The sequence below is a fragment of the Synechococcus sp. UW86 genome, from assembly GCF_900474085.1.
Classification (GTDB): Bacteria; Cyanobacteriota; Cyanobacteriia; order PCC-6307; family Cyanobiaceae; genus Parasynechococcus.
Map to the genome: position 1 here is coordinate 54,469 of NZ_UCNU01000009.1, position 111,405 is coordinate 165,873.

General features: G+C 64.1%; 113 protein-coding genes, 1 tRNA gene and 1 pseudogene (2 of these 115 cut by a window edge). 60 read left to right on the plus strand and 55 right to left on the minus strand.

What is annotated here, in order from left to right:
* A protein-coding gene (menA, locus tag DXY04_RS02725; RefSeq protein WP_115160891.1) for a 2-carboxy-1,4-naphthoquinone phytyltransferase crosses the window boundary here: on the minus strand, window positions 1–358 show its start. It extends 587 nt beyond the left edge of the window; 358 of the gene's 945 nt are visible here — the first part of the coding sequence; it begins with the start codon at window positions 356–358; its stop codon lies beyond the left edge, outside the window.
* A gap of 70 nt (window positions 359–428) precedes the next feature.
* On the opposite strand from menA, the gene DXY04_RS02730 reads away from it, so the two are divergent.
* On the plus strand, window positions 429–1,835 hold the full coding sequence (locus DXY04_RS02730) for an isochorismate synthase MenF (RefSeq protein ID WP_115160892.1): 1,407 nt from the start codon (window positions 429–431) through the stop codon (window positions 1,833–1,835).
* On the opposite strand, the gene gshB is transcribed toward DXY04_RS02730, so the two are convergent.
* Both gshB and grxC read right to left on the minus strand, forming a co-directional pair.
* Complete coding sequence (gene gshB, locus DXY04_RS02735) at window positions 1,802–2,725, minus strand: glutathione synthase (RefSeq protein ID WP_115160893.1); 924 nt, start codon at window positions 2,723–2,725, stop codon at window positions 1,802–1,804. The two genes, DXY04_RS02730 and gshB, sit on opposite strands and share 34 nt — an antisense overlap.
* 3 nt (window positions 2,726–2,728) lie before the next feature.
* On the minus strand, window positions 2,729–2,986 hold the full coding sequence (grxC, locus tag DXY04_RS02740) for a glutaredoxin 3 (RefSeq protein ID WP_115009898.1): 258 nt from the start codon (window positions 2,984–2,986) through the stop codon (window positions 2,729–2,731).
* A 77-nt stretch (window positions 2,987–3,063) separates the two neighbouring features.
* Between grxC and prfB the strand changes: the two genes are divergently transcribed.
* From prfB to DXY04_RS02770, 6 genes are all read left to right on the plus strand, one after another.
* Window positions 3,064–4,192, plus strand: a protein-coding gene (prfB, locus tag DXY04_RS02745; RefSeq protein ID WP_115160894.1) for a peptide chain release factor 2 whose coding sequence is annotated in 2 segments (ribosomal slippage) — window positions 3,064–3,138 and window positions 3,140–4,192 — 1,128 coding nt in all. Because the reading frame shifts where the segments join, the coding sequence is not laid out codon by codon here.
* Window positions 4,179–4,361: a DUF3285 domain-containing protein gene (locus DXY04_RS02750; RefSeq protein ID WP_006851191.1), complete on the plus strand. Its 183-nt coding sequence runs from the start codon at window positions 4,179–4,181 to the stop codon at window positions 4,359–4,361. Before prfB ends, DXY04_RS02750 begins: the two co-directional genes overlap by 14 nt.
* Before the next feature lie 2 nt (window positions 4,362–4,363).
* On the plus strand, window positions 4,364–4,882 hold the full coding sequence (ybeY, locus tag DXY04_RS02755; RefSeq protein WP_115161249.1) for an rRNA maturation RNase YbeY: 519 nt from the start codon (window positions 4,364–4,366) through the stop codon (window positions 4,880–4,882).
* A 104-nt stretch (window positions 4,883–4,986) separates the two neighbouring features.
* Window positions 4,987–5,394 carry a diacylglycerol kinase family protein gene (locus DXY04_RS02760; protein WP_244272960.1) on the plus strand — a complete coding sequence of 136 codons (408 nt, stop codon included), beginning with the start codon at window positions 4,987–4,989 and terminating at the stop codon, window positions 5,392–5,394.
* Between the two features lie 14 nt (window positions 5,395–5,408).
* Window positions 5,409–6,002, plus strand: coding sequence for an aminodeoxychorismate/anthranilate synthase component II (locus DXY04_RS02765; protein ID WP_115160896.1), 594 nt, complete (start codon window positions 5,409–5,411; stop codon window positions 6,000–6,002).
* 35 nt (window positions 6,003–6,037) lie between these two features.
* Window positions 6,038–6,760, plus strand: coding sequence for an MBL fold metallo-hydrolase (locus DXY04_RS02770; protein ID WP_115160897.1), 723 nt, complete (start codon window positions 6,038–6,040; stop codon window positions 6,758–6,760).
* On the opposite strand, the gene DXY04_RS02775 is transcribed toward DXY04_RS02770, so the two are convergent.
* From DXY04_RS02775 to mnmE, 5 genes are read right to left on the minus strand one after another with little or no spacing between them, the layout of a single operon-like run.
* Window positions 6,744–7,727 carry an asparaginase gene (locus DXY04_RS02775; protein WP_115160898.1) on the minus strand — a complete coding sequence of 328 codons (984 nt, stop codon included), beginning with the start codon at window positions 7,725–7,727 and terminating at the stop codon, window positions 6,744–6,746. The genes DXY04_RS02770 and DXY04_RS02775 overlap by 17 nt on opposite strands.
* Window positions 7,724–8,842, minus strand: a complete 1,119-nt coding sequence (locus DXY04_RS02780) for a histidinol-phosphate transaminase (protein WP_115160899.1) — start codon at window positions 8,840–8,842, stop codon at window positions 7,724–7,726. The genes DXY04_RS02775 and DXY04_RS02780 overlap by 4 nt, the downstream gene beginning before the upstream one ends.
* Complete coding sequence (gene argS, locus DXY04_RS02785) at window positions 8,839–10,611, minus strand: arginine--tRNA ligase (protein ID WP_115160900.1); 1,773 nt, start codon at window positions 10,609–10,611, stop codon at window positions 8,839–8,841. The genes DXY04_RS02780 and argS overlap by 4 nt, the downstream gene beginning before the upstream one ends.
* A gap of 43 nt (window positions 10,612–10,654) precedes the next feature.
* Window positions 10,655–11,494 carry a carboxylating nicotinate-nucleotide diphosphorylase gene (gene nadC / locus DXY04_RS02790; RefSeq protein WP_115160901.1) on the minus strand — a complete coding sequence of 280 codons (840 nt, stop codon included), beginning with the start codon at window positions 11,492–11,494 and terminating at the stop codon, window positions 10,655–10,657.
* A gap of 23 nt (window positions 11,495–11,517) precedes the next feature.
* Complete coding sequence (mnmE, locus tag DXY04_RS02795) at window positions 11,518–12,870, minus strand: tRNA uridine-5-carboxymethylaminomethyl(34) synthesis GTPase MnmE (RefSeq protein ID WP_115160902.1); 1,353 nt, start codon at window positions 12,868–12,870, stop codon at window positions 11,518–11,520.
* Window positions 12,871–12,924: 54 nt separating this feature from the next.
* On the opposite strand from mnmE, the gene DXY04_RS02800 reads away from it, so the two are divergent.
* Complete coding sequence (locus DXY04_RS02800) at window positions 12,925–13,398, plus strand: DUF2062 domain-containing protein (RefSeq protein WP_170951320.1); 474 nt, start codon at window positions 12,925–12,927, stop codon at window positions 13,396–13,398.
* On the opposite strand, the gene DXY04_RS02805 is transcribed toward DXY04_RS02800, so the two are convergent.
* Window positions 13,395–15,728: a bifunctional (p)ppGpp synthetase/guanosine-3',5'-bis(diphosphate) 3'-pyrophosphohydrolase gene (locus tag DXY04_RS02805; RefSeq protein ID WP_115161251.1), complete on the minus strand. Its 2,334-nt coding sequence runs from the start codon at window positions 15,726–15,728 to the stop codon at window positions 13,395–13,397. The genes DXY04_RS02800 and DXY04_RS02805 overlap by 4 nt on opposite strands.
* 20 nt (window positions 15,729–15,748) lie before the next feature.
* Between DXY04_RS02805 and DXY04_RS02810 the strand changes: the two genes are divergently transcribed.
* Window positions 15,749–17,389: an ABC transporter ATP-binding protein gene (locus DXY04_RS02810; protein WP_115160903.1), complete on the plus strand. Its 1,641-nt coding sequence runs from the start codon at window positions 15,749–15,751 to the stop codon at window positions 17,387–17,389.
* A 4-nt stretch (window positions 17,390–17,393) separates the two neighbouring features.
* Here DXY04_RS02810 and DXY04_RS02815 read toward each other — a convergent pair whose 3' ends face one another.
* Together DXY04_RS02815 and ylqF are read right to left on the minus strand one after the other, a co-directional pair.
* Entirely contained in the window at window positions 17,394–18,395 is a 1,002-nt protein-coding gene (locus DXY04_RS02815) for an RluA family pseudouridine synthase (RefSeq protein ID WP_115160904.1), read from the minus strand.
* Window positions 18,392–19,258 (minus strand): ribosome biogenesis GTPase YlqF, encoded by an 867-nt coding sequence (gene ylqF, locus DXY04_RS02820; RefSeq protein WP_115160905.1) that lies wholly within the window; start codon window positions 19,256–19,258, stop codon window positions 18,392–18,394. Before ylqF ends, DXY04_RS02815 begins: the two co-directional genes overlap by 4 nt.
* Before the next feature lie 118 nt (window positions 19,259–19,376).
* Here ylqF and pgk point away from each other — a divergent pair, with 118 nt between their 5' ends.
* Window positions 19,377–20,582, plus strand: coding sequence for a phosphoglycerate kinase (gene pgk / locus DXY04_RS02825; RefSeq protein ID WP_115081229.1), 1,206 nt, complete (start codon window positions 19,377–19,379; stop codon window positions 20,580–20,582).
* A gap of 140 nt (window positions 20,583–20,722) precedes the next feature.
* Complete coding sequence (locus tag DXY04_RS02830) at window positions 20,723–21,610, plus strand: NAD(P)-dependent oxidoreductase (protein ID WP_115160906.1); 888 nt, start codon at window positions 20,723–20,725, stop codon at window positions 21,608–21,610.
* Here DXY04_RS02830 and DXY04_RS02835 read toward each other — a convergent pair.
* On the minus strand, window positions 21,607–22,344 hold the full coding sequence (locus DXY04_RS02835; protein ID WP_244278556.1) for a hypothetical protein: 738 nt from the start codon (window positions 22,342–22,344) through the stop codon (window positions 21,607–21,609). The two genes, DXY04_RS02830 and DXY04_RS02835, sit on opposite strands and share 4 nt — an antisense overlap.
* 58 nt (window positions 22,345–22,402) lie before the next feature.
* Here DXY04_RS02835 and murG point away from each other — a divergent pair, with 58 nt between their 5' ends.
* Window positions 22,403–23,479 carry an undecaprenyldiphospho-muramoylpentapeptide beta-N-acetylglucosaminyltransferase gene (gene murG / locus DXY04_RS02840; RefSeq protein ID WP_115161253.1) on the plus strand — a complete coding sequence of 359 codons (1,077 nt, stop codon included), beginning with the start codon at window positions 22,403–22,405 and terminating at the stop codon, window positions 23,477–23,479.
* 1 nt (window position 23,480) lies between these two features.
* Here murG and DXY04_RS02845 read toward each other — a convergent pair whose 3' ends face one another.
* The 3 genes from DXY04_RS02845 to rnhA form a co-directional block, all read right to left on the minus strand.
* On the minus strand, window positions 23,481–24,557 hold the full coding sequence (locus tag DXY04_RS02845; RefSeq protein WP_115160907.1) for an aminotransferase class I/II-fold pyridoxal phosphate-dependent enzyme: 1,077 nt from the start codon (window positions 24,555–24,557) through the stop codon (window positions 23,481–23,483).
* A gap of 73 nt (window positions 24,558–24,630) precedes the next feature.
* On the minus strand, window positions 24,631–25,812 hold the full coding sequence (locus tag DXY04_RS02850; RefSeq protein WP_114987666.1) for a quinone-dependent dihydroorotate dehydrogenase: 1,182 nt from the start codon (window positions 25,810–25,812) through the stop codon (window positions 24,631–24,633).
* Between the two features lie 8 nt (window positions 25,813–25,820).
* Window positions 25,821–26,579, minus strand: a complete 759-nt coding sequence (gene rnhA / locus DXY04_RS02855; protein WP_115160908.1) for a ribonuclease HI — start codon at window positions 26,577–26,579, stop codon at window positions 25,821–25,823.
* Window positions 26,580–26,630: 51 nt separating this feature from the next.
* Here rnhA and DXY04_RS02860 point away from each other — a divergent pair, with 51 nt between their 5' ends.
* Window positions 26,631–27,389: a DUF3747 domain-containing protein gene (locus DXY04_RS02860; RefSeq protein WP_115160909.1), complete on the plus strand. Its 759-nt coding sequence runs from the start codon at window positions 26,631–26,633 to the stop codon at window positions 27,387–27,389.
* Window positions 27,390–27,660: 271 nt separating this feature from the next.
* Here DXY04_RS02860 and rplL read toward each other — a convergent pair whose 3' ends face one another.
* From rplL to gloA, 8 genes are all read right to left on the minus strand, one after another.
* Window positions 27,661–28,050 (minus strand): 50S ribosomal protein L7/L12, encoded by a 390-nt coding sequence (gene rplL / locus DXY04_RS02865; protein ID WP_114987674.1) that lies wholly within the window; start codon window positions 28,048–28,050, stop codon window positions 27,661–27,663.
* 54 nt (window positions 28,051–28,104) lie between these two features.
* Window positions 28,105–28,632 (minus strand): 50S ribosomal protein L10, encoded by a 528-nt coding sequence (rplJ, locus tag DXY04_RS02870; RefSeq protein ID WP_006851480.1) that lies wholly within the window; start codon window positions 28,630–28,632, stop codon window positions 28,105–28,107.
* Window positions 28,633–28,870: 238 nt separating this feature from the next.
* The gene (rplA, locus tag DXY04_RS02875) at window positions 28,871–29,578 is read right to left on the minus strand and encodes a 50S ribosomal protein L1 (RefSeq protein WP_038552494.1); all 708 of its coding nucleotides are present in this window, start codon (window positions 29,576–29,578) and stop codon (window positions 28,871–28,873) included.
* Between the two features lie 71 nt (window positions 29,579–29,649).
* Window positions 29,650–30,075, minus strand: a complete 426-nt coding sequence (gene rplK / locus DXY04_RS02880) for a 50S ribosomal protein L11 (protein WP_006851160.1) — start codon at window positions 30,073–30,075, stop codon at window positions 29,650–29,652.
* 109 nt (window positions 30,076–30,184) lie between these two features.
* On the minus strand, window positions 30,185–30,853 hold the full coding sequence (gene nusG / locus DXY04_RS02885) for a transcription termination/antitermination protein NusG (protein ID WP_115160910.1): 669 nt from the start codon (window positions 30,851–30,853) through the stop codon (window positions 30,185–30,187).
* Window positions 30,854–30,874: 21 nt separating this feature from the next.
* Window positions 30,875–31,117: a preprotein translocase subunit SecE gene (secE, locus tag DXY04_RS02890; RefSeq protein WP_006850159.1), complete on the minus strand. Its 243-nt coding sequence runs from the start codon at window positions 31,115–31,117 to the stop codon at window positions 30,875–30,877.
* A gap of 70 nt (window positions 31,118–31,187) precedes the next feature.
* Window positions 31,188–33,956, minus strand: a complete 2,769-nt coding sequence (locus DXY04_RS02895; protein ID WP_115160911.1) for an ATP-dependent Clp protease ATP-binding subunit — start codon at window positions 33,954–33,956, stop codon at window positions 31,188–31,190.
* An 8-nt stretch (window positions 33,957–33,964) separates the two neighbouring features.
* On the minus strand, window positions 33,965–34,363 hold the full coding sequence (gene gloA / locus DXY04_RS02900; RefSeq protein ID WP_115160912.1) for a lactoylglutathione lyase: 399 nt from the start codon (window positions 34,361–34,363) through the stop codon (window positions 33,965–33,967).
* 112 nt (window positions 34,364–34,475) lie between these two features.
* Here gloA and eno point away from each other — a divergent pair, with 112 nt between their 5' ends.
* Window positions 34,476–35,768, plus strand: a complete 1,293-nt coding sequence (gene eno / locus DXY04_RS02905) for a phosphopyruvate hydratase (protein ID WP_038552476.1) — start codon at window positions 34,476–34,478, stop codon at window positions 35,766–35,768.
* Window positions 35,769–35,789: 21 nt separating this feature from the next.
* On the opposite strand, the gene DXY04_RS02910 is transcribed toward eno, so the two are convergent.
* From DXY04_RS02910 to argJ, 4 genes are read right to left on the minus strand one after another with little or no spacing between them, the layout of a single operon-like run.
* Window positions 35,790–37,442 (minus strand): AarF/ABC1/UbiB kinase family protein, encoded by a 1,653-nt coding sequence (locus DXY04_RS02910; RefSeq protein WP_115160913.1) that lies wholly within the window; start codon window positions 37,440–37,442, stop codon window positions 35,790–35,792.
* Complete coding sequence (locus tag DXY04_RS02915) at window positions 37,442–37,753, minus strand: hypothetical protein (RefSeq protein WP_115160914.1); 312 nt, start codon at window positions 37,751–37,753, stop codon at window positions 37,442–37,444. Before DXY04_RS02915 ends, DXY04_RS02910 begins: the two co-directional genes overlap by 1 nt.
* Window positions 37,754–37,798: 45 nt before the next feature.
* Complete coding sequence (locus tag DXY04_RS02920) at window positions 37,799–38,425, minus strand: hypothetical protein (RefSeq protein WP_115160915.1); 627 nt, start codon at window positions 38,423–38,425, stop codon at window positions 37,799–37,801.
* Window positions 38,426–38,476: 51 nt separating this feature from the next.
* On the minus strand, window positions 38,477–39,679 hold the full coding sequence (gene argJ, locus DXY04_RS02925) for a bifunctional glutamate N-acetyltransferase/amino-acid acetyltransferase ArgJ (RefSeq protein WP_115160916.1): 1,203 nt from the start codon (window positions 39,677–39,679) through the stop codon (window positions 38,477–38,479).
* A gap of 50 nt (window positions 39,680–39,729) precedes the next feature.
* Between argJ and coaE the strand changes: the two genes are divergently transcribed.
* Entirely contained in the window at window positions 39,730–40,356 is a 627-nt protein-coding gene (coaE, locus tag DXY04_RS02930; protein WP_115160917.1) for a dephospho-CoA kinase, read from the plus strand.
* Here coaE and DXY04_RS02935 read toward each other — a convergent pair.
* Both DXY04_RS02935 and gatB read right to left on the minus strand, forming a co-directional pair.
* Window positions 40,353–41,174, minus strand: coding sequence for a 2OG-Fe(II) oxygenase (locus tag DXY04_RS02935; RefSeq protein WP_115160918.1), 822 nt, complete (start codon window positions 41,172–41,174; stop codon window positions 40,353–40,355). The two genes, coaE and DXY04_RS02935, sit on opposite strands and share 4 nt — an antisense overlap.
* Window positions 41,174–42,655 carry an Asp-tRNA(Asn)/Glu-tRNA(Gln) amidotransferase subunit GatB gene (gene gatB / locus DXY04_RS02940; protein ID WP_115160919.1) on the minus strand — a complete coding sequence of 494 codons (1,482 nt, stop codon included), beginning with the start codon at window positions 42,653–42,655 and terminating at the stop codon, window positions 41,174–41,176. Before gatB ends, DXY04_RS02935 begins: the two co-directional genes overlap by 1 nt.
* Before the next feature lie 91 nt (window positions 42,656–42,746).
* On the opposite strand from gatB, the gene thiO reads away from it, so the two are divergent.
* Window positions 42,747–43,859 (plus strand): glycine oxidase ThiO, encoded by a 1,113-nt coding sequence (thiO, locus tag DXY04_RS02945; RefSeq protein WP_115160920.1) that lies wholly within the window; start codon window positions 42,747–42,749, stop codon window positions 43,857–43,859.
* Window positions 43,860–43,863: 4 nt separating this feature from the next.
* On the opposite strand, the gene ndk is transcribed toward thiO, so the two are convergent.
* Window positions 43,864–44,319, minus strand: a complete 456-nt coding sequence (gene ndk / locus DXY04_RS02950; protein ID WP_025362563.1) for a nucleoside-diphosphate kinase — start codon at window positions 44,317–44,319, stop codon at window positions 43,864–43,866.
* A 122-nt stretch (window positions 44,320–44,441) separates the two neighbouring features.
* On the opposite strand from ndk, the gene speA reads away from it, so the two are divergent.
* Entirely contained in the window at window positions 44,442–46,370 is a 1,929-nt protein-coding gene (speA, locus tag DXY04_RS02955) for a biosynthetic arginine decarboxylase (RefSeq protein ID WP_115160921.1), read from the plus strand.
* Here speA and alaS read toward each other — a convergent pair.
* Window positions 46,361–49,030, minus strand: coding sequence for an alanine--tRNA ligase (gene alaS, locus DXY04_RS02960; protein WP_115160922.1), 2,670 nt, complete (start codon window positions 49,028–49,030; stop codon window positions 46,361–46,363). The genes speA and alaS overlap by 10 nt on opposite strands.
* Before the next feature lie 25 nt (window positions 49,031–49,055).
* Between alaS and DXY04_RS02965 the strand changes: the two genes are divergently transcribed.
* From DXY04_RS02965 to DXY04_RS02985, 5 genes are all read left to right on the plus strand, one after another.
* Window positions 49,056–49,472, plus strand: coding sequence for a hypothetical protein (locus DXY04_RS02965; RefSeq protein ID WP_038552390.1), 417 nt, complete (start codon window positions 49,056–49,058; stop codon window positions 49,470–49,472).
* Window positions 49,469–52,666 (plus strand): DEAD/DEAH box helicase, encoded by a 3,198-nt coding sequence (locus tag DXY04_RS02970; protein WP_115160923.1) that lies wholly within the window; start codon window positions 49,469–49,471, stop codon window positions 52,664–52,666. The genes DXY04_RS02965 and DXY04_RS02970 overlap by 4 nt, the downstream gene beginning before the upstream one ends.
* Window positions 52,667–52,668: 2 nt before the next feature.
* Window positions 52,669–53,556 carry an SWIM zinc finger family protein gene (locus DXY04_RS02975; protein ID WP_115160924.1) on the plus strand — a complete coding sequence of 296 codons (888 nt, stop codon included), beginning with the start codon at window positions 52,669–52,671 and terminating at the stop codon, window positions 53,554–53,556.
* 14 nt (window positions 53,557–53,570) lie between these two features.
* The gene (locus tag DXY04_RS02980) at window positions 53,571–54,056 is read left to right on the plus strand and encodes an MEKHLA domain-containing protein (RefSeq protein WP_115160925.1); all 486 of its coding nucleotides are present in this window, start codon (window positions 53,571–53,573) and stop codon (window positions 54,054–54,056) included.
* A 166-nt stretch (window positions 54,057–54,222) separates the two neighbouring features.
* The gene (locus DXY04_RS02985; protein ID WP_115160926.1) at window positions 54,223–54,615 is read left to right on the plus strand and encodes an Hsp20/alpha crystallin family protein; all 393 of its coding nucleotides are present in this window, start codon (window positions 54,223–54,225) and stop codon (window positions 54,613–54,615) included.
* Between the two features lie 125 nt (window positions 54,616–54,740).
* Here the strand turns inward: DXY04_RS02985 and DXY04_RS02990 are convergent, their stop codons facing one another.
* Entirely contained in the window at window positions 54,741–56,036 is a 1,296-nt protein-coding gene (locus DXY04_RS02990) for an NRAMP family divalent metal transporter (RefSeq protein ID WP_115161254.1), read from the minus strand.
* Between the two features lie 82 nt (window positions 56,037–56,118).
* Between DXY04_RS02990 and DXY04_RS02995 the strand changes: the two genes are divergently transcribed.
* The 6 genes from DXY04_RS02995 to DXY04_RS03020 all read left to right on the plus strand — a co-directional run bounded on the left by DXY04_RS02995 (window position 56,119) and on the right by DXY04_RS03020 (window position 62,088).
* Window positions 56,119–57,867 carry a diflavin flavoprotein gene (locus DXY04_RS02995; RefSeq protein ID WP_115160927.1) on the plus strand — a complete coding sequence of 583 codons (1,749 nt, stop codon included), beginning with the start codon at window positions 56,119–56,121 and terminating at the stop codon, window positions 57,865–57,867.
* Window positions 57,867–59,669 carry a diflavin flavoprotein gene (locus tag DXY04_RS03000; RefSeq protein ID WP_115160928.1) on the plus strand — a complete coding sequence of 601 codons (1,803 nt, stop codon included), beginning with the start codon at window positions 57,867–57,869 and terminating at the stop codon, window positions 59,667–59,669. Before DXY04_RS02995 ends, DXY04_RS03000 begins: the two co-directional genes overlap by 1 nt.
* Before the next feature lie 93 nt (window positions 59,670–59,762).
* Window positions 59,763–60,476, plus strand: coding sequence for a rubrerythrin family protein (locus DXY04_RS12595; RefSeq protein WP_115160929.1), 714 nt, complete (start codon window positions 59,763–59,765; stop codon window positions 60,474–60,476).
* 36 nt (window positions 60,477–60,512) lie between these two features.
* Complete coding sequence (locus DXY04_RS03010) at window positions 60,513–61,028, plus strand: NADPH-dependent FMN reductase (protein ID WP_115160930.1); 516 nt, start codon at window positions 60,513–60,515, stop codon at window positions 61,026–61,028.
* Window positions 61,029–61,036: 8 nt separating this feature from the next.
* Window positions 61,037–61,792: a pirin-like bicupin family protein gene (locus tag DXY04_RS03015; protein WP_115160931.1), complete on the plus strand. Its 756-nt coding sequence runs from the start codon at window positions 61,037–61,039 to the stop codon at window positions 61,790–61,792.
* Window positions 61,793–61,881: 89 nt separating this feature from the next.
* The gene (locus tag DXY04_RS03020) at window positions 61,882–62,088 is read left to right on the plus strand and encodes a hypothetical protein (RefSeq protein WP_011365459.1); all 207 of its coding nucleotides are present in this window, start codon (window positions 61,882–61,884) and stop codon (window positions 62,086–62,088) included.
* Between the two features lie 2 nt (window positions 62,089–62,090).
* Here the strand turns inward: DXY04_RS03020 and DXY04_RS03025 are convergent, their stop codons facing one another.
* From DXY04_RS03025 to DXY04_RS03040, 4 genes are all read right to left on the minus strand, one after another.
* Complete coding sequence (locus tag DXY04_RS03025; protein ID WP_115160932.1) at window positions 62,091–62,345, minus strand: hypothetical protein; 255 nt, start codon at window positions 62,343–62,345, stop codon at window positions 62,091–62,093.
* A 129-nt stretch (window positions 62,346–62,474) separates the two neighbouring features.
* The gene (gcvP, locus tag DXY04_RS03030) at window positions 62,475–65,345 is read right to left on the minus strand and encodes an aminomethyl-transferring glycine dehydrogenase (protein WP_115160933.1); all 2,871 of its coding nucleotides are present in this window, start codon (window positions 65,343–65,345) and stop codon (window positions 62,475–62,477) included.
* Window positions 65,346–65,415: 70 nt separating this feature from the next.
* Window positions 65,416–65,805: a glycine cleavage system protein GcvH gene (gene gcvH, locus DXY04_RS03035; protein WP_115081278.1), complete on the minus strand. Its 390-nt coding sequence runs from the start codon at window positions 65,803–65,805 to the stop codon at window positions 65,416–65,418.
* 10 nt (window positions 65,806–65,815) lie between these two features.
* A complete protein-coding gene (locus DXY04_RS03040; protein ID WP_115160934.1) occupies window positions 65,816–67,108 on the minus strand; it encodes a methionine gamma-lyase family protein in 1,293 nt (430 codons plus the stop codon).
* A gap of 201 nt (window positions 67,109–67,309) precedes the next feature.
* Here DXY04_RS03040 and DXY04_RS03045 point away from each other — a divergent pair, with 201 nt between their 5' ends.
* The 7 genes from DXY04_RS03045 to DXY04_RS03075 all read left to right on the plus strand — a co-directional run bounded on the left by DXY04_RS03045 (window position 67,310) and on the right by DXY04_RS03075 (window position 73,961).
* Entirely contained in the window at window positions 67,310–68,167 is an 858-nt protein-coding gene (locus DXY04_RS03045) for an acyl-CoA desaturase (RefSeq protein ID WP_371634519.1), read from the plus strand.
* A gap of 78 nt (window positions 68,168–68,245) precedes the next feature.
* Window positions 68,246–68,704, plus strand: coding sequence for a 50S ribosomal protein L9 (gene rplI / locus DXY04_RS03050; RefSeq protein WP_115160936.1), 459 nt, complete (start codon window positions 68,246–68,248; stop codon window positions 68,702–68,704).
* Between the two features lie 71 nt (window positions 68,705–68,775).
* The gene (gene dnaB, locus DXY04_RS03055; protein WP_115160937.1) at window positions 68,776–70,182 is read left to right on the plus strand and encodes a replicative DNA helicase; all 1,407 of its coding nucleotides are present in this window, start codon (window positions 68,776–68,778) and stop codon (window positions 70,180–70,182) included.
* A gap of 21 nt (window positions 70,183–70,203) precedes the next feature.
* Window positions 70,204–72,135: a tRNA uridine-5-carboxymethylaminomethyl(34) synthesis enzyme MnmG gene (gene mnmG, locus DXY04_RS03060; protein WP_115160938.1), complete on the plus strand. Its 1,932-nt coding sequence runs from the start codon at window positions 70,204–70,206 to the stop codon at window positions 72,133–72,135.
* 24 nt (window positions 72,136–72,159) lie between these two features.
* Complete coding sequence (locus DXY04_RS03065; protein ID WP_244278557.1) at window positions 72,160–72,837, plus strand: pilus assembly protein PilZ; 678 nt, start codon at window positions 72,160–72,162, stop codon at window positions 72,835–72,837.
* The gene (locus tag DXY04_RS03070; RefSeq protein ID WP_170951341.1) at window positions 72,834–73,433 is read left to right on the plus strand and encodes a chorismate lyase; all 600 of its coding nucleotides are present in this window, start codon (window positions 72,834–72,836) and stop codon (window positions 73,431–73,433) included. Before DXY04_RS03065 ends, DXY04_RS03070 begins: the two co-directional genes overlap by 4 nt.
* 90 nt (window positions 73,434–73,523) lie before the next feature.
* The gene (locus tag DXY04_RS03075; protein WP_115161256.1) at window positions 73,524–73,961 is read left to right on the plus strand and encodes a hypothetical protein; all 438 of its coding nucleotides are present in this window, start codon (window positions 73,524–73,526) and stop codon (window positions 73,959–73,961) included.
* Here the strand turns inward: DXY04_RS03075 and DXY04_RS03080 are convergent.
* Window positions 73,958–74,488, minus strand: a complete 531-nt coding sequence (locus DXY04_RS03080; RefSeq protein ID WP_115160940.1) for a hypothetical protein — start codon at window positions 74,486–74,488, stop codon at window positions 73,958–73,960. The genes DXY04_RS03075 and DXY04_RS03080 overlap by 4 nt on opposite strands.
* A gap of 105 nt (window positions 74,489–74,593) precedes the next feature.
* Window positions 74,594–75,136, minus strand: coding sequence for a SprT family zinc-dependent metalloprotease (locus DXY04_RS03085; protein WP_115160941.1), 543 nt, complete (start codon window positions 75,134–75,136; stop codon window positions 74,594–74,596).
* A 79-nt stretch (window positions 75,137–75,215) separates the two neighbouring features.
* Between DXY04_RS03085 and DXY04_RS03090 the strand changes: the two genes are divergently transcribed.
* The 3 genes from DXY04_RS03090 to DXY04_RS03100 are packed head-to-tail and all read left to right on the plus strand — an operon-like array spanning window position 75,216 to window position 77,852.
* On the plus strand, window positions 75,216–75,635 hold the full coding sequence (locus DXY04_RS03090) for a hypothetical protein (protein ID WP_114987734.1): 420 nt from the start codon (window positions 75,216–75,218) through the stop codon (window positions 75,633–75,635).
* On the plus strand, window positions 75,628–77,670 hold the full coding sequence (ligA, locus tag DXY04_RS03095) for an NAD-dependent DNA ligase LigA (protein WP_115160942.1): 2,043 nt from the start codon (window positions 75,628–75,630) through the stop codon (window positions 77,668–77,670). Before DXY04_RS03090 ends, ligA begins: the two co-directional genes overlap by 8 nt.
* Window positions 77,667–77,852 carry a hypothetical protein gene (locus DXY04_RS03100; protein WP_115160943.1) on the plus strand — a complete coding sequence of 62 codons (186 nt, stop codon included), beginning with the start codon at window positions 77,667–77,669 and terminating at the stop codon, window positions 77,850–77,852. Before ligA ends, DXY04_RS03100 begins: the two co-directional genes overlap by 4 nt.
* Here the strand turns inward: DXY04_RS03100 and DXY04_RS03105 are convergent.
* The 5 genes from DXY04_RS03105 to DXY04_RS03125 are packed head-to-tail and all read right to left on the minus strand — an operon-like array spanning window position 77,828 to window position 83,794.
* Window positions 77,828–78,451, minus strand: a complete 624-nt coding sequence (locus DXY04_RS03105; RefSeq protein ID WP_115160944.1) for a TVP38/TMEM64 family protein — start codon at window positions 78,449–78,451, stop codon at window positions 77,828–77,830. The genes DXY04_RS03100 and DXY04_RS03105 overlap by 25 nt on opposite strands.
* A 34-nt stretch (window positions 78,452–78,485) precedes the next feature.
* Entirely contained in the window at window positions 78,486–79,274 is a 789-nt protein-coding gene (locus tag DXY04_RS03110) for an ABC transporter permease (protein WP_115160945.1), read from the minus strand.
* A complete protein-coding gene (locus DXY04_RS03115; protein ID WP_115160946.1) occupies window positions 79,274–80,071 on the minus strand; it encodes an ABC-2 family transporter protein in 798 nt (265 codons plus the stop codon). The genes DXY04_RS03110 and DXY04_RS03115 overlap by 1 nt, the downstream gene beginning before the upstream one ends.
* Window positions 80,071–81,045, minus strand: a complete 975-nt coding sequence (locus DXY04_RS03120) for an ATP-binding cassette domain-containing protein (RefSeq protein ID WP_115160947.1) — start codon at window positions 81,043–81,045, stop codon at window positions 80,071–80,073. The genes DXY04_RS03115 and DXY04_RS03120 overlap by 1 nt, the downstream gene beginning before the upstream one ends.
* Before the next feature lie 4 nt (window positions 81,046–81,049).
* A complete protein-coding gene (locus tag DXY04_RS03125) occupies window positions 81,050–83,794 on the minus strand; it encodes a valine--tRNA ligase (RefSeq protein ID WP_115160948.1) in 2,745 nt (914 codons plus the stop codon).
* 35 nt (window positions 83,795–83,829) lie between these two features.
* On the opposite strand from DXY04_RS03125, the pseudogene DXY04_RS03130 reads away from it, so the two are divergent.
* Window positions 83,830–84,138 (plus strand): annotated as a pseudogene (locus tag DXY04_RS03130) (mechanosensitive ion channel protein); the annotation flags it as partial.
* Here the strand turns inward: DXY04_RS03130 and DXY04_RS03135 are convergent.
* On the minus strand, window positions 84,118–84,741 hold the full coding sequence (locus DXY04_RS03135; protein ID WP_115160949.1) for a 2OG-Fe(II) oxygenase: 624 nt from the start codon (window positions 84,739–84,741) through the stop codon (window positions 84,118–84,120). The pseudogene DXY04_RS03130 and the gene DXY04_RS03135 overlap by 21 nt on opposite strands.
* Entirely contained in the window at window positions 84,738–85,187 is a 450-nt protein-coding gene (locus DXY04_RS03140; protein ID WP_115161257.1) for a protein phosphatase, read from the minus strand. Before DXY04_RS03140 ends, DXY04_RS03135 begins: the two co-directional genes overlap by 4 nt.
* Window positions 85,188–85,241: 54 nt before the next feature.
* Between DXY04_RS03140 and DXY04_RS03145 the strand changes: the two genes are divergently transcribed.
* The 6 genes from DXY04_RS03145 to DXY04_RS03170 are packed head-to-tail and all read left to right on the plus strand — an operon-like array spanning window position 85,242 to window position 88,262.
* The gene (locus DXY04_RS03145; protein ID WP_006852028.1) at window positions 85,242–85,499 is read left to right on the plus strand and encodes a hypothetical protein; all 258 of its coding nucleotides are present in this window, start codon (window positions 85,242–85,244) and stop codon (window positions 85,497–85,499) included.
* Window positions 85,500–85,519: 20 nt separating this feature from the next.
* Window positions 85,520–86,428: an oxidoreductase gene (locus tag DXY04_RS03150; RefSeq protein WP_115160950.1), complete on the plus strand. Its 909-nt coding sequence runs from the start codon at window positions 85,520–85,522 to the stop codon at window positions 86,426–86,428.
* Between the two features lie 50 nt (window positions 86,429–86,478).
* On the plus strand, window positions 86,479–86,889 hold the full coding sequence (locus tag DXY04_RS03155) for a transcriptional repressor (RefSeq protein ID WP_114987764.1): 411 nt from the start codon (window positions 86,479–86,481) through the stop codon (window positions 86,887–86,889).
* A complete protein-coding gene (locus tag DXY04_RS03160; protein ID WP_115160951.1) occupies window positions 86,886–87,623 on the plus strand; it encodes an MBL fold metallo-hydrolase in 738 nt (245 codons plus the stop codon). The genes DXY04_RS03155 and DXY04_RS03160 overlap by 4 nt, the downstream gene beginning before the upstream one ends.
* Before the next feature lie 38 nt (window positions 87,624–87,661).
* Window positions 87,662–87,898: a high light inducible protein gene (locus DXY04_RS03165; protein ID WP_115160952.1), complete on the plus strand. Its 237-nt coding sequence runs from the start codon at window positions 87,662–87,664 to the stop codon at window positions 87,896–87,898.
* Between the two features lie 58 nt (window positions 87,899–87,956).
* The gene (locus DXY04_RS03170; protein WP_115009834.1) at window positions 87,957–88,262 is read left to right on the plus strand and encodes a TIGR03894 family protein; all 306 of its coding nucleotides are present in this window, start codon (window positions 87,957–87,959) and stop codon (window positions 88,260–88,262) included.
* A gap of 1,008 nt (window positions 88,263–89,270) precedes the next feature.
* Here DXY04_RS03170 and DXY04_RS03180 read toward each other — a convergent pair.
* Window positions 89,271–89,342, minus strand: a tRNA-Val gene (locus DXY04_RS03180).
* Window positions 89,343–89,400: 58 nt separating this feature from the next.
* Between DXY04_RS03180 and DXY04_RS03185 the strand changes: the two genes are divergently transcribed.
* Both DXY04_RS03185 and mazG read left to right on the plus strand, forming a co-directional pair.
* Entirely contained in the window at window positions 89,401–89,883 is a 483-nt protein-coding gene (locus tag DXY04_RS03185; RefSeq protein WP_115161258.1) for a metal-binding protein, read from the plus strand.
* A 33-nt stretch (window positions 89,884–89,916) separates the two neighbouring features.
* Window positions 89,917–90,750 carry a nucleoside triphosphate pyrophosphohydrolase gene (gene mazG, locus DXY04_RS03190; RefSeq protein ID WP_115160954.1) on the plus strand — a complete coding sequence of 278 codons (834 nt, stop codon included), beginning with the start codon at window positions 89,917–89,919 and terminating at the stop codon, window positions 90,748–90,750.
* On the opposite strand, the gene arfB is transcribed toward mazG, so the two are convergent.
* Complete coding sequence (gene arfB / locus DXY04_RS03195) at window positions 90,747–91,178, minus strand: alternative ribosome rescue aminoacyl-tRNA hydrolase ArfB (protein ID WP_115160955.1); 432 nt, start codon at window positions 91,176–91,178, stop codon at window positions 90,747–90,749. The two genes, mazG and arfB, sit on opposite strands and share 4 nt — an antisense overlap.
* A 269-nt stretch (window positions 91,179–91,447) precedes the next feature.
* On the opposite strand from arfB, the gene speE reads away from it, so the two are divergent.
* Window positions 91,448–92,290, plus strand: a complete 843-nt coding sequence (gene speE / locus DXY04_RS03200; RefSeq protein ID WP_115160956.1) for a polyamine aminopropyltransferase — start codon at window positions 91,448–91,450, stop codon at window positions 92,288–92,290.
* Complete coding sequence (speB, locus tag DXY04_RS03205; RefSeq protein WP_115160957.1) at window positions 92,287–93,177, plus strand: agmatinase; 891 nt, start codon at window positions 92,287–92,289, stop codon at window positions 93,175–93,177. The genes speE and speB overlap by 4 nt, the downstream gene beginning before the upstream one ends.
* Here the strand turns inward: speB and DXY04_RS03210 are convergent.
* Together DXY04_RS03210 and DXY04_RS03215 are read right to left on the minus strand one after the other, a co-directional pair.
* The gene (locus tag DXY04_RS03210) at window positions 93,171–93,566 is read right to left on the minus strand and encodes a cyclic nucleotide-binding domain-containing protein (protein ID WP_115160958.1); all 396 of its coding nucleotides are present in this window, start codon (window positions 93,564–93,566) and stop codon (window positions 93,171–93,173) included. The genes speB and DXY04_RS03210 overlap by 7 nt on opposite strands.
* An 84-nt stretch (window positions 93,567–93,650) precedes the next feature.
* Window positions 93,651–93,863: a hypothetical protein gene (locus DXY04_RS03215; RefSeq protein WP_115009811.1), complete on the minus strand. Its 213-nt coding sequence runs from the start codon at window positions 93,861–93,863 to the stop codon at window positions 93,651–93,653.
* A gap of 130 nt (window positions 93,864–93,993) precedes the next feature.
* Here DXY04_RS03215 and gcvT point away from each other — a divergent pair, with 130 nt between their 5' ends.
* The 9 genes from gcvT (at window position 93,994) to DXY04_RS03260 (ending at window position 104,257) form a co-directional block, all read left to right on the plus strand.
* Window positions 93,994–95,097: a glycine cleavage system aminomethyltransferase GcvT gene (gene gcvT, locus DXY04_RS03220; protein WP_115160959.1), complete on the plus strand. Its 1,104-nt coding sequence runs from the start codon at window positions 93,994–93,996 to the stop codon at window positions 95,095–95,097.
* A gap of 49 nt (window positions 95,098–95,146) precedes the next feature.
* On the plus strand, window positions 95,147–96,976 hold the full coding sequence (aspS, locus tag DXY04_RS03225) for an aspartate--tRNA ligase (RefSeq protein ID WP_115160960.1): 1,830 nt from the start codon (window positions 95,147–95,149) through the stop codon (window positions 96,974–96,976).
* 102 nt (window positions 96,977–97,078) lie between these two features.
* The gene (locus tag DXY04_RS03230; protein WP_114988733.1) at window positions 97,079–98,212 is read left to right on the plus strand and encodes an RpoD/SigA family RNA polymerase sigma factor; all 1,134 of its coding nucleotides are present in this window, start codon (window positions 97,079–97,081) and stop codon (window positions 98,210–98,212) included.
* A 64-nt stretch (window positions 98,213–98,276) separates the two neighbouring features.
* Window positions 98,277–99,926: a CTP synthase gene (locus DXY04_RS03235; RefSeq protein ID WP_115160961.1), complete on the plus strand. Its 1,650-nt coding sequence runs from the start codon at window positions 98,277–98,279 to the stop codon at window positions 99,924–99,926.
* Between the two features lie 9 nt (window positions 99,927–99,935).
* Window positions 99,936–100,553 carry a 7-carboxy-7-deazaguanine synthase QueE gene (locus DXY04_RS03240; RefSeq protein WP_115160962.1) on the plus strand — a complete coding sequence of 206 codons (618 nt, stop codon included), beginning with the start codon at window positions 99,936–99,938 and terminating at the stop codon, window positions 100,551–100,553.
* 68 nt (window positions 100,554–100,621) lie between these two features.
* Window positions 100,622–101,476, plus strand: coding sequence for an NAD(P)-dependent oxidoreductase (locus DXY04_RS03245; RefSeq protein ID WP_115160963.1), 855 nt, complete (start codon window positions 100,622–100,624; stop codon window positions 101,474–101,476).
* Entirely contained in the window at window positions 101,473–102,153 is a 681-nt protein-coding gene (gene queC / locus DXY04_RS03250; RefSeq protein WP_115160964.1) for a 7-cyano-7-deazaguanine synthase QueC, read from the plus strand. The genes DXY04_RS03245 and queC overlap by 4 nt, the downstream gene beginning before the upstream one ends.
* Window positions 102,150–103,448, plus strand: a complete 1,299-nt coding sequence (locus tag DXY04_RS03255; RefSeq protein ID WP_115160965.1) for an anthranilate synthase component I family protein — start codon at window positions 102,150–102,152, stop codon at window positions 103,446–103,448. The genes queC and DXY04_RS03255 overlap by 4 nt, the downstream gene beginning before the upstream one ends.
* Window positions 103,445–104,257: an aminotransferase class IV gene (locus DXY04_RS03260; protein ID WP_115160966.1), complete on the plus strand. Its 813-nt coding sequence runs from the start codon at window positions 103,445–103,447 to the stop codon at window positions 104,255–104,257. The genes DXY04_RS03255 and DXY04_RS03260 overlap by 4 nt, the downstream gene beginning before the upstream one ends.
* Before the next feature lie 19 nt (window positions 104,258–104,276).
* Here the strand turns inward: DXY04_RS03260 and DXY04_RS03265 are convergent, their stop codons facing one another.
* Together DXY04_RS03265 and DXY04_RS03270 are read right to left on the minus strand one after the other, a co-directional pair.
* Window positions 104,277–105,068: an HAD-IIB family hydrolase gene (locus tag DXY04_RS03265; RefSeq protein ID WP_115160967.1), complete on the minus strand. Its 792-nt coding sequence runs from the start codon at window positions 105,066–105,068 to the stop codon at window positions 104,277–104,279.
* A complete protein-coding gene (locus DXY04_RS03270; RefSeq protein ID WP_115160968.1) occupies window positions 105,065–106,792 on the minus strand; it encodes an alpha-amylase family glycosyl hydrolase in 1,728 nt (575 codons plus the stop codon). The genes DXY04_RS03265 and DXY04_RS03270 overlap by 4 nt, the downstream gene beginning before the upstream one ends.
* A 69-nt stretch (window positions 106,793–106,861) precedes the next feature.
* On the opposite strand from DXY04_RS03270, the gene DXY04_RS03275 reads away from it, so the two are divergent.
* Window positions 106,862–108,112 carry a glycosyl transferase gene (locus DXY04_RS03275; protein WP_115160969.1) on the plus strand — a complete coding sequence of 417 codons (1,251 nt, stop codon included), beginning with the start codon at window positions 106,862–106,864 and terminating at the stop codon, window positions 108,110–108,112.
* A gap of 17 nt (window positions 108,113–108,129) precedes the next feature.
* On the opposite strand, the gene DXY04_RS03280 is transcribed toward DXY04_RS03275, so the two are convergent.
* Window positions 108,130–108,408 (minus strand): hypothetical protein, encoded by a 279-nt coding sequence (locus DXY04_RS03280; RefSeq protein WP_370586614.1) that lies wholly within the window; start codon window positions 108,406–108,408, stop codon window positions 108,130–108,132.
* 178 nt (window positions 108,409–108,586) lie between these two features.
* On the opposite strand from DXY04_RS03280, the gene DXY04_RS03285 reads away from it, so the two are divergent.
* On the plus strand, window positions 108,587–108,832 hold the full coding sequence (locus DXY04_RS03285; RefSeq protein ID WP_170950888.1) for a DUF1830 domain-containing protein: 246 nt from the start codon (window positions 108,587–108,589) through the stop codon (window positions 108,830–108,832).
* Between the two features lie 33 nt (window positions 108,833–108,865).
* Here DXY04_RS03285 and urtE read toward each other — a convergent pair whose 3' ends face one another.
* The 3 genes in view from urtE to urtC are tightly spaced (each overlapping or abutting the next) and all read right to left on the minus strand, a layout consistent with a single transcriptional unit that may run on beyond the window.
* Complete coding sequence (urtE, locus tag DXY04_RS03290) at window positions 108,866–109,576, minus strand: urea ABC transporter ATP-binding subunit UrtE (RefSeq protein ID WP_115009797.1); 711 nt, start codon at window positions 109,574–109,576, stop codon at window positions 108,866–108,868.
* Window positions 109,573–110,328 carry an urea ABC transporter ATP-binding protein UrtD gene (urtD, locus tag DXY04_RS03295; protein WP_115160970.1) on the minus strand — a complete coding sequence of 252 codons (756 nt, stop codon included), beginning with the start codon at window positions 110,326–110,328 and terminating at the stop codon, window positions 109,573–109,575. The genes urtE and urtD overlap by 4 nt, the downstream gene beginning before the upstream one ends.
* A protein-coding gene (urtC, locus tag DXY04_RS03300; RefSeq protein WP_115160971.1) for an urea ABC transporter permease subunit UrtC crosses the window boundary here: on the minus strand, window positions 110,325–111,405 show its 3' portion. It continues 47 nt past the right edge of the window; only the last 1,081 of its 1,128 coding nucleotides appear in the window; its start codon lies beyond the right edge, outside the window — the gene reads right to left on this strand; the stop codon is at window positions 110,325–110,327. The genes urtD and urtC overlap by 4 nt, the downstream gene beginning before the upstream one ends.

Here is a 111,405-nt window from a genome sequence, read left to right on the forward strand (position 1 = left end):
TCCAGGCCAACCCGGCCATCACCAGTAAGCCCAGCACCAGCGCAGCAGTCGCCCCCTGGGCGACACGGTCCCGGCGGCCGGTGAGGTTCACCACGGAATGGGGCTTGCCGGTGGCATCCACACCCGTGGCCGCATCAAAAACATCGTTGCTGAGGTTTTCCCAAAGCAACAGCAGGATGGCCGCCAGCACAAAGCCCCCCAACTGCAGCCAGCGCAGGGAGCCCGCCACCCCGAACTGCCATCCAGCCGCCAGCAGAACAGGCATCACGGCGACGGAATACATCGGCCACTTGATCGCTGCCTTCCACAAACGGCGCCGATCGGCGTAACGGGATGCGACAGCCTGCGGCTCAGACATGGACAGGACCCGTTCCCGCAGGGCGAAGACCCATACATTTGAACAGTAACCCTGGCCGGAAACGCCGCGGATGTCGGCTGATTGTTGTTTCAGCACCCTCATCTCCGCTGCCCAGCGGGGATGGGTGGCCTGTGACGGCGATGAAGCGCTGCTCAGCCTGGCCCTGCCGATCGAAGGGATCGACCCGCTTCTGGCCTTGCCGCAGCTGGCGGAGCACGAAAGCCTGCAGGTGCTGTGGGACAGCGCGCCGGGCCTCTGCCTGGCTGCCGCCGGGCCCTGCCAGGAACTGGAGCTGGCCGGCAGCCGTCGCTTTGAGCAGGCCCAGCGCTTCGCCGACCTCTGCCTGAGCCGGCTGCACGACACGGCAGCGGACAGCCCAGCCCATGCGCGGCCTCGGGTGCTGCTGCGCTTCCGCTTCTTTGATCAGGTGAGTGAGCGCCGCCGCAGTGAAGCGGTGGTGCCATCGGTGCAGGCCGTGCTACCCCGCTGGCAACTCAGCCGTCAGGGACGCCGCGGCTGGCTGCGGCTGAATGGGGTCGTGAGCAGTGCAGCGGACTGCCGCGAGCTGGCGGAACAGCTCTGGCTCAAGCATGAACAGCTGCTCAAGACACCAACGACGCCACCTCCCCTCAAGCCCCAGGCGCTAGTAGCGGCAACGGAACCGGAAGCCTGGCGGCAGCGCTACGCCGCAGCCCTCACCCGCGGCATTGATCTGGTCAACGGCGGCGAGCTGCACAAACTCGTGCTGGCAGTGCAACACCGCATTGTTCTGGCCGACACCTTCGACCCCTTGCCGCTGTTGAAGCGGCTGCGGCGGCGGCAGGCCGGCAGCTGCCGTTTCCTCTGGCAGCGTCACACCGGCGATGCCTTTTTCGGTGCGTCACCGGAACGGCTGCTCAGCCTGCGCGCCGGTTGGCTGCGCAGTGATGCCCTGGCCGGCACGGCGGGGCAAGGAGATTCCGGGCCCCAGCTGCTGCGCTCCGATAAAGACCGCCGCGAACATGAATTGGTGGTGGAAACCATCACTGATCAACTGCGCCTCAATGGCTTAACGCCCCGGCGTCGCCGCCAGCCCCAACTGGCCCGCCACGGCAACCTCACCCACCTGCACACCCCGATCACGGCGGAAACCCAGGGTCAGCCCGTGCTCGCACTGGCTGAACAGCTGCACCCCACCCCTGCCGTTGCCGGGTTGCCGCGACGCGACGCGATGGCCTGGTTGCGCACCCTGGAACCGTTTGAACGGGGCAGTTACGCAGCGCCGATTGGCTGGATCGACAGCGCCGGAGATGCGGAACTGCGGGTGGCGATCCGCTGCGGTCACGCCCGCGGCTGCGAGCTGGACCTCACCGCCGGAGCCGGCCTGGTGCGAGGGTCCGTTGCCGAGCGGGAGCTGCAGGAAGTGGGGCTGAAGCTGGCCGTGCTGGCGGACCAGCTGGAACTTCAGACCAGCGCGCGCAACCGCTCGATCGTCTGATCAGCCAACGGCTGGTTCATCAGTCGCTCCACTTCCCGCACCCCGGTGGGGCTGGTGACGTTGATTTCGCTGAGCATGCCGCCGATCACATCGATGCCCACGAAGAACAACCCCTCCGCCCGCAGCGCCGGGGCCAGGGCAGAACAGATCTGACGTTCCCGCTCGGTGAGTTCCGTGGCTTCCGCCTGGCCACCCACGGCCAGATTGCTGCGGAATTCTCCGGCTGACGGGCGACGGTTGATCGCCCCCAGGGGATCGCCGTCCACCAGCAGGATGCGCTTGTCACCCTCGCTCACGGACGGCAGAAAGGCCTGGGCCATCACCGGCAGGCGTTCCTGCTCCGTCACCAGCTCCAGCAGAGCCTTCAAGCCAGGCGCCTGGCCGTTGACCCGAATCACCCCCAGGCCGGCACGACCCCCCAGGGGTTTGAGCACGATCTCCTGCTGCTCCTGGGCAAACAAAAGCAGTTCAGACACCCGCCCCGCCACCAGCGTGGGAGCCATCCAACGGCTGAAACGCAGGGCCCCCAGCTTTTCGTTCCAGCTGCGCAGCGCACTGGGGCGATTGAGCACCCGCACCCCAGCCCGCTCCGCCACCTCCAGCAAATGGGTGGCGTACAGATACGCCTCATCCACCGGCGGGTCCTTTCGCATCCAGATCACGTCAAACCCAGCCAGCGCCTGACGTTCAGCCACCCCAACCGTGATCCAGGGCTCCGGCGTCACCGGCAGGGCAATCGCGAGGGGTTCATCGCCCCGTGCAATCAGATCGGAGGGCGTGCAGGCCCACACCTCATCGCCGGCGCGATGGGCGGCCTGCATCAGCGCAGCAGAGGAATCCTTGGCTGGATTGATCTGCCCCAGCGGATCCAGAACGAACAGCTGGCGCATCGATCAGGCCTTCAGCAGCGCATCGAGCTCACCGGCGCGATCCAGGGCATGGAGGTCGTCACAACCACCGATGTGGCGATCATCGATGTACACCTGCGGAACACTGCGGCGACCATCGCCCCGAGCCGCCATGGCATCCCGGGCAGGCTCATCCCCATCCACGCTGTGTTCGGTGTAGCTCACCCCTTTGCGATCCAGGAGCCCCTTGGCGCGGACGCAGAACGGGCAGGTTTGCCAGGTGTAGATCTCAACCTTGGCCATTGCGTTGGTGATGCCAGTGGTCGGATCCTATGCAGCTACTGCGCTGATAGCGTCAGAGGCTGATCAGGACCGAGTCCTTGCTGGATCTCACCGACTTCAAACGCGATCTCTCCGAGCTCACTGACCGCCTGGGCAATGCCCAGGACTGTCTTTGACGTTCCTGCACTGAACGCCAGGCAACAGGATCTCGAACAACTCGCGGCCCAGCCCGATTTCTGGGATGACCAGCAGAACGCCCAGAAGCAGATGCGGCGTCTGGATGAGGTGAAGGCCCAGCTGTTTCAGCTGGCCGGATGGCGCGGTGCGGTCGAGGACGCCCAGGCCACCCTTGAGCTCTACGAACTGGAACCCGATGAGGACCTGCTGCAGGAAGCTCAGAACGGGCTGAACCAGCTGCGCCAGGGGCTGGACCGCTGGGAACTGGAGCGCCTGCTCAGCGGCGAATACGACAAAGAGGGTGCCGTGCTCAGCATCAATGCGGGGGCCGGCGGAACAGACGCCCAGGACTGGGCCCAGATGCTGCTGCGCATGTACACCCGCTGGGCGGAAGACCACGGCATGAAGGTGACCGTGGATGAACTCTCCGAAGGGGAGGAAGCCGGGATCAAGAGCTGCACGATCGAGATCGAAGGGCGCTACGCCTACGGCTACCTGCGCAACGAAAAGGGCACCCATCGCCTGGTGCGCATCTCACCGTTCAACGCCAATGACAAGCGCCAGACCAGCTTTGCCGGTGTGGAGGTGATGCCCAAGATCGAAGAGGAGGTCAAGCTCGATATTCCTGAAAAGGACCTGGAGATCACCACCAGCCGCTCGGGCGGCGCGGGTGGCCAGAACGTGAACAAGGTGGAAACGGCTGTGCGCATCCTGCACATCCCAACCGGGCTGTTTGTGCGCTGCACCCAGGAGCGCTCCCAGCTCCAGAACAAGGAGAAAGCGATGGCGTTGCTGATGGCCAAGCTGCTGGTGATCGCCCAGGAGCAACGGGCGGCCGAAATCGCCGACATCCGCGGCGACATCGTTGAAGCGGCCTGGGGCAACCAGATCCGCAACTACGTTTTTCAGCCATACCAAATGGTGAAAGACCTGCGCACCAATGAAGAAACCAACGATGTGCAAGCGGTGATGGATGGGGCCCTCGACCCCTTCATCGACGCCTCTTTGCGCCAGGGTGTCGACAGCCCCGGCGCCGATGCCGATTCCTGATCCCATGGCCAGCGAGAGCACCCCACCGCCGAGCTTCGTCAAACAGGCCATGCGCAACATGGTGCGCAAAGGCAGCAAGAGCCTGTTTCACTTCGGCCTCACCGCCATGGGCTTCCTCGGCTTCATCACCCTTGTGGCTTGGCTGGGGCGGCCGACGCTGCCAGGCTAGGCATGGAGCTCGACCTCGCACTGGATCGGGAGGGGGTGACGCTGCAACCCTCCGACAGCAGCGATCTGCTCGATGAAACGGCCTGGCTCCAGCAGCTGGAGCACTGGCTCAACGGCATCTGCGGGGATGCAAGCCTCGACTGCCCAAGCTTGGTGCGTGCAGCGGAGGAGATCAGCCTGGGGCTGCGCTTCACCGATGACGCCACCATCGCGGATTTGAACAGCGCCTGGCGCCAGAAAACAGGCCCCACGGATGTGTTGTCCTTTGCCGCCCTTGACGACGCCGGCGACTGGATGGAAGGCCCCAGCATCGAACTGGGGGACATCGTCGTCTCCCTGGAGACCGCCCGGCGGCAGGCCCAGGAGCAGGGGCACAGCCTGCAGCGGGAATTGCGCTGGCTGGTGAGCCATGGCCTGCTGCACCTGCTGGGCTGGGACCATCCCGATGACGACAGCCTTGCCGCAATGCTGGCCCTGCAGGAGAGGCTTCTTGGGGATGGGTGGCCTGGACAACCCGGGTAATCTTCGAAAAGCGGGCGTGTGGCCTGCGGAGTCTGAGTTCCGTTCCGATGACCACTGAATCGCCCCGGACACCCTCCGCAGACGCAGCTTCAGAGGAAGTGGCCATGGTGCCCAATGCCATGCGACGACGGGGCAGCTGGCGCATCGCCGGTGATCTGCCCTCGAGTTTTCGCTACGCGGCCCAGGGCCTTGGCTACGCCTTCCTCACCCAGCGCAACTTCCGCATCCATGTGGTGACGGGGCTGGTGGTGTTTGGCCTGGCCACCTGGCTGCAACTGGATCTGATCCGCCTGGCCGTGTTGGTGCTTACGGTGGCTGCCGTTCTGGTGTTGGAGCTACTGAACACAGCGATGGAAGCGGTGGTGGATCTGGCCATTGGCCGGCGCTATCACCCCTTGGCCCGCATCGCCAAAGACTGTGCCGCCGCCGCCGTGCTGACGGCTGCCATCAGCTCCTTGCTGATTGCTCTGTTTCTCCTGCTTCCGCCGCTCCTGCTCCGCCTGGGGCTCTGACTCCCGATTCGCAGATGCTGCTGGTCATCGACAACTACGACAGCTTCACCTTCAACCTGGTGCAGTACTTCGGTGAGCTCGCCGCTCAGCATCCGGTGGCAGCCGATCTGCAGGTGCATCGCAACGACGCCATCAGCCTCGAGAAGATCCGTGCCCTGAAGCCCGACGCGATCCTGCTCTCTCCAGGCCCTGGCGACCCGGATCAATCGGGCGTCTGCCTCGACATCCTCAAAGAGCTTTCCGCAACGGTGCCCACCCTGGGGGTGTGCCTGGGCCATCAGGCCATCGCCCAGGTGTACGGCGGCCGGGTGGTGCGCGCCCAGCAGCAGATGCACGGCAAAACCTCACCCGTCCTGCACAGGGGCGACGGCGTGTTCGCGGGACTGCCCCAACCGCTCACGGCCACCCGCTACCACTCCCTGATCGCCGAACGCGACACCCTGCCGGACTGCCTCGAGGTGACCGCCTGGCTCGAGGACGGCACGATCATGGGTCTGCGACACCGGGAGCATCAGCACCTGCAGGGGGTGCAGTTCCACCCCGAAAGCGTGCTCACCGATCAAGGCCACCAACTACTGGCCAATTTCCTGCGGGAAGCCGAGGGATAACGCTGTTAGCGTCCGAAACACGTTCAACCCCTCCCATGTCCGTCCTGCGTTCCGCCGTGACCGCCGCTGCAGGCCTGGCACTCAGCCTCACGTCTCCGGCCTTGGCGGGTGGTGGAGTGTCGATCAGCAGCTATGGGCAGCGGTCCCTGCTGATCCAGGGAGGCGGGCAATCGATTCTGCTCAACCCTTACAAGGCCGTGGGTTGTGCTGCGGGGCTCCCTGAACCTCGGCTGACGGCCGGCGTTGTTCTGGCCAATTCCGAACTCGCCGATGAAGGGGCCCGCGACGTGGCCGGCGGCCGCTTTCTCGCCCAGCCCGGGTCTTATCGCATCGGCGGCCTGAGCCTTGAGGGCTTTGCCAATCCCCACGACCGCGTGGGCGGACGCCGCTTTGGCAACGCCACCCTGTGGCGCTGGCAGCAGGGGGGCCTCAGCTTTGCCCACCTCGGTGCCACCGCTGGAGAGCTCACGGCTGCTGACCGCGTGCTGCTCGGCAACCCCGATGTCCTGATCATCGGCGTCGGCGGTGGCAGCAAGATCTACACCGCCGAAGAAGCTGCGACGGTGGTGAATCAGTTGAACCCCAAGCACGTCATCCCAGTGCAGTACGTCACCGGCGACGCGCCGGAAGGCTGTGATCAAGAGGATCTGCAGCCCTTCCTCGATGCCATGGGTGGGACCGCCGTGCGCCGGGTGGGCCGGTCGCAAACCCTGCCGGGCAAGCTCGACGACACCACCGTGATCACGGTGATGCAGTGATCAGCGCATCCAGCTGATCTCTGTCCCAGCCGGCTAGCACAACCAACAGCAACAACACCCTGGCTTTCTGGGGGTTGAGACTGCCCGCGGGAAGGAGCCCGAGCCGTTCATCCTCGGAATCGCGATGTACGGGTCCAGATCCGCAGCGGTTGGACCGCAGCATCAATGGCCGCTTCCCGGGCCAAGCCTCAAGCGCCGAACGCTCAGCCGCCGACAACTGGCCGGCGCCCGTGCCGGTGAACACCAAGCCGGCAACACCGGCGTTGAGACAGGCACTGAGCAGGAGCGGCTCAGGCTCCACACAGCCATAAACGATCGGCACCTGGGGCCATTGCACCGGCAAAGCGAGATCCGCGAAGGGCACCTGCCGGGGTCCATTCGCCATGGGCAGATGAACGCCAACATCATCCACCCAGCCCAAGGGCCCGCCCGCGGGACTGGCGAATGCCCCCACCCCCTGGGTGGCCAGCTTGGTGACCCGCTCGGCGGCATGGATCTGGCCATCCATCACCACCAACGCGCCGTGGCCGCGCGCTTCGCTGCTCAAGGCCACCTGTACCGCCTGCAACAAATTGAGGGGGCCATCGGCACTGAGGGCCGTTGCCGGCCGCATCGCCCCCACCAGCACCACCGGCCGAGGATCGTCGATCAACAGCTGCAGCAACCAGGCGGATTCCTCCAGCGTGTTGGTGCCATGGGTGATCACCACCCCAGCCAGCTCAGGGTCTGCCGCAAAGGCAGCACGAATGCGCCCCACCAGCGCACGCCAATAGGCAAACAGCAGGTCGGCACTGTCGACATTGGCCACCTGCTCCACATCGATCGCTGCCAGCTCCTGCAGCTGCGGCACCGCCGCCAGCAGGGCATCACCCCCCAGCACGCCCGCGGTGTAATCGTTCAGCGTTGCACTGTTCTCCGCACAGCCGGCGATGGTGCCGCCGGTGGCCAGCAGCAGCAGGCGGTTCATTGCTCCAGGGGGAGGAACGCCTCCATGAAGCGCTGCATCTGGCTAGTGGTGCCGATGCTCACCCGAAAACAACCATCAATCAGGGGCTTGCCCGCCATCGAACGCACCAGGATTCCCGCCTCGCGCAACGCCGCATCCACGGCATCAACGGGGCGCTGGGGCCAGATCAGCAGATAGTTGCCGCCATCGCAGTGATGCTTCACGCCAGCGTCCCGCAGCGCCTGCAGGGTCCAGTCGCGAGCCCGCAACACCTCGGCCACATAGGCATCCACATACGACTGATCCACCAAAGCAGCGAACGCCGCGGCCACGGCGACGCTGTTGACGTCGTAGGGGCCGGTGACACGGCTCACCCGATCCACCACATCGGCATGGCCGATGGCAAAGCCAATGCGCAGACCCGCCAACCCGGCCGTCTTGGCCAAAGAGCGGAACACCAGCAGGTTTGGTGTGGCCGTGAAATCAGCGCTGGGCAGCACGCTGTCTCCGGTGAAAGCCTCGTAGAGCTCATCCACCACCACCAAGGTGCCCGGGGCTGAGGCCGCCAAAGCAATCACCTCGTCTGCCGCCAAGCGCGTGCCGGTGGGATTGTTGGGGTTGCAGATCAACAGCAACCGCGGTGCGCGGGCCACCAATGCCTCCTGAATGGCCGCCAAGGGGAAGTCGAACGTCTCGCCCTCGTAGGGGATCGCCTCGATCATCATGCCCTGCATGCCGGCGCAGGGGCTGTAGTAGCCAAATGTGGGCGCTGTGGTGAGCAAGGTCTCACCGGCATCGCCATAGGCCTGAAACACCGCATGGATGGCGGCATCCACGCCGTTGAACAGGCCCACCTGATCAGGCTTCAATCCCGGCCGGCAGCCGGTTTCCACCAGGTTCTGGAGCACCGCGTCCCGCAGGCCGTCGTACTCCGGGTACACGGCAATCTCTTCAGTGCTGAAGTTGCGCAGGGCCTGGGCCACCAGGGGGCTGGGGCCAATCGTGTTCTCGTTGAAATCCAGCCGCAGCATCTGGCGGCGGCCCTCCAACGGCGCGCTGTAAGCCTTGAGCTGCTCGACGGCAGAGCGGGCTGTCGGAGCACCACCGGCTGTGAACGGTTGAGTGTTGTCGCTCACATGCGGTCCAGGGTGGCGATGCCCAGCAGTCCGAGCCCCAGTCTGAGGGTGTCGGCCGTCAAACGGCAGAGGGCGAGGCGGGATGCCAGGGCTTCAGGATCGGCCTTGAGCACCGGCACCTGGTCGTAGAAGCGGTTGAACACCTGGCTGAGCTCGAACAGGTAGCTGCACAACCGGTTGGGCAGCAGCTCCTCCTCCACCTCAGCGATCACGGCATCGAACTTGAGCAGCTCCCGCACCAGGGCCCACTCCTGGGGCTCAGTGAAGGTCAGCTGGGCTGTCGCCACGTCCAGGTCACCCCCCTTGCGAGCGATGCCGGCGATGCGCACCACGGCATAGAGCAGATAGGGCGCCGTGTTGCCCTGCAGCGCCAGCATCCGATCGAAGGAGAACTGGTAGTTGGTGATCCGGTTCTGGCTGAGGTCGGCGTATTTCACCGCCGCCAAACCCACGGTGCCCGCCACGTGCTGGATGAACTCCTCCGACTCGCTGCGTTCCTCCTCCTTCAGGCGTGAGCGCAGGTCGGTTTCGGCGCGCTCGACAGCTTCATCGAGCAGGTCCCGCAGACGCACGGTGTCGCCGGCGCGGGTCTTGAGCTTCTTGCCGTCTTCCCCCTGCACCAGGCCAAAGGGCACGTGTTCGAGGCGGGCGCCGTCCGGGATCCAGCCAGCCCGTTCCGCCACCTGAAACACCCCGGCGAAATGGTTCGCCTGGCCGGCATCGGTGACGTACACCACGCGGCGGGCACCATCCCCTTCAGGAGCCGCTCCAAAGCGGTAGCGGATCGCCGCCAGATCAGTGGTGGCGTAGTTGAAGCCGCCGTCGCTCTTCTGCACGATCACCGGCAGGGGCTTGCCGTCCTTGCCCTGCACGCCCTCAAGGAACACGCACTGGGCACCGTCATCGGTGACCAGCAGCTCAGCGGCCTTCAGACCATCAAGTACCTCCGGCAGAAAGGGGTTGTAAAACGACTCGCCGCGTTCGCTGAGGCGGATGTCGAGCCGGTCGTAGATCTTCTGGAATTCACGCCGCGACTGATCGCAGAGCAGGCCCCAGGCCTTGAGCGACACCGGATCGCCCCCCTGCAGCTTCACCACCTCATCGCGGGAGGTGGACTGGAAGGCTTCATCGTCATCGAAGCGCTTCTTGGCCTCGCGGTAGAAGGCCACCAGGTCTCCCAGATCCACCGCATCGGCGGTGTCCAGGGCTTCCGGCGCCACCTGCTTGAGATGGGTAATCAACATGCCGAACTGGGTGCCCCAGTCGCCCACGTGATTGAGGCGCAGCACCGGATGGCCGCGGAACTCCAGCACCCGCGCCAACGAGTCGCCAATGATCGTGGAGCGCAGATGCCCCACATGCATCTCCTTGGCGATGTTGGGGCTGGAAAAGTCCACCACCACCGGCGCCGCGTTGCTGACCGCCGGCACGCCGAGCCGCTCGTCCCCCAGCCGTGCCGACACCTCCGCCGCCAACCGCTCCGGGCGAATCGTGAGGTTGATGAAGCCAGGCCCGGCGATCTGGGGCTCCAGGCACAGGTCTGTGAAGGCGGGATCGGCCTGCAGCTGCTCCACGATCGCCGTGGCAATCTGCCGAGGAGCCTGCTTCAGGGGCTTGGCCAGTGGCAGTGCACCGTTGGCCTGGAAGTCGCCGAATTCCAGCTTGCTGGCGGGAGCCAACTGGGGGTCCAGCCCCGCATCGGCCTCCGGGAAGGCCCGTTGCATCGCCGCCCGCAGCTGGGCATCCAGGGACTGGGACAGGCTGAGCATGGGCAGTGCGTGGCCGGGGGAATCCGGCTCTGATCATCCCTCTTCAGGTGAAACGCATGCTCAGGTCCAACCAGCGGCTGCGGGTGACCGGCGCGCTGGTCGAGATCAGATCTATGCCCGTGGCGGCGTAGGCCTGCAACTGCTCCGGCTGAATGCCCGAAGCCTCCAGCACCACCACACCGGTGCTGCAGTCCCGCAGGCGCGGCACCAGCTGGGTGAGCTGCGCAGGGCTGAATTCATCCAGCAGCACCCCATTGGCGCCCGCCTGCACCGCCTCCAATGCCTGGGCCTCCGTCTCCGCTTCCACAATCACGGCCGTGGGCCAGGGGGCCTGCTCACGGACGGCCGTGATGGCCGCTGTGATGCCCCCCGCCCAAGCGATGTGGTTCTCCTTGAGCATGGCCGCGTCATCCAGCCCCATGCGGTGGTTGATGCCGCCGCCGCAACGCACCGCGTATTTCTCCAGCAGACGAAGCCCAGGCGTGGTCTTGCGGGTATCAGCAAGCCGCACACCGGTGCCCTCAAGCTGGGCCACCAATGCAGCGGTGGCGGTGGCAATGCCCGAGAGGCGCATGGCCAAGTTCAAGGCGGTGCGTTCCCCAGCCACCAAAGCCTTGGCCGGCCCCTGCAGCTCCAGCAGGCAGTCCCCGACCTCAACGGCGTCGCCGTCCTGCCGCAGCAGGCGAACGCTCACCCCGGGATCCAGACGCTGGAACAGGCGCTGCACCAACGGACCACCGCAGAACCGGCCCGGCTGTTTGGCGACCCAATGGGCCTGACCCTGCTGGCCCTGCAAGGCAGCCGCCGTCAGATCACCGCGGCCGATGTCTTCCGCCAGCCAGGCCTCCAAGGCAGCGGTGAGTGCCGGGGATTGCCAGTCCAAACCGTTTCAAACGTCCGCTGAACCTATTTTCCGATGCAGAAGCGCGAAAACACCCGATCCAGCACCGCTTCGGTGAGCTCTTCCCCGGTGATCTCCCCCAGCGCGCGGATCGCCTCCCGCAGGTCGATGGTCCAGAAGTCCCACGGCAGCTGCTGGGCCGCCACCTCCTGGCTGCGGGCCAGGGCTTCGGCGGCTCGGGCAGCCAGATCGCGTTGGCGTTGGTTCAGCGCCACCAACATGCCGTCGGTTCCAGCAGCCCCGCAACGCTCCAGCAGAGCCTGCACCAGGTCGGCCTCCCCCGTGCCCTCCAAGGCCGACAGCTGAACATCCACCGACTGGGGGAAGGCCCCCGATGGGAGATCCGCCTTGTTGGCCACCAGGATCCTGGGGATCTGCGCGGGGATGCGCGCCAGCAAGGCGGCGTCTTCAGCGGTCCAGCCCGCATGGCGGTCGAGCACCAACAGCACCACATCCGCTGTGGCCAGAGCTTCCTCGCTGCGGGCAATCCCCAGCTGCTCCACCGCGTCATCAGTGCTGCGGATGCCGGCGGTGTCGAGCAGGGTGATCGGCACCCCTTCCAGCACGATCTCGCTCTCCAGCAGATCTCTAGTGGTGCCCGGCAGATCGGTCACGATCGCCCGCTCGCGGCGGCTGAGCCGATTGAGCAGAGAACTTTTTCCCACGTTGGGGCGACCTACCAGGGCGACCCGCAGGCCCTGGCGCAGGGCATCGCCCCGCTCGCCATCGCGCACCAACTGCTGAAGCTCAAGCCGCACGGCTTGCAGCTGCTGCAGCAGGGCCTCGCCATCGAGGGGCGGCAGGTCCTCCTCGAAATCCACCCGAGCCTCCAACTCCGTGAGCTGATCGAGCAGCCGTTCCCGCAGCGCCGTGATCTGGGCCTGAATGCCGCCATCGAGGCCTGCCATCGCCAACTCGGCCGCTCGGCGGCTGCGGGCCGCCACCAGCTCACTCACCGCCTCGGCGCGGGTGAGATCGAGCCGGCCGTTGAGCACGGCCCGCTGGCTGAACTCGCCCGGCTGGGCCCGCCGCACTCCCGGCTGCCGCAGCACCTGTTCGAGCACCCGCTGCACGGCGATCACTCCGCCATGGCAGTGGATCTCCACCACGTCCTCACCGGTGAAGCTGCGAGGGCCGCGCATCAACAGCAGCAGCACCTCATCGAGACGGCGGCCCTCGCCATCGATCACATGGCCGTACACCACCCGGTGCGATCCCCACTCCTGTCGGCCCGGGCAGTGCACCACGCTGCGCCCCGTCGCTTCCGCAGCCGGCCCGGAGAGACGAATCACGGCGATCCCGCCCTGCCCTGGGGCCACGGCGGTGGCCACGGCCGCAATCGTGTCGGTGCTGGGCACAGCATTCGCCGCTGGTGATCCATACCTAGGATCCGGCCGATTTCTGCTGGGTTCATGCGCCGGTTGCTGCGCCTCAGTCGCATCCGGATGCGCCGCGGGGTCCTCTGGTTGTGGAGACAGGAAGGCACCCCAGGCCAACGGGCCCGTGGCCTGGCCGCTGGCGTGTTCTGCGGCTGCTACCCCTTCTTCGGGCTGCAGATCTTCCTCAGCGTGGGTGTGGCCAGCGTGGTGCGTGGCAATCACCTGCTCGCCGCTGCAGGAACCCTGGTAAGCAATCCCCTCACCTATCTGCCCCTCTATTGGTTCAACTATCTGGTGGGCTGTCAGCTGCTGGGCCCTGGCCAAGGCGGGATCAACCTTTCGGAGCTGGATCGCAGCAGCCTTTGGGCCCAGGGATGGGAGTTCAGCCAGCGCATCCTGCTCGGCTCCACCGTTGTGGGAATGGTGCTGGCCATCGCCAGCGGCTGGATGGCCCACCGCCTGTTTCTGCAGCGTGAAGCCCGTGCCGTCGTGAGCCGAGGCAGCTAGCTCGTGCCCACCCGGGCAATCCCGATCACATCCGCCATCGAGCGGATCTGGTCCATGGTGCGGCTGAGCTGATCGGCACCCTCCAGCTCAACCCGCAGATCAATGCGGGCCGGCTTGCCAGCGGCAGTGGTCACCCGCGCATCACTGACGTTGATGGCCCCATCGGAGAGACGCAGCAGGATGTCTTTGAGGATGCCGACGCGATCGATCACTTCGATCCGCAGCTGCACCGGGAAGCGCTGTTTCTCCTGTTCGGCGTGGGTGGTGTTCCAGCGCACGGGAAGGCGACGTTCCCGCGGGATCATCTCCACATTGGAGCAGTCCTGCCGGTGAATGGTGATGCCGTGGTTGCCGAGGGCCACCGTGCCCACGATCAACTCACCCGGCAGCGGACTACAACAGCCACCGAGGCGGTAGTCCAAGCCCTCCAGCCCAAGGATCGCCCCTTCACCTCCGGAACGGTCCGGCGCCGGATCCCGCGATGGCAGCAGCGCCGCAGCCACGTCTTCGTTGCTGGGTGGGGCCTGCTGCTGTTCCGCCAACAGACGCATCTCCTCCCGCAAACGGTTGAGCGCCTGCTGCAGCGTGACGTCTCCAAATCCCAGTGAGGCCAGCAGGTCTTCGGTGGTGGGCACATTGCAGCGCTGCGCCACCCGCTGCATCGCCTCACTGTTGAGCAGGGCATCGAAGCCATCACGCCCCAGCTCCCGCTCCAGCAGATCCTTGCCCCGTTCAATCGTTTCGTCACGGTGGCTGCGCTTGTACCACTGGCGAATGCGATTGCGCGCCGTCGGCGTGGCGACGAAGTTCAGCCAATCGAGGCTGGGATGGGCCGTTTTGCTGGTGAGCACCTGAACGAAATCACCGTTCTGCAGCGGCGTCGCCAGCGGACACAGCCGATCGTTGATGCGAACGCCATGGCAGTGGTTGCCCACCTCGGAGTGGATGCGATAGGCGAAATCGACGGCGGTTGCGCCCTTGCGCAACCCGAGCACATCACCCTTCGGGGTGAACACAAACACCTCTTTGTCGAAGAGGTCTTCCTTGATCGAGGAGAGGTAGTCGTTGTGGTCGTCGTTGCCGCCTTCCTGCTGCCAATCCACCAGCTGACGCAGCCAGTTGAACCGCTCCGCATCACTGCTGCTGCTGGCCGGTGAGCCACCTTCCTTGTATTTCCAGTGGGCCGCAATTCCGAATTCGGCCACATGGTGCATCTCAAGCGTGCGGATCTGCACTTCGATCGGGCGATGCCGACCGATCACCGCTGTGTGCAGGGATTGGTAGCCGTTGGGCTTCGGCAACCCGATGTAGTCCTTGAAGCGACCGGGAATCGGGCGGAAGGTGTCGTGAACCACCGCGAGAGCGCGGTAGCAGCTCTCGACATTGGGGGTGAGGATCCGCAACGCCGCCACGTCGTAGATCTCGTGGAACTCCTTCTGCTGGCGCTGCATCTTGCTCCAGATGCCGAACAGATGTTTGGGGCGACCACTCACCTCGCAGTGCTCTAGGCCGGCCCGTTCCAGCCGCTCATTCAGCAGCCCCACCGTGACGCCGAGCCGTTGCTCCCGTTCACTGCGTTTGGTGGCCACCTCCTCCTGAATCTCCCGGAAGGCCTCCGGTTCCAGCAATTTGAAGGCCAGATCCTCCAGCTCCCACTTGAAGCGACCGATGCCGAGGCGGTTGGCCAGGGGGGCATAGATCTCACGGGTTTCGCGGGCGATCCGCTGACGCTTCTCCTCCTTCAACGCACCTAGGGTGCGCATGTTGTGCAAGCGGTCGGCCAGCTTCACCAACACCACACGGATGTCGCTGGCCATCGCCAGGAACATCCGGCGCAGATTTTCCGCCTGCGCTTCCGTGCGGTCGTTGAAGTGGATGCCGCCGAGCTTGGTGACCCCCTCCACTAGTTCACGCACCTCGGAACCGAAGTGCAGCTCGATCTGATCGGGGGTGACGTCGGTGTCTTCGACCACGTCGTGGAGGAACCCTGCGGCGATCACCGGGGCGCTGGCGCCGATATCCCGCAACAGATCAGCCACCGCCACCGGATGGACGATGTAGGGGTCTCCACTGGCCCTGAACTGGCCTTCGTGGAGCTGGAAGCCAAAATCAAAGGCCGACACCAGCAGCGCTTCGGAATCGGTGGGGCAGCTCTGGCCAATACCGGGCGGCACATTGGAGATGCACTCCCGCAACCAGTCCGGCAGAGCAATGCCGTAATCGTCCGGATGACGGACGGGATGACGCCTCACTTCGGGTAACGCGCAGCCCGCAGTGGCCGAACCCGTGCTGGTTCGGGGCTCTTTGGGTGTGGAGGCAGCGTTGAGCATCCGACCCATCGGGTCAATCCATGGTATTCAGTGCAGGACCCCCTGTCGCTCCCGCAGCACTGTTCATGGGCCGGCCTGTTCTGGAATTCGAACAGCTGCGGTTGCGCTATCCCGGCAGCAACTCCTGGACGCTTGATGGGCTGAATTTGAGCCTCGAGCCAGGAGAGACCCTGGCCTTGGTGGGATCCTCGGGCTGCGGCAAAAGCACGGTGGCGCGGGCCGTGATGCAGCTGTTGCCGCAGGGAACGGTCTGTGAAGGACGGCTGGCCTTGAACGGCAAGGATCCACGCCAGCTCAGGCGACCACAGTTGCGGCAGCTGCGGGGTGAGGCCGTGGGTCTGGTGTTCCAGGACCCGATGACGCGGATGAATCCACTGATGAGCGTGGGCGGCCATCTGATCGACACCCTCAGGGCCCACCGACCTCAAATCAGTGCCGCGGCCCACCAGGAACGGGCCCGAGAACTGCTGGACCGGGTAGGCATTGGCGCCAACCGCTTCCGCGCCTACCCCCATGAGCTCAGTGGTGGCATGCGCCAGCGCCTGGCCATTGCTCTGGCGATTGCCCTGGAACCACCGCTGCTGATCGCCGATGAACCCACCACCAGCCTGGATGTGGCGGTGGCCGGGCAGGTGATGGCGGAACTCAGCGGCCTCTGCCAGGAACTAGGCAGTGCCCTGCTGCTGATCAGCCACGACCTGGCCATGGCCGCCCGCTGGTGCGAGCGCATGGCCATGCTCGACGGCGGACGCAAGGTGGAGGACGGCCCCAGCCACCAGCTGCTCACCCGGCCGCAGTCGCCGGTGGGGCAACGGCTGGTGGCCTCCGCCCAGGCCCGGGAAGGGGGACGCTCACCGGCACGTCCCGACAACGGCAGCGTGCTGCGGGTGGAGGAGATGCGCTGCTGGCATGCCGTGGGGGGCGCACCTTGGGCACCCCTCTGGCTGAAGGCAGTGGATGGGGTGAGTTTCGAGCTCAGGGCTGGGGAAAGCCTGGGGGTGGTGGGGGCCTCCGGCTGCGGGAAAAGCACCCTCTGCCGGGCCTTGATGGGGCTCAATCCCATCCGTGGCGGCCGGGTGGACCTGCTGGGCCAGGACCTGCTAAGCCTGCGTTTTGAGGCGCTGCGGACAGCCCGCCGGGCCCTCCAGATGGTGTTTCAGGACCCTCTGGCCTGCCTGAATCCCGCCCTGCAGGTGGCCGATGCCATCGCCGATCCCTTGCTGATCCATGGCCTCTGCTCGAAAGCGACAGCCCGGGAGGAAGCACGCCGCCTGCTGGAGCGGGTCGGCCTCAGCCCGGCTGAGCAGTTTCAACACCGCCTACCCAAGCAGCTCTCCGGCGGCCAGCAGCAGCGGGTGGCCATCGCCCGCGCCCTGGCGTTGAAACCCAAGGTGCTGATTTGCGATGAGAGCGTCAGCATGCTCGATGCCGAAGTGCAGGCGGATGTGCTGGCGCTACTGCGGGAGCTGCAGCAGGAGCTGGGCCTGGCGATCGTGTTCATCACCCACGACCTCTCGGTGGCCAGTGGTTTTTGCCACCGGGTGATGGTGCTGGACAAGGGGAAAGTGGTGGAAGAAGGGCCAGGGGACCGGATCTTCAGCGCACCTCAGGCTCCGATCAGCCGCACCCTGGTGGAGGCCTGCCCAAGGCTGCCCCGTTAAGCCCTCAGCCCGAGGCGGCGCGTCGCCTCAGCACCCCCAGCAACTTCTCCATCACTGGAGGCAGGGGAGCTTCGAACACCATCCGCTCGCGGGTGATCGGATGATCCAGCCCCAGCTGCACGGCATGCAGGGCCTGGCCAGGCAACTCGATCGGCAACTTGCGGCAGCGGCTGTAGGTGGGGTCCCCCACCACGGGGTGGTTCATGTGGGCGCAGTGGACGCGGATCTGATGGGTCCGCCCGGTGTCGAGCTTGAACCGCAGCAGGGAGTAGTCGCCGAGTCGCTCCACCAGAGTCCAGTGGGTGCAGGCATACCGGCCGTTTTCGCTGCTCACCACCGCGTACTTCTTGCGATCCGCCGGATGACGGCCAATCGCCCCGACGATCGTGCCCGAGTCGCCGGCAGGCACCCCATGGACGACGGCGAAGTATTCCCGTGAAGCGATCCGCTTCTGGATCTGCACCTGCAGCCGCACCAAGGCCTCCTGGCTCTTGGCGATCACGATGCAGCCGGTGGTGTCTTTATCAAGGCGGTGCACGATCCCTGGCCGCAACTTGCCGCTGATGCCGGGCAAGTCCGGGCAGTGGTGCAGCAGGCCGTTCACCAGGGTGCCGTCCTTGTTGCCCGGCGCCGGATGCACCGTCAGCCCGGCAGGCTTGTTGAGCACGATCAGATGGTCGTCCTCAAACAACACATCCAGATCCATCGGCTCCGGCTTGAGGTAAGGCAGCGGTTCCGGTGGTGGCATCCAAAGCTGCACCTCATCGCCCTGGCGCAGGGGTGTTTTGGCCTTGCCGGTCTTGCCGTTGACGCGCACGTAGCCCGCATCGATGAACTTCTGAATCCGGGCCCGGCTCTGCTCCGTGCGCTGGCTCACCAACCAGCGGTCCAGCCGCATCGGCAACGGCTTGGGATAGGCCAGCGTCAATAGCTCTCCCTCCCCTTCACCAAAGCGGTCGGTGAATGTCTCCTCCGGCAACGGAGGACGTTTCCACTGCGGACTCATGCCGGCAGCTCCAGGGCAATGCTGCCGAGGGCCGATTTGCGGAAATCATCCAGCAACCGCTGGGCCATGCGCGCCGTCTCACCGGAGGTATGGCGGGCCGCTGCGGCATCCAGCCAAAGGGCAGGGTCGGCCGTTTCACCGCTCAGGGGAATGCCGTAGCGCTCCTGGAGCAGCGGAATCGCCACCCCAGCGGCAGGCTGCGATTCCACATCCAGCAACAACTGCAGGAAGGCCTGAGCCACAAGCTCACCGTCGTAGGCGGCCTGGCCGATGTCGTCGCAAAGGGCCAGCCGCAGGGCCGCCTGCTGGTCATCGAGCCGAGGCGGCAGCACGCCGGGGGCATCAAGAAGGTCAAGGTCTTGCCCCAGACGCACCCAGCGCAGGGTTCGCGTCACCCCGGCCCGCCGGGCACTGGCCACCACCTTCTGGCGCACAAGGCGGTTGATCAACGCCGACTTGCCCACGTTGGGGAAGCCCAAGGTGAGCGCCCGCACCGGCCTGGGCCGCATGCCCCGGTTGCGGCGGCGTTCGTTGAGCTGGTCGCCGGCACGGATCGCGGCCTGCTGCACCTGCTTCACGCCGGTGCCGGCTTTGGCATCACACCAAACCGTCCGCTGCCCATGGGCCTTAAACCAGGCCTCCCAGGCCTCCTTGGCCGCCGCAGTGACCATGTCGCGCCGGTTGATCACCAACAGATGCTGCTTGCCCTTCAACCAGCGGTTGAGGTGGGGGTGGCCCGTGGCCAGAGGAATGCGGGCATCCCGCACCTCGATCACCAGATCCACCTTGTCGAGATGGCGTTTGAGCTGCTGCTCCGCCTTGGCGATGTGGCCGGGGTACCACTGGATCGTTGGGGTGCTCACGAACGCAAACGCACAGAACAGACGGCCAGCCGGAACAGATTCACTTTGAACGCGCTGGCGCCATTGCCATTCACACGGGTTAATCTCACCCCGTTTTCTTACCGCACGACACAACCCTATGGCGAAGCGTTCCCTGGCCAGCCTCAACGCCGGCGACCTGAGCGGCAAACGCGTTCTCGTGCGGGTTGACTTCAACGTGCCCCTGAACGACGCCGGTGCGATCACCGACGACACCCGCATCCGCGCCGCCCTGCCCACGATCAACGACCTGATCGGCAAGGGCGCCAAGGTAATCCTGTCTGCTCACTTTGGCCGTCCCAAGGGCCAGGTAAACGACGCCATGCGTCTCACCCCCGTGGCCGCTCGTCTGAGCGAACTGCTGGGCAAGCCCGTGGCCAAGACCGACAGCTGCATCGGCCCCGACGCCGAAGCCAAGGTGGGCGCCATGGCCAACGGCGATGTGGTGCTGCTGGAGAACGTGCGCTTCTTCGCTGAAGAAGAGAAGAACGAAGCCGGTTTCGCTGAGAAGCTCGCAGGCCTGGCTGAGGTGTATGTGAACGACGCCTTCGGCGCCGCCCACCGCGCCCACGCCTCCACCGAAGGCGTGACCAAGTTCCTCAAGCCCTCCGTCGCCGGCTTCCTGATGGAGAAGGAACTTCAGTACCTGCAGGGTGCTGTTGATGAGCCCAAGCGTCCCCTGGCTGCCATCGTCGGCGGCTCCAAAGTGAGCTCCAAGATCGGCGTGCTCGAAGCCCTGATCGACAAGTGCGACAAGGTGCTGATCGGCGGCGGCATGATCTTCACCTTCTACAAGGCCCGCGGGCTCTCGGTGGGCAAGAGCCTGGTGGAAGAAGACAAGCTGGAACTGGCCAAGGAGCTCGAGGCCAAGGCCAAGGCCAAAGGCGTGCAGCTGTTGCTGCCCACCGACGTGGTGCTGGCGGACAACTTCGCCCCCGATGCCAACAGCCAGACCGCTGACATCAACGCCATCCCCGACGGCTGGATGGGTCTGGACATCGGCCCCGATTCGATCAAGGTGTTCCAGGACGCCCTGGCCGACTGTCAGACCGTGATCTGGAACGGCCCCATGGGCGTGTTCGAGTTCGACAAGTTCGCTGCTGGCACCAACGCCATCGCCACCACCCTGGCCGACTTGAGCGGCAAAGGCTGCTGCACGATCATCGGCGGTGGTGACTCCGTGGCAGCGGTCGAGAAAGCTGGCCTGGCCGAGAAGATGTCGCACATCTCCACCGGCGGCGGCGCCAGCCTCGAACTGCTGGAAGGCAAGGTGCTGCCCGGCGTGGCTGCCCTCGACGCCGCCTGATCAGCGGCTCAGACCTGCAGCTGCAGGTCTTGATCGATCTCATCCCGGACGTCTCTCAAAAGGACGACCGGGATTTTTTGTCCTGAAGGCACAACTGCAGCGCATCCGTCGACCAGGATCCGAATGCTTCGCCATGCGTCATGACAAAAGCTGACTTGAGCCTTGGCTTCGTGGGGCTGGGGGCACTCGGCTTGCCCATGGCGATCAACCTGCACCGCGCTGGCTTCCCACTGCGGGTGCACTCCCGCAGCCGCACCGCCGAAACCGATCCGGAGCTCGAGGGTGCTGCTCGCTGTTCCAGCCCAGCCGAAGCGAGCACCGGCGTGGATGTGCTGCTGCTGTGCGTCAGCGACGATGCAGCCGTTGAGGAGGTGCTGTTCGGAGCCAACGGGGCCGCATCACAACTGGGCATCGGCAGTGTGGTGCTGGATTGCTCCACCATTGCTCCCGCCACGGCCCAACGCTGTGCGGAGCGCCTGGCCCACCAGGATGTTCACTATCTGGATGCCCCCGTCACTGGCGGCACGGAAGGGGCCAAACGCGGCAGCCTCACGGTGCTGGTGGGAGGGGCCAGCGAGATCCTGGAACGGGTTCAGTCCATCCTCGAGGTGATTGGCGGCTCCATTCATCACTTCGGTGGCGTGGGGCGAGGGCAGCAGGTGAAAGCGGTGAACCAGGTGCTGGTGGCCGGCAGCTATGCCGCCGTGGCCGAAGCGGTGGCTCTGGGCCAGCGTCTGGAGCTGCCCATGCCCCAGGTGATCGATGCCCTCAAAAATGGTGCAGCCGGCTCATGGGCCCTCGACCATCGCAGCATCGCCATGCTGGAGGGCAGCTATCCCCTCGGCTTCCGGCTCAGCCTGCATCGCAAGGATCTCGGGATTGCCCTTGATGCAGCCAAGGCCGTCCAATTGGATCTGCCCGTCACAACGCTGGTGGAACAGCTGGAACTCGATCTGATCAACAACGGCCATGGTGATGAGGACGTGTCCGCCCTGCACCGCTGGAATCACACAAGACAACGGAGCTAGTAGCTGCTAACTACCCGCACCCGTTTGGTGGCCGTCACCACCCCATCGGGATGCACCAGCATCACGGCCCAGGTCTGCGAACCGGGTTGCTGCGGAGCCTGAACGCTCTTGAACAAGCCACCCCCTCCTTGGGGAGCCAGCGGCAGGTTGGGACGGATCTGAGCCGACAGCTGCTCATCGGAAAGGTCGACCAAACCGCCCGCCACCAGGGCCTGGCCTAGCGGTTTTTCAACGATTAAGTCGACGTCATAACGGCTGCCGGTGAGCACCACGTCGGGGATGGCGACGTCAACCGCCAAGGGGCGCTCACCACTGCGCAGCAAGGACTGCTGGGCCAACAGTTCCTGCTCCACCAACTCGCCGCCTTCCAAACGAATCGCAATCTGTTCGCTGGCCTCAAGGGAATAACTGAGCCCCTGGGATTCAGCGGCACCCCGCACCTGCAGGCTGAGGGTTGGACGGCCATCTGGTGTAAGAGCTGCGGGCTCCACCTGCCAGGTGACCTCGGGAAAATCCTGCCGGAAACGCTCCAGGCGCTGGGCCAGCACAGGCTGAAGCTCAACGCTGGCCAGAGTGTCGAACGCCGAAGAGCTGCCGCTGTTCAATGCCGCTTGCAGGCGATCGCTGAAACGTTCCACAGCACTGCCCCCACGTCCGGGCTGCTCAAGGGCATGGACCGGTGACAAAAGCAACGCCATGGCCGACACGAGCGTGACTCCCAGAAAACGACGCACGGGCCAGACCACATCAACCCAATTAAATTAGGCCTGGTGTGCGGTGACGGCCGACGCGATGACCCGGCTTCTGATCGCCGCCAGCGGCACCGGCGGCCATCTCTTCCCCGCTCTGGCTGTTGCGGAAGCTGTGGAACAGCAGTGGCCCGTGCGCTGGCTGGGGGTGCCTGATCGGCTCGAAACGCAGCTGGTGCCGCAGCGTTTTGGTTTGGTGTGCGTGAACGCCGGCGGACTGCAAGGACGCGGGCTGACCAAGCTGCTGCAGTTGCTGCGCCTGTTGCTGGCCAGCGTGAACGTGCGGCGGATGATCCGCCGAAACGCGATCGATGTGGTGTTCACCACCGGCGGCTACATCGCCGCCCCCGCGATCCTGGCGGCGCGTTGGTGCGGGATTCCCGTGGTGCTGCATGAATCCAATGCCATCCCGGGGCGGGTCACCCGCTTGCTGGGTCGCTTCTGCAGCGCCGTGGCCATTGGCCTCCCCGCTGCCGCCAAGCGCATCCCCGGCAGCCAGCCGGTGCTAACGGGCACACCAGTGCGTTCCAGCTTTCTGGCCCCACAACCCCTACCGGGCTGGGTCCCTTCCGGGGAGGGGCCGCTCCTGGTGGTGATGGGCGGCAGTCAAGGCGCCGTCGGCCTCAACCGAATGGTGCGTGCCGCGGTGCCGGCATTGTTGGAGCAGGGCTGCCGCGTGGTTCACCTCACCGGCGACAACGACCCCGACCTTGGGCAGCTGCAGCACCCACAACTGGTGGAACGCCGCTTCAGCGATGAGATGCCCGGGTTGCTGCAACATGCGGATCTAGCCATCAGCCGCGCGGGGGCCGGCAGCCTCAGTGAACTGGCGGTCTGCGGAACCCCGGCCGTGCTGGTGCCGTTCCCGCAGGCGGCGGACCAGCACCAGGAGGCCAATGCCGCCTGTGCGGCATCCCTCGGTGCGGCCGTGATCGTGCATCAACACGAACCGGAGCAACCCGTGTTGCTGACCACCGTGCAAAGGCTCCTGGCATCGCGGCTCGGACACGCCAGCACTACAGAGGATCCACTCACCCAGATGCGTGAAGGGATGGCTGCGTTGGCGGAACGGGATGCTGAACGGCAACTGGCCGGCGTGCTTCAAGACCTGGTGGCCTGAGTCAAGCCAGAGGGGTGCGCTTCAACTCCTCACGCATCGCCCACACGATGCGGCGGTTGTTGCGCCGCGATTGCAATCCGATCCGCAGCCAGGTCTCTCCCAAACCCTCAAAGGAACGGCAATCACGCAAAAGAATGCGATGCCGTTGCTCCAATGCTTCCCGCAATGGCACGAGGGATCGGTTCGCTCGAATCAGCAGATAGTTAACCGCCGACGGCATCGGGGTGATGCCCGGCAACGCAGCCAGTTGCCGCTGCATCCACGCCCCCTCCGTTGCCGTCCAACGCTGCACGCGCGCGCACCAAGAGTGGTAACGCCGCGGAGATGACAACAACTGTTCGCCAACAGCCAGGGCGATGCCATTCACGGGCCAGGGATCCCGCCACTCGGCCCAACGCTGCAACCGCTGGGGCTGCGCAACGGCATAGCCCAAACGCAAGCCAGCAATGCCATAGAGCTTGGTGAGGCTGCGGATCACCACCAGGTTCGAATGCTCAGTCACCAAGGGAATCAACGACTGCTGCTCGCCGTTGGGCACCAGAGGCAAAAACGCTTCATCACAGATCACCAGGGCGTACCGCTCCAGCAATGGCTGCAATGAGGCACGGCTCCAGAGCTGACCGGTGGGGTTATGGGGATTGCAAATCCACAGCACAGATCCCTCGCCCGGGTCGGGGGACGGTTGCGGAAACCCCTCATCCCAAAGGAGAGGCAACTGCTGCTGCCGGGAGGTCGCTGACCAGCAGCGCAAGGCACGTTTGTAATCGGCAAAACCCGGTGCTGCCAGCACACTCAAACCTTGCTCGGCTGCATCATGAGCCGCCCAGGTGAACAGTTCAGCGGCGCCATTACCCGGCAACAGAAAAGAAAACTCCAGACCATGCAGGGCGCCCAAAAGCCTGCGAATCAACGCGTGACCTCTATCGGGGTAGTGGCGTATGGAAGCCAGTGGGATGCGGGAGGCACGCGGACTCCAGGGGATCAAGGAGGCACTGGCATCCAGCAGCTGCGAGGGCCGGCAGTTCAATCGTGCTGCGGCCGCTTCCCGATTGCCGCCATGGCGCAGGTCGACGCCCATCCCGACTCCCGATACAACTCAGAGACATCTCCAGCGTGACCCACTGCCGTTGCGCTGCCTTAAAGCAAAAGGTTCAGTCTTGCCAGGGCAAACCGCTGCCGGATGCTTCCGCGATAGTGCGCAGACCGTGGCGGTCCAACTGCAGCAGAAGACCATCCAGAATCCGCGGCACCAAATCCGGCCCCTGAAAGATCCAGCCGGTATAGAGCTGCACCAGAGAAGCCCCTGCGGTGATGCGCTCCCAGGCGACTTGCGCCGAGTCAATCCCACCCACACCGATCAACGGCAGCGCCGGGCCAGCACTGGCCCGCAAGCGACGGATCACCTCCTGGGCCCGCTGACGCAGGGGGGCACCGCTGAGACCACCGGCCTCCTCCGCCAAAGTGCGCCCGGTCTGCGGCAACCGCCGTTGCTCCAGGCCCAGCCGATTGAGACTGGTGTTGACCGCGATCACCCCAGCCAGACCCTCCTCAAAGGCCAATCGGGCCACCGCATCAATCGATTCATCGTCCAGATCCGGCGCGATCTTCACCAACAAAGGGGGGCAGGCCGGCAGCCGGCGCAGCCGCTCCACCAACCGCCGCAACTGGGCTGTGTCCTGCAGATCCCGCAATCCGGGGGTGTTGGGGGAGCTGACGTTGATCACCGCGTAGTCCGCCAAGGGCGACAACAACTCCAGGGACGCCGCGTAGTCGTCCGGTGCCTGCTCCAAGGCCGTGATCTTGGATTTGCCCACATTGATCCCCAGCACCGCCGGCCGCCGGCCGGGCGGATCCAGACGTTGACGCTCCAGCGTTTTCAACAGCGCCTTGGCGCCATCGTTGTTGAATCCCATCCGGTTCAACGCGGCCTGCTCCTCCGCCAACCGGAACAGGCGTGGTTTGGGGTTGCCCGGCTGGCCATGCCAGGTGACCGTGCCCACTTCGGCGAAGCCAAAGCCAAAGCAATCCCAAATCCCAGCCGCGACTCCGTTCTTGTCAAACCCCGCCGCCAAACCCACCGGGTTGGGGAAGCGGCAGCCAAACAGCACTTGTTCCAGGCGCAGATCACGCCGTTGCAGATCCGCCGCAACGCCATCCAGCACCGTGGACACCCCTGGCCAGCGGCGCCGCAGGCTGGCTTGACCAAGAGCCGTGAGGGCAGTGCGCGACAGCTGTTCAGCATCCAGACCGTCGTCCCGTGCCAAGACCGGGCCAAGCCAACGCTGATAGAAGGCACCGCTGCTGAGCGGTCCAGCCGAGGAGGACGGCGACATGCTCTAGCTCAGGACTGTTCTGATCCTGCCTCGCGACGTTGCAGGATCCAGCGACCTTCCGCCTGGGGCTCGACGGTCCAATCCCTCCAGATCCAGCTCTCAGCCTTGGTTTCCAGCTGTTTGAGCGGCTTTTCCACCAGCTGCGCCAGCTCCAGCAACGAGAGGCTGTAGCCACCCTGCGCGAGACGGTCCGCCAGCTCCAACCGGGATAACAGCTGTAGCAGAGGCTTGGGGGCAACCTCAGATGGAGCTTCAGGTGCGGCCTCGGCGGAAGACAGCTCCGATGATCCCTGCTTCAGAGACAAGTTGGGCTGGGCGTTATGGGAGAACGCCACGGCGATGCGGTCCACCCGTTCGTTATCTGGATCACCGCTGTGGCCTTTGACGTAGCGCAGGGGCACATCATCCAGACGAGCGGCATCCAAAGCCTTCCAGAGGTCCTGGTTGAGCACGGGCTTGCCCGCAGCTGTTTTCCAGCCTTTGCGCTTCCAGCCTTTGATCCAGGAGCCCAGGCCATCAATCAGATATTTGCTGTCGGTGCGCAGGGTGAGATCCGGATGACGGGGCAGATGTTCAAGCCGTTGCAACACCTCCAACGCCGCCTGCAGTTCCATGCGGTTGTTGGTGGTGTCGGGTGCATGGCCACCGAATTCCTCAACGCTGCCGTCTTCAAAACGCAATAAGGCCCCCCAACCTCCCGGACCTGGGTTGCCGCTGCAGGCACCATCCGTCGCTGCAGCCACGACCCGTCCCCGTCCTTCCGCCATTGATCGGTCCCAACACTGTTCGGTACAACACGGTTTCTGGCGTCACCGTGGATGAGCCGAACCTACCTACGGGAGGCTGGTCTGACTGCCGTGGGGCTCTTGGCGGCCGGTCTATCGCAGGAGGGCAGTGCACGGGCCTTGTTTGACAGCGCAGCGGTGCCGCAGGAGCACATCGCTGTGCTGGCACAACCCATTGGCAGAGCCCACTGGAAACTGCTGGTGCTGGAACAGATCAAGGCCCAACCGCGCTGCTGGAGGGCACGCCAGGACGGACTGGTGGAGCCCAGCCTGAATCGCTTCAACTTCAGCGGCATCTGCAAGCGCTACCTGGACAGCAATGGATACTCGCTGCGCAGCGGTGGCCAAGACCTTGGAACCCGCTTTCGCTTCCGGCTCAAGCCATCCGGCGCCTCGCTGAGGCTCGAGGCCCTCGACCCCCAGCAACGGGCACCACTCCTGGTGGGTCAGGCTCCCTTACCAACTCGCCGCGATCCCAACGGGTTCGTGGCTCTGCAGCTGGAGCCGGGCTGGGCCTTGGAACGCCGGGTTTACCAGGGTCGCCCGTTGAACCACCTGTACTTCGCGCATCACGACCCGGTGAACCGGCTGCTCGCGCTGGCCAGCAGCCGCGGCCAGCGTTCAGGCTTTCAGCGGTTGGGAGCGCCGATGCCGCCGATCGCACCACCGCCTTTGCCCACGGCACGATCAACACGGCGACGCACCACACAACGACTAACCACACAACGACGAACCACACGCCTGGCCAGCAATGCCCCGATCCGGCTGCAGGTGATTCCCTATCGCCGCTGAGGACCAACCGTCACAGTGCCAGTTGAGAGGGCGACCAGACAGGGGCTGACAAAGGATTCCCCACTCTTAGTCTGAACTTGTGTGAGGAGTGCTGAGCGCCTCTTCAGGGTCGAAACAAGGACAGACTCCTGAATGTGTTCCTCTCTTAAAAAGCTCCGCCTTTGGCGGGGCTTTTTTATTGGCCAGAGAAAACCACAAAAAAACCGGCCCTCGAAAGGACCGGTGACTGAACGCAAACAGGGGGAGAGGGGCAAGCCCTCTCCCAAGGCGATCACTTGAGGGTGACCTTGCCGCCTGCTTCTTCGATGGCCTTCTTGGCAGCTTCGGCGTCTTCCTTGGAGACACCTTCCTTGACGGCCTTGGGAGCAGCCTCGACCAGAGCCTTGGCGTCGCCCAGACCCAGACCGGTGGCCTCACGGACGGCCTTGAGGACCTTGATCTTGGCGGAGGCGTCGAAGCCTTCCAGGATCACGTCGAATTCGGTCTTCTCTTCAGCGGCATCGCCACCGCCACCAGCAGCGCCAGGGGCAGCCATCACAACACCAGCAGATGCTGCGGCGGACACACCGAAGGCCTCTTCGATCTGCTTGACCAGCTCGGAAGCTTCAAGCAGGGAGAGGGATTTCAGCGATTCGAGAATTTCGTCGGTTTTTGCAGACATGGTTTTGAAAGGGGAAGCAACAGATCAATGAACAGTGGTCTCGGCAGGGCCGAATCAGCCTTCGCCGCCTTCGGCGTGCTGCTTGAGTGCCCTGGCCATACCAGAGGGAACCTCGTTGATGCCCACAGCGACCTTCGTGGCCACGGCGTTGATGGCACCGGCGATCTGAGCCATGAGCTGCTCCTTGGAGGGGAGATCGGCAATGGCTTTGATCTCGTCCTGAGACAGGAGCTTGCCTTCGAAAAGGCCGCCCTTGGTCTCGGACTTCTTGAGTTCCTTCTGGAAGGTCTGAACGGCCTTCACACCGGCACCAACATCGCCCTTCACCAGGACGAAGGCGTTGGTTCCGGTCAGCAGGGAATCGAGGCTGGCCCAGTTGCTGTCACCATCAATGGCACGGCGCATCAAGGTGTTTTTGGTCACCTTGCAAACGCTGTCGCTGGCCCGCAGACGATCCCGCAGGTCAGACATTTCCTTGATGGACAGGCCCTTGAAATCAAGGACAAGTGCCAGTTCGGCGTCGGCGAGGAGCTCTTTGAGCTCTCCGACGATCTGCTGCTTGTTCTCCAGCGTGCGGCCCATAGGGATTGGATCGGATCAAAGGAACAAGCTGGGCACACGGCCGATCGAGTCTTCGAAAGGAAGACGAGGCCGCGTGCCGATCCAATCCCGAATGGGACAAAACCGTGTCGCGTCTGCCTCGGCAGGGATTACATCAACGGGAATGACTGACGTCATGCCCAGGGACATCCTGCTGTCTCTGGCCGGGCGCGTGCCCGATTTGGCTTTCGCCAATCGTTAAGTGTAGATGAGAGCCTGATCAGCTCCCCTGCTCGATGTCCTGCAGAGCAGAGAAATCGACTTCAACGGAAGGGCCCATGGTGGAGGTCACATACAGGGACTTCCAGTAACGGCCCTTAGCACCGCTGGGCTTGTTGCGGTCGATGGTTTCCTGCAGGGTCTTGAGGTTCTGCAGCAGGGCATCGGCACTGAAGCTGGCCTTGCCGAAGCGGACGTGAACGATGCCGGTGCGGTCGGCACGGAATTCCAGTTTGCCGGCCTTGAATTCCTTGATCGCAGCCTCGAGGTCCGTGGTGACGGTGCCTGCCTTGGGGTTAGGCATCAAGCCACGGGGGCCGAGGACCCGTCCCAACTTGGCCACCTTGGGCATCATGTCGGGGGTGGCGATCAACAGGTCGAAATCCATTTCGCCCTTGCTGATGCTTTCCACCAGGTCTTCTTCACCGGCGAGTTCGGCACCGGCGGCTTTGGCTTCAGCCACCTTCTCACCGCGGGTCACCACGGCGATGCGCACGGTCTGACCGGTGCCGTTGGGCAGAGCAACGGTGGTGCGCAGCTGCTGGTCGGTGTACTTCGGATCGATGCCGAGGCGCACATGGGCCTCCATCGTCTCGTCGAATTTCGCATTGGCGTTGTCCTTGACCAGGGCAATCGCCTCGAGGGGTGCGTAGGCACGGTCCTCGATCTTGCCGGCCAGGCTGGCCAGGCGCTTGGAGATTTTGGGCATGTTCAGGGTTGGGGTTCAGACGACATCAGGGATGCCTCCCCCGTATGGGTTGGAGAAGCGATGCAGCGACGTCAGTCGCTGATGGAAACGCCCATGTTGCGGGCGGTGCCTTCGATGATCCGCATGGCGGACTCAACGCTGGTGCAGTTGAGGTCGGGGAGCTTGGTCTTGGCGATCTCCTCGAGCTGAGCTCGACTGATCGATCCAACACTGCCCTTGGCGGACTCACCGGATCCCTTTTGGATCTTTGCGGCCTTGGTGATCAGCACCGACGCCGGAGGCGTCTTGGTGATGAAGGTGAAGCTGCGGTCTTCGAAGACCGAGATCTCCACCGGAATCACATAACCGGCTTTGTCCTGCGTCCGAGCGTTGTACTCCTTGCAGAACATCATGATGTTCACACCGTGCTGACCGAGGGCAGGGCCCACCGGCGGCGCGGGGTTGGCTTTGCCGGCATCTAGGGCCAGCTTGATCACAGCTACGACTTTCTTGGCCATCGGCTGGGGGGTTTGGACAGCTGCGGATCACCAGACCCTCGGGTCGGGTGCGGCGGAATGGTTGCCCACTCCCAAGGCCGCCCTCCGCAGGGAGACGGCCGCCGCCAGGTCAGTTCTGTTTGGTGATCTGAGAGAACTCCAGTTCCACCGGGGTCTCGCGACCGAAGATGGAGAGCAGGGCCTTGAGCTTGTTGCGCTCGCCGGAGACCTCGATCACCTCGCCCTGGAAGTCCTTGAACGGACCAGCGGTCACCAGGATCTGATCGCCTTCGGTGAGATCCACCTTGACGACGGTCTTCTTCTCGGCAGCGCGCTTGAAGATGCGATCCACCTCAGAGCGGCTGAGGGGACGGGGCTTGATATGACCACGGGCCTTACCGGTGGCGCGCCGGTCTTCAGCACCGACGAAATTGATCACGTTCGGGGTGCTCCGCACCGCCATCATCGTGTCCTCATCCAGCACCATCCGCACCAGCACATAACCGGGGAACACCTTCTCCTCGGTGGACTGACGGGTGCCGTCCTTCTTCAGCTTGACGGCAGGGGTCTGGGGAATCTCGATTTCGAGGATCCGGTTGCTCACCCCGAGGGTGACGGCCCGCTGCTCCAGGGTGGCCTTGACCTTCTTCTCGCAGCTGGAGGCCACCTGAACGGCGTACCAACGGGCGATGGCCGTGTTGGCGACAGCCGCCGCAGGCAAGGTGCCGTCTTCCCCCTCATTCGGGGCTGGCAGATCAAGCACCTCAGGGGCGTCCGGTGTGGTCAGGTCGTCGGGCACGGCGAGAAAGGTGATATCGAGTCAGCGGAACACCTGGGACGAAGCCCACCCAAAGAAGCGACTGACAGCCGCGATGGTGGCGGCCGAAAGGCTGACCATCAGAATCACAGCGATGGATTCGCTGAACAGTTGCTGGCGGCTGGGCCAGACCACGAGCTTCAGCTCATCAACCGTGTCCGCCAAAAAACCACCGGATTTGGTGGAATCGGCAGCGGCTTTTGAGCCGTCGGAAGTGGTGGTGTCCTCAGAGATGGGGCTGGTCACGGGGATGGGACCGGAAGTTGACAACGGTGCCGGTAGGCACTTCGCCAAACAGACACCCTACCGGATGCCCTCAAACTCCCACCGGATCGAACACCAAGGCATCCGTGCCGGCCTCCCCCAGCCGCACCGTCACGCCACTGGCTCCGGCAAAGCGCTCCTCAAGCAGCAGCGTGGAGAGCGGATTTTCCAGCTGGCGGCGCAGCACCCGACGCAGCGGCCGCGCCCCGTACTCCGGTTCATGGCCCTGACGGGCCATGGCCTCAGCGACAGCATCGTCCACCTGAAGGGCAAGACCCTGCTCGGCCAACAGAGCAGCGAGGTCCTTCAGCTGCAACTGAACAATCCGCACCAGATCGGAGACTTCCAACGGACGGAAACGAATCACCTCATCGATGCGGTTGAGGAATTCAGGCCGGAACTGGCTGGAGAGCGCTGCATCCACCTGCTGTTGCAGGGCTGACTCATCCGTGGATCCCGAGCGGGCATGCTCAAGGATCGCCGGGCTGGCCAGATTGCTGGTCATCACGACCACGGTGTGGCGAAAATCAACGGTGCGGCCCTGGGAATCGGTGAGCCGGCCGTCATCCAGGACCTGCAGCAGCAGGTTGAACACATCGGGATGGGCCTTCTCCACTTCATCGAGAAGCAGCACCGCATAGGGACGACGCCGCACGGCCTCCGTGAGTTGCCCCCCTTCCTCGTAACCGACGTAGCCCGGAGGAGCACCGATCAGCCGGGCAACAGCGTTCCGCTCCATGAACTCGCTCATGTCGAGGCGAACCAGCGCCTCCTCTTCATCGAATAACGACCCCGCCAGCGCCTTCGCCAGCTCGGTCTTACCGACGCCGGTCGGCCCCAGGAACAGAAAGGAACCCACCGGTCGACGGGGATCCTTCATGCCGGCCCTGGCCCGGCGGATGGCAGCAGCAACGGCGGACACCGCCTCACCCTGACCAATCACCCGTTCGGCGAGATGGGCGTCGAGATCCAGGAGTTTGCGCCGCTCGCCCGCCAACAGCCGCTGCACGGGAATCCCGGTCCAACGAGCCACCAGATCAGCGATGTCACCGGCTTCCACCTGCTCGCGCAGCAGAGCCGTTCCAGCGGACTGGGTCTCCGCCTGGGACGCCTCCAATACATCCCGGCGCTGCTGCACCCGATGCAGCTGGTCGTACTGGAGGCGGGCCGCTTCCTCCAGGTCGCCATCCCGCTCGGCCTCAGCGATGGCATGGCGCAGGTCTTCATCCTGCTGGAGCAGCTGGCCGAGCTCCTCGAGCTGACCGCGCTCCTCCTGCCAGCGCCGCCGCAGATCGTCCAGTCGCGTGGACACTTCGAGCCGGTTGCGCTGGAGCTGAATCCGCTCCGCTTCAGGCGCCTGCTCGGCGGCGAGCAGGGCCAGTTCAACGCGGCGTAGATCAGCTTCGGCCTCCTCCACCACCTGCGGCTTGGAGGTGACCTCCATCTTCAGTTGTGCCGCTGCCTCATCGATCAGATCAATGGCTTTGTCCGGCAGGCAGCGATCGCTGATGTAGCGGTCGGCAAGACGGTTGGCGGTCTGAATGGCCTCATCGGTGATGGTGACGCCGTGGTGCAGCTCGTAGCGCTCCTTCAAGCCGCGCAGAATTTCGAGGCTCAACTCCAGATCCGGCTCGCGGATCACCACCTGCTGGAAGCGGCGGTTCAGTGCCGGATCCTTTTCCACCGTGAGCCGGTAATCCTCCGGCGTGGTGGCACCGATGCAGCGCAGGTCACCCCGGGCCAGAGCTGGCTTCAACAGGCTGCCGGCATCGGTGCTGCTGCGATCACTGCCAACAACGGTGTGCAGCTCATCGATGAACAACACCACACCGGAATCGGAACCACTCACCTCCTCGAGCACCGAGCGCAGGCGTTCCTCGAACTGACCACGGAACTTGGCACCGGCGATCAAAGCCCCGAGATCCAGCGCCACCAGCCGCAGACCCTGCAGCGACTCCGGCACTTCACCCGCCACGATCCGCTGCGCCAGCAGCTCCGCAATCGCTGTTTTGCCAACACCGGGTTCACCGATGAGCACCGGATTGTTCTTGCTCCGGCGCGACAGCACCTTGATCAGGTTGCGAATTTCAGAATCACGACCGATCACAGGATCCAGGCTGCCTGCTTCCGCCTCTTCGGTGAGATCCCGCCCATAGGACTCCAAGGCCGTGGGGGGCTCCTGCAGAGGGGCCTCAGGGGCGGGCGACTGGGGAGTGACAGGCTCCGGCTCCGGCCCGCGCAGCGCACGGGAGGAGGAGGGAACGCGCGCCACCCGTTCACGGCGTGGCGCTTCCTGCTGCACCTCCGGCTGAGCCCGCGGCATCGAGCGCTCCTGAGGTGGAACGGAAGCCCCAGCACGTTGGTCCATCCCCCGTTGGATCAGCTGCTCCAGGGCATCGGCTGACAAACCAAAGCCGGCAAACAGATCAGCGCCGATCCGCGGATCGGCACCAATGGCCATCAACACTTCCGGCAGATCGATGACGTCGCCATTCCAGCGCCGACGGATGGCATCAGCCGAATCGAGCAGCTGTTCCAGGTCATCACCGATGAAGAGCTCATCGCTTCGCCCGGAGGGCTGATCAGCCAGCACATCCTCCAAGCGATCCAAGAGCGCATCGATGGGGAGAGGCAAGCGCTCCACCAGGCGGCGGCAGGAGGGATCGGTGAACAGCACCTGGATCAGGTGCTCCACATCCAACTGCCCATGGCGCCAGCGACGGGCAACGTCCTGACCACTGAGCAGCAGATCCCAGGCCGCGTCGCTGAAGCGATCCGGCTCATGGGTGAGGCTGCCGTTCAACGCTGGCGATGAAGTCATCCGGTTCTTCAGGCGTGGACTTTGGAGGACATCTCGATCAATTCCACCTTGTAGCCATCCGGATCCTCAACAAAGGCGATGACGGTGGTGCCGTGCTTCATCGGACCAGGTTCCCGCACCACACGACCACCTTTATCGGCAATGCGGGCGCAGGTGCTGTGGATGTCCTCCACCCCCAGCGCAATGTGGCCATAGCCATCCCCGAGGTTGTAGCTGTCGGTGTCCCAGTTGTGGGTGAGTTCCAGGACCGTGTGGTCGCTCTCCGACCCATAGCCAACAAACGCCAAGGTGAAGCGGCCGCTGGGGTAATCCTTTCGACGCAGAAGCTGCATGCCCAGGACCTCGGTGTAGAAGCCCAGAGACCGCTCCAGATCAGCGACCCGGAGCATGGTGTGAAGCATCCGCATGGGTGAGCGTCGTGCAGCGTGAACCTGCCGTCATTCTGGCCAGGTATGACCCGTCACAACACGAGAGAGAGGGGCGACCCATAAGATCCCCGGGTTAAGCGTCCGTCCCAACGTGATCGATTCCCTCGACCTCGTCATCGACACCATCGTGGCCCGAGAGGTGCTCGATTCCCGCGGCAACCCCACGGTTGAAGCCGAGGTTCTGCTCGAAGGAGGTGCCATGGGACGGGCCATCGTTCCCAGTGGTGCCAGCACCGGTGCCCACGAAGCCCACGAACTGCGTGACGGCGGTGACCGCTACATGGGCAAGGGTGTGGGCCAGGCCGTCAACCACATCGAAGAGCGGATCGCACCGGCCCTCTGCGGCCTTTCCGCCCTGGATCAGGCGGCTGTGGATGCCGCGATGCTGGAGCTGGACGGAAGCGACAACAAATCCAACCTGGGAGCCAACGCAATCCTGGCGGTGAGCATGGCCACCGCCCGCGCTGCTGCCAATGGGCTGGGGATTCCCCTCTACCGCTACCTCGGCGGCCCGATGGCCAACCTGCTGCCGGTGCCGTTGATGAACGTGATCAACGGTGGCGCCCATGCCGCCAACAGCCTGGACTTCCAGGAATTCATGCTGGTGCCCCACGGCGCTCCGAGCTTCCGCGAAGCCCTGCGGATGGGCACCGAGGTGTTCCACACGCTCAAGAAACTGCTCAGCGACAAGGGCATGAGTACCGCCGTTGGCGACGAAGGCGGCTTCGCGCCGGATCTGGGCAATGTGGAAGCCGGCGAAATCCTGGTGGAAGCGATCAGCAAGGCCGGCTACAAGCCCGGCGAACAGATCTCCCTGGCCCTGGACGTGGCCAGCACCGAATTCTTCGAGAACGGTCGTTATGCCTTCGATGGCGGCAGCTACACCAGCGCCGAGATGGTGGGCCAACTCGAGCAACTGGTGGAGAAATTCCCGATCGTTTCGATCGAAGACGGCCTGGCCGAAGACGACTGGGATGGCTGGAAACTGCTGACCGAGCGCCTCGGCGGCAAGGTGCAGCTGGTGGGTGACGACCTATTCGTGACCAACACCAAGCGGCTTCAACAGGGCATCGACAGCGCCACGGCCAACTCGATCCTGATCAAGGTGAACCAGATCGGTTCCCTCACCGAAACCCTCCAGGCCATCGACCTGGCAGGCCGCTCCGGTTACACCAGCGTGATCAGCCACCGCAGTGGCGAAACCGAAGACACCACCATCGCCGACCTCTCCGTCGCCACCCGCGCCGGACAGATCAAGACCGGCTCCCTCAGCCGTAGCGAGCGGGTCGCCAAGTACAACCAACTGCTTCGCATCGAAGACGAGCTGGGCAGCCAGGCCGTCTACGCCGGTGCTGTTGGCCAGGGCCCCCGCGGCAAGGCCTGATCTCAGGCCTCCGACGAACGTTCAACGGTTGGAACCGGGCAACTGCTCCAACCGTTGATCACGATGGATCTTGACCTGCATTCGGAACCAGCCCAAGCCCACCGGCACGGCAGCAGCAGCCGGAAGAAGTGACCAGAGCGGGCGGGCACTGGCACCCACAATGGCGGTGGCCAAAGCCAGGCATCCGAGCAACACCGATTGGCCGATCGATTGCTGGGCCAGGGCCATCCGGCGGAACTGACGGTCCGATTCGCCCAGCCGCACCTGGAGCTGAAGATCGCCCTGCTCCAGGCGTTCGAGACTTTCATCCAAGCGCCGCGGGAAGGCCGCAGCGCGGCTGCTGAGGGCCCCGACCTGACGGCCGAGTTCGTTGAACAGATCGTTGCTGCCGGCGCCGCTGGAGGTCATGAGTGGAAGGAGATAAGGCTTGGCGATCGCCACCAAGCTAAAAGCGGGATCAAGGCTGCGGCCAACACCCTCAAAGGTGGACAAAGCCCGCATCACAAAGATCAGCTCAACCGGCAGACGAAAGGGCTGGCCATAGACCAGGTCGTAGAGATCGCCGGAGAGTTTGTCGATCACGTTGGCCGTGAAGGGTGGGGTGAGGGCCTCCTGCAGCATCAGCCGCACGAGACGGCGCACCGGACCAACATCAATGCCACCGGAGATCACACCAGCCGCCTGCATCTCCTCCACCAATGCCGCTGAATCCCTCGCAGCAGCAGCGCGGACCATAGCTCCCAGACGTCGACGCAAGCCGTCCGACAACAACCCCATCATCCCGAAGTCGTAGTAGATGAGTGCGCCATCACTGGCGACGGCGAGGTTGCCGGGATGGGGGTCGGCATGGAAGAAACCAAACCTCACCAACTGCTTGAGATAACTGGCTGCACCCACCTCAGCCACCGCGGCCGGATCAACGCCGGCTTCGAGCAATGCCTCACGGTCGTTGACCTTGATACCGGGCAGGTAGTCGAGGCACAGCACACGGCGCGTGCTCAACTCCCAGACCACACCGGGGATCCTGATGCGTTCGTCGTCCAGAAATTGCTGACGGAAACGAGCGGCGTACTGCGCCTCAACGCGGAAATCGAGCTCACGCAGCAGCACACGTCGACATTCCCGTGCCATCGCCGGCCAATCACGACCACGCCCCCAACTGGGATTGCGTTGCAGCACAGCTGCCACCTGCTGCATCACCTCCAGATCAAGGCGAAACAGGCGATCGAGCCCAGGGCGCTGCACCTTGAGCACCACCTGCCGGCCACTGCGCAGGCTGGCGCGATGCACCTGGGCCAGCGAGGCTGCACCCAGGGGTTCGGGATCCAGATCGATCACCTCGGCACAGCGCGGCCCCAGCTCTCGCTCGAGCACGGTCTGCACCTGATCAAAACTGAAGGCCGGAACGCTGTCCTGCAGCGCTGCCAGCTCGGCCACCCAGCCCGCGGGGAGGATGTCTGGGCGGGCGGAGAGCAGTTGCCCCAGCTTGATGAAGGCGGAGCCCAGAGACAGCAACTCAGCCGTCAACCAACGGGCTCGCTGTTGCTGACGGCGGGCACGACGCTCGGCGGTGACACCGCCGCGGTAGGTCCAGGACTGGCCATCCCACCAAAGCAGCAGCAGCAGCGTCAGGACAGCGCGCCAGATGCGGAGCGCTCGCAGCAGGCCGAGCATCAGGGGCGTGCCTCGATCGCTTGGCTCAGATCAGCCACCGTGGCCCGAAGACGATCGATCACCGCCTGTGGGTTGTCCGACGGTTCCGACGTCGACGCCCCATCTGTGCTCACCGTGACCTGATCACCCCGTTCAATCCGTTCCGCTTCGGCACGCACCTCGTCCTGAAACAGATCCCACTCCTGGCGCAGCCGTTGCGGGGCGTCTTGCGCCAGCACCGCCAACTCCGCTGCAGCGTCTGCAAAGCCGTGACCAAGGCGCGCATTAATGCGGTTCACCGTGGCGCGAATCAAGGCCTCCGACGAGCCCATGGACCGATTGCAGACAGCTTCAACTGTGGCAGATCCAACCGGAGATCAGGGCTGAGGCGGAGTCACGGGCTCAATGACTTCGAAAAAGGCTTCCGCGCCCGGAGGCAGCACAACAGGTTCCGGCTCAGCCACCAGCACCGGTGAATCACCGCCTGGAACAACCACAGCAGGCATCACCTCGCTGGACTCCCCAGGAAGCGCCAGGGAATCGGCATTGCTGTCATCGAGCTCGAGCTCAGGCTCCTGGGCGGATGAGGGGGCGGGTCCGTTGTCGTCCTCAACCTCCGGGGAAATGGTCTGGGGGTCTGACCAGGCGGGGGCCGTCCAGACAGGGGGTTCGGGCGTCTGCAGGGCCACAGGGGGCTTGGGCATCTCCTTGACCGCTGGCTGGGCGGGGCGGCTTGCAGCCTCGGCAGCTTCTAGGGCTGTGACATCCACTTGCAGGGATGAATCGTCGTCACTGAACCGAGCCCGAATCTCCTGCAGGGAATCCCCTGGAAACGCGAGCGGTGTGAAAGCCTCAGGAACAGGGTCCTCAGCATTGGTCTGCCGCGTCAGCACCCGCTCGGTGATGCCGTAACCAAGGGCGAAACAACAACCAGCCACCAGGGGCCCCACCCAGAAACGTGCCTTGGCCTCAACGGGAGCGTCAGGGGAGCTGGGATGGTCCACGGATAGGTCTGACGGAGACTCGGATTGTGACAGGAATTCAGAACAGAAGCTTCAGGTGGTGTAGTCGGCGTTGATGCGCACGTACTGATCCGACAGGTCACATCCCCAGGCCTGACCAGAGCCGGAACCATGCCCCAGGCCGAGGCGAATCGGAACTTTCTCCTGCCGCAGAACGTTGCTGGCTGCAGCGCGATCAAAGGCCACGGGTTGACCGGCCGCCATCAATTGATGGGGACCAATCCAAAGAGCAACCGCATCCGGATCGAAGGACACACCAGAGCGACCCGCGGCCGCCACGATCCGCCCCCAGTTCGGATCCCGGCCATGGACTGCGGTCTTCACCAGGGACGAACCACAGACCGTGCGCGCCACCTGCAACGCCGCGGCCTCGTCAACCGCACCCTCCACCTGCACTTCGATCAGACAGGTCGCCCCTTCGCCATCCCGGGCAATGGCCTGGGCCAGCTGTTGCATGGCCTGGGTGAGGCCCTGTTCCAGAACGGCATGATGCTGTTGGGCCAGCGCTGGGCCTGCCGCGAAGGCCAGCACGGTGTCGTTGGTGCTGGTGTCTCCATCCACGGTGATGGCGTTGAAGGAACGCTGCACCGCACGTCGCACCATCTCCTGCCAAACGCCTGCATCGACGCCGGCATCACAACTGAAGAAGCCGAGCATCGTGGCCATGTCGGGATGAATCATTCCCGAGCCTTTGGCCATCCCTCCGATGCGCACCCGGCGCCCCTCCAGTTCCAGTTCTAGCGCCACCTGCTTGTCCACCAGATCGGTGGTGAGGATGGCGTTGGCCGCAGCATCACCCCCCGCGTCATCCAAGGCCTCCATCAAAGGAGCCAACCCAGCCAGAAGGGTGGGCATCGGAATCGGCACACCAATCACTCCGGTGGAGCAGATCAACACCGACTCCGCATCGACGCCAAGCTGATCGGCCAGCACCTGGGTGGCGCGCTGACTGTCGACCAGACCGCGATCGCCGGTGCAGGCATTGGCCTGACCGGAATTGATCAACACGGCACGGGCCTGGCCGGCAGTACTGGCAAGGCGATCACGGCAGAGGTCAACACAGGCCGCCCGCACCACGGAGGTGGTGAAGGTGCCGGCACAAACGGCCGTCACCGGTGCCAACACCAGCGCCAGATCAGGCTTACCTGAGGGCTTGAGACCGGCAACGATGCCAGCGGCCTGGAACCCATTCGGTGCCGTCACACCACCCTGGATCGGTTGCCAAGAAGAAGCCATCGCCACCGCTGATCCGCCGCGAGACACTGGGTGCATCCTGCTCCGACACCATGGCGCCTGGCGAGCCGTTCTCGCAACGACGCATCGGACTCACGGGCGGGATCGCAAGCGGCAAGAGCAGCGTGGGCCATTGGTTGGCGCAGCAAGGTCTGCCGGTGTTGGATGCGGATCAATTCGCCCGAGAGGCCCTCGCACCCGGTCGCCCGGCCACGACCAGCGTGATGCAGCGGTACGGCGCTGGAGTCCAGGCTGAAGAGGGCGCAGCCGTCGACCGCGCTGCCCTGGGTCGGATCGTGTTCCAGGACCCCGCGGAACGGCGGTGGCTCGAGCAACTGGTTCACCCGATCGTGCGGGAGCGCTTCGACCAAGAACTCAGCCTCCATGCCAAGGCACCAGCCGTTGTGCTGATGATTCCGCTGTTGTTCGAAGCGGGGCTGGAGTCAATCTGCAGCGAAATCTGGCTGGTCGACTGCGATGCATCCCAGCAGCTCGAGCGCTTGATCGCGCGGGACGGGCTGAGCCCTGACGCCGCTCAAGCCCGCATTGCCGCCCAATGGCCCCTGAGCCGCAAACGTGGCTTGTCAGATCACGTTCTTGCCAATCGAGGCCAACCCGGCGCCTGGAAAACCCAGGCCATGGGTCTGCTCAACACAACGGGGGCAGCAGATCCCGGTTAGCCGTTCCTCCCGAAGTCGGCACGGAACCACTTGGTGATCACCCATTTGTGGCCCGCCTCCACCGGCAAGGCCTCATGCAGCGTGAAGGGGTTGGGAGTGCCATCGGCCTGGAGGTTGTTCCAGGCCAACGCCATTCCAGGCACAGGCGTGAACGAGCGCCCCAGGCGGCGGAACAACGTCTCTCCACCCCGCTCCACAGGGTTGAGATAAACCATCACCGTCCACGTGCGTTGCCCGCCACTGTGGGTGTGAGTGGGGTATTCCTCCGTCCCCGGAGTAAACCAATCCGTGTGTTCCTTGAAGTATTCGCCGGGGTCGTAGCGCTGCCCCTGAATCGGTTCCGAGAGCCGCGGATCCACGCCGAACAAGGCCGCAAAGCGCTGATCAAGGCTCGCCGCCAGCTGGGGATGGTTTTGGCGCAAATGACAGGTGCGACTGGTGCGGTAATCGCTTCTGCCGCGGGTCACCGTTGACGGCTGCAGTGACGCGTTGATGGCGTCGATCACCTGCTCGCATTCCTCGTGGCTGAGCAGCCCTGGCAGCTCATAGACCTGGGCCAGCGATGTATCCAGCCGCCAGGCGCGAGGCCGGTGCTCTGGCCGGGTGAGGGGGGCCTCGAACCAAGCAAGCCAATCGGGCGATGGTGGGTCCGTGGTTGTAAGCCCAAGGGACGACGATTCGAGAACTGCCGCAATCGCCTCTCGCGCAAACCCCTGGTCGAGGGCCCGCTGCATCAAGCCTTCAGGATCACAGCCGCGATCCAGGTTCTGCAGCAGCCATTCCTTCCATGCATCGGGAATGGCTGCCGCTCCGCTCATCAACCCTTGAGCTTCTTGCTCAGAATCTGGTTGGCGAGCTTGGGATCCGCCTTACCGCCGGTCTTCTTCATCAACTGTCCAACGAAGAAGCCTTGCAGCTTGGTCTTGCCGCCTCGGAAGGCCTCCACCTCATCGGGGTGGGCCCCCAAGAGCTCATCAACAATGGCTTCGATCGCCGCCGGATCGCTGATCATGCCGAGACCGCGCTCGTCGACAATCGCCTTGGGTGAGCCGCCTTTCTCAAGCAGCTCCGGAAGGATCTCTTTGGCGATCTTGCCGCTGATCTTGCCGCCATCGATCAGTTGGACCATCTCGGCCAACTGCTCCGGCCGGAAGGGCAGTTCGGCATAGCTGAGCCGATTGCTGTTCACGTGGGCGGCGATGTCGCCGGTAATCCAGTTCGCCGCAAGCTTGGCGTCAGCGCCGGCACCCACCACGGCCTCGAAATAGTCGGCCATCGGTCGCTCATCGGTGAGTACTCGTGCGTCGTATTGGGAGAGACCCAGATCATCGGCATAGCGATGCCGCTTGACAGCCGGAAGCTCAGGCAATTCAGCGCGCCAGGACTCCCGCTGATCCGCGCTCACCTCAATCGGGCCGAGGTCGGGATCCGGGAAGTAGCGGTAATCGCTGGCGCCTTCCTTGCTGCGCATGCTCTTGGTGAGCTGCTTGCCCTCATCCCAGAGGCGGGTCTCCTGAACGATCGGCTCACCGGTTTCGTAGGCCTTGATCTGACGCTTGATCTCGTACTCGCAGGCCTTTTGGATGGCCGAGAACGAGTTCATGTTCTTGATCTCCACCTTCGTGCCGAAGGGCGCATCCGGCCCCCGTCGCACGGAGATGTTGACGTCGCAACGCAGGGATCCCTCCTGCATGTTGCCGTCACTCACCCCCAGATACCGCATGATCCGGCGGATCTCCGAGGCGTACTCCGCCGCTTCACGGCCGGTGCGCAGGTCCGGCTTGCTGACGATTTCCGCCAAGGCCACACCGGCCCGGTTGTAGTCCACGAGCGAATGGGTGGAACCCGCCAGGCGGTCACTGCCGGCATGCACCAACTTGCCGGCGTCCTCCTCCATGTGCAGTCGTTCGATGCCGATTTTCTTGAGATAGGTGTCCTTTCCCTTCTCCGCCACTTCCACCTCGATCCAGCCCTCCTCGGCGATCGGCTGGTCGTACTGGGAGATCTGGTAGTTCTTCGGCAGATCTGGATAGAAGTACTGCTTGCGGTCGAACTTGCTGTGTTCGGCGATGTTGAGGTTCAGCGCCATCGCTGCCTTCACGGCGTACTCGAGCACCTTCTGGTTCAGCACCGGCAATGTGCCGGGCAGACCGCACACCACCGGGTCGATGTGGGTGTTGGGGTCATCACCAAAGGTGGTGGACGCTGCCGTGAAAATTTTGCTGTCCGTTCCCAGCTGCACGTGGGTCTCGAGACCGATTACGGCCTCCCAGGCCGGTTGGGTTGCTGCGTCGGCCATGCGCCCGTGATGTGAAGCAGATTCCGGGATCCTATGGAATCAGGATGAAGCCCACTCCTGACACCATGACCAGCAAGGGCCTTTCTTGCGCATGACTGCCGCCTCTGCCTCAGCCGTCTGTGTTTTGGGCGGGGGACTGATGGGCTTAGCCGTTGCCCATCAGCTGGCCCGTCGCGATCAGAGCGTGACCGTGATCAGCCGCCGCCGCAGCGAAGCGGCAGGCTTTGTGGCTGCAGGGATGCTGGCGCCCCATGCCGAAGGCTTGAGCGGCAACCTGTTGGAGCTGGGTCAAGCCAGCCTCGCGCTGATCCCCCGCTGGGTGGCGCAGATCGAGGCGGACAGCGGCCTGAGCTGCGGCCTGCGCACCAGCGGCATCGTGGTGCCGTTCCGAACAGCGACCGAGCGGGACGCTTACCCCACCGCCAGCCTTGGGCAAACCCTGGACCGCACCGGCCTTGAGCGGGAAGTCCCAGGCTTGGGGCCGGAGTGGAGCACCGGGCTGCTGTTCGAGCAGGACGGCCAGATCGACAACCGCAGGCAGTTGATGCGGGCCCTGGAGCGGGCCTGCGTGTCCCTGGGCGTGCAGTTCATGGAAGGGGCCGAAGTGCTTGATCTGGAGCGGGAGTCCGCCGGACAGCTCTGCGGCATCCATCTGCGCAGCGCCGAAGGAGAACAGCAGCAACTGCGCTGCCAGCAAGCGGTGCTCTGCAGTGGCGCCTGGAGCCAACAACTGGTGCCGCAACTGCCCGTGTTCCCGGTGAAAGGGCAGATGCTGTCGCTGCAGGGTCCGCGGGAGGCACTGAAGCGAGTGATCTTCGGCCCCGGCACCTATCTGGTTCCACGCGAAGACGGATTGATCGTTGTGGGGGCCACCAGCGAACGGGAGGCCGGATTTGCCGAAGGCCTCACCCCCGATGGCCAGAAACAACTGCAGGCGGGCATCGCCAGCCTGCTGCCAACAGCGGCCACATGGCCCCCGATGGAGCGTTGGTGGGGGTTCCGGCCCTGCACGCCCGATGAAGGCCCCTTGCTCGGCCCTGGTCCGCTACCCGGTTTATGGCTGGCCTGTGGGCATCACCGCAATGGCGTTCTGCTTGCCGCCATCACGGCTGAGCTCACGGCCGGCGGCGTCATGAAAAAAGCCCCCAACGCCGCCGAAGAGGCGTTGTTGGGGGCATTCCGCTGGAACCGGTTCGAAAACTGAGCGATCAGCCTTCGACGCGCCACTCCTGATCGGAAGGAGACCAGTCGTTCAGCTCAGAGGCTTCAAACCAGAGGCCGATCTCGAAGGCAGCGGTTTCCGCAGCATCGGAACCGTGGATGACGTTGCGGCCGATGTTGACGGCCAGATCGCCACGAATGGTACCGGGCTCAGCCTCGAGAGGCTTGGTCGCACCGATCAGCTTGCGGGCACTGGCGATCACACCATCGCCTTCCCAGACCATGGCCACCACAGGGCCGGAGGTGATGAAATCGACCAGACCAGCAAAGAAGGGACGCTCCTTATGGACGCCGTAGTGCTGCTCAGCCAGGGCGCGGCTGGGGGTGATCTGCTTCAGACCCACCAGCTTGAAGCCCTTGCGCTCAAAGCGGCCGAGGATCTCGCCCACCAGGCCGCGCTGGACGCCGTCGGGCTTGATGGCGATGAACGTGCGTTCGGCCATGGATTGGTGTGAAGTAAAAGCGCCGCCATCGTCAGTGCTGGCCACCCCGCTTGGCAAGCACAGGCCTTGGGCAGTGAAGGGAATGTCCCTAGATTCCGGCCATTCATTTCAAGCAGACGCAGGTGTCAGACAGCGAACACTGGTCGATTCAGGACAGTGCTGCGCTGTACGGCCTCGACCGCTGGGGCGATCCGTATTTCTCCATCAATGGGCGCGGCCACATCAGCGTTCAACCTCAAGGGGATCGCGGCGGCAGCCTGGACCTGGTGGATCTGGTGTCGGAGCTGAAAAGCCGCAACCTGGCGCTGCCGTTGCTGATTCGCTTCGACGACATCCTCGAAGACCGTTTGGAGCGGCTCCACGCCGCCTTTGAACGCGCCATCGCGCAGTACAGCTACCCCGGCCGGTATCAAGGCGTCTTCCCGGTGAAGTGCAACCAGCAACGCCACGTGGTGGAGGAGTTGGTGAGCTGCGGCAAGCGCTGGAACTTCGGGCTGGAAGCGGGCAGCAAAGCGGAACTGCTGATCGCCCTCTCTCTGCTGGACGACCCCGAGGCGTTGTTGATCTGCAACGGCTACAAGGATCGGCTCTACATCGAGACAGCGATCCTGGCGCGACGTCTTGGACGGCAACCGGTGGTGGTGATTGAACAGCCGGATGAAGTCGACCGAATTATCGAAGCCAGCAAAAGCCTGGGAGCAGCGCCCTACATCGGTGTGCGGGCCAAGCTCTCCAGCCGCAGCACGGGGCGTTGGGGCAGCTCCGTCGGCGACAAGGCCAAATTCGGCCTTTCGATTCCCGAGTTGCTCGCCACAGTGGAGCGGCTGCGGGAGAACAACCTGCTCCCCGATCTGCGCCTGCTGCACTTCCACATCGGCAGCCAGATCAACGACATCGCCGTGCTCAAAGACGCCCTCCAGGAAGCGGGGCAGATCTACGTGGAGCTCACCCGACTGGGGGCTCCGATGGGGTTCCTGGATGTGGGTGGTGGACTCGGCATCGACTACGACGGCAGCCGCACCGCATCAGCAGCATCCACGAACTACTCGCTGCAGAACTACGCCAACGACGTTGTGGCCACGGTGCGGGAATGCTGCGAACCCAATGGTGTGGCCGTACCCACGCTGGTGAGCGAAAGCGGCCGCGCCATTGCCAGTCATTTCTCCCTGCTGGTGTTCGACGTGCTGGGCAGCAGCGCACTGCCGGCATCGGTTCCCAAGGCCAGCGGAGATGAACCACTCACCGTTCGCAACCTGCGGGACACCCTCGCCACGATTCAGGAGTTGTCGGCGACGGCGGATGCGCAATTGGTGCGTCTGCAGGAAGCCTGGAACGACGCCTTGAAGTTCAAGCAGGATGCGCTGGCCGCATTCCGGCTCGGGTACATGGGGCTGCCCGACCGCGCCACCGCTGAACAACTGACGTGGGCCTGTGCTGATGCGATTGCGCAGCGACTGCCCAAGGATCAAGCCATCCCGGAAGAGCTCGCAGCTCTGAACAAGGCTTTGGCGGGAACGTATTACGCCAACCTGTCGATCTTCCGCTCAGCACCCGACACCTGGGCCATCGACCAGCTGTTTCCAGTGGTGCCCATCCAGCAACTGGATCAACGGCCGACGCGACTGGCCAACCTCGCCGATCTCACCTGTGATTCCGATGGTCGTCTGGATCGCTTCATCGGAGATGGACAACCCAAACAGCTGCTGGAGCTGCACGAACTCGACGGCAACAACCCGTATTTGATTGGCCTGTTCCTAAGCGGTGCATATCAGGAAGTGATGGGCAATTTGCACAACCTGTTTGGCACCACCAACGCCGTTCACATCCGTCTGAGCCCCGGCGGTAGCTATCGCATTGACCACGTCGTGCGGGGTGACACCAATGCCGATGTACTGGAGGCCATGGAGCACGACCCCCGTGCCTTGCTGGAGCGGTTGCGGGTGGCGGCGGAAGCGGCCATCAACAACGGCCAGCTGCGCATCGACGAGTCACGCCGGCTGCTGGATCACCTCGAAAGCAGCCTGCGACAGACCACCTACCTTCAGGACTGAGCCAACGCTGCCGCCAGCTCGGAGCGAGCGAACTCAAGAGCAGCAGGGAGGGCAGCACCATCGCGTCCCCCGGCCTGGGCCAGGTTCGGGCGTCCACCGCCGCCACCGCCGCAATGTTTGGCAATGCCGCCGATGAACTTGCCGGCCTGGAGCTTGGCTGCGATCACCTGCTTGCCGAAGGCAGCTACCAGGATCACCTTGCCCATGTCGCCAGGATCCGGCAGACCGCCGATCACCACGGCCGCACCATCCCCCAGCTGATCCGCCAGGCTCTGGGCTGCACCCTGCAAACCAGCGCCATCCACGCCGTCGAGGCGTTCCACCAGCAGTTGGAAGTCGCCCACGGCCTCGGCCTTAGCGGCCAGAGCGCCCGCTTTCGCCACCGCCAGTTCCGCCTGAGCCGAGGCCAGCGCCTTGCCGGTGGCCTTGAGCTCCTCCTGAAGGGCCGCCACACGATCCACGATCTCGGCCGGCTGCGCCTTGAAGCGATCCCCCAGCTGCTTCACCACCGCATCGCGCTCGTTCAGATACGCGAGCACAGCGGGACCAGCGACGGCTTCAATCCGGCGGATACCGGCGGCGACGCCACTTTCCGCCACGATCTTGAACAGGCCGATCTCAGCGGTGTTGGCCACGTGGGTGCCGCCGCAGAGCTCCATCGACACACCGGGGACGTCGACCACCCGCACCACATCGGCGTACTTCTCACCGAACATCGCCACGGCACCGGCCGCCTTGGCCTGATCGATCGCCATCTCCTGCACCTGCAGCGCATGGGCCTCGTTGATCCAACCGTTGATCAGGGTTTCAACCTGCTGCAACTGATCCGCCGTCACCGCCGTAGGGCAGTGGAAGTCGAAACGCAGGCGATCGAAATCCACCAGTGATCCGGCCTGGCCGATGCCTGGATCCACCACCTGCTTGAGCGCTGCCTGCAGCAGGTGGGTGGCGGTGTGATTCGCCTGGGCCCGACGCCGGCAAGCACGGTCCACCTGGGCCTTCACGGTGTCGCCCAAGGCGAGCTCGCCGCGTTCCACCCGCCCTGCATGGACGAAGACATCGCGGCTGCGGCTCACCGACTCAATCCGAACAATCAGATCGCTGCCCGCAAGCACGCCGCGATCACCCACCTGACCGCCGCCTTCTCCATAGAACGGCGTGGTGTCGAGCACCACCTGAACCGCATCGCCCGCCTTGGCGGTGCTGGCTGGTTCACCGTTCACCACCAACGCCTGCACACAGGAGGCGTGATCGAGGGCTTCATAGCCCTCGAAACAGGTGGCCGCCTGATCCGCCACCACCTGGTCGATCGCATCCTGCAGAGTGAGATCGATGCTCACCGCGGCCGCCTTGGCCCGCTGGCGCTGTTCCTCCATCGCCGCCTCGAAGCCATCGAGGTCAACGGCCAGGCCCTGCTCCTCAGCGATCTCCTGGGTGAGCTCCAGCGGGAAGCCATAGGTGTCGTACAGCTCAAAGGCCTGGGCGCCGCTGATCTGGGTGGGCTTGGAGGCCAGCACCTCCGCCAGCAACTTCTCGCCGCGCTCAAGGGTCTCAAGGAAGCGGGCTTCCTCCCGCTGGAGCTCGGCCAGGATCACCTCCTGGCGCTCGATCACGCTGGGGTGGGCCCCCTTCAGCAGGGCAATCGCCGCCTCGCCCATGGTGACGAGGAAGGGTTTGTCGATGCCCAGCAGGCGGCCATGGCGCACCACCCGGCGCAGCAGACGCCGCAGGATGTAGCCGCGGCCCAGGTTGCTGGCGGTGACGCCATCGCAGATCAGCTGCGTCACTGCACGACTGTGGTCGCCGATCACCTTCAACGACGTCTTGCCCTTGTCGTTGAGCTGGTGGTAGTCGACCCCCGCCAGATCCGCGGCCGCTTGGATCAGCGGAAAGATCAGATCGGTTTCGTAGTTGTTGGGAACCTTCTGCAGGATCTGAGCCATCCGCTCAAGGCCCATGCCGGTGTCGATGTTGCGGTTGGCCAGCGGCGTGAGGGTGCCCTCCGCGTCGCGGTTGTACTGCATGAACACCAAGTTGTAGAACTCGATGAAACGGTCGTCGTCCTCGAGATCGATGCCCTCATCCCCGAGCTCGGGTTTGAAGTCGTAATAGATCTCCGAGCAGGGGCCACAGGGGCCGGTGGGGCCGGAGGCCCAGAAGTTGTCGGCCTCATCCATGCGGATGATCCGCTTGGGGTTCACCCCCACCACATCGCGCCAGATCTGCTCGGCTTCGTCGTCTTCCCGGAAGACGCTCACCACCAGGTTCTTGGGGTCGATACCGTAAACGCCGGTGCTGAGCTCCCAGGCCCACTCAATCGCCTGCTGCTTGAAGTAATCCCCAAACGAGAAGTTGCCGAGCATCTCGAAAAAGGTGTGATGCCGGGCCGTGCGCCCCACGTTCTCGATGTCGTTGGTGCGGATGCACTTCTGCGAACTGGTGGCCCGGGGCGCGGGTCGCTCCTGCTGGCCCAGAAAAACCGGCTTGAACGGCAGCATTCCCGCAATGGTGAGCAGCACCGTTGGGTCTTCGGGAATCAATGAGGCGCTGGCCATCCGCTTGTGGCCGCGCTCGGCATAGAAGTTGAGAAAGGCCTCACGGATCTCCTCCCCACTGCGCGGTGCAGACGCTGCAGAAGACGACGATGCGGCGGCAACCATGACAGGAAAGGGGGATCCTGCCGTCATGATCGCCTTTGAACCGCCGGCGCCCGTGGCCGTTCCACCCAGTGATCCCGAGATTCGCCAGCGACTTCGGCTGCAGTCGATCGGTTGGGCGCTGGCTGCCGGGATCAGCGCCGGGCTGCTGAGCTTGCCCTGGGGTCTGGAAGCTGCGGTGCGTTCGGGCGGTTGTGGCCTCTTTTACGGCCTGCTGGCCTTCCACCTGCAACGGGTGGACCCTGATGACGGGCATTTGCAGGCGGGTCTGGTGGGGGCGGTCTGCGGGTTGCGCAGCCTCGGCATGCCCCTACCCCTTGACAACTGGCAGGTCGATGGCCTGGCATCATTACTACTGGAGCTATTTCAGGCCTGGCTGCCGTTGATCGGCAGTGCTCTCCTGCTCCACGGCACCCTCCGCTTCCTGCCCGCGTCGCGGCCATGAGCCTGCTGCACGCCACCTGGCTTCCCGCCATCCGCACCTCCAGCAGTTCCGGTCAACCGGCACTGCTCGTTTGGGCTGACACCTGGCGGGTGGCCACACCGGAAGGCCCCAGCCTCACCCCCGCGCTGCACCCCTTCACCCTCAGCCACGACGACCTCAGGGCCTGGCTGAGCGAACGCGACCTTTTGCCAGGCGGCTGCATTGATGCCACGGCCTGTCTCACCCTGCCGAGCCGCACGGTGAAGCCGCGCAAAAGCCGCAGCAAAAAAGAGGAGCCAACGCCGGAACCACCGGGCTGGACCGGGCTACCAATGCAGGCCGGCGAACCGATCCCCAAGCAAACCGAATGGTGGCCCTGGCAGGTGCAAGGGCTCGCGGTGGAACCATCAGCGGCCACGGAGTGGCTGTCCCGATTGCCCCTCTCCGGCACCAATCCAGACCTGGCTGACGAACTGCGCTGGTGGAGCCATCTGCAGCGCTGGGCCCTGAGCCTGGTGGCCCGGGGCCGCTGGATTCCCCAGATGGAGCTCAGCAAAGGCGAGGGCTATCCGCATCGGGCCCGCTGGGTGCCGCTGCTCAACCGGGAAGAAGACCGACGCAGACTGGAAGATCTAGCGGCCAGCCTGCCCCTGGTGGCCACCTGCGCCTTGCCCTGGCGTGAACCCCTGGGGCGCCGCAGCAACCGCACCACCCGGTTGCGACCGGAGGCCATGCGTGCTGCCAACCCTGTGGCCAGCTGCCGGCCCCGCAGCGGACGCCTGCGGGTGGCGACGCTGCTGGAAGACCTGGTGGACGCGCAGCTGCGCAAGGACTTTGAACCATCCACCGATGGACTCGATCCCCTGCTGACCCTCTGGCAGGAGGCCCTGGGGTCGGAGACCGGGGTGATCGAGATCGGTAATGAAGAGGCTGAACGCCTGGCCACCGCCAGCCATCACTGGAGGGAAGGCATCGCCGGCGGTTTTGCTGCGGCCCGCACCTGTCTTGAACTGCACACCCCACCGGATGGGGAGGATCTCTGGGAGCTGCGCTTCGGGCTGCAGGCGGAAGCCGACCCCAGCCTGAAGCTCCCGGCCGCCGCAGCCTGGGCCTCCGGCGCCGAGATGCTGCAACTGGGGGAGATCCAGGTGGATCAACCGGGCGAAGTACTGCTGGAGGGCCTCGGACGCGCCCTGACGGTGTTCCCACCGATCGAACGGGGGCTGGAGAGCGCGACGCCGGACACGATGCAGCTGACCCCGGCCGAAGCCTTCGTGCTGGTGCGCACGGCTGCCCGCCAGCTGCGGGATGCCGGTGTGGGGGTGGAGCTGCCGCCCAGCCTCTCCGGCGGCCTGGCCAGCCGACTGGGCCTGTCGATCAAGGCCGAACTTCCAGAGCGGTCCCGCGGCTTCACCCTGGGCGAATGTCTTGACTGGGAGTGGGATCTGATGATCGGCGGGGTGACGCTCACCCTGCGGGAACTGGAGCGTCTGAGCGGCAAGCGCAGCCCCCTGGTGCGCCACAAGGGGGCCTGGATCGAACTGCGGCCCAACGACCTCAAGAACGCCGAACGCTTCTGTGGCGCGAAACCGGAACTGAGCCTCGACGACGCGCTGCGGCTGACGGGAACGGAAGGGGAACTGCTGATGCGGATGCCGGTGCACCGCTTCGACGCCGGCCCAAGGCTCCAATCGGTGCTGGAGCAATACCACCAGCAGAAGGCGCCCGATCCCCTGCCGGCTCCCGAGGGATTCAGCGGTCAGCTGCGGCCCTATCAGGAGCGGGGCCTCGGCTGGCTCGCCTTCCTGCACCGCTTCGACCAGGGGGCCTGCCTGGCTGACGACATGGGCCTGGGCAAAACCATTCAGCTGCTGGCGTTTCTGCAGCACCTCAAAGCAGAGCAGGAACTGAAGCGCCCGGTGCTGCTAGTGGCCCCCACATCGGTGCTCACCAACTGGCGACGGGAGGCGGAATCGTTCACCCCGGAGTTGAAGGTCACCGAGCATTACGGCCCCCGCCGCCCCTCCACACCGGCCGAACTCAAAAAAGCGTTGAAGGAGGTGGATCTGGTGCTCACCAGCTACGGGCTGCTGCAGCGGGACAGCGAACTGCTGGAAACCCAGGACTGGCAGGGGGTGGTGATTGACGAAGCCCAGGCGATCAAGAACCCCGGCGCCAAACAGAGCCAGGCCGCCCGGGATCTATCCCGACCCGGCCGCAGCAAAAGCAACCGCTTCCGCATCGCCCTCACCGGCACCCCCGTGGAGAACCGGGTGAGCGAACTGTGGGCCTTGATGGACTTCCTCAACCCCAAGGTGCTGGGGGAAGAGGACTTCTTCCGCCAGCGCTACCGGATGCCGATCGAACGGTATGGCGACATGTCGTCCCTGCGGGACCTCAAAGGCCGCGTGGGTCCATTCATCCTGCGCCGGCTGAAAACCGACAAAACGATCATTTCCGACCTGCCGGAAAAGGTGGAGCTGAGCGAATGGGTGGGGTTGAGCAAGGAGCAGAAATCCCTGTACAGCAAGACCGTGGAAGACACCCTCGATGCCATTGCACGGGCACCGCGCGGGCAGCGCCACGGGCAGGTGCTGGCCCTGCTCACCCGGCTGAAACAGATCTGCAACCATCCCGCCCTGGCCCTGAGCGAAGGGGCCGTGGACGATGGCTTCCTGGGCCGTTCGGCCAAGCTGCAGCGGCTTGAGGAAATCCTCGATGAGGTGATCGAAGCGGGCGATCGGGCCCTGCTGTTCACCCAGTTCGCCGAATGGGGGCATCTGCTGCAAGCCTGGATGCAGCAGCGCTGGAACTCGGAAGTTCCCTTCCTGCACGGCGGCACCCGCAAGAGCGAGCGCCAGGCGATGGTGGATCGCTTCCAGGAGGATCCCCGCGGTCCGCAGCTGTTCCTGCTCTCGTTGAAAGCAGGTGGTGTGGGCCTCAACCTCACCCGGGCCAGCCACGTGTTCCACATCGACCGCTGGTGGAACCCAGCTGTGGAGAACCAGGCCACCGACCGGGCCTATCGGATCGGCCAGACCAACCGGGTGATGGTGCACAAATTCATCACCAGCGGCTCGGTGGAGGAAAAGATCGATCGCATGATCCGCGAGAAATCACGCCTGGCTGAGGATGTGATCGGCTCCGGCGAAGATTGGCTGGGAAGTCTTGGTGGCGATCAATTGCGCAATCTCGTCGCCTTGGAGGACACCTGACCATGACCCTCAGCAACGGCAACAGCAACGGCATCACCGCCATCGGCGACGACGGCCTGGGCCAACAGCCCTGGTGGGTCGAGCAGTGGATGGAGCTGATCAACGGCTACCGCTTCAAGAAACGGTTGGAGCGGGCCTGGGGCTACGCCCGCGAAGGCCATGTGACCTCGATCCGCTTCGAAGGCCGCCGCGTGCATGCCCGCGTCCAGGGCACCGATGAAGCGCCCTACAAGGTGAAGCTCTGGCTGGATGTGCTCAACGATGAGGACTGGGGCTATGTGCTGGAAGCGCTGACCCAGAAAGCCCGCTGGTCGGCCCAGCTGCTGGCGGGGATCATGCCCTCCGACATCGAACGGGCCTTCGCCGCCAGCGGCAAACGCCTGTTCCCGTTCAAGTTGCAGGAGGTGCGCAGCGAGTGCAGCTGCCCCGACAAAGCCAACCCCTGCAAACACATCAGCGCGGTGTATTTCCTGATGGGGGATCGCTTCAGTGAAGACCCCTTCGTGCTGTTCCAACTGCGGGGCCGCAACCGGGCTCGGCTGCTGGAAGATCTGGCGGAACACCGGCGCAAGGCCCTGGCCGAGCGTGCGGCGGCGGCCAAGGAGGAGAACAAAGCGAGCACATCTGCAGAGGCAATACCACTGCCGCCCCATGCGGCGGTGCAGGACCCGGCCCTGTGGTGGCGCTACAACCGCAGCCTCGATGGCGACCTGGTGGTGATCACCCCAGCCATGGAGGGCGACACGGGCCTCGATGCCGCCGGAGAGCTGCCGCTGGCGGAGGACCCCCGCTTCGCCGATGCGCGGAGCACCTTCCTGAACAACCTCAAGGCCCATGGTCAGGCAAGTGCCCAGAAGGCGATGCTGCAGGCCATGGCAGCCGGGAGCTGACGCGGAGCAAAGCCATGGCCCGTGAGGCCGCCTGGCTCACCGCCGACAAACAAGCACTCGCCGCAGTGCTGCTGCAATCGCATCAACGGGCCTTCAGCAGGCCGCTGATCGCTTCCGCCCAGCCGAGCCGGTCGGACTCAAAGCGGCTGTTCTGCCAGAACCTGTTTGCCTGCAGCTTTCCGGTGCTGGCTCACGGCACGGGCCAAGATCCAAAGCTCAGTTACGCCAACGCTGCGGCCCTGCTGCTGTGGGACAGCCACTGGGATGGGCTGATTGGCATGCCCTCACGGCTCACCGCCCCGGACAGCGAACGGGCGGAACGCAGCAGCGCACTGGGCCAGGCCAAACGCCTCGATGCCGTGCAGAACTATCGCGGCATTCGCATCAGCCGCAAAGGGCGGCGATTCATGATCAACAAGGCCCGGATCTGGACCCTGTGGGATGCAGAAGAGCGGATCTGCGGCCAGGCGGCCTGCTTCAGCGACTGGTGGTGGCTTTAAGGAGATTAGGTTTCAACACCATCCCTGTGGTGCCAGCCGAACCTGGTGGTACAGACCGAATCAAAACGGACGGTTCTCACGCTTCTGGTTCTAATCCAAGCGGCGCAGATTGTGATGGCGGGCGATCAACCCAGTCCGCAGATGTTCATTCTTCGGAGCCACCATCATGCTGACCCTGCGCCAATCCCCCTTTGATCTGTTCGAGCGTCTCGAACAACAACTGGCCACCGCTGAGCGCGTTCCCAACGCCGAAATCCGCGAAACCGAGACCAGCTACACCGTGCAACTGGAACTGCCCGGGGTGGACCGCGACTCCATCGACGTCAAGGCCACCGATCGCAACCTGGTGATCAGCGCTGAACGCCCAGCCACAGGCAGCGATGACAGCAACGCACCGCTGCTGAGCGAATTCCGCAGCGGCACCTGGAGCCGCAGCTTCCGTTTCCCCCAGAGCCTCGATCGCGACCAGCTCAAGGCCAGCTATCGGGACGGCATTCTTGAAATCAACGCCGACAAAGCGGTGGAACACACCAGCGTTTCGGTGAAGGTGGAGAGCTGATCAGGTCCTGAATCAGATCCTGAGCACTAAGCCTTGGGCTGGACAAGCCCAACACACCAAGACAAGAAGAACGGAAGCCCAGCCCCTGCCCACGGCAGGGGTTTTTTGTTGAAGCAAGGGCGAAATCAGCCGCCGAGGCCGAGGAAGAAGCGGCCGATGAACAGCAGGCTGAAGCCACTGAAAAACACCAGACCGAACCAGCAGAAAGCCCTGGTCAAGCGGCCATAGCGGTGCTCAGCCGGCACCAGGCTGCTGTTGATCGTGTCCATCGCCATCCAGGCGAACAGAGGAGCGGTGAGGAAGCTGCCGGTCATCGCCCCGAAGACGAAATCCTTCACGCCGATTCCGCCGCTCTTGGCCACCACCAGCGCCAGCACAGCGGCCAGGAAATGCACGATCAACCAGATATCGAAGCGACGCTGCATGGGCCCAGGCGCCGAATCCCCACTGTCGTGATGACGCAGCAGCCCCTGAATCGCCGCAATGCTGCGGGGATAGGCATCCAGGCAGGTGAGGGTGGTGCTGAACATGGCGGAAAAGGCCGCGGGGATGATCACCCAGGCCGCCCAACCACCCATGGCGGCGGTGTAGAGCTTGATCAGCTTCTGGGCGAAGGACACGCCACTGCCGGCCAGCATTCCGTCACCGCTGCCGTACATCGTGTAGGCGCCCAGGATCACAAAGAACATGGCCGTCACGACGGTGACGCCATAGCCGAGGTTGAAATCGAACTCGGCCTCCTTCTGCGTCGCGGTGTGCTCGGTGTCGCGCGCCCGGGAGAACATCCACAACGATGGCCACACGCACATCTCCACCGGTCCGGGCATCCAGCCCATCAGGGGAATCAGGAAGGCCAGGTTGGCCAGGGTCCAGGGGCTGGGATCGGTGCTGACCCAACTGGCCGCCACATCGCCGACGGGGCCGCGGATCAGCAGTGATGCAGCCGCCACCCCCGTGAGCAGGGTGAGCAGCACCACCAACAGCTTGGAGAGACGGTCGAGCGCCCGGTAATGACCCAGCAGCAGCACCAGGCCACTCACCGCCAGCACGGCGATGGACAGTCCGTAGGGGTCCAACCCCGCCAGGAGAGGGATGTTGGTGAGCAGCAGCCCCGCCACAAAACTCACCGCCGCGATGGTGAAGGTGCCGGTGACCAGGCTCACCACCAGGTACAGCGGCAGGTAGAGGGGATTGCGTTGTTGGAAACCCTCCAGAAGCGACAGTCCGGTGGCCGCTGTGAAGCGGGTGCCCACGCGCAGGAACGGGTACTTGATCAGATTGGTAAGCAAGATCAGGCCCACCAGCGCAAAGCCGAATCGGGCTCCCGCCGTGGTGGACGACATCAAGTGGGATCCACCAATGCAGGCACCGGCCAAGAGGATCCCGGGTCCAATGCTGCGTCGCAGCGTCGATGACGCCATCACAAGGTTGCAGTTGATACCAGTCTCCGCCGCTTTGCCCCGCTGAATCTCCGTAGAGTCGACTTCCGTCACGGTCGGTTTCATGGTCGTTGCTCCCGCTGCTCCGAAGCTGTCGCTGCAGTGCGAGGCCATCGCCGCCGACACCACCACGATCCGCTCCCTCGACTGGGACCGCAGCCGCTTCGACATTGAATTCGGCCTGCGCAACGGCACCACCTACAACGCCTTCCTGGTGCGGGGAGAACGCACCGCCCTGATCGACACCAGCCACGCCAAGTTCCGCGGCACCTGGATCCCGCTGCTCAAGGAGCAGATCGATCCAACCGAGATCGATGTGTTGATCGTGAGCCACACCGAACCCGACCACTCCGGATTGATCGGTGACCTGATCGATCTCAATCCCGAGATCGAAATCGTGGGATCAAAGGTGGCCCTCCAGTTCCTCAAGGACCAGGTGCACAGGCCGTTCAAATCCCGTGCGGTGAAGTCGGGCGAGGAATTGGATCTCGGCACCAATCCCGAGAGCGGCATCCAGCACCGCTTCGAATTCCTCAGTGCTCCGAACCTGCACTGGCCGGACACGATCTTTTCCTTCGATCACGGCACCGGCATCCTCTACACCTGCGATGCCTTTGGTCTGCATTACTGCTCTGAGGACGTCTTCGACGCCGACCCCGGCGCCATCGCCCCTGATTTCCGCTTCTACTACGACTGCCTGATGGGCCCGAATGCCCGCAGCGTGCTGCAGGCCCTCAAGCGCATGGATGGCCTGCCGGAGATCAACACCATCGCGGTGGGCCACGGACCGCTGTTGCGGCATCACCTCAGCCACTGGATCAGCGACTACCGCGAGTGGAGCGGCCAGCGCAGCAAAGGCGAGAGCTATGCCGCCGTTTGTTATCTGAGCCAGTACGGCTACTCCGATCGGATCAGCCAGGCCATTGCCCACGGCATCGGCAAGGCGGATGCCCAGGTGCAGCTGGTGGACCTGCGGGCCACCGACCCCCAGGAGCTCACTGCCCTGATCGGCGATGCCAAGGCTGTTGTGGTGCCGACCTGGCCCGCGGAACCGGAACCGGATCTCCAGGCCTCGATCGGAACCCTGCTGGCGGCCCTGCATCCCAAACAACTGGTGGGGGTGTACGACGCCTTCGGCGGCAACGATGAACCGATCGACGCCGTCGCCGATCAACTGCGCAGCCAGGGGCAGAAGCAAGCCTTCAGCCCATTGCGGATCAAACAGCTGCCCCAGGGCAGCGACTACCAACGCTGTGAGGAGTCGGGCACCGACCTCGGCCAGCTGCTGACCAAAGAGAAGACGATCGCGGCGATGAAAAGCCTCGATGGCGACCTCGACAAGGCCCTGGGTCGCATCAGCGGTGGCCTTTATGTGGTGACCGCCAGCCAGGGGGAGGGCGAATCGCAACGCCGCAGCGCCATGGTGGCCAGCTGGGTGAGCCAGGCCAGCTTCACCCCACCGGGCCTCACCATCGCCGTCGCCAAAGACCGTGCAATCGAAGCCCTGATGCAGGTGGGCGACCGCTTCGTGCTGAACGTTCTACGGCAGGACAATCATCAACAGCTGATGCGCCATTTCCTCAAGCGCTTCCCCCCCGGTGCCGATCGTTTCGCTGGGGTGAACGTGCTGGAGGGAACCGCCGATGGCGGCCCGGTGCTCGCCGATGCCCTGGCCTTTCTGGGCTGCCGAGTGGAGCAACGGATGGAGGGCCCCGATCACTGGATCATCTATGCCGTGGTGGAGCAGGGCAATGTGGCCGATTCCGAGGCCAACACGGCGGTGCACCACCGCAAAGTGGGGAACCACTACTGATGAGCGTGACCAGCACCGCAACCTCACGTCGCACGATCCAGCTGCCGATCGACGATGGGGTCGTTGGTCTGCGCGGTCTGAGCCCTCAACGGCACCGCTTTGAACTGGAATACGCCCTGGAGCGGGGCAGCACCGCCAACAGTGTGTTGTTTGAGGCCGGTGATGGTGCCCCTGCCGTACTGGTCCACCCCCCGGGGGTGGCCTACAGCGCGGCTTTTCTGCCGGTGCTTGCCGAAGCCCTGCCCAGCAGCGACGCACCGCTGCTGGTGGTGGTGGGCCACGTCAACCCCAACCGCGTTGCCCTGCTGCGGGATCTGGCGGAGGCCTACGCCGGCCTGGAACTGATCGTCTCCAACCCCGGCGCCAAGCTGATCGAAGAGCTGTGGAGCCAGCGCAAGCCGGCCCCTCCCGGTGAGACGAGCGAGCAACCACCACTGCCCGATCTGCCGCCCCTACGGGTGATCCGCCAAGAGCAAACACTGCCGCTCAGCCATCAGCGCAGCTTGATGCTGCTGCCGGCCCCAACCCCCCGCTGGCCCGGCGGATTGCTGGCGTTCGAGGAAAGCCTGGGCCTGCTGATGAGCGACAAGTTCTTCAGTGCCCACCTCTGCATGGACAGCTGGGCCGAAAGCAACCGCAGCAGCACCGAAGAAGAACGCCGGCACTTCTACGACTGCCTGATGGCCCCCATGGCCCGTCAGGTGGATGCCCTGGTGGAACGGCTCGAAGAACTCGACATCCGCACCATTGCGCCGGGCCATGGCCCGGCCATCGAAGCCAGTTGGCGCAGCCTGCTGAATGACTACCGCCGCTGGGGCGAAGGCCAGCAGAACGCCAACCTGACGGTGGCGTTGCTGTTTGCCAGCGCCTACGGCAATACCGCAGCCATTGCCGATGCCCTGGCCCGCGGGGTCAGCCGCACCGGCATCCGGGTGAACAGCTTGAACTGCGAATTCACTCCCGCCGATGAACTGGTGAGCACGATCCAGCAGGCCGACGCCGTGTTGATCGGCTCACCCACCCTGGGGGGCCATGCCCCCACACCGATCGTCTCGGCCCTGGGAACCCTGTTGGCGGAGGGGGATCGCAGCAAGCCCGTAGGGGTGTTCGGCAGCTTCGGCTGGAGCGGCGAGGCGGTGGACCTGCTGGAAACGAAGCTGCGGGATGGCGGCTTCAGCTTTGGCTTCGAGCCGATCCGGGTGAAGTTCAGTCCGGATGCCGCCCGGGTGAAAGAGCTGGAGGAAACCGGCACCCGATTCGCCCGCCAGCTGCTGCAGAGCCAGAAACGGGCGCAACGGCGCAGTGCGGGGGGCTTGAGCGAAAGCCGCAGTGATCCAGCGGTGCTGGCCCTGGGCCGTGTGATCGGCTCCCTCTGCGTGCTCACCACCCGCAAAGCGGAGCTGAGCGGCGCCATGGTGGCCAGCTGGGTGAGCCAGGCCAGCTTCAATCCCCCCGGCATCACCGTGGCCGTGGCCAAAGACCGTGCCGTGGAAGCGCTGCTGCATAAGGGCGATCGCTTCGCCTTGAACGTGCTGGCCGAAGGCCGCGAAACCGCCCTAATGAAGCAGTTCCTGCAACCGTTCGAACCCGGTGCCGATCGCTTTGCAGGCCTCGAGCTGGACACCAGCCCCGCCGAACAGCCCTTGCTGCCGGATGCTCTGGCCTGGCTGGACGGCAAGGTGAGCCAGCGGATGGAATGCGGCGACCACTGGCTGATCTATGCCGAAGTGGATCGCGGCGGGGTTCTGGATGCGGAGGGCAGCACCGCGGTGCACCAGCGCCGCAGCGGCGCCAACTACTGAGCCGGCAGCCTGAGCCGGCAAACCGAACTTCGTGCTAACTCATACTCACTATGAGTTAGGACTAGGCTGATGGAACGATCCCCGGCGCCATCGATGGACCTTTCCAAGCCTTCCACCCACGCCAATCTCGAGGCCGCTTTCGGTGGCGAGAGCATGGCCAACCGCAAATACCTGTTCTTTTCAGAGGTGGCCAAACAGCTGGGCCACAAGGACCTGGCCAAGTTGTTTCGAGACACCGCAGCGCAGGAAACGGAACACGCCTTCGCCCACTTCCGCCTGCTGCACCCTGAGTTGGTGGTGAACGATCCAGAGCAGCTCAGCGACAAGGAAAAGCAGTCCATCCTGAGCCGCTGCCTGGAGCTGGCGATTGAAGGCGAAACCTACGAGCACACAACGATGTATCCGGAGTTCGCCGCCCAGGCCCGGCAGGACCGGGACAGCGGAGCCGCAGCGGAATTCACCGAGCAAAGCAGCGAATCCAAGGAGCATGCGGGCCTGTTCCGCACCGCCGCCAAGAACTTCGGCCTGCTGACCCCGATCGAGCAGCATCACGCCGAAACCTATGGCGTTGCCCTCGAGGCCCTGCAAGGCAAGGGCACCGTAGGCCAGGCCGATCAACCGATCCCGGGCAAGTGGATCTGCAAGGTGTGCTCGATGATCTACGACCCCGCCGAAGGGGATCCTGATTCCGGCATCGCCCCAGGCACACCGTTCGAGGCGATTCCCGACGATTGGCATTGCCCGATCTGCGGCACCCGCAAAGCCAGCTTTATTCCTTACCGCGAAGCCGAATTGAAAACGGCCTGACCCCCTTGCACGATTCCATCAAGAGCCTTCGTCTCCATGCCCTCTGATCTCATCGTTCTGACGGCGAGCAATGGCGAGAACCGCAAGCTGGCGGAACGCTTCGTGCAGGCCGCCGCAGCTCAGAACGCCAGCGCCGAACTGATCGATCTCACCCAGCTCGACCTACCCCTGTTCACGCCACAGGTCCAGGCAGCAGGGGCGGGGGCTGACCTTGTCGCCCTGCACGACCAGCTGCACGCAACCCCACGCTGGGTGATCTGCGCCCCGGAATACAACGGCTCGATTCCGCCGTCGCTCACCAATGCCATTGCCTGGCTCTCGGTGACCGACGACGACTTCCGATCCCTGTTCAACGGGCGGCCAATCGCCATGGCCACCTTCTCCGGCAGTGGCGGCATGGAACTGCTGGTGTCGCTGCGCATCCAGCTCACCCACCTCGGGGCCCAGGTGGTGGGGCGTCAGCTGCTGAGCAACCACGCCAAACCAGCCCAGGACGACAGCATCAACGACCTGGTGCAGCGGCTTCTGCAGATGCAACCCCTCCAACTCTGAACACCTCGATGTCCCGGACAGTCCCGCCAACAGGTCAACACGCCACCACGTCAACCGTGATCCTGCGACCTGCAGTCGAGCGCTTCCACAGCCAGCTGGACTGGCTCGATTCCTGGCACAGCTTCAGCTTCGACAGCCATCAGGATCCGAACTGGATAGGCTTCGGCCCCTTGCGGGTGATCAACGACGACACCATTGCTGCAGGCCAGGGGTTCGGCATGCACCCCCACCGGGACATGGAAATCATCACGGTGATGGTGGAGGGGGCCCTGAGCCATGCCGACTCGATGGGCAACAGCGCGGTGCTGCATGCCGGCGAGGTGCAACGGATGAGTGCCGGCAGCGGCATCGTTCACAGCGAAATCAACCAGACCGGGGCGCCCTGCAGGCTGCTGCAGATCTGGATTGAGCCAGCACAGCTGGGCATCCAGCCCGCCTACGAGCAGAAACCCTTCGCCATCGGCGAGGGCTGGACGCCCCTGATTGAGCCCGACGCCACCGGCGATGCGATGGCCATCGAACGTCCCGTGCGCCTCTGGCGTGCCCAACCGCAACGCCAACAGCAGTTGCCCTTGCCCGACGCCAAGGAGCGACGGCTCTGGCTTCAGGTGATTGATGGGGAGCTGACGCTCAACCGTGAAGGCTCCCCCAAGCAGGCGCTGCGACGGGGCGATGGGGTGGGCCTGATCCAGGATGCAGCAACACAAAGCGAGCTGATCGGCCTCGGTGAGCGCGCCGATGTGCTGCTGTTTGCCCTGGCGTGAAGCAATCCGGAAAAGATCTGGTGCAAGTGCACGACACCAGATCTTGTGCCCTGAAATGACGGGGTCACTTCCAAACAATCCCTAGAGCGATGGGATTCATGAACGGTCAGGAGGCCTCGGTTCGGTACCGCGGCTTTCTTTTGATGCCTCAAACCAACCGGAGCTGGCTGGTGAGGCCGGAACGCAGCCCGATGCGATTGCTGCCCTTCCGCACACCAACCTGCTCATTGGCCGACGTCAAAGCCCTGCTGGACTGGCGTCTGGCCCAGGAAGAATCAGAGATCGGCGTGGCCTGAACTCAGGCCGCTGCCGGCGGTGGAGTGGGATCGCCCACCGGTTGAAAAGGAATCACCAGGGTGGCCCAGTGATCGGGCCGCTCGGGGCGGCTGCGACGGGAACGGCGCGTGCCAAAGGGAACCCGAATCACATTGGTTCCTTCAATTGACAAGGTATGGCCACGATTGAAGGCCGATTCCAGACCCTCAGAAAGTTGAGGAAGGGCAGGCCCTTCAACGCTGCTGAGCGCAGATTTCTTGTTGTTGTCCCGATCCATGGTGTCCCCCGACAGACGAATCAGTTGTGGAACAGTTTGACCGAACTCGCAAGGGCGATGAACGGAATCAAACCAATTTTTCCACTTTCAGTGAAAATTTACACGCTCTGAACCCCTTGCACCAGGGCTTCAAGCCGCCACAGCCACCGCTTCCACCGACGGACAGGTGCACACCAGGTTGCGATCACCAAAGGCGTTATCAATCCGTGCCACAGCGGGCCAGATCTTGCTCTCCTGCTGCCCCTCCATCGGGAAGGCGGCCTGCTGACGGCTGTAGGGACGATCCCAGTCATCCGCTGTGACGGCCGCCAGGGTGTGGGGAGCACGCTTGAGCGGGTTGTTCTGAGGGTCGCTGGTGCCGGTTTCAATGGCGCGAATCTCCTCGCGGATCGCCACCAGGGCATCGGCGAAACGATCCAACTCCGCCAGGCTTTCGCTTTCGGTGGGCTCCACCATCACCGTGCCGGCCACCGGCCAGCTGACGGTGGGCGCATGGAAGCCGTAGTCCATCAAACGCTTGGCGATGTCATCCACATCGATCCCCGCATCCCGTTTGAGCGGGCGCAGGTCAAGGATGCATTCATGGGCCACCCGGCCGGTGCTGCCGCGAAACAGCACGGGGTACGAGGCATCAAGCCGATGGGCGAGGTAATTGGCCGACAACAGCGCCACGGCACTGGCCTGCCGCAAGGCCTCCGCCCCCATCATCCGCAGGTACATCCAGCTAATCGGCAGGATGCTGGCGCTACCGAGCGCAGCTGCGGACACCGGACCGATGGCCGATGCGGCGCTGGCCTGCAAAGGGTGCCCCGGCAGGAAGGGCGCCAGATGCGCCGCAACACCAATGGGCCCCACGCCTGGGCCACCGCCCCCATGGGGGATGCAGAAGGTCTTGTGCAGGTTGAGGTGGCAGACATCGGCACCGAAGGCACCAGGACGGCACAGCCCCACCTGGGCATTGAGGTTGGCCCCATCGAGGTACACCTGGCCCCCGTGCCGATGCACGACCGAGCAGATCTCACGGATGCCGGTTTCAAACACGCCGTGGGTGGAGGGGTAGGTGACCATCAGCGCCGCCAGCCGGTCGGCGTGCTCGTCCGCCTTCGCCGCCAGATCCTGCTGATCGATGTTGCCCTCGTCATCACAGGCGACAGCCACAACCTTGAGGCCGGCCATCACGGCACTGGCGGGGTTGGTGCCATGGGCGCTGGTGGGAATCAGACAGATGTCGCGATGGGCTTCACCGCGGGAGCGGTGCCAGGCGCGAATCACCAGCAGCCCAGCGTATTCCCCCTGGGAACCGGCATTGGGCTGCAACGACACGGCGGCAAAGCCCGTCAGGGCAGCCAGCCATTGCTCGAGATCGTCGGCCAAATGGCGATAGCCCTGCGCCTGATCGGCTGGGGCAAAGGGATGCAAGACCGCAAACGCAGGCCAGCTCACCGGCTGCAGCTCAGCGGCGGCGTTGAGCTTCATGGTGCAGCTGCCCAACGGGATCATCCCGTGCACCAGCGAGAGATCACGGCTCACCAACCGCTGGATGTAGCGCAACAGCTCTGATTCGCTGCGGTACTGATGAAAAACCGGCTGGCTCAGCCAGGGCTGGCTGCGCTGCGGCAGGGAAAGGGACGGGGGCTGCTCAGCCTCGAGCTGCGGGGTGGCCTGACCGCAGACCTCCGCCAGCAGAGCGAGCAAGGCTTGCAGCTCCTGTTGATCCGAGAGCTCATCGAGGCTGATACCGAATCCGGTGGCGTCCGCCGGTGCTGCACCATCAGGCAGCACCCGCAGATTGAAACCAGCAACGGCGGCAGCGCGGTGCACAGCCGATGCCGACGCACAGTGCACGGTGACGGTGTCGAAGCGGTCGGCCAGCTCCAACGGGTAACCAAGGGCCCGCAGACCCTGCTCCAACTGGCTGCGCAGGCCAGCAATGCGCTGGGCGATGGCCTGCAGACCATCAGGGCCATGGTGCACCGCATAAAACGAGGCCATCACGGCCAGCAGCACCTGGGCCGTGCAGATGTTGCTGGTGGCCTTGTCGCGACGGATGTGCTGCTCACGGGTTTGCAGCGCCAAGCGCAGGGCCGAACGGCCCTCCGCATCCTTGGACTGCCCCACAAGACGGCCCGGGATCTGGCGCTTGTAGGCCTCAACGGTGGCGAAGAAGGCGGCGTGAGGACCACCAAATCCCATCGGCACCCCCAGGCGTTGGGCGCTGCCCACGGCAATATCGGCCCCGAGGGATCCCACGGGCGCCATCAGGGTCTGCGCCAGGGGATCGATCGCCACGGTGACCAAGGCACCGGCGGCATGGGCCGCTTCGATCACAGCGGTTGGATCCCAGAGGCATCCATCGGCACCGGGCAACTGCAGCAATACACCAAACACCGACGCATCGATCGGTGCCGTGGCCGGGTTGACCCGCTCAAGGCTGATGCCGAGGGGTTCGGCGCGGGTCTGCAGCACCGCCCAGGTCTGGGGCAGCACATTGGCGTCCACCAGGAACCGTGTCGCCTCAGGGCGACGGCACACCCCGAAGCTGAGGCTCATCGCCTCCGCGGCGGCGGTGGCTTCATCGAGCAGCGACGCGTTGGCGATCGGCAAGCCCGTGAGCTCACTGATCAAGGTTTGAAAGTTGAGCAGGGCCTCCAGACGACCCTGAGCGATTTCCGCCTGGTAGGGGGTGTAGGCGGTGTACCAGGCCGGATTCTCAAAAACGTGGCGCTGGATCAGGGCCGGGGTTGTCGTGCCGTAATAACCCAGCCCGATCAGGGAGCGACGCAGCGTGTTGGTTTCACTCAACTGCTTCAGCTGCTGGAGGGCCTCGGCCTCCCCGCAACCCTCGGGCAAGACCTCAACCGGCGGCTTGGGATCAAGGATGTCGGCGGGAACGACATCAGCGATGAACTCCTGCAGATCGCTGTATCCCAGGGCATTGAGCATGCGGAGTTGTTCCGCCTCACTCGGGCCGATGTGCCGCTGCGCAAAAGGAGAAGTCAACGTCGAATGCACAGCCCGCCGGTCGATCGTAAGAGCGCAGCTCCGGCGGTGATGAGAGCCAGCGTTGATGTCAGCCGGCGTTGACCTTGGCGCCGTAGGCCTCGGCGGTCATCAGGCTGTCGAGCTCGGAGGGATCCGACGGACGCAGCACCAGCAGCCAACCCTCACCGTGGGGGTCGTTCTGCAGTTCCTCCGGACTGGCCAGCACCGCTTCATTGCGTTGCACCACCTCACCGGCAATCGGTGCATACATGTCTTCAACAGCCTTCACCGACTCCACCGAGCCAAAGCTGGTGCCCTTCGCCAGGCTGGCGCCCACATCCGGTAGATCCACAAACACGATGTCGCCCAGCTGATCAACGGCGAAGGCACTGATGCCAACCCGCACCAGCTCACCATCGGCATTGGCGTACTCGTGGCTGTCGGCGAAGCGAAAAGAGTCGGGGAACGCGAACGCCATCGAGGCAGTTTCAGGTGGTCCCAGTCTGCGGGAGATTGATCAGTCCTGCCGCATTGAGGTCACACAACGCACGGGAGAGGGCCAGGCGGATGTGGGCGCGATGGGTGCCACCCTGCACATAAAGGTTGAACGGTTCCCGCAGCGGCGCATCGGCCGAAAATTCACTTGTGGAACCGTCGATGAAGGTCCCCCCGGCCATCACCAGATCCGAGGCATAGCCCGGCATCGAGGCTGGCACTGGATCGAGGTAGGCCCCGATCGGCGACATCGCCTGGAAGGCACGGCACACCACCTTGAGGGCATCGGGACTGCCCAGCCGCACCGCCTGAATCAAATCGCTGCGCACGGCCCCGGGCGCTGGATTGACGGGGAAGCCCAGCCGCTCAAACACCCCCGCCACCAGATCCGCGCCAATCAAGGCCTCCGACACCATCTGCGGGGCCAGGAACAGCCCCTGCAGCACCAGCCGCTGCAGATCAAATCCCGTGCCGCCCTCACTGCCGATGCCCGGCGCCGTGAGCCGGCAGCAGGCCTGCTCCACCAGATCGGCCCGTCCAGCGATGTAACCGCCGGTGGGGGCGATGGTGCCGCCGAGGTTCTTGATCAAGGATCCAGCGATCAGATCCGCCCCAACCGCAGTCGGTTCCTGCTCCTGCACCAACTCGCCGTAACAGTTGTCGACAAAGACAACGCAGTCGGGCTGGCGGGCATGGATGCGCTCACACAGCCCGGCGACCTGCTCAACCGTGACCGACGGACGCCAGCTGTAGCCGCAGCTGCGCTGGATCAGCACCATCCGGCAGGGCTGCTCCAGGGCCTGGTTCAAGGCCGCCTCATCCACCGCCCCATCCGGCTGCAGATCGATTTCGTCGTAGGCAACCCCGAATTCCGCCAGGGAACCCTGGCCCTTGCCGCGCAGACCGATCACCTCCTCAAGGGTGTCGTAGGGACGACCCGTGATCGAAAGCAGACGATCCCCGGGCCGCAGCACGCCGAACAGTGCAGCGGCGATGGCGTGGGTGCCGCTGACGAATTGCAGGCGCACCGCGGCGGCTTCAGCCCCCAGCACCCGGGCAAAGACCCGATCCACAACCTCACGGCCCTGATCCCCATGGCCGTAACCGGTGAGCGACGCAAAGTGCTGGGTACCAACGCGCTCCGCCGCCAGGGCCTCCAACACGCGCTGCAGGCGTTGCTCCACCGCCGCCGTCCTCGCTGCAGCAAGGTCGGCCTGCTCCCGCGCCACCGCGTTGATCAGGTCCTCTGCAAACGCACTGATCACCACTTGCCTGACGGATGTCATGCCTTCCTAAACCCTGGCCAACGCCAGAATTCACAACGCGGGGAGCCGCTGCGATGCGGCAACTCCTTTAGATTTCTGTCACTAACGGCACCATCCGCTCCCTGGTTTTCCTGTCTGAGCGGCTTTGTCAATCCAAGGAGAATCCGCTTGGTTTCCTCGCAAACAGCTGACACCCGCGAGCTTCGGCAGCGGGCCGCGGTGATGGCACCGCGCAACCGACTGCCCGCGCGTCAGCGCAAATTCAAGATGGGAACCACCAGCTTCATGCTGGTGATGCACGTGCTTGCCACCGTGGCGCTGCTGCCGCGCTTCTGGAGCTGGCAGGGCGTTGTGGCCTTCGGCGTTCTCTATTGGATGACGGTGCTGGGCGTCACCCTGGGCCTGCACCGTCTGGTGGCGCACCGCAGCCTGGTGGTGCCGGTGTGGGTTGAGCGCATCCTGGTGCTGATGGGCACCCTGGCCTGCCAGAGCGGCCCGATCGAATGGGTGGGTCTGCACCGCCATCACCATCGTTTCTCGGATCAGCCCACGGATCACCACGACGCTGGCCGTGGCCTGTGGTGGGCCCACAGCGAATGGATGTTGCACGACATCCCGGCCCTGAAGGAACTCGACCGCTACGCCGGCGATCTGCAGTGTGACCCCTTCTACCGCTGGCTCGACCGCTGGTTCCTGCTGCTGCAGATCCCCCTGGGCCTTGGGCTCTACTGGTTCGGTGAAGCCGCCCAGGTGCACGGCGGTGGCCTTGGCCTGGTGCTGTGGGCCATTCCTCTGCGCCTCGTGGTCGTGTACCACGTGACTTGGCTGGTGAACTCCGCCACCCACGCCTTCGGCTACCGCAATTTCGATTGCCCCGACCTCTCCCGCAACTGCTGGTGGGTGGCACTGCTCTCCTTCGGTGAGGGTTGGCACAACAACCACCACGCCCATCCGGCCAGTGCACGCCACGGTTTGCGCTGGTTCGAGTTCGATCTCACCTGGCAGCACGTGCGCTTGCTCAAGCGCCTCGGACTGGCCAGCCGGATCCGCACGGCCCGCTACGTCCCCGGAGCCTCCTGAGGCTCAAAGCAACCTTCAACAACCGGCCACGTCGTAACGTGGTCGATCGCACCCGTCTCCATCTTTCATACCGGTCCCATGCCTAAGCGTGTACAAGTCGTTCTGAATGAGGACATCCTCAGCCTCGGCAAGGACGGAGACCTGGTGGAAGTGGCTCCGGGTTACGCCCGTAACTTCCTGCTGCCCTTCGGCAAAGCTGTACCCCTCACCCCTGCTGTGATGAAGCAGGTGGAGCACCGGCGGGCCAAGGAAGCTGAGCGTCAGGCCGCCCTGAAGCAGGAAGCCCTCGACTTCAAGACCGCCCTCTCCACCATTGGTCGCTTCACCGTGAAGAAGCAAACCGGTGAAGACAATGTGCTGTTTGGCACCGTCACCAACGGTGACGTGGCAGAAGCCATCGAAACCGCCACCAAGAAGGAGATCGACCGCCGCGACATCGTGGTGCCTGAGATCCACCGCACCGGCAAGTACACCGTGACGGTGAAGCTGCACAGCGAAGTCACCGCTGAGATCAACCTGGAAGTGGTCGGCTACTGATCGCTGTCAATTAACACTCAAACGGCTCATTCGAGCCAGAGTGTGATCCCTTCGCTTCACGCCCTGCCGCCATGGTGAGCGTCCCCCTGCCAGAGAACAACGATGGGGGACGCCGTGGTTTTGGCCAAGGCCGCCGCGACGACGAGCCCAATTTCGAGGCTCTGCCCGATTCGCTTCCGCCCCAGAACCTGGAGGCGGAGGAAGCGGTGCTGGGCGGCATCCTGCTGGATCCCGATGCGATCGGGCGCGTGGCCGATGTGCTGCAGCCGGAGGCGTTTTATCTGAACGCCCACCGGGAGATCTTCCGTACCGCCCTGATGCTGCACGGCCAGGGCAAGCCGACGGATCTCACCGCCATGAGCGCCTGGCTGGCCGACACCGGCGCCCTGGAGAAAGTGGGCGGCAACAACCGACTGGTGGAGCTGGTGGAGCGGGTGCCGTCCACCGCCTCAATCGAGCAGGTGGCCCGGCTGGTAATGGACAAGTTCCTGCGCCGCCAGCTGATCCGCTCCGGCAATGAAGTGATCCAGCTGGGCTTTGATCAGAGCCTGCCGATGGAGCAGGTGCTGGATCAGGCGGAGCAGAAGATCTTTGCCATCAGCCAGGAGAAACCTTCCAAGGGGCTCACCCCCACCGCCGAAATCCTCACCCAGACCTTTGAGGAGATCGAAAGCCGCTCGCTGGGCACCTCAGTGGCCGGCATCCCGGTGAATTTCTACGACCTGGATGCGATGACCCAGGGCCTGCAGCGCAGCGACCTGATCATCGTGGCGGGCCGGCCGGCCATGGGCAAAACCTCGATTGCGCTGAACCTGGCCAAAAACGTGGCCCAGCTGCACGACATGCCGGTGTGCCTGTTCTCCCTGGAGATGAGCAAGGAGCAGCTCACCTACCGCCTGCTCTCGATGGAGGTGGGCATCGAAGCGGGCCGCCTGCGCACCGGCCGCCTGCAGCAAGAGGAATGGCCGCTGCTGGGCCAGGGCATCAACAGCCTTGGGCAACTGCCGATCTTCATCGATGACAAACCCAACTCCGGCGTGCTGGAGATGCGCTCGCTCTGCCGGCGGCTGATGGCCGAACAGGGCAAGGAGCTGGGGCTGGTGATGATCGACTACCTGCAGCTGATGGAAGGCTCAGGCTCGGACAACCGGGTGCAGGAGCTGTCGCGCATCACCCGGGGCCTGAAACAGATGGCCCGGGAACTTAACGTGCCGGTGATTGCCCTCTCCCAGCTGAGCCGGGGTGTGGAAGCACGCACCAACAAGCGACCGATGCTGAGCGACCTGCGGGAATCGGGCTCGATCGAGCAGGACGCCGACCTGGTGCTGATGATCTACCGCGACGAGTACTACAACCCGGAAACACCGGATCGCGGCATCACCGAAGTGATCGTGACCAAGCACCGCAACGGTCCGGTGGGCACGGTGAAGCTTCTGTTCGAGCCGCAGTTCACCCGCTTCCGCAACCTGGCGGCCTGAGCCAACTCAGATAATGGAGCCATGAGCTTCAGCACCGCCCCCACCGAATCCTTCGACGTGATCGTGGTCGGCGGCGGCCATGCCGGTTGTGAAGCGGCGATTACCGCCGCCCGGCTGGGCCTGAACACCGCTCTGTTCAGCCTCAATCTCGATCGCATCGCTTGGCAGCCCTGCAACCCGGCCGTTGGCGGCCCCGCCAAAAGCCAGCTCGTCCATGAAGTGGATGCCCTCGGTGGGGTGATCGGCCGCCTGGCCGATGCCACCGCCATCCAGAAGCGCATCCTCAACGCCAGCCGCGGCCCGGCGGTGTGGGCCCTGCGCGCCCAGACCGACAAACGCCTCTATTCCCGCCAGATGCTGCAGCTGCTGCAGCACACCCCCAACCTCGCCCTGCGCGAAGCGATGGTGACCGGCCTGGAAACCAGCGGTGAAGGCGACCAGCACCGCATCAGCGGCATCCGCACCTATTTCGGCAGCGTCTACGGCGCTGACGCGGTGATCCTCACCGCCGGCACCTTCCTCGGCGGCCGCATCTGGGTAGGACATCAATCGATGGCCGCCGGCCGCGCCGGAGAGCAGGCCGCCGAAGGGCTCACCGAAGCACTGCAGCAGCTCGGCTTCCAGACCGACAGGCTCAAAACCGGCACCCCCGCCCGGGTGGACCGGCGCAGCATCGCCCTCGATCAACTGGAGGAGCAGCCGAGCGATGCGGCCGATCGCTTCTTCTCCTTTGACCCGGCCGCCTGGGTGAGCGGTGAGCAGATGAGCTGCCACATCACCCGCACCACCGCAGAAACCCATCAGCTGATCCGCGACAACCTGCACCTCACCGCCATCTACGGCGGCGTGATCGACAGCAAAGGTCCGCGCTATTGCCCCTCAATCGAAGACAAGATCGTTCGCTTTGCGGACAAGGACAGCCACCAGATCTTCCTCGAGCCGGAGGGGCGCGACACCCCGGAGATCTATGTGCAGGGCTTCTCCACCGGCCTGCCGGAACCGATCCAGCTGCAACTGCTGCGCAGCCTGCCGGGCCTGGAGCACGCCGTGATGCTGCGGCCGGCTTACTCGGTGGATTACGACTATCTGCCCGCCACCCAGCTCAAGCCTTCCCTGGAAACCAAGCGGGTGCACGGCCTGTTCAGCGCCGGCCAGCTCAATGGCACCACGGGCTATGAGGAAGCCGCCGCCCAGGGCCTGGTGGCCGGCGTCAACGCCGCCCGGCTGATCGGTGGCCAGGAGCCGGTGCACTTCCCCCGTGAGGGCAGCTACATCGGCACGATGATCGACGATCTGGTGAGCAAGGACCTGCGCGAGCCCTACCGGGTGCTCACCAGCCGCAGCGAATACCGCCTGATCCTGCGGGGCGACAACGCTGACCGCCGTCTCACACCATTAGGCCGTGAGCTGGGCCTGATCGACGACCGGCGCTGGCAGCTGTTCAAAGACAAGCTCCAGGCGATGGAAGGCGAAAAGCAGCGGCTGGAAACCGTGCGGCTCAAGGTGAGCGATCCGGTGGCCCCAGCGGTGGAAGAGGAAACCGGTGCAGCGATCAAAGGCTCGATCACCCTGGCCGACCTGCTGCGCCGGCCCAGCATGCACGCCGCCGATCTGGTGCGCCATGGCCTGGCCGATGCCGATCTGCCCCTGCCCGTGCGCGAGGGCGCCGAGATCGACATCAAATACAGCGGCTACCTGCAACGCCAGCAGCAGCAGATCGATCAGGTGAAACGCCAGAGCCAGCGCAAGCTGCCGGCCGATCTCAACTACGCCGGCATCGGCACTCTTTCCAACGAAGCCCGGGAAAAGCTCACGGCCATTCAACCCAGCACCCTGGGGCAGGCCAGCCGTATCCCTGGCGTCAGCAAAGCCGACATCACCGCTCTGCTGATGTGGCTGGAACTGCAGCAAAGGGAACGCCAACCCCTCGCCCCCACCGCAGAAGCTCGATAGCGTTGGACTCCCGAAACCTCTGCCTTGCCAGCCCGGGTTCCCATCTCACGTGCCTATTGGAACCTGCGGGCTGAGCAGGTGATGGACAACGTGTTCGACCGCGAGACGGTCTCCGCTCCAAGCCAGCCGCACCTGGTGCCGGTGGATGTGGATGTGCACGAACCAACAACCAAACCAAGCGAACCCAGCAAACGCCGCTCCCCCTCCACCTGGCTGCTGCCGCTGATCAGTGGCATCGCCGTTGCCGGCGTGATCTGCAGCGCCTGGCTGGTGAGCAGCCTGCAACGCTCCCGCCTGGAGCTGGAACGGAAGCAAAACACCGCCCTGATCGAGCAGCTGCGCGAGCAAGTGGCGGCCCAAGAAAGCCGCGCCGAAGAGACGGCAACGCCCGAGGAGGCCTCCCTTGCGATCCAAAGCCTCGAACCGCTGACCGTGCCGATCCAACAACCCTTAACGGTTGAGCGCCTGGGCAGCGATCAGGCATTGGCACCGATGGGACCGATCCCGCAACGCACCGGTGTGGTGAAGGGCCCCGGTGGTTCCAGTTCCGCGATTTTTCAACTGGGGCAGGGATCGGTGTCCGCCGGCATCGGTGAAGCGATCGGCAGCAGCGGCTGGGTGCTCACGGACGTCACCGACAGCGGTGCCGTGATCAGCCGCAACGGCCAAAACCAAACCCTCTCGGTGGGAGGACTGTTCTGAACCCCGCCCCCCGTCTTCATCCATCACCGCACCAGCTTTGGCAAGCCCCCACCGATGCGGTGCTCTCAGCGGAGGGGCCGCGTCAACTGCCCGGCCCCTGGCGGCTGATGCTGCTGGGCGATGGCAGCCCCACCCGCCACCTGCGCCTGCTCACCGGTTCGCCCGTTGCCGTGGATCTGATCGCCATGGAGGCTGACCAGAACGACCACCCCGGGGCACCGGAAGAGGTGAAGGAATTGATGGCACCACTGCTGCGCCGCCAGGTGTGGCTCACCTGCGGCGGCACCCCGCTGGCCTGGGCCGAGAGCTGGTGGAACCAGGCCGAAGCGGATTGGCACCTGCGGGACCGTAACCAGCCAATCTGGAAAAGCCTCACCGAAGGGCGTTCCGAGCTGTTCCGTGAAGTGGATGGCTTGGCGCTGGTGGAGGGGGACTGGCTCGACCAGACCTTTGGTCATCGCGGCCCCTACTGGAGCCGCCATTACCGCTTCTTCCGCCAGGGCAAGGCCCTCACCGTGATTCGCGAAGTGTTCAGCCCGCAACTCGAAACCTGGCTCGGGCCCACGCTGCGCCAGGAATTTCAACAAAATTCATGAACAAACCTGCGGGTTTGTTGGGATTTGCTCTTGACAACTTGCCATTAGTTGTGCTCACAAGAAGATATGGCCAATTCGGTGCACCTTGTCATGGCTGCCACCACCTCCTGGCTCAGCCTCACCGACCTCGGTCGGATCTACGGCATTTCGGCGATTCACTGCGGCAAGACCCTCGAACATCAAGGCTGGCGTGACAGGCGGGGCCGCCCCACCCAAAGCGCCCTCGACGCCAACGCCGCCATGCAGACCGGCCCCCATGGCCAGGGACGCACCGTGCTCTGGAACCGCACGGTCTGCAGCGCGCTGCTGGAACAGAAGGGCTATGAGCCGATGAGCCGCAGCCTGCAAGTGGAGCAGTGGACCCAACTGCTGGAAGCGCTGCAGGTGGGATCCCCATCGATCACCGCCACAGCGGACCAGATGGCCGAAGAGATGCCCGGAGAGCTGCTCGAGGATGTGAACCACCAGCTCGCTGCACGGGGTTGCCGCTACCGGGTCAGCCCACGCTCATTGCACGCGAGGCATTAGTCGATCCGGCGGCGGCTGGAGCGCGGCAAGGCCCGGCGGGAGACGGTGGGATTGGGCGCGGCTTCGGGTTCCGGACGAGCTGCCGGCTGGGCAGAGCGCGACCAGCGCTGCACCCGGAAGCTGTCGTCCTCCGGCCACTCGCCCTGTTCTGCTGCGTTGAACTCCTGAGCCACAGGTGGCGTTGATGGGGGCGCTGGAGTCTGCGCTGCTGCTCCGCGGCGGCGGGAGATCGCATCAAGGGGGCGACGGGCGGAACGCATCGAACGTGCAGGCTCTGGCCGACCACGGCCAGCCTCTTGCCAGGGCTCCTGCCAGTCGTCGTCCTCCTCCAACAGCCACTCGACCTTTTCGCCGACCCAGCGGCCCACCGAATCGAGATCCAAACCGGAGCGCCGCCCTCCAGGCCGTTGTCCTGGTCGCCGACCGGACACCCCATCGACGAGCTGACGGCCGGTTTCCAAGAACTGGTCAAGACGGCGATCCCGCTGATCACGGAACCGGTCCAACCGATCGAAACGCTCCTCCATCCCCTGACGTTACCGACGGCGGCGGCGCAACCACTGTTCCCGCCGTAATCCCAGCAACACAATCACCACACCACCGCACTCCAGGGTGAGCCAGAACACCTCCATCTAGCCCTCCGCCTCCACATAACTGAGCAGGCAGCTGGCATCCCAGCGTCCATGGAAATGCTCGACGCAACAGGCCCGGCACGCGGCATTGCGTGTGCGCCTTCGGCATGAGGTGCGACGGCCGCAACGGGGACAGACCGCCAGCCAACGGGGCGGCCGGGGCGGCACGGGATAGCTGTGGCGAATGCTCACCTGAAACCTGCTCTGGGCCGCATTGATGGCGGCCATCCGGGCCCGGAACAGCGGCCCGTGGCTTTCGCGGCGACGCTGCACCAGATCCACCCAGGCGTGGATCATCTCGTGGCAGAGCGTGCTTTCCGTGGCGATCTGCGGTAAGGGCTCAAGCACCGGCCGCGACAGCACGATCTCGCTGCCGCGGCCCTCACCCACACCGGGGCCACGGCGGTAGAACCCCGCCGTGCGGCTCATCCGGCCATCGCTCCAGCGCACCGCCGTCAGCGGCTGACCCCCATCCACCAAAGCACCGCCGAAATGCTCCCGGTTGAGGCGGTGAAACAGCGGCAGCAGGGGCTGCAAAGGCACAGAACGGGGGGGGAGGAGATCCGAATCAGCGCCATCCTGCCGTGGTCAGTCAGACTCAGCCCTGCTTTGACAGCTGGTGATGGAACTGGGACTGGTGCGGGAGATCGGCAGCAAAGCTCTGCTGGCCGGGGGTCTCACCCTGCTGGGGTACTGGATCTACAACGCCGTGAAGCTGGTGCTCGACGCCCGCGGCATCAATCCGCTGATCAAGCAGTTCTTCACCCAGGTGGCTGCCGGCCGCATCGATGCCGCCTACCTGCTCACCACCAAGGCCTACCGCCAGCACGTGAGCCGTCAGCAGTTCATCCGCTTCTTAGCGGGCCTGAAGCTGAACAAGTTCCGCAATCTCAAGTCCGGCCGCCCCCGCGTGCAAGAAGGCAACTTGATCCTCACCGTGAAGCTGAAGTCCGAAGGCGACGAAGAGCTCCCCCTCGACTTCACCTTCACCAAGGTGGACGACAACTGGCGCATTGCCCGCATCAACCAGGTCAATGGCTGATCCGCACGAGCGGGCCGCGGAACTGCGGCAGCTGCTCAACCGTGCCGGCCACGCCTATTACGTTCTTGATGCTCCGGTGATGGAGGACGCGGTCTACGACCGCCTCTATCGCGAGTTGCTCGAGCTGGAACAGAACCATCCAGACCTGCAACGGTCCGACAGCCCCACCCAGCGGGTGGGCGGAGCTCCGGCGGAGGGGTTCACCAGCGTTGAGCACCGCGTGGGCATGCTCAGCCTCGACAACGCCTTCAACCGCGACGACCTGCAGGCCTGGCACGAGCGGCTGCTCAAGGTGCTGGACCGTCCCAGCGACACCCGCCTGCCCCTTGTGGGGGAACTCAAAATTGACGGCAACGCCCTGGCCCTGAGCTACCGCAATGGGGTGCTGGAGCGGGCCGCCACCCGAGGCGATGGCAGCCGCGGTGAAGAGATCACCGCCAACGTGCGCACGATCAGCACGATTCCGCTGCGGCTGCAGATCGAGAACCCACCGGACTGGGTGGAAGTGCGAGGAGAAGCCTTCATCCCTGATGCCACCTTCGCGGCGATCAATGCCGAACGGGAACAACGGGGTGAAGCGCTGTTCGCCAATCCCCGCAACGCCTGCGCCGGCACTCTGCGCCAACTGGATCCGAAGGTGGTGGCCGCCCGCCGGCTCGACTTCTTCGCTTACACCCTGCACCTGCCGGGTGACGCCCAACCCCCCGGCCAATGGGCGGCTCTGAAGTGGCTGAAGACGGCCGGTTTCCGCGTGAACCCGAACCGGGAACGCTGCGAAGACCTGGCCGCCATCCAGCGCTTCTGCGACCACTGGGAGCAGGGACGTCATGACCTCCCCTATGCCACCGACGGCGTGGTGGTGAAGCTGGACGACGTTCAGCTGCAGGACGAAGCCGGCTTCACCCAGAAGGCCCCGCGCTGGGCCATCGCCCTCAAATACCCAGCCGAAGAAGCCCCCACCCGTCTGCTCCGCGTTGGTGCTCAGGTGGGCCGCACCGGTGCCATCACCCCCGTGGCTGAATTCGAAGCAGTCGCGCTGGCCGGCACCAGCGTCAGCCGCGCCACCCTCCACAACGCCGATCGAATCGCAGAACTGGATCTGCACCTGGGCGACACCATCGTGGTGCGCAAAGCCGGGGAGATCATTCCCGAAGTGGTGCGGGTGCTGCCGGAGCTCAGGCCCAGTGACGCCACCCCGGTGCAACTGCCGCAGCACTGCCCCGAATGTGGCTCCAACCTGGTACGAGAGGGAGATGAAGCCGCCACCCGCTGCGTGAACAGCAGCTGCCCGGCGATCCTGCGGGGTGGCCTGCGGCACTGGGTGAGCAAGGGTGCCCTGGATGTGGATGGGCTCGGCAGCAAGTTGATCGAACAGCTGGTGGACCGCGGCCTGGTGGGCTCGCTGGCCGATCTCTACCGCTTGGATGCGGCCCTGCTCGCCAGCCTGGATCGGATGGGCGACAAGTCGGCCACCAACCTGGTGGAGGCCCTGGAGGCCTCCAAACAGAAGCCCTGGCATCGCCAGCTCTATGGCCTGGGCATCCGCCACATCGGCGAGGTCAACGCCAAAGCCCTCGCGGCCGCTTTCTTCAGCATCGACAGCCTGGCAGCAGCAGCACTGGAGGCCCCGGAGCAGATCGCCGAACTGCATGGCATCGGCCCGGAAATCAGCGCCAGCCTGGGCCAATGGCTGCGCACCCCCGCCAACCAGCAGCTGCTGCAGGACTTGCGCAGCGTTGGGCTCTCCCTGGAGGCGAGTGCCTCCGAACAGGAGGCCGCCAGCCAAGCCGGAGCTGACGCCGACGGCGTGCTGCGGGGCAAAACCCTGGTGCTCACGGGCACACTCCCCAACCTCAGCCGCAGCGAAGCCAAAGCGCTGATCGAAGTGGCCGGTGGCAAGGTGAGCGGCAGCGTCAGCAAGAAAACCGACTACCTGGTGGCGGGCGAAGCCGCCGGCAGCAAACTGACCAAAGCCGAGAGCCTCGGGGTGACGGTGCTCAGCGAAGCCGACCTCACCGCCCTGCTGCAGCCATGAGCCCATCCACACCTGCCCTGCACCGCTGGATCAAGACCGACTGCGGACGGGCCAAGTTGGCTGAGCTGCAGCAGCGCACCGGCCCAGCCAAGTGCGCACGCCTGGCCTGGTTCATCCTGATCGCTGCCCTGCGGGACTGGCGTCTGCCCAATCCCGATCAGAGCGACGTCTCCACATCCTGAAGCGCCCGCCGGGCCGCTCGGCTCACCAGCCAGACCACGGCCAGCGTGGCGAGCACCCCCACCAGCCGCAGCGCCCAGGTGCCGGCATCCGCCTCACCCCCCAGCACCTCACCGAAACGGGCCACATCGCCGGCCAGTGCCCCCAAACCGCAGAACAGCACCGTGCCAGGGAGGATGCCGATCAAACCGATGCTGTAATCCCGCAGGCTCACCTCACTGAGGCCGTAGGCCAGGTTGAGCAGCGAGAAGGGAAAGGCGGGCGAGAGGCGCGTCAGCAACACCAACTTCAGGCCCTCCTTGCTCACGGCACGCTCCACCGCCTGCAACTTGGGGAGCTGCTCCAACCGGCGCCGGGCCCAGTCGCGCAGCACCGACCGCCCCAGCAGAAACACCACCACCGCCCCGAGGCAGGCCCCAACAAACACCAGGCCACTGCCAAGCCAGGTGCCGTAGAGCACCCCGGCCAGCATCGACGCCCAAACCCCCGGCAGCAGCAGCGTCACCCAGAGGGCATAGAGCGGCATGAACAGCAGAGCCCCAGCGGGGGAGCACAGCAGCTCCAACACATCCGGCAGCCAGTGCTGAACCAAGGAGATCAAGCGAAATCACCCACACATGGCGTGGAGCATTGCACTAACTCGATGCTGAGGTGTAGAAGCGCAGGGCAAAGAGCCAGAAGGCCCGCGCCGCCGCAAAGAACAGCACCGCCAGAGCCAAGCCCGCCAGCAGCATCGGTGCGGCGGCCTCACCCAACAACACCTGGGCCGGAACCGTGGTGAGAAAGGCCACCGGCAGCACCAGGGTGAACAGCAGGCGCAGGGCAGGCGGGTAGGCGTTGAGGGGATAACGGCCGGAGGCCAGCAGGGCCCGCAACACCTCAGTGGCATTCCAGGTTTTGACGAACCAGATGCTGGTGGCGGCGATCAGAAACCACAGCGAATAGAGGATCAAGCCACCGGCCAACAGCATCACCAGCACGGTGAACAGCGCAAACAGACTGAGCTCCACACCGGCCTGATGGCTGCCCCATGCCAGCAGGCCAAGCCCCAGGCCGATCTCCGGCAGCCCCGCCGGCGAAAGCGTGCGCAGCGACAACCAGAACTGGCTGTCGATCGGTTTGAGCAGCACGAAATCCAGTGTGCCCTCGCGCACATGGGTAACGATCGCCCCGAGGTTCGGGCGCAACCAGGTGGTGGCCATGCCATCGAACACCGTGTAAAGCCCCTGCACCATCAGGGCCTGGGCCCAGCTCCAGCCCCCCAACGTCTGATCGGTGCCATAGAACAGCGAGAGCAGGAACAGGCTGCCGCTGAGGCTCATCGCCACCGCCAGCAACTCGATCAGCACGTTGGCCTGATACTCCAGCTGCACGGCCACGGCCGTGCCCCAGAAGCGACGCAGGGTTCGCCAGTAGCGCCCCATCAGGCCCCCATGGCGCTGTATCGCCGCACGCCAGCCCGCCAGAGCAGCAGCACCAGCGGCAACAGCAGAGCGATCCAGACCAGTTGCGCCCCGAAGCCCGCCACCAGATCCACCGGTTGGCCCGCCAGCACCCGGGCTGGGAAATCGATCAAATACGGGAAGGGCGTCCACTGGGCCAGGGCCCGCACCGCCGGCGGAAAGGCCGTGAGCGGTGCCAGCAGACCGGACAGGAACAGGAAGGGAATGAACTGCAGACGCTCCAGGGCACTGGCCTTCTCACTCCAGAAGCAGAGGGCCGCAATCAGGCTCTGAAACAGAAAGGCGATGGCGAAGGCCATCCAGGTGGCCAGCCAGGCCAGCAGGAAGCCCCCCAACGACGGCAACCAGAAAACCTGGGGCCGCACCACAAAAAACACCGCCGCAATCAGGGCCGCAAAGGGCAGACGGGTGAGCTGCTCGCCGAGGTGGGCCGCCACATAACGCCAGAGCGGATGCAGCGGCTGCAGCAGGTAAGGAGACAGCCGGCCCAGCAGGGCGTCTTCCTCGAAGGCATAGACCACCCACACCACCGAGAACTGGCGCACCAGAAAGGCGCTGAGGAAATAGCGATCCAGGGCCACACCATCCAGCCCCAGCCCCGAGCGCGCGTCGCTGCCGCTCCAGACGCTGAGCATGATGAACGGCAGCACCCCGGACAAGGCCCAGAGCGCGATCTCGGCGCGGTACTCGAGCATGTGGGCGTACTGGGAGCCCAGCAACACCCGGATGATCCGCCGGTTCAGCCCGAAGATCCGCATCAGACACGCCCCTGCCGGAACAACCCACCGATCAGCTCTTCGATCGGTGGATCGGTCACATCCAGATCACGCACGGGGAAGCGATCCAGCAGTTGCGCCACCACGGCGGTGAGCTGATCGCGGGGAACCAGCAGCCGCACATCACAGCCCTCCAGCTGCTCCAAACGCCCCAACCCCGCCAAGTCATCGGCTGAAACGGGCGACTCCAACTCGAGCCGCACCTCCCGCTCCGGTGCCAATTGATCAGCCAGCGCTTCCAGGGGACCGTCGTGGAACAAGCGCCCCTGGTGGATCAACAGCACCCGGGGGCAGAGGGCCGTGATATCAGCCATGTAGTGGCTGGTGAGCAGCACCGTTGCCCCCGTGCGGCGGTTGTACTCGGCCAGGAACTGCCGCACCCGGGCCTGGGCATTCACATCCAGCCCCAGGGTCGGTTCATCGAGGAACAACACCTCCGGCTCGTGCAGCAGCGCCGCCAACAGTTCGGCCTTCATCCGCTGGCCCAGGGAAAGCTTGCGCACCGGCCGGGTGAGTTCCTCCCCCAGCTCCAGCAGATCGGCCAGCTCCTTGATCCGCCGCCGGGCCACAGCATCAGGGATGCCGTAGACCGCTGCATTCACCCGCAGCGAATCCATCGGCGGCAGGTCCCAGAGCAGCTGCTGCTTCTGCCCCATCACCAGGGTGATCCGGCGCAGAAACTCCGCCTGACGGCGCTGGGGCCGGTGCCCCGCCACCTGCACCTCGCCGGCGCTGGGGTGGATCAAGCCGCAGAGCATCTTCAAGGTGGTGGTTTTGCCGGCGCCGTTGGCACCGAGAAAGCCCACCATCTCCCCAGGTTCAATCCGGAAGGAAACGTCCTGCACCGCGGTGACGTCCCGGGTGCGGCGGCGAATGAAATGGCGCAGGGTGCCGGCCAAGCCGGGCTGCTTCTCGGCAACCCGGTAGATCTTGCTCAGCCCCTCAACCTGAATCACCGACTCAGCTCAGATCCGCCAGGCGCTTGCGCGCCAGATCGGCCTGGGCCTGCTTCTCATCGAGGTTGGCTTGGCATTCCGCCACCACCTCCGGCGGGGCTTTGTCGGCGAAGTTGGGGTTGCCCAACCGGCCCGCCAGGCCCTTGATCTCCTTCTCCGCCTTGGCGATGTCTTTCTCGAGGCGCCCTTTCAGTGCATCGAGATCGACAAGGCCTTCGATCGGCAGCAGCACCTGCAGCTCACCGCTCACCCCCGCCAGGGCCTTGGCCACCGGAGCCGCATCAGCCTCCGCCGGCGCCATCACCGCCACCGACTCGGCTCGCGTTAACGCCGTGATGTCGGCCGTGCCCTTGCTGAGCACAGCCGCCAGCTCACCGCGGCCGGTGACGAAGCGCACCGGTACCGGTTGCGAGGGCTTGAGGCCCGCCACCGCACGCAGGTTGCGCACCACACGGATGGCACCGATCAGCTCAGCGAACGAGGCTTCCAACGCATCATCCAAAGCACTTTCATCCAGCTCCGGCCAGCGCTGCAGGGCCAGCAAGGTGGTCTCCGGCTCGCCGGTGACGCTGTGCCAGAGCTCCTCGGTGAGGTGGGGCATCAGCGGATGCAGCATCAAGTGCATCTGACTGATCACCTTGGCCAGCACCTGCTTGGCCACCCGCTGATCGGCGAGGGCCTCGGCTGAGGGGTTCTCACCGGGGTTGAGCCGGCGCTTGCTCAGCTCCAGATACCAGTCGCAGACGTCGTTCCAAGCGAACTCGTAAAGCCCCTTGGCGGCTTCACCCAGGCCATAGCTGCTGTAGCGCTCGGCCGTCTCCCGGTTCACCCGGGCCAGGCGGGAGAGGATCCAGCGGTCCGCCAGCTGCAGGGCAGCGGGATCGGGGTCACCGAGTTGGGCCGGCGTTTCGCCGCCCAGGTTCATCAGGGCGAAGCGGGTGGCGTTCCAGAGCTTGTTGGCGAAGTTGCGCGACGCCTCCACCGTGGCGGAGGTGTCCTTCTTGCGGTCGTAGTCCAGACGAATGTCCTGACCGGCACCGGCCACTTCCCGCACCAGGGCGAAGCGCAGGGCATCGGTGCCGTAACGGTCGATCAGCAGCAGCGGATCGATGCCGTTGCCGGCGCTCTTGCTCATCTTGCGGTTCTGCTCGTCCCGCACCAGGCCGTGGATGTAGACGTCCTGGAAGGGCATCTCGCCGGTGAAGGCGCCGGCCATCATCGTCATCCGGGCCACCCAGAAAAAGATGATGTCGAAGCCCGTCACCATGGTGCTGGTGGGGTACCAGCGCTGCAGGTCGGCGCTGTCAGCATCGGGCCAGCCCAGGGTGGAGAAGGGCCAGAGGCCGCTGGAGAACCAGGTGTCGAGCACGTCTTCGTCCTGCTCGATCTCCGCCGCGGCGCCATACTCCGCCTTGGCCTTCTCCAGGGCTTCGGTTTCGTTGCGGGCCACCACGTAGGGCGTGGTGTCGGTGTACTTACCACCGGTCTCGCTGATCACGAACCAGGCGGGGATGCGATGGCCCCACCAGAGCTGGCGGCTGATGCACCAGTCGCGGATGTCCGTGAGCCAGTCGCGGTAAACCTTCTCCCAGCGCTCGGGGATGAAGCGGGGATCCTGCTTCTCGAGGGCCTCACGGCAGCGGGCCGCCAGGGGCTCGGTTTTGACAAACCACTGGGTGGAGAGCAGCGGCTCCACCGGCACCTTGCCGCGGTCGGAATAGGGAACGCTGTGGCGGTAGTCCTCCACCTTCACCAGCAGCCCCAGCTCCTCCAGGCCGGCCACCACAGCCTTGCGGGCCTCGAAGCGATCCAGCCCCTCGAACTGGCCGGCCTCCTTGTTCATCGTGCCGTTCTTGCGCATCACTGTGATCTGGGGCAGACCGTGGCGCTGGCCGATGGCGAAATCATTGGGGTCGTGGGCCGGCGTCACCTTGACGCAGCCAGTGCCGAAGTCCTTCTCCACGTGGTCATCGGCCACGATCGGAATCTCCCGCCCCACGAACGGCAGGGTGAGGGTCTGGCCCACCAGGTGGGCATAGCGCTCATCGGTGGGATTCACCGCCACCGCTGTATCGCCCAGCATCGTTTCGGGCCGGGTGGTGGCCACCTCCAGGTGGCCGTCGCCGCTGCTGAGCGGATAGCGGAAATGCCAGAGGTGGCCGTCCACCTCCTTCATCTCCACCTCCAGATCACTCACCGCCGAACCGGAGGCGGGACACCAGTTCACCAGGTATTCGCCGCGGTAGATCAGCCCCTGCTCGTGCAGCCGCACGAAGGCCTCCTTCACCGCCTCACTCAGGCCCTCATCGAGGGTGAAGCGCTGGCGCTTCCAATCCACGGAATAGCCCAGGCGCCGCAGCTGACCCACGATCCGGCCACCGCTCTCTGCCTTCCACTGCCAGGCCCGCTCGAGGAACGCCTCACGGCCGAGGTCGTGGCGGGTCTTGCCCTCCTCTTTGAGCTGCTTCTCAAGGATCGTCTGCACCGCGATCGAGGCGTGATCGGTGCCGGGCAAGCAAAGAACGTTCTTTCCCGCCAGGCGCTGATAGCGCACGATCGTGTCGATCAGGGCCGTGTTGAAGGCATGGCCCATGTGCAGGCTGCCGGTGACGTTCGGCGGCGGGATCACCACAGAGAACGGTTCACCGGGGGCCTTCGGGTCGGGATGGAACGCTCCCTGGTCCTCCCAGGCCTGCTGCCAGCGGGCCTCCGTGCCAGCCGGGTCGTAGGTCTTGGCCAGTTCGGGCACAGGAGGCAGGGAGTTCAGTCAAGCCATGGTCGCAAAAGGTGCTGCAGTACCCACCACCACAGGCGTTCACGGTGGATTTCGCCGACTCCTCGATCAAATACAAACTGCTGTTCTGGGTGCGCAATCCCCTGGAAGCTTTTGCGGTCGGCAGCGACCTCCGCCAGGCGATCTGGACGGCGTTCGACAAGAACGGCATCGGCATTCCCTTCCCCCAGCGCCAGGTGTATCCGATGGAATGGCCCCCCTCCAAGGAACAAACCCACCGGATCGGCAGCCCCACCAATCAGCTCCAGGCCGAAGCAGACAGCGATCCTGCCAACGACTCAGCTGGCGAGACGCCGTAGGTAGTCCTCCTGGCGTCCGGCGTTGATCCAACCGGTGGCGATCAACTTGCTGGCGCTCTCATTCACCCGTCCGCGGTGAATGTGGGACGGACCAGCCGGAAAGATCACCAACTTGCCCCGCTCCGCCGGTTCGTGGTGGTCCTGCCAATTGAACTCGGTGCCAGCCTCATCCACGTCGTTGCAATAAAGAATCCAGGCCAGCACCCGGTGCACCGGTTCGGTGGCCTCATCGCTGATGGTCCAATCGCAGTGCCATCGCTTGAACCCTTCCCCCGGGGCGTAGTGCTGGAGGTTGAAGATCGGATTCACAAACAGGCTCTGCTGCGGGCAGCACTGCCGGAACAACGGCCGCTCCTGCAGATAGCGCTCCAAGCCGGCCGTCACCCCCCGCAGGATCAGTTGCGAGAGGGCAAAGGATTCGGGTTCCGAGCGATCAATCGCCACCAGGCTGATGTCGGTGCTCTGTTTCGCCGGTTCCCCCTCACCCTCGGGCCCGAAGGCCACGCCAGGCCGCTGTAAGTCCACCCGGCGCTCGAAGAACTCACGCACCGCATCGGCCACCGAGGCGTAACCGGGATTGCTGTAGCGCCCGATCAGGTTCATGCCGCGGCCTCCAAGCGAGGAATCGCCACCACAGCATGGAGCTGCTGCCAGCGCGACCGGTCAGCCACATGGCCCTGCAACTGCACCTGTTCGATCACCGTGGCAGCGCGCTCAAGATCCAGGGGAACACCCGGGCCCATCGGCAACACCAGCACCTGCTGCTCAGCCGGATCGGCCATCACCTGAAGATCGAGGGCCTCCAGCTCCCGCTCAAAGAACACCCGCCGCATCCGGGTGGTGAGGCTTGGCCCAAGCGCCTCGACGAACCGGGCCATGCCGGCTTCATCCCCGGAGCTGCCGCAATTCAGCGACAACCAGATCAGCAGCTTCACCCAACTTTCCGCCGTCCACAGGGGTTGGAAGCTCTCCCGGTGCTGCCGCACCAGCTCAGCGATTGAAAAATCAAACAGCGTGGCCTGCAGGCCAGTGGCATCAGCGGAATCCATGCTGTTCATCCTCTCCTGCGAAAGGTCAGACTGGGTCGACTGGCTATTCGCACCATGGCCCTGGACCTGAACGATCCCGAACTCGAGTTCTCCGATCTGGTCTACGCCTACCAGAGCTGGGTGATGGCGGTGATCAATGACGAAAAGCTGGACAGCGACGACAAGCTGCTCACCGACGACATCGCCGAGGACGCCCTCAACTCAATGCGCTTCCTGCCGGGCGAGGTAACCAACGCCATCGAAACCAGCCTGGCCCGCGTCTACGACGTGGACGCCGACGAACTGGCCGAGCTGCTCTTCCCTGAGGACTGAGCCCAGGCTCAGGTGAAGCGATGGGTTGGTCCGCGGCTGACATCCCGAACCAGCAGGGCCGTATAGCCCTGATCACTGGAGCCAACAGCGGCCTGGGCCTGGAAACCGCGCGCGCCTTGAAACGCTGCGGGGCCACCGTGGTGTTGGCGTGCCGCAGCCCCCGCAAAGCCGAGAGGGCCAAGCAGGAGTTGCTGCAGGAGCGCGATGGGGGAGCGGTGGATCTGGTGGACCTGGATCTGGCGGACCTGACCAGCGTGCAACAGGCGGTGGCCACCGTCGGGGAGCGCTACGGCTGCCTTGATCTGCTGATCAACAACGCTGGAGTGATGGCACCGCCGCGCCGCACCACCGCCCAGGGGCATGAATTGCAGTTCGGGGTGAATCACCTGGGGCACATGGCCCTGACCCAGGCCCTGCTGCCGCTGCTGCAGAACCGGCCCGATCCCCGAGTGGTGACGGTGACCTCCGGAGCGCAGTACTTCGGCAAGATCCGCTGGGACGATCCCAGCTGGAGCAAGAGCTACGACCGCTATGGGGCCTATGGCCAAAGCAAACTCGCCAACGTGATGTTTGCCCTTGAGCTGGATGCACGCCTGCGCGAGCAGGGCAGCCCCATCCGCTCCCTGGCTGCCCATCCCGGCATCGCGCGCACGGAACTGCAGCCCACCGCAATCGCCAGCGTCGGCAACCGCTTCGAGGCCCTTGCCTACCGGCTGATGGATCCCCTGTTCCAAAGCGCCGGCATGGGTGCCCTGCCCCAACTGCATGCCGCCACCGCGGCGACTGCTCAGGGTGGCGAGCACTACGGCCCTGAGCAGTTCGGCGGCTTGCGGGGTGCACCGGCGCTCTGCCGTGTGGCGCCAGCAGCGAGCCAACCTGCCGAACGGCAGCGGCTCTGGAGCTTGAGCGAGCAGCTGATCGGTGGCTGAATCCCACGCTGTGATGTTGAGTGGCCGCTGGTTGGTCGCCCTTTGAAACCATGGCCACTCGCCGCCCTGCCACCCAGATCAATGCCCGCCAGAAGGTCTTGCTGGCGAACCTGCAGGCCTGTGGTGATGAGATGAGCGGTCAGCAGCTGCACCGCAGCCTGGAGCCCGAACAGGCCATGGGCCTGGCCACGGTCTACCGGAATCTGCGCCAGCTGCAGCAACGGGGCCTGGTGCGCTGCCGCCACCTGCCCAATGGCGAGGCGCTCTATGCGCCGCTGGAGCGGGATCGCCACCACCTCACCTGCGTCGATTGCGGCAAGACCCAGGCGCTCGACCACTGCCCGATTCACGACCTGGAGGTGCCCGAAGACGGTCGCAAAGGCTTCGATCTCCTGTTTCACACGCTTGAATTCTTTGGTCTCTGCAGCGACTGCCGCGAGCGGCAGCAAAGCCCGTCATGACCCTGGCCGCCACGTACTACGGAGCCAATGGCTGGTTGCTCGAATTCGATGATCTCCGCGTTCTGGTGGATCCCTGGTTGCGCGGCAGCCTGAGCTTCCCCCCCGGGGAGTGGCTGCTCAAAGGGGAACTGCCCTGCGAGCGCAAGGTGCCCGAGAAGCTGAACCTGCTGTTGCTCACCCAGGGGCTTGCAGACCACGCCCATCCGGACACTTTGGTGCTTCTCCCCAAGGACCTGCCCGTCATTGGATCGGCGGCGGCTGCACGGGTGGTGGAACGCCTGGGCTTCACCAGCGTGAAAGCCCTCTCCCCCGGAGAGAGCACCAACCACCAGGGCCTGCGGGTGCGCGCCAGCGCCGGTGCACCGGTGCCGATGGTGGAAAACGGTTATCTGCTCGAAAATCGAGCCGGGTCGCTCTATCTCGAACCCCACGGTTTTCTCGATCCAGCCCTGGAGCCACAGCCCCTGGATGCCGTGATCACGCCGATGGTGGATCTGGGGCTGCCGGCGCTTGGAGCGTTCGTCAAAGGCTGCTCCGTGGTGCCGCAACTGGTGGAACGCTTCCAACCCACCACGGTGCTCGCCAGCACCTCCGGCGGCGACGTGCGCTTTGGCGGCGCCTTGAGTCGGGCCCTGCAAATGAAAGGATCCGTAGCCAGCACTGGAGCCCAGCTGCCGGCCAGCAGCTCCTGGACCGATCCAAGACCGGGGGAACGACTGTTGCTGAAAAACTGATTTTTCGGATTAAGCTTTGTAACAACATCTTGAGTTCGATGAAATCCACGCAAGCCAGCGATTCCTGGTTCCAAGGCATCGCTGCCCGCGACATCCACATGGAGCAGCTCAAAAAAGCCGAACGCTTCAACGGCCGTGCAGCCATGGTCGGCATCGTGATCGGAATCATCACCGAGGGGCTCACCGGTGCCGGCATCGTTCACCAGATCGGGCTGGGTCCCCTGGTGGATGGCTATGCCGCCTGCCGCACCCAATTCCTGCCCTTCTGCTTCTGATTCGGAAGGGGGACCACCCCCCCGATGACGAGAATGGTGCGATTCACGTTCGAATCGAATGGCTGCTGACAAGGAACTGCTGAAGGAAGTGGCCCTGGAGCTGTGGAACACCACCAAAAAGCTTCGTCCCGGCCTGCCCAAAGCGCCTCGCGCCCAGCTGGTCTTAAAAGCCCTGCTAACCATCGGTGACATGAGCGATCAGCTGGAAGCCGCCATGGTGCTTGGAGTGATTGAGGCGCAGGAACCCGACGATGAGCCCGGGCAGGGAGAAGCGGCCGGCGAAGACAAGACGGTGTCTGAAACCGATGCCAAGACCGAGCGGGAGACCCCCAGGGTTGTGCGCAAGCGCTCCAGCAGCCGCTGATCAAGACTTCCAAATGACAAGCCACCCATCCCGCTCCCTCCCTGGGGATGGGTCAAGCTCTTGAAAGCGCTTCGGCGAGACGGCTTAACGCTGCAGAGCAACCACAGCCGCCGCAGCAGCAAGGGCCACGATTCCAGCCATCCAGATGCTGCCTTGGCGTTCCAACAACCACGCAGCGTTGCGAGAGATGGACAACCTGCCAGTTGCCAACAGCGCAGTGAACCCCACTAGCAGAACCACGGGAACCACAAGCGCCATGACCAACTGCATCACAAAGTGCCTTTGAGGCCTACCTTCCAATGATGATGTGGTGGCAAATCGAGCTACGTCTCTACGTCCGCACCACAGCCTGAATCTTGACTCTGTTGATCGTCACGGCCGGTTTCATTGGTCTGCTTTGGCTCACGCAAAGCTTGATCAGACGTGGCATGGATGACGGCAGCAACAGCTGAGGCGCCTTCGTTCCGCTGAAGGGACGAACCTCGTCAGCGATGCCTGGGCTCCCCTGGGGCCTGCTCGGCTTCCGCCTTCAGGAAACGGCGATGCTGAGATGAGGCATAGCCGCTGAGGTCAATTCTGCTGGCATTGCTGCCAGCCTTTCGCCACTCCCTTGGGGGAGTGCTTGATCTTTTGTTCATGGAATCGAGTTATCGGTTCTCGCGCAGTGGGCCTTCAATCAGGCTCTTTGGCGTCGCCCCACCTTTGCACACCCAACCGTCCGACGCACCGAACGGATGAGTAGTTGCAGCTACGGCAAGCCATTCGAATCGGACCGATACTCCGCCCAACGGCAAACGGCTTGTGACTCCTGAAGAGCAGTACGTGCAATGCATGGATGCTGCCTACGCCGCTGCTGACAGGGAGACCTGCGTGAAAATGATGCGAAGGGCAGAAGGCGTCCTGCGCGGTGAATTCAGCGCCCAGCCAACAAGCGATGGTCCTGGAGTGCGAGCGCTGGCGAACTGAAGCAAAACCTCAGGAAACGCAGTGCTGAACTGCGTTTTGAAATGGGCGATACTGGGATCGAACCAGTGACAATCTCCTTGTAAGGGAGGTGCTCTACCGCTGAGCTAATCGCCCCACCGGGCAGATTCTGCCCTAACGCGTCAGCTTGGGGGCGCACGACAGCCCCGAAGAGTTGGCAACGGGTCGCCGCCACGATCAGAGCATCTGGGTCCTGAGTCTCCCGCTCGGCATCGCTGTGGGCTTGGTGCTGGGATGGGCGGCAGCCTTGATCGCAGCCGCCAGCTGCCTGGCTGGCGGTTTATGGCTGTCCCCAGACCTCGATACCCGCTCCAATGCGCTGCGGCGCTGGGGAGCCCTCGGCTTTCTCTGGTGGCCCTACCGCCTGCTGATTCCCCATCGCTCGCTCTGGTCCCATGGTCCGCTGCTGGGAACAACCGCGCGCCTGGCGGTGCTGCTCACCTGGTGCCTGATCGTGAGCATGGCGGTTCCAGCACTCTCACCAGCGGTGCTGCTGACGACGCTCCAGCAACTGATGCATCAGCACCCACGGGAGTTCATCGCTCTGCTTGTGGGTTTGGAGGGCAGTGCCTGGATCCACCTGATCCTCGATGGCGACCCCTGGCCCCAGGAATGGTCGAAGAAACGACAGCGATGAGAAGGTGGGCGTTGCCCCAGTTGTTGCCCCTGCATGGCCAACGCTCCTTCTGACGCCATCCAGCGACTGATCGATGTTGTGGCCCAACTCAGGGATCCAACAACGGGCTGTCCCTGGGATCTGGAGCAGACCCATGCCTCGCTGGTGCCCTACGTGCTGGAAGAGGCCCATGAAGTGGCCGATGCGATCCGCCAGGGCAGCGATGCCGAGATGAAGGAAGAGCTGGGGGATCTGCTGCTGCAGGTGGTGCTGCATGCCCAGATCGCTCGGGAGCAGCAGCGCTTTGATTTGGATGCGATTGCCGACGGCATCAGCGACAAACTGATCCGCCGTCACCCCCATGTGTTCGGGGATGCCGTCGCCAGCACCAGTGACGAGGTGCGACGCAGCTGGGAGGCCATCAAGCTCCAGGAGCAGGCCGAGGCCCTGGCGGGCTCCTCCAGCCCCCTCAGCGACCGGCTCAGAACCAAGGTGCGGGGCCTGCCGGCCCTGGCGGGAGCCATGACCATCTCCAAGAAAGCGGCCAAAGCCGGCTTCGAGTGGGATGACATGGCCGGCGTCTGGGAGAAGGTCCATGAGGAGCTGGACGAACTCAAGGAGGCGGTGGCCAACGGCGACAAAGGTCATGCCCAGGAGGAACTGGGCGATCTGCTGTTCACCCTGGTGAATGTGGCCCGTTGGTGCAGCATCGAACCCGAGGAGGGTCTCGCCGGCACGAATCAACGCTTCCTCGACCGCTTCTCCCGCGTTGAAGCTGCCCTGGAAGGGGATCTGCAGGGCAGCAGCATCAACGAATTGGAAGCCCTCTGGAAACAGGCCAAAGCGGCGATCCGAGCAGAACACTCGCCCACCTCTGGATCCGATTAGTCGTCCAGGGAGGGACGACTGCGCCGTTGACGCTTGAGGTCACCACGCTTTTTCTTCGTGTCCAAGCGCCGCTTCACGGCACCACGACCCGGCCGGGTGGCCTTTCGGGCACGAGGTGCTGGCTGCAAGCCCTCCCGCAGCAGCTCCCCCATGCGATGCAGAGCCTTCTGTCGGTTCTGCCATTGGGAGCGTTCTTCTGCGACCACAACCCGTAGGCAGCCCTCCACCAAACGGGTCTGGAAGTGCTCCAGCAATCGGGCGCGGCGAAATGGACCCAGACAGGAACAGTTCGCTAGATCCAGAAGCAATTCCGCACGGGAATCGGTGGTGTTGACCCCCTGCCCGCCGGGGCCGGATGAGCGGCTGAACCGCCAGCGCAGCTCCCTGGACGGAATGGTCAACCGCTCGTTCACCACCAGGTCTTGCACCAGCCATCTCCTGGCTCAAGAACAACAAGATGCTCCCACCAGGTTGATGCTTCGAAGAGGGAGCACCTGCACCAACCCTGACCCCTACCGATAAAACAAAAGCCTTGATCTGACGAAAAAGGCTTTGGAGCTGCCCTCTTCCACAGCAGCTCCCCAACCAAGCACATTCAACCTCCACATCTTGCGTTCGTCAATCCCAAGAGCACCACATCTGGTGTTTGGGAACAGCCCCACCGGGTCCTTAGCTGGAGAGATGCCCACCGCAGCCCATGAGCAGCTGGATTGACGAAGAACACCGCGGCGTCCGCTATGGATTGAAGGGAGAGGTGCTGGTCGAGGAGACCAGTCCGTTCCAGCGGATCAGCGTGATTCGCAGTGAGCGCTACGGGCGGGGGCTACTCCTGGATGGCTGTTGGATGACAGCGGAACAGCAGGAACGCCATTACCACGAGGCCTTGGTGCACCCAGCCCTATGCAGCGCCAGCTCGATCGAGCGGATTCTGGTGATCGGAGGCGGGGACGGCGGCACCGCGCGGGAATGCCTGCGCCACCCAGGCGTCCAGCGGCTGGACATGGTGGAGATTGACGGGCGTGTGGTGGAACTCAGCCGGGAACACCTTCCCGACATCGGCGGATCCGCCTGGTCTGATCCGCGGGTCCAGCTCACGGTGGGCGATGGCATCGCCTGGGCCGCTGAGGCTGAGGACCAGAGCTATGACGTTGTCTTGGTGGATGGCTCTGATCCCGCCGGACCCGCCGAAGGCCTGTTCAACCGCGCCTTCTTTGAAAACTGCCGACGGATGCTGAAGCCCGGGGGCGTGTTCGGCACGCAGAGCGAATCTCCGGAAGCCTTCCGCGATGTCCACATAGCCATGGTGCGCCTGTTACGCGAGGTGTTTGACCATGCCGACCCGCTCTATGGCTGGGTACCGATGTACCCCAGCGGCTGGTGGAGCTGGACCTTCGCTGCGATGGCAACACCCCGTTACCGCACTCCAGACCCAGAGCGCAGCGAGGCCATCGCCGCAGGCTGCGAGATCTGGTCTCCGCGTTGGCAGCGAGGTGCCATGGACGCCATTCCGGCCTTCGTCGAACGGGAGCTGCAGCCATGACCGCACAACCGCCGAGTGGGCTTTTCGACAGTTTGTTTGACAGCGACGGAACCATTTTCATGGGATCCCGTCGCAACCCTGCCGACTGCCGCGTTGGTCTGTTTGGTGTGCCGTATGACGGCACCACCTCCTTTCGCCCTGGCACCCGCTTCGGCCCCGCCGCCATCCGAGAGGTGAGCGCTGGCCTGGAGACCTATTGCCCGCAACTCAACCTGGATCTGGAGGATCTCGACTTCGCGGATCTTGGTGCCGTTGAGATTCCCTTCGGCAACCCTGAGCCCGTTCTCACCAAGGTGAAGCAAGCAACCGAAGCCGTGCTCAGCCTGGGGCTCAGGCCCCTGATGCTGGGCGGGGAGCATTCGATCAGCTCAGGTGCCGTGGAGGCTGTGGCACAACGCCACCCCGACCTAGTGCTGGTGCAGCTGGATGCCCATGCCGACCTCAGGGACAGCTGGCTGGGGGCCCGCCACAGCCATGCCTGCGCCATGCGCCGCTGTTTGGAGGTTCTTCCCAGCCAGACGCTGTTTCAACTCGCGATCCGCAGTGGCACCCGGGAGGAATTCAGCGAACTGCACGAGAGCGGCCGGCTGATGCCCAGCGTCGACGCCCTTCAACAGGCCCTCGCTCCCTTGCAGGGGAAACCCATCTATCTCACCGTCGATCTGGACTGGTTTGACCCCGCCGTTCTGCCTGGAACCGGCACACCGGAACCCGGTGGTTACCACTGGTCTGACTTCGCCAGCCTGATCGCGGTGCTTCGAGAGCATCACCTGGTGGCGGCCGATGTGGTGGAACTGGCCCCACAACTCGACACCAGTGGCATCAGCTCCGTGCTGGCCGCCAAGGTGACCCGCAGCCTGCTGCTGCTCCTGGGTGGCAATCAATAGAAGTGACGGGCATCAGCCCGCTGCTGCCGCAAACGGCTGTGCTGCTTGCTGAGCAATTGCAGCACCAGCGTTGGGTGCCGATGGATGAGCGCCAGAAAATTGGAGCGGCTCAGGCGGAACAACGAAACAGGCGTCACCGCTGTGGCATCACGGCTGTGACACTCGGCGCCATCCACCAGATCCTCATAGAAAAACAATTCACCGGAACCAAAGCGAATGCGGTTCAACGGACCACTGCTCAGTTCCATCCATCCCCGTTCAATCACATGGATGAACTGCACAGGCTCACCGGCACTGAAAACAGTTGCGCCGGTGGGAAGGGTCAGGCGATCCACCTCAGGCTGTTCCTGGATCAGTTCCAGAGGAGTCAGCGGAGCTGAGGCGGACAAGGCAACAACCGGGATTGGCTGCAGTATCCCGTGCTCATCCGGTGGAGGCCATCAGCAATGGCGGAGACGTGGATGGATCCAGGCTCACGTCAAGCTGCGATCCAGCTCCAGCTGACGCTCTCCAACACCGCTGCTCTGCAGAGCCGGAAGCTTGGGGGAACGGGGGGTCCAGTGGTGACAGACCATCAGATCTGCAATCTCGGCATGCACCTCCAACCGGCGCAGACGGCACCACCCCTTCGCACCTGCCGGCAGGGTGCAGTACTGACAACTGCGACAGCAGGAGCTGGCGGCCAAACAAGCGCTCCGGAAACGCGCTCAAGCTAGTGACGGTCTGCGAAACGGACCATGGACAGGGGCAAATTTCCGGGTTCCCTTCCGGATCGTGAAGCCCTCCATAAGAATGCGCTTCTCATCGGCCGCCCCCATGTCCCTGCAGCGCACTCCCCTGTTCGAGTCCTGCCGCAGCGCCGGGGGCCGCATGGTGCCGTTTGCAGGCTGGGAGATGCCGGTTCAGTTCAGCGGCCTGATCCAGGAGCACAAGGCCGTTCGCGAACGGGTCGGCATGTTCGATATTTCCCACATGGGAGTGCTGCGCCTCGAAGGTGCCAATCCCAAGGATGCGCTGCAAAAGCTGATCCCCAGCGACCTGCACCGCATCGGTCCCGGCGAAGCCTGCTACTCGGTTCTGCTGAACGAGCGCGGCGGCATTCGCGACGACCTCATCGTTTACGACTGCGGTGCCATTGATGCCGAACGGGGTGCGCTGGTGCTGGTGATCAATGCCGCCTGCGCCGACAGCGACACCGCCTGGATCCGTGAACAGATGGAGCCCGCTGGCCTGACGGTGACCGACATCAAAAAGGACGGAGTGCTGCTCGCTCTGCAGGGCCCTGAGGCCATGGGTTTGCTGCAGGAGCTGAGCGGCGAAGACCTCAGCGGCTTGCCCCGCTTCGGCCACCGGATGCTCAACCTCGAGGGCCTGAGCCAACCAGTGTTCAGTGCTCGCACGGGCTATACCGGCGAAGACGGTGCCGAGCTGCTGCTCAACGCCGACGACGGACAGAAGCTCTGGCAGCTTTTGCTCGATCGCGGTGTCACCCCCTGCGGCCTGGGGGCACGGGACACCTTGCGGCTGGAGGCCGCCATGCACCTTTACGGCCAGGACATGAACGACAAAACCAACCCCTTTGAGGCCGGGTTGGGTTGGCTCGTGCACCTGGAAATGCCCGTGGATTTTGTGGGCCGACAGGCGCTGGAGCAGGCGGCGGAATCCGGCCCGGCCAAACGCCTGGTGGGGCTCAAGCTGCAGGGTCGTGCCATCGCCCGCCACGACTACCCCGTGATGCACAACGGAGAGACGGTGGGCATTGTCACCAGCGGCACCTGGTCACCCACCTTGGAAGAAGCGATCGCCCTGGCCTACTTGCCGCCGTCCCTCGCCAAGCTCGGCACCGAACTGAGCGTTGAGATCCGCGGCAAGGCCCAGCCGGCAACGGTCGTTCGCAAGCCCTTCTACAAACGCGCCTGAAGCTCACCGCTGCTGTGGGAAACTCGCTCTTCTCCAGTTGAGACATCCCATGCGCAGCAACGGTTGCGGCGACCTGCGCGAACAGAACATTGATCAGCAGGTGCAACTGTGCGGCTGGGTGGATCGACGCCGTGATCACGGCGGGGTGATTTTCATCGACCTGCGGGACCGCAGCGGCACGGTGCAGATCACGGTTGACCCCGATCTGGGCGCCGACGCCTTCGCCGTCGCCGAGCATCTGCGCAGCGAAACCGTGCTGCAGGTTGAAGGAAAAGTCCGGGCCCGACCCGGCGACTCCCTGAACGACAAGCTGGCGACGGGAGCCGTGGAAGTGCTCGCCAGCGGCATCACCGTGCTGAACAGCGTGAAAGGCAACCTGCCCTTCCCCGTGTCGGTGCACGACGAGGAGAACACTCGCGAAGAACTGCGGCTGCGCCACCGCTATCTGGATCTGCGCCGCAAGCGCATGAACGACAACCTGCGGCTGCGGGCCCAGACCATCCAGGCCGCCCGTCGCTTCCTGGAAGACGCCGGTTTCATCGAGGTGGAGACCCCGGTGCTGACCCGCTCCACGCCGGAAGGCGCCCGCGATTACGTGCTGCCCAGCCGGGTCTGCGGCGGCGAATGGTTCGCCCTGCCCCAGTCCCCCCAGTTGTTCAAGCAGCTGCTGATGGTGGGCGGCATCGAGCGGTACTACCAGGTGGCCCGCTGCTTCCGCGACGAAGACCTGCGGGCCGACCGCCAGCCGGAATTCACCCAGCTGGACATCGAGATGAGCTTCATGGATCAGGAGCAGATCCTGGAGCTGAACGAATCACTGATCTGCGCCATCTGGAAGGCCGTGAAGGGCATCGAACTGCCGCGGCCCTTCCCACGCATGACCTGGCATGAAGCCATGGAGCGCTATGGCACCGACCGACCCGACACCCGCTACGGCATGGAGCTCACCAACGTGAGCGACATCGTGAAGGACATGGGCTTCAAGGTGTTCAGTGGCGCCGTGAAGTCCGGCGGCGCTGTGAAGTGCATCGCGGTGCCCGGCGGCAACGATGCGGTGAGCAACGTGCGGATCAAGCCGGGTGGTGATGTGTTCAGCGAGGCACAGAAAGCTGGTGCCGGTGGCCTGGCCTTCATCCGGGTGCGCGACGGCGGTGAGATCGACACAATCGGCGCCATCAAGGACAACCTCAGCGATGAGCAGAAGCAGGAGCTGCTCAGCCGCACCGGCGCGGAACCCGGCACCCTGCTGCTGTTCGGTGCAGGCGACACCGCCACGGCGAACAAGGCCCTCGACAGGGTGCGCCAGTACCTGGCCAAGGAGCTGGGCATGGTGAAGGCCGACCGGGACAACGACCAGTGGAACTTCCTCTGGGTGGTGGACTTCCCGATGTTCGAGTTCAACAGCGACGAGAACCGTTACGAGGCCCTGCACCACCCCTTCTGCGCGCCCAATGCGGAAGATCTCGGCAGCGATGCATCGAAGTGGGCCGAAACCCTGCCCGGAGCCCGGGCCCAGGCTTACGACCTTGTACTCAATGGCCTTGAGCTCGGCGGCGGCTCCCTGCGCATCCATGACTCCGCCCTGCAGCGCCAGGTGTTGCAGACGGTTGGATTGCCTCTCGAGGAGGCCCAGGAGCAGTTCGGCTTCCTGATGGACGCTCTTGATGTGGGCGCACCGCCCCACGGCGGCCTGGCCTTCGGCGTGGACCGGATGGTGATGCTGCTGGCCGGCGAGGAGTCGATCCGCGACACCATTGCCTTCCCCAAGACCCAACAGGCCCGCTGCCTGATGACCAGTGCCCCAGGGGGCGTTGCCGACAAGCAGCTGGAGGAACTGCATGTGGCCAGCACTTGGGTTGAGCCCGACCAGGAAGACTGAAGGCGTCTACTGGGCCGAGCAGATCCCGAAGGGAATCAGCGCATTTGTCGCACCGCGGCCAACGGCGAGGAACCCTGAAGTTGGACTTCACAAGGCCAGCTTTTGCCCAGCAAGCCCCGACGGACTGGGGGGACCCGTGAGCGCCGCAGCAGCGGCACAACGGATCTGCTGCGGCTTTATCTCCAGGACATCGGCCGGGTCGACCTGCTCACCAATGAGGAGGAGGTCACCCTGGCCCGCCTGGTGCAGCGCCGCGAAGCACTGCTGCTCCAGCAACGGGAGCTGGCTGAGAGCGATGCCGCCATCGGTGAACTGCACCGTCTCGAAGAACTGCAACGCCGGGAAGCCAACCAGCACAGCCACTGGCCAACCAAGCAGGAATGGGCCCGGGCGGCAGGACTGCCCTTGCCCGAGTTGCAGCAGCGGATTGACCTGGGCTATCAGGCCTGGGCTGAGCAAGCCCAGCTGGAGGCCAAAGATCTGAAGCTGGCCCTCCGCAACGGGCGGCGAGCCAAAGACCACATGATTCAGGCCAACCTGCGCCTGGTGGTGGCGGTGGCCAAGAAGTACCAGCAGCGGGGCATGGAAATCCTGGATCTGGTCCAGGAGGGAACGCTCGGGCTGGAACGGGCCGTGGAAAAGTTTGATCCCACCCGCGGTTTCCGCTTCAGCACCTACGCCTACTGGTGGATCCGCCAGGGCATCACCCGGGCCATCGCCACCCAGAGCCGCACGATCCGGTTGCCCGTTCACGTCACCGAAAAACTGAACCGGATCAAACGGGTCCAGCAGGAGATTGCAAGCAACGAAGGACGCATTGCCTCGATCGCGGATCTGGCACGCGAATTGGGCATCAGTGAAGACACCGTGCGCCAGACCCTGGCCCGGGTGCCCCGCTCAGTGTCTCTGGACACCCGTGTCGGCCGCGAACAGGACACCCAGCTCGGAGATCTGATCGAGGACGGCCATGCCACCCCGGAGCAGACCCTCACCCACGACGAACTCCACAACGATCTGGAGGATCTCCTGGATGAGCTCACCAGTCGGGAGGCCGCTGTCCTGCGCCGGCGCTTCGGATTGGAGGACGACACGCCCCAGACCCTGGCCCAGATCGGGGAAGAACTGAAACTCTCAAGGGAGCGCGTTCGTCAGATCGAAACCCGCGCCCTGCTCAAACTGCGGCAACCCCAACGACGCAGCAAAGTCCGGGATTACATCCAGGGCCTGGATTCCTAAAACGCCGGTTCCCCCTGGAGCCGATGACCGACGCCAGCTAATTTGAAGAGTCGCCCGGCAGGTCATGGCCAAATTCGTCTTCATCACCGGTGGTGTGGTGTCCAGCATTGGCAAGGGAATCGTGGCGGCGAGCCTCGGCCGGTTGCTGAAGTCGCGGGGCTACAACGTTTCAATTCTCAAGCTGGATCCCTACCTGAATGTGGATCCCGGGACGATGAGCCCGTTCCAGCATGGTGAGGTCTTCGTCACGGAAGACGGCGCCGAAACCGATCTTGACCTGGGCCATTACGAACGCTTCACCGACACGGCGATGTCACGCCTGAACAGCGTGACCACCGGCTCGATCTACCAATCGGTGATCAACAAGGAGCGCCGCGGCGACTACAACGGCGGCACCGTTCAGGTGATTCCCCACATCACCGGCGAGATCCGCGAGCGCATCCACCGGGTTGCCTCCAACAGCAATGCCGATGTGGTGATCACGGAAATCGGCGGCACCGTGGGTGATATCGAATCACTGCCCTTCCTCGAAGCCATCCGTGAATTCCGGGAGGACGTGGGTCGCAACGACCTGGCCTACATCCACGTCACCCTGCTGCCCTTCATCGGCACCTCCGGCGAACTCAAAACCAAGCCCACACAACACTCGGTCAAGGAACTGCGTTCGATCGGCATCCAGCCGGATGTGCTCGTCTGCCGCAGTGATCGCGACATCAGCGACGATCTCAAGCGGAAAATCGGCGGCTTCTGCGGGGTGCCCACCCGCGCCGTGATTCCATCTCTGGATGCCGACAGCATCTATGCCGTGCCGCTGATCCTTGAGCAGGAGGGTCTGTGCCGTGAAGTGCTGGACGTGCTGAACCTGACCGACCATGACAGCGACATGGCGGCATGGGAAAAACTGGTCAACAAGCTGCGCAATCCCGGCCCATCGGTGAAGGTTGCCCTGGTGGGCAAGTACGTGCAGCTGAACGACGCCTATCTCTCCGTCGTCGAAGCGCTGCAGCATGCCTGCATTGCCCAGGATGCCTCCCTCGACCTGCACTGGGTCTGCGCCGAACAGATTGAAGCGGACGGCGCCGATGCACTCCTGCGCGGAATGGACGCTGTCGTCGTGCCCGGTGGCTTCGGCAACCGTGGGGTGGATGGAAAGATTGCAGCGATTCGCTGGGCTCGGGAACAACGGGTGCCCTTCCTTGGGCTCTGTCTTGGGATGCAAACCGCTGTGATCGAGTGGGCTCGCAACCAGGCCGGCCTCACCGAGGCCACCAGTGCTGAATTAAACGAGCACACGCCCCATCCCGTGATTCACCTGCTGCCGGAACAGCAGGACGTGGTTGACCTCGGCGGCACGATGCGCCTAGGGGTCTACCCCTGCAGGATTGCGCCGGGAACCCTCGCCCAGAGGCTTTACGGGGACGAGGTGGTCTACGAACGCCACCGCCACCGCTACGAATTCAACAACTCCTATCGCAATCTTTTCCTGGAATCCGGATATGTGGTGAGCGGCACGTCCCCGGACGGACGCCTGGTGGAGTTGATCGAACTGAAAGGGCATCCGTTCTTCACCGCCTGCCAGTACCACCCCGAATTCCTCTCCCGGCCTGGACAACCCCATCCGTTGTTCCGGGGATTGATCGAAGCAGCCCAACAACGCCTTCCGGATTCACCGGCTCAGGCCCTGCGTCAACAGGGGGACATTGCGATCCCATGAACCGCGTCGATGGCTGACTCTCGGTGTCTCCCGGTGGTGGAAACATTCCATTCCCTGCAGGGAGAGGGCCACCATGCCGGACGCAGTGCATTTTTCATTCGGCTCGCCGGCTGCACCGTGGGCTGTCCGTGGTGCGACACCAAGCACTCATGGCCGGCCCAAGGGCACCCTGAGCAACCCATCAATGCCTTGGCTGATGCCGCCCAGATGGCAGCTGAAGCCGGAGCCAGCTTCGTTGTGATCACCGGTGGAGAACCGCTGCATCACGATCTGCAGCCCCTCACCCAGGCCCTCGATGCGCGATGCGGTCTCCCCCTGCATCTGGAAACCAGCGGGGTGGATCCACTCAGCGGACGCTTCGATTGGATCACCCTCTCGCCAAAACGCCACCGCCCCCCACGGCAAGAGCTTTTGCAGGCCTGCCATGAGCTGAAGGTTGTGGTGCATGGCCCGGAAGACATCAGCTTCGCTGCAGCCATGGCGTGCAAGTGCGAAGACGACACAGAGCGGCTGCTGCAGCCGGGCTGGGAGAGCAGCATCGGAGAAGCCCTGGCTGTGGAGCATGTGCGTCAACACGCCCAATGGCGCCTCAGCCTGCAAAGCCACAAATGGCTTGGAATCCGCTGAAGGAGGCCGTTGAGGGCAGGGTCTGCTCCACTACGTTGAGGTTGAACAGAATTTGATCACCTGAGCCCATGACCTCAGTGGCCGTTCTGGGCACAGGCCTCCTTGGAACGGCGATCGCAACGCGATTGCTGGAGCAGGGTCTCAACGTCCACGTCTGGAATCGCGACCCCTCCCGCATCGTCTCCCTCGTGGAGAAGGGTGCGACAGCGATCGACGATCTGGGGCAAGCCGCGAAAAACAACAGCATCTTGATCACCGTTTTGCGTGACGGGGCAGCAACGGCATCCGTGATCGGCACGATTGGGGATCTGCAGAGCTCAACGGTGGTCCCGATGGGGACCATGGGAGTTGAGGAAAGTCGCAAGCTCGCCACACAGGTTGCGGACCAGGGAGGGCAGTATCTGGAAGCCCCGGTGCTCGGCAGCAAACCACAGGCGCTGAACGGATCGCTGCTGGTGATGGCCGGCGGCGAAGAGCAGGTCTTCGAAGAACAACGGCCACTCCTCTCTCATCTCTGCCAAGAGCCCCAGCTCGTGGGCCCCGTTGGCAGCGGCGCTGCCACCAAGCTGGCCCTCAATCAGTTGATCGCCAGCCTCACCCACAGCTTCTCCCTCTCCCTGCAACTGATTCAGCGGGCCGGCGTTCCTGTGGAAACGTTCATGGCCATCCTGCGGCCGTCTGCGCTCTACGCCCCCACCTTCGACAAGAAGCTGCAACGGATGCTGGATCACAGCTACGCCGATCCCAACTTCAGCACCGCCCTGCTGCGCAAAGACCTGCGCCTGTTCCTGGAGGAGGCGACAACAGCTGGGCTCCAGGATCAGGGGCTGAGCGGTTTGCTGTCCCTGCTTGAAAAAGCCAAGGGCACCGACCTTGATGAGCAGGACTATTGCGCCCTGCACGAACTCACGGTTCTGAGATGAGTCAACGCACTGCTATCGCGCTTCTGTCGGGAGGTTTGGATTCCGCCACCGCTGCGGCCCTCGCCCTTGAGCAGGGCGACCGCGTCATCGGCCTGTCCTTTGACTATGGCCAGCGCCATCGCCGCGAATTGGACGCCGCCGCTGCCGTTGCTGAACAGCTTGGCTTGGCAGAGCATCACTGCATCAGCGTGAATCTGGCCAGCTGGGGGGGCTCAGCCCTCACCGACGCCAGCATCTCGATCCCCACCGATGGCGTGGAGGAAGGCCGCATTCCGCCCACCTACGTGCCGGGGCGTAACACCGTGTTCATCTCCATTGGCCTCAGCCTGGCGGAGGCTCGCGGAGCCGAGAGGTTGGTGCTGGGGGTGAATGCTGTCGATTACTCGGGGTATCCCGACTGCCGGCCCGACTACCTCAACGCTTTTCAGACCCTGGCCGACCTGGCCAGCAAAGCCGGTCGGGAGGGCCATGGCGCCCAACTCTGGGCACCGCTTGTGCAGTGGAGCAAGGTGCGCATCGTTGAGGAAGCCCTTCGCCTGGGTGTTCCGATTAATACAACCTGGAGTTGCTACAGCGGCGGCACGCACCCCTGCGGTGTCTGCGACAGCTGTCGCATCCGTGATGCAGCGCTCCGCGAGGCAGGCCGGCCTGACCTCTGCAGTTCAACAGCGGCATGATCCGCCCCCAACGGCTTGAACTGCCCTGGCAGGAGCCCCACGCGCTCGCGAACCAACTGGCCCATGCCTACGGCGAAGAAGGCCTGGTCTGGCTGGATGGCGACGTCAGCAACCTGGGCCGATGGGCCACCCTGGCGGTGGCACCCCAGGAGATCATCTGCTGCCGTGGCCTCCCTGGAGAGTCAGGAGCCGGCAATCCCTTCGAGGCACTGCGGGGGCTTGCCCCAGGGCATTGGTGCGGCTGGCTGAGCTATGAAGCCGCCGCCTGGGTGGAACCGGGAAACCCCTGGGCCAGCGATGGCATGGCCACGCTTTGGATCGCCCGCCACGATCCGGTGCTTCGCTTTGATCTGCAAAAGCGCAGGCTGTGGATCGAAGCCAGCAGCACGGCTGCTTTGGAACGCCTCACCCAACAGCTGGCCTCCAGCCCTGAGCAGCCCAAAGACGAGGCCCCATCAATCCCCCTAACGGCCTGGAGTCACCACACCACACCCGAGCAGTACGCCGCAGGAGTGCAACGCATCCGTGATCTGATCGCTGCAGGTGATCTCTTCCAAGCCAATCTCACGGCCTGTTGCAGCACAGCTTGGCCCCAGGGAGGCAGTGCCCTCGAGCTGTTTCTCACCCTGAGGCAGGCCTGTCCTGCCCCCTTTGCAGGGCTGATCATCAGCGACCAGAACGAGGCGTTGCTGTCATCGTCCCCGGAGCGTTTTCTGCAGGTGAGTGCTGATGGAGCTGTACAAACCCGGCCGATCAAAGGCACCAGGCCGCGCCATGGCGACCCCGAACAGGATGCAAATCTCGCCGCGGAACTCGTGTGCAGCGACAAGGACCGGGCCGAGAACGTGATGATCGTCGACCTGCTGCGTAACGACCTCGGTCGTGCCTGCCAGCCGGGTTCGATTCAGGTTCCCCAACTGGTGGGTCTCGAAAGTTATGCCTCCGTGCATCACCTCACCTCAGTCGTGGAGGGACAACTTCAGGCCGGATTGAGCTGGGTCGATCTTCTGGAAGCCAGTTGGCCTGGGGGGTCGATCAGCGGGGCACCGAAACTGCGGGCCTGCCAACGTCTGCATGAGCTCGAGCCCACCAGCCGAGGGCCTTACTGCGGATCACTGCTGCGGGTCGACTGGGACGGCAGCTTCGACAGCAACATCTTGATCCGATCCTTGCTGCGCCAAGGCGACACCCTGCGGGCCCATGCCGGCTGCGGAATCGTCGCCGACTCTGATCCCCTTGGCGAAGCAGAGGAGTTGATGTGGAAACTGCAGCCCTTGCTGGAGGCGCTGGCATGAGCACCGCTATCGCCTGGATCGACGGCCAGTGGGGGACAGCTGCAAGCCTGCAGCTTCCCCTCGACGACCGCGCCCTGCTCCTGGCCGATGGCCTCTTTGAAACGGTGCTGATCCGCAACGGTGCACCGCAACTCCTGGAGGAGCACCTGCAGCGCTGGAGCGACAGTGCCGCTCTGCTGGGCATGGACCCGCCACCGCAGCGAAACGCACTGGAGCCTCTGCTTGGAGATGCGATTCAACGCAGCCAACTGAGCGAAGCCGATGGAGCCCTGCGCCTCAACTGGAGCCGGGGCAGCTCACCTCAGCGCGGAATCGGACTGCCGGCCCTAGGGCACCACCGCTTTTGGCTCACGCTCCAGACCTGCACACCAACATTTTCAGCCGTCACCACCATCACCAGTCGCCATGAGCGCCGCAACGCCTCCAGCCGCCTGAGCCGTTGCAAGACCTTTGCCTACGGGCAATCGATCCAGGCCCGCAGGGAAGCCCAGGAGCAAGGGGCCGACGATGCTCTGCTCCTGAACACGGCTGGAGCCCTGTGCTGCGGAACAGCGGCGAATCTGCTGGTCCGGCGTCGCGGACAGTGGCTGACACCGCCCCTCAGCAGCGGCTGCCTCCCAGGGGTGATGCGGGGCCGTGCACTGGCCCGGGGCATCGCGGTGGAAACCGAGCTGGCGGCCACGTTCGATATCGACGATCAGGCCGTTCTGATCAACAGCCTCAGCTGTCGACCTATCGCATCCCACAACGGGCAGCCCATGGCGGCAACCACTGCTGCAGTGGATCTATGGCAATCCCTACTCCATTGAGCCAAGAGCAAGCGATGGCCTAGATGCGAAGAATCCGGCGCACAGCCTCATCCCAACCGCTGGCATGGGGGGCTGCCGCCAGCTGGAAACGCCCGGCAGCGATCCCAGAACGCAACGCGGGATGGGGGCCATGGGCCCCGGGCACCACGACAGCGATGTCGGCCGCTTCGAGCAACGGCAGATCGTTGGGGGAATCCCCCAAGGCCAAGACCTTCACCTGCTCAGCACCCAGATGTCGCTTCAGGGTGGCCAACGCCTTGCCTTTGCTGATGTCTGGGCCCAGCAGGTGACCCATACGGTTGCCCTGCACCACCGTCAGGCCCATCCGCTGAACCAGAACCTCAAGCCGGCGACGCCCCTCTGCCGAGGGCGGCACAAAAGGCACGCTGCAGCACCGCCGCTGCGCCTGGCGTAAGGCTTCACCACCAAGCCCCAACAACCGCTGCCCTTCCGCCTCACTGAGTTCATCCAACGGACGCAGGGGCTCACCCAACTCGGCCTGAAGACGCTGCAACTGAGGTTTCAGCGCCGTCCAATCCGGGCCCAACGGCAGCTCCCAGGGCTCCCCTTCCGGAGTTTCCCCATGCACGGCGCCACCGTTTTCAACGATGTAGGGGTCATGCAGCCCCGCCTCGGCGCGAAAGCCGCGCACTTCCTCTGCCGTTTTGCTGGTGCAGGGAATCACCGGAATCCGGTGCTGTTGCAGCTGACGGATCAGATCCTTGGCCGGCGACCAGTCGTAGCTGTGATCCAGCAAGGTGCCATCGAGATCAGTCACCACCCACCACGCCGGCTCGACACTCGCGGTCATGGCTGAACAAACCAACGCACCGCATAAGGCTCTAGCGAATGCGACTGATGTGGTTCGAACACATGACCGCTCAGGCAATCGGCCCAGGGCTGGTTCAGATCACCACCCAGACCACTGAGGCGAAAGCTGAGGCGCGCTGCCGTGATGTTGTGGACAGCCACCAGCGTTTCCCCCCCGCGGGAACGCCGCAGGATGACGCAATCACTTCGGTCCGCGCTCAGCACCGTCATCGGGGCATCCGGGTGCAAGGCCGGATGAACAGCCCGTTCGGCCAGAGCCCGCCGCAACACCGGCAGTAGTGCGGAGACATCTGAATCGGGATCCGTCAGGCGGCGCTCCAGGGCCTGGGCCGTGAACTGGGGCCGATTCAGATCCCGGCGATGACCCGTGCGACGAAAGCGGGTCAGATCATTGGGAGCCGCCAGCAACGCCGGCAGATAGAAAGCGGGGACCCCTGGCAAGGCCAGGATCAACAGTTGGGTGAGCAGGAAGCGCTCCCGTTGGAGATACGTGGGATCAATCCCCCCATCCGCCATGGCACTCCACCAACTGATGTTGATCTCGTAGGGAACCTCCTCACCGGAACTGAGCATCCTGTGGCTGACCAGTCCACCCCGTTGCTCACAGCCGATCAACAGCTGCAGCAAGCGCTTCTGGGGCATCAGGCCCTCCAACGGCCGTAAACCGATGCCGTCATGACAGGCGGTGAAATTGAGCAACCCCGTTTGCGGCGGCAAGTCGGGCCAATGACTCAGCCAGGCATTGAGCAGATCGGCCCGACCACTGACGCTGGCCTCAAGCAGCAAGGGCGGCAGGGGAAAGTTGTAAGCGAGATGCGCTTCATCACCGCTCCTCAGATAGGAGAGGTTTTCTTGCTCCGGAACATTGGTCTCGGTGACCACAACGCCATCGGGTCCCACCTGATCGAGCAGCAGCCGCAGCACCCGAACCAGTTGATGGGCCTGCGGCAGATGGATGCATGAGGTGTGGGGTTCCTTCCAGACAAAACCCACGGCATCCAAACGGATCCACCGCACCCCATGCCGGGCCATGCGTTGCATCAGCCGGGCAAAGCCCAGCAGCACCTCCGCACTGCGCCAATTGAGATCCACCTGATCGGGGCCAAAGGTGGTCCAGACCTGACGCGCACCAACGGGGCCCCTCAATTGCGTGAACAGATTGGAACTGCGCGGACGAACCACATCCACCCAGCAGGGATCAGGGGCTGCCTCGAGCACACAGGAGCGGCCGGGCTGCTCATCCCGCATGAACTGCTGCACCCAGGGGTGAGAGGCCGACACGTGATTCAGAACCAGATCGGCCATCAGCCGTCGGCCCTGGGCCAGGGCGGCGAGATCATGCCAATCACCGAAACGCTGCTCAAGCGTCGTGTGGCTGGCCACCGCAAAACCGCCATCACTTGTGGATTGAAGAAACGGCAGCACATGAATCACAGCTGCGAAGGGCTGCAGATGGCGATTCACAAACGTCTTCAAGGCCTGAAGCCCAGGAAAACCCTGCTCACCAATGGTGTCGGCGTAGGTGATCAAGACCACATCGCCACCGTCCCAGCGATCGATGTGTTCTGCCATATCGCCATCTCCTGACGATTGGCTCAAGATCTGCAGCAATTGCGACGACAACTCCTTGCCATCCCCGGAAGAATCGTTCGGGTACAGATCGCCAAGCAGGGTCCGCAGCGTCTCGTCGCGCGGGGGCTGCATCACCTTCCTCCTCCAGACCTTTCAGGTATGGGGCAGGACTCTGACCTCTGTTGTTGCATCGAACACCACATGGATTTTCAGCAGGGCCTGATCAGCACCGTCCATGACTACAGCTTGGGCAATCTCGATGCGGTTGCCTTCAACCGGGAGCTGAGTCAGCGACCCACAACCCTGCTGATCCCCTGCCTAATGGAGGAATTCAGCCGCCCGGCCCTCGCCCTGATTCGCGACACACTTTCGAGCCTGAAGGGACTCAACGAACTGGTGGTGGCTTTGGCAGCCACGAGCGCCGAGGACGTCAAAGCGGCGGAAAAATTTTTCGAGGGGATGCCCTTCCCCGTTCGGGTGCACTGGACCAACGGCCCCGCCGTACGGGAGTTGCTCGAATCCGTCGGCGAACTGGGGCTCGACGTGACCGGACCACCAGGCAAGGGCTGGGCCGTCTGGCAGGGGCTCGGAGTGGCTTGCCAGAACGCTGAAGTTGTTGGCCTGTTCGATGCCGACATCAGAACCTTTGGATCGGCGTATCCAGAGCGGATGCTCCGTCCCCTGCTGGATCGATCCCACGGCATTGCCTACGTGAAGGCGTTCTACAGCCGCCTTTCCCTCGAAACCCAAGCGCTTCAGGGCCGAGCCACCCGTCTGTTTGTTGGCCCACTGCTGGCCAGCCTGGAGCAAATTTTCGGACCTCTGCCCTACCTGTCGTACCTGCAATCCTTCCGCTATCCCCTGGCTGGTGAATTCGCCTTCACCACCGATTTGGCGATGAATCTGCGCATCCCATCGGACTGGGGGCTGGAGGTGGGCCTGCTGTCTGAGGTGTATCGCCATGTGGCCTCCAGCCGAATCGCTCAAGTGGATCTGGGGTTGTTCGACCACAAACACAAGGAGCTGGGCCAACAACCCAGCGAAGGCCTGCAGCGCATGGCGGGCGAAATTTTCGGCACGGTGTTGCGCGGCCTGATGGAACACGAAGGCTGTGTGATGTCGATGGATCAACTACCGACCCTTGAAGTGCTTTACCGGCGGGTTGGTGAGGATCGCGTAAGGCAGTTCGGCCTTGATTCAGCCATCAATCGGTTGCCTTACGACCGCCATGGCGAAGAACTGGCGGTTCAAAACTTCGCCGGCCTGCTGCGACCCGGCCTGGCCAAACTGATGCAGGCGCCGATTGCCCACCAGCTGCCCAGCTGGTCGCGACTGCGCAGTTGCAATTCAGCCCTTCAAGCTGATCTGGCCGCAGCAGGACAGGCAGATCGCACATCCTTGAAACGCCCGAATCACAATCCGCAACGCATCACCTCTGAGCTCGCTGCTTGAAGCCAACGCATTGAGCCTCAGCCCAGCTGCTCCCGCTCTCGCGTGATCCAAACTGTTGCAGCGCGCTGGGAATGCCACGCCTGAAGCAATTGCTTGGCCAAAACCTGCAGCTGCTGTGGATCAATTGTTGATTCGATCGCGCGATTCATCCGCTCAACATCGAATTGCTGAGAAACACTCAAACCGATCGCTTTCTCCATTCTGCAATCCCCATGATCGACAAAGCAATCATGCAAAAAGCGGCGAAAAAGAATTGTTTCAGCTGAAACGAAAGAGCCACTCTGTGCGATCTTCAAAACGCTAGTGGGCACTCACTTCTCAAAGCCCAGAGCAAAATCGTGACGGTCGATACACAATTGACCGACTCTGTATCAACTCATCTGTATCAAATCTAAAGGCGTGCTGATTCGGTGACCAATCAAACACTCCTCTTGTCTTAAGACCACGAGATTGGCATCATTCCAGATGCTCAAGATGATTGAGTGTGTTTACCAAAACGACACCAGCCGAATGGTGATCGTGAAATGCATTGGTGCCGACCACTTCTACCGAGAGAAGGTGGTGATGCCCACAGAGGTCTTTTGGTTTGAAGCCCCCGAGGATGCGCGCCTGGAAATCTGGAAAATGTCGATGACAGGGCAGATGCTGCACGTGCGTGCCGACGTAAGCGATTACGCCATGAATGAAGAGCCTGCAACAGAATCCATCTGGGCCAGCTGAACTGACCCAGAAGAAGCCATCAGAAGCGAAGCTCTAAACGCTCAGGAACTGATCAACAACCGTCTGGCTGAGTTCACTGGTTGAGCCACTGGCAACAATGCCGCCCCGTTGCATGGCGTAGTAGCGGTCAGCCTGGCGAACGAAGTGCAGATGTTGCTCCACCAGCAACACTCCGATCCCGGTGTCGGCGATGATCCGCCGAACAGCAGCTTCAATATCCTGAACAATGTTGGGCTGAATGCCCTCCGTGGGCTCATCCAACAGCAGCAACTTTGGCTTGCCAAGCAACGCACGGGCGATGGCCAATTGTTGTTGCTGACCCCCACTCAAATCGCCGCCCTTACGCGGTAGAAACTCCTGAAGGATCGGAAACAGCTCATACACGAATGGATCAATGTGGCGATGCCGGGCCAATCCACCCGGCAACGCCTCCATCCCCAAAAGCAAGTTTTCTTCCACCGTGAGCTGGGGGATGATCTCGCGACCTTGCGGCACATAACCAATCCCGGCCCGAGCCCGCTGATGCGGTGCCTGACGATCCAATTGAGCACCGTCGAACGCCATGGTTCCGGAGCGGGGGCGCAACAGACCGATCAGCGATTTCAAAAGGGTGGTTTTACCCACACCATTGCGGCCGATCAGACAAACCATCTCCCCCGATTTCACGCTGAGATCAACATCCCGAAGAATGTGACTTTCGCCGTAAAAGGTGTTGAGGCCTTGAATCTCCAGCAGGTTCGTCATTGGTTCTCCTCCTCAGTGGTGCCGAGATAAACCTCAATCACCCGGGGATCAACCTGCACCTGATCCATCGTGCCCTCACAGAGGACATGGCCTTGGTGCAGCACCGTCACCGGACTTTCAAGCCGCCGTATGAATTCCATGTCGTGCTCAATCACCAGCACGGTGTGATCCCCGGCCAACGACTTGAGCAGATCCGCCGTCAGATCGGTCTCCTCATCCGTGAGCCCAGCCACCGGCTCATCCACCAGCAACAGGTCGGGATCCTGACCCACAAGCATGGCGATCTCAAGCCACTGCTTCTGGCCGTGGGACAACGACCCAGCAGCCCAATCGGCACGGTTCTGCAGATTGACGATGCTCATCAGGTGATGAACACGATCGCGCTGCTCCCCATTCAGGCCCCCCACGAGCAATGACCAGGGCTGCTTCGGCTGGCTGACCGCTAAAGCCAAGTTCTCCTGAACGCTGAGCTTCTCGAAAACACGAGGGCTCTGAAACTTGCGGCCGATGCCAAAGCGCGCGATGCGGTGCTCGCGCGTTCCCACTAAGGAGCGTCCTTTGAAGACCACATCCCCTTCCGTGGGAGCGGTCTTGCCAGTGATCACATCCAGGAACGTGGTCTTGCCGGCGCCATTCGGGCCGATCACGGCGCGCAGCTCCCCAGGCTGAAGGCTGAGGTTGAGATCGCGCAGCGCCAAAAAGCCATCAAAACTGACGGTGATTTGGCGCAACTCCAATAAAGCCGTGCTCATGACTGAACCTCTTCCTGACCTTCAAGATCGAGACGTGGATAGGTCTCACTCCGACGGGCAATGCCGAATCGGTTGAGCCAGTTGCGAGGGCCATCGCCTCGGAACCAGCCAATGACGCCCTCTGGCAAGGCCGTCACCACGAGGATGAACAGGCCCCCTTGGATGAACAGCCAACTTTGGGGGAGAGCTTCGCTCACCAAACTCTTGGCGTAGTTGATAGCCACAGCGCCAAGGATCGCTCCCACTAGCGTGCCTCGACCGCCCACAGCAACCCAGATCACCATCTCAATCGAGAAGGGAACGGTCATGTACTGCGGCGAAACGATGCCCGACTGAACGGTGTAAAGCGCACCACCGATGCCTGCCAAACCACCAGCGATGGCGAAGACGATCGTCTTGAACAGGGTTGGGTTGTAACCGGCAAAGCGCAGCCGGGGTTCGTCATCGCGAATGGCGATCAACACGTCTCCAAACCGGCCCCGCACCACCCAGCGCAGAAACAGCCAGGCCAGGATCACCACCACAGAGGTCAACCAGAAGAATCCCCTCTGCATCTCCGGGGAACCCACCATCTGGCCGAACAGCTGGGTCACATCGGTTTTAAGACCGTTGGTGCCGTTGATCAGCTTCTGCTGGCCGTTGAAGAAATTGAAGAAAACAAGCAGGGCCGCCTGGGTGAGGATCGAGAAATAGACCCCCTTGATCCGGTTACGGAACACCAGGTTGCCGAGCACGGCAGCCAGCACGGCTGGAACCAGCCAGATCGCCACCAAGGTGAACAGCGGGGAATGGAACGGCTCCCAGAAGGCGGGCAACCGATCCACGCCATACAGGCTGAAGAACTCGGGAATGCCATTGGGCAGATCACCCGAGCTGTTGAGCTGCAGGTACATCGCCACGGCGTAACCGCCGAGGGCAAAAAAGATGCCCTGGCCAAGGCTGAGCAACCCGGTGAAGCCCCAGATCAAGTCGATACCCAGGGCAACGATCGCCAATGAAAGGAAGCGACCCAACAGATTCAGCCGAAACACCGGCAAAACAGCGGGCGCGGCAACGATGGCCGCAACGATCACCACC

Excerpts from the sequence above, each read along its gene's own strand:
- DXY04_RS02730 (WP_115160892.1), top strand. The coding sequence starts at position 429 with ATGTCGGCTGATTGTTGTTTCAGCACCCTCATCTCCGCTGCCCAGCGG.
- gshB (WP_115160893.1), bottom strand. The coding sequence starts at position 2,725 with ATGCGCCAGCTGTTCGTTCTGGATCCGCTGGGGCAGATCAATCCAGCC.
- grxC (WP_115009898.1), bottom strand. The coding sequence starts at position 2,986 with ATGGCCAAGGTTGAGATCTACACCTGGCAAACCTGCCCGTTCTGCGTC.
- DXY04_RS02750 (WP_006851191.1), top strand. The coding sequence starts at position 4,179 with ATGCCGATTCCTGATCCCATGGCCAGCGAGAGCACCCCACCGCCGAGC.
- ybeY (WP_115161249.1), top strand. The coding sequence starts at position 4,364 with ATGGAGCTCGACCTCGCACTGGATCGGGAGGGGGTGACGCTGCAACCC.
- DXY04_RS02760 (WP_244272960.1), top strand. The coding sequence starts at position 4,987 with ATGGTGCCCAATGCCATGCGACGACGGGGCAGCTGGCGCATCGCCGGT.
- DXY04_RS02765 (WP_115160896.1), top strand. The coding sequence starts at position 5,409 with ATGCTGCTGGTCATCGACAACTACGACAGCTTCACCTTCAACCTGGTG.
- DXY04_RS02770 (WP_115160897.1), top strand. The coding sequence starts at position 6,038 with ATGTCCGTCCTGCGTTCCGCCGTGACCGCCGCTGCAGGCCTGGCACTC.
- DXY04_RS02775 (WP_115160898.1), bottom strand. The coding sequence starts at position 7,727 with ATGAACCGCCTGCTGCTGCTGGCCACCGGCGGCACCATCGCCGGCTGT.
- argS (WP_115160900.1), bottom strand. The coding sequence starts at position 10,611 with ATGCTCAGCCTGTCCCAGTCCCTGGATGCCCAGCTGCGGGCGGCGATG.
- DXY04_RS02800 (WP_170951320.1), top strand. The coding sequence starts at position 12,925 with ATGCGCCGGTTGCTGCGCCTCAGTCGCATCCGGATGCGCCGCGGGGTC.
- DXY04_RS02805 (WP_115161251.1), bottom strand. The coding sequence starts at position 15,728 with ATGCTCAACGCTGCCTCCACACCCAAAGAGCCCCGAACCAGCACGGGT.
- DXY04_RS02810 (WP_115160903.1), top strand. The coding sequence starts at position 15,749 with ATGGTATTCAGTGCAGGACCCCCTGTCGCTCCCGCAGCACTGTTCATG.
- DXY04_RS02815 (WP_115160904.1), bottom strand. The coding sequence starts at position 18,395 with ATGAGTCCGCAGTGGAAACGTCCTCCGTTGCCGGAGGAGACATTCACC.
- pgk (WP_115081229.1), top strand. The coding sequence starts at position 19,377 with ATGGCGAAGCGTTCCCTGGCCAGCCTCAACGCCGGCGACCTGAGCGGC.
- DXY04_RS02830 (WP_115160906.1), top strand. The coding sequence starts at position 20,723 with ATGACAAAAGCTGACTTGAGCCTTGGCTTCGTGGGGCTGGGGGCACTC.
- murG (WP_115161253.1), top strand. The coding sequence starts at position 22,403 with ATGACCCGGCTTCTGATCGCCGCCAGCGGCACCGGCGGCCATCTCTTC.
- DXY04_RS02845 (WP_115160907.1), bottom strand. The coding sequence starts at position 24,557 with ATGGGCGTCGACCTGCGCCATGGCGGCAATCGGGAAGCGGCCGCAGCA.
- DXY04_RS02850 (WP_114987666.1), bottom strand. The coding sequence starts at position 25,812 with ATGTCGCCGTCCTCCTCGGCTGGACCGCTCAGCAGCGGTGCCTTCTAT.
- rnhA (WP_115160908.1), bottom strand. The coding sequence starts at position 26,579 with ATGGCGGAAGGACGGGGACGGGTCGTGGCTGCAGCGACGGATGGTGCC.
- DXY04_RS02860 (WP_115160909.1), top strand. The coding sequence starts at position 26,631 with ATGAGCCGAACCTACCTACGGGAGGCTGGTCTGACTGCCGTGGGGCTC.
- rplL (WP_114987674.1), bottom strand. The coding sequence starts at position 28,050 with ATGTCTGCAAAAACCGACGAAATTCTCGAATCGCTGAAATCCCTCTCC.
- rplJ (WP_006851480.1), bottom strand. The coding sequence starts at position 28,632 with ATGGGCCGCACGCTGGAGAACAAGCAGCAGATCGTCGGAGAGCTCAAA.
- rplA (WP_038552494.1), bottom strand. The coding sequence starts at position 29,578 with ATGCCCAAAATCTCCAAGCGCCTGGCCAGCCTGGCCGGCAAGATCGAG.
- rplK (WP_006851160.1), bottom strand. The coding sequence starts at position 30,075 with ATGGCCAAGAAAGTCGTAGCTGTGATCAAGCTGGCCCTAGATGCCGGC.
- DXY04_RS02895 (WP_115160911.1), bottom strand. The coding sequence starts at position 33,956 with ATGACTTCATCGCCAGCGTTGAACGGCAGCCTCACCCATGAGCCGGAT.
- gloA (WP_115160912.1), bottom strand. The coding sequence starts at position 34,363 with ATGCGGATGCTTCACACCATGCTCCGGGTCGCTGATCTGGAGCGGTCT.
- DXY04_RS02910 (WP_115160913.1), bottom strand. The coding sequence starts at position 37,442 with ATGCTCGGCCTGCTGCGAGCGCTCCGCATCTGGCGCGCTGTCCTGACG.
- DXY04_RS02915 (WP_115160914.1), bottom strand. The coding sequence starts at position 37,753 with ATGGGCTCGTCGGAGGCCTTGATTCGCGCCACGGTGAACCGCATTAAT.
- argJ (WP_115160916.1), bottom strand. The coding sequence starts at position 39,679 with ATGGCTTCTTCTTGGCAACCGATCCAGGGTGGTGTGACGGCACCGAAT.
- coaE (WP_115160917.1), top strand. The coding sequence starts at position 39,730 with ATGGCGCCTGGCGAGCCGTTCTCGCAACGACGCATCGGACTCACGGGC.
- DXY04_RS02935 (WP_115160918.1), bottom strand. The coding sequence starts at position 41,174 with ATGAGCGGAGCGGCAGCCATTCCCGATGCATGGAAGGAATGGCTGCTG.
- gatB (WP_115160919.1), bottom strand. The coding sequence starts at position 42,655 with ATGGCCGACGCAGCAACCCAACCGGCCTGGGAGGCCGTAATCGGTCTC.
- thiO (WP_115160920.1), top strand. The coding sequence starts at position 42,747 with ATGACTGCCGCCTCTGCCTCAGCCGTCTGTGTTTTGGGCGGGGGACTG.
- ndk (WP_025362563.1), bottom strand. The coding sequence starts at position 44,319 with ATGGCCGAACGCACGTTCATCGCCATCAAGCCCGACGGCGTCCAGCGC.
- alaS (WP_115160922.1), bottom strand. The coding sequence starts at position 49,030 with ATGGTTGCCGCCGCATCGTCGTCTTCTGCAGCGTCTGCACCGCGCAGT.
- DXY04_RS02965 (WP_038552390.1), top strand. The coding sequence starts at position 49,056 with ATGATCGCCTTTGAACCGCCGGCGCCCGTGGCCGTTCCACCCAGTGAT.
- DXY04_RS02970 (WP_115160923.1), top strand. The coding sequence starts at position 49,469 with ATGAGCCTGCTGCACGCCACCTGGCTTCCCGCCATCCGCACCTCCAGC.
- DXY04_RS02975 (WP_115160924.1), top strand. The coding sequence starts at position 52,669 with ATGACCCTCAGCAACGGCAACAGCAACGGCATCACCGCCATCGGCGAC.
- DXY04_RS02980 (WP_115160925.1), top strand. The coding sequence starts at position 53,571 with ATGGCCCGTGAGGCCGCCTGGCTCACCGCCGACAAACAAGCACTCGCC.
- DXY04_RS02985 (WP_115160926.1), top strand. The coding sequence starts at position 54,223 with ATGCTGACCCTGCGCCAATCCCCCTTTGATCTGTTCGAGCGTCTCGAA.
- DXY04_RS02990 (WP_115161254.1), bottom strand. The coding sequence starts at position 56,036 with ATGGCGTCATCGACGCTGCGACGCAGCATTGGACCCGGGATCCTCTTG.
- DXY04_RS02995 (WP_115160927.1), top strand. The coding sequence starts at position 56,119 with ATGGTCGTTGCTCCCGCTGCTCCGAAGCTGTCGCTGCAGTGCGAGGCC.
- DXY04_RS03000 (WP_115160928.1), top strand. The coding sequence starts at position 57,867 with ATGAGCGTGACCAGCACCGCAACCTCACGTCGCACGATCCAGCTGCCG.
- DXY04_RS12595 (WP_115160929.1), top strand. The coding sequence starts at position 59,763 with ATGGACCTTTCCAAGCCTTCCACCCACGCCAATCTCGAGGCCGCTTTC.
- DXY04_RS03010 (WP_115160930.1), top strand. The coding sequence starts at position 60,513 with ATGCCCTCTGATCTCATCGTTCTGACGGCGAGCAATGGCGAGAACCGC.
- DXY04_RS03015 (WP_115160931.1), top strand. The coding sequence starts at position 61,037 with ATGTCCCGGACAGTCCCGCCAACAGGTCAACACGCCACCACGTCAACC.
- DXY04_RS03020 (WP_011365459.1), top strand. The coding sequence starts at position 61,882 with ATGGGATTCATGAACGGTCAGGAGGCCTCGGTTCGGTACCGCGGCTTT.
- DXY04_RS03025 (WP_115160932.1), bottom strand. The coding sequence starts at position 62,345 with ATGGATCGGGACAACAACAAGAAATCTGCGCTCAGCAGCGTTGAAGGG.
- gcvH (WP_115081278.1), bottom strand. The coding sequence starts at position 65,805 with ATGGCGTTCGCGTTCCCCGACTCTTTTCGCTTCGCCGACAGCCACGAG.
- DXY04_RS03040 (WP_115160934.1), bottom strand. The coding sequence starts at position 67,108 with ATGACATCCGTCAGGCAAGTGGTGATCAGTGCGTTTGCAGAGGACCTG.
- DXY04_RS03045 (WP_371634519.1), top strand. The coding sequence starts at position 67,310 with ATGGCACCGCGCAACCGACTGCCCGCGCGTCAGCGCAAATTCAAGATG.
- rplI (WP_115160936.1), top strand. The coding sequence starts at position 68,246 with ATGCCTAAGCGTGTACAAGTCGTTCTGAATGAGGACATCCTCAGCCTC.
- dnaB (WP_115160937.1), top strand. The coding sequence starts at position 68,776 with ATGGTGAGCGTCCCCCTGCCAGAGAACAACGATGGGGGACGCCGTGGT.
- mnmG (WP_115160938.1), top strand. The coding sequence starts at position 70,204 with ATGAGCTTCAGCACCGCCCCCACCGAATCCTTCGACGTGATCGTGGTC.
- DXY04_RS03075 (WP_115161256.1), top strand. The coding sequence starts at position 73,524 with ATGGCTGCCACCACCTCCTGGCTCAGCCTCACCGACCTCGGTCGGATC.
- DXY04_RS03080 (WP_115160940.1), bottom strand. The coding sequence starts at position 74,488 with ATGGAGGAGCGTTTCGATCGGTTGGACCGGTTCCGTGATCAGCGGGAT.
- DXY04_RS03090 (WP_114987734.1), top strand. The coding sequence starts at position 75,216 with ATGGAACTGGGACTGGTGCGGGAGATCGGCAGCAAAGCTCTGCTGGCC.
- ligA (WP_115160942.1), top strand. The coding sequence starts at position 75,628 with ATGGCTGATCCGCACGAGCGGGCCGCGGAACTGCGGCAGCTGCTCAAC.
- DXY04_RS03100 (WP_115160943.1), top strand. The coding sequence starts at position 77,667 with ATGAGCCCATCCACACCTGCCCTGCACCGCTGGATCAAGACCGACTGC.
- DXY04_RS03110 (WP_115160945.1), bottom strand. The coding sequence starts at position 79,274 with ATGGGGCGCTACTGGCGAACCCTGCGTCGCTTCTGGGGCACGGCCGTG.
- DXY04_RS03115 (WP_115160946.1), bottom strand. The coding sequence starts at position 80,071 with ATGCGGATCTTCGGGCTGAACCGGCGGATCATCCGGGTGTTGCTGGGC.
- DXY04_RS03135 (WP_115160949.1), bottom strand. The coding sequence starts at position 84,741 with ATGAACCTGATCGGGCGCTACAGCAATCCCGGTTACGCCTCGGTGGCC.
- DXY04_RS03140 (WP_115161257.1), bottom strand. The coding sequence starts at position 85,187 with ATGGATTCCGCTGATGCCACTGGCCTGCAGGCCACGCTGTTTGATTTT.
- DXY04_RS03145 (WP_006852028.1), top strand. The coding sequence starts at position 85,242 with ATGGCCCTGGACCTGAACGATCCCGAACTCGAGTTCTCCGATCTGGTC.
- DXY04_RS03150 (WP_115160950.1), top strand. The coding sequence starts at position 85,520 with ATGGGTTGGTCCGCGGCTGACATCCCGAACCAGCAGGGCCGTATAGCC.
- DXY04_RS03155 (WP_114987764.1), top strand. The coding sequence starts at position 86,479 with ATGGCCACTCGCCGCCCTGCCACCCAGATCAATGCCCGCCAGAAGGTC.
- DXY04_RS03160 (WP_115160951.1), top strand. The coding sequence starts at position 86,886 with ATGACCCTGGCCGCCACGTACTACGGAGCCAATGGCTGGTTGCTCGAA.
- DXY04_RS03165 (WP_115160952.1), top strand. The coding sequence starts at position 87,662 with ATGAAATCCACGCAAGCCAGCGATTCCTGGTTCCAAGGCATCGCTGCC.
- DXY04_RS03170 (WP_115009834.1), top strand. The coding sequence starts at position 87,957 with ATGGCTGCTGACAAGGAACTGCTGAAGGAAGTGGCCCTGGAGCTGTGG.
- mazG (WP_115160954.1), top strand. The coding sequence starts at position 89,917 with ATGGCCAACGCTCCTTCTGACGCCATCCAGCGACTGATCGATGTTGTG.
- speE (WP_115160956.1), top strand. The coding sequence starts at position 91,448 with ATGAGCAGCTGGATTGACGAAGAACACCGCGGCGTCCGCTATGGATTG.
- speB (WP_115160957.1), top strand. The coding sequence starts at position 92,287 with ATGACCGCACAACCGCCGAGTGGGCTTTTCGACAGTTTGTTTGACAGC.
- gcvT (WP_115160959.1), top strand. The coding sequence starts at position 93,994 with ATGTCCCTGCAGCGCACTCCCCTGTTCGAGTCCTGCCGCAGCGCCGGG.
- aspS (WP_115160960.1), top strand. The coding sequence starts at position 95,147 with ATGCGCAGCAACGGTTGCGGCGACCTGCGCGAACAGAACATTGATCAG.
- DXY04_RS03235 (WP_115160961.1), top strand. The coding sequence starts at position 98,277 with ATGGCCAAATTCGTCTTCATCACCGGTGGTGTGGTGTCCAGCATTGGC.
- DXY04_RS03240 (WP_115160962.1), top strand. The coding sequence starts at position 99,936 with ATGGCTGACTCTCGGTGTCTCCCGGTGGTGGAAACATTCCATTCCCTG.
- DXY04_RS03245 (WP_115160963.1), top strand. The coding sequence starts at position 100,622 with ATGACCTCAGTGGCCGTTCTGGGCACAGGCCTCCTTGGAACGGCGATC.
- queC (WP_115160964.1), top strand. The coding sequence starts at position 101,473 with ATGAGTCAACGCACTGCTATCGCGCTTCTGTCGGGAGGTTTGGATTCC.
- DXY04_RS03255 (WP_115160965.1), top strand. The coding sequence starts at position 102,150 with ATGATCCGCCCCCAACGGCTTGAACTGCCCTGGCAGGAGCCCCACGCG.
- DXY04_RS03260 (WP_115160966.1), top strand. The coding sequence starts at position 103,445 with ATGAGCACCGCTATCGCCTGGATCGACGGCCAGTGGGGGACAGCTGCA.
- DXY04_RS03265 (WP_115160967.1), bottom strand. The coding sequence starts at position 105,068 with ATGACCGCGAGTGTCGAGCCGGCGTGGTGGGTGGTGACTGATCTCGAT.
- DXY04_RS03270 (WP_115160968.1), bottom strand. The coding sequence starts at position 106,792 with ATGCAGCCCCCGCGCGACGAGACGCTGCGGACCCTGCTTGGCGATCTG.
- DXY04_RS03275 (WP_115160969.1), top strand. The coding sequence starts at position 106,862 with ATGGATTTTCAGCAGGGCCTGATCAGCACCGTCCATGACTACAGCTTG.
- DXY04_RS03285 (WP_170950888.1), top strand. The coding sequence starts at position 108,587 with ATGATTGAGTGTGTTTACCAAAACGACACCAGCCGAATGGTGATCGTG.
- urtE (WP_115009797.1), bottom strand. The coding sequence starts at position 109,576 with ATGACGAACCTGCTGGAGATTCAAGGCCTCAACACCTTTTACGGCGAA.
- urtD (WP_115160970.1), bottom strand. The coding sequence starts at position 110,328 with ATGAGCACGGCTTTATTGGAGTTGCGCCAAATCACCGTCAGTTTTGAT.